This window comes from Ruegeria sp. G7 (assembly GCF_056535465.1).
Map to the genome: position 1 here is coordinate 1 of NZ_JBQFIL010000001.1, position 113,158 is coordinate 113,158.

At 59.0% G+C, this 113,158-nt stretch carries 105 protein-coding genes, 1 tRNA gene and 4 pseudogenes (1 of these 110 cut by a window edge); 37 read left to right on the forward strand and 73 right to left on the reverse strand.

Translation table 11 applies throughout. From position 1 onward, the window contains the following. The 3 genes from ACR3EN_RS00005 to ACR3EN_RS00015 all read right to left on the reverse strand — a co-directional run. The coding region (locus ACR3EN_RS00005; protein ID WP_480918374.1) for a YceI family protein at positions 1-443 on the reverse strand (443 nt) is incomplete at its 3' end. 125 nt (positions 444-568) lie between these two features. Beyond that, positions 569-922 (reverse strand): hypothetical protein, encoded by a 354-nt coding sequence (locus ACR3EN_RS00010; protein ID WP_480918375.1) that lies wholly within the window; start codon positions 920-922, stop codon positions 569-571. Next, a complete protein-coding gene (locus tag ACR3EN_RS00015; RefSeq protein ID WP_480918376.1) occupies positions 904-1,077 on the reverse strand; it encodes a hypothetical protein in 174 nt (57 codons plus the stop codon). Before ACR3EN_RS00015 ends, ACR3EN_RS00010 begins: the two co-directional genes overlap by 19 nt. 277 nt (positions 1,078-1,354) lie before the next feature. Between ACR3EN_RS00015 and rpsF the strand changes: the two genes are divergently transcribed. The 6 genes from rpsF (at position 1,355) to ACR3EN_RS00045 (ending at position 5,185) form a co-directional block, all read left to right on the forward strand. Continuing rightward, positions 1,355-1,708, forward strand: coding sequence for a 30S ribosomal protein S6 (gene rpsF / locus ACR3EN_RS00020; protein WP_480819655.1), 354 nt, complete (start codon positions 1,355-1,357; stop codon positions 1,706-1,708). A gap of 27 nt (positions 1,709-1,735) precedes the next feature. Further along, entirely contained in the window at positions 1,736-1,963 is a 228-nt protein-coding gene (gene rpsR / locus ACR3EN_RS00025) for a 30S ribosomal protein S18 (protein WP_005982441.1), read from the forward strand. A 12-nt stretch (positions 1,964-1,975) separates the two neighbouring features. After that, entirely contained in the window at positions 1,976-2,596 is a 621-nt protein-coding gene (gene rplI / locus ACR3EN_RS00030; protein ID WP_480819654.1) for a 50S ribosomal protein L9, read from the forward strand. A 194-nt stretch (positions 2,597-2,790) separates the two neighbouring features. Beyond that, positions 2,791-3,240, forward strand: coding sequence for a transglycosylase SLT domain-containing protein (locus tag ACR3EN_RS00035; RefSeq protein ID WP_480857631.1), 450 nt, complete (start codon positions 2,791-2,793; stop codon positions 3,238-3,240). 280 nt (positions 3,241-3,520) lie between these two features. Continuing rightward, positions 3,521-4,222, forward strand: a complete 702-nt coding sequence (locus tag ACR3EN_RS00040) for an autoinducer binding domain-containing protein (protein ID WP_480819653.1) — start codon at positions 3,521-3,523, stop codon at positions 4,220-4,222. A gap of 117 nt (positions 4,223-4,339) precedes the next feature. Next, complete coding sequence (locus ACR3EN_RS00045; RefSeq protein ID WP_480918377.1) at positions 4,340-5,185, forward strand: acyl-homoserine-lactone synthase; 846 nt, start codon at positions 4,340-4,342, stop codon at positions 5,183-5,185. Positions 5,186-5,288: 103 nt separating this feature from the next. On the opposite strand, the gene tig is transcribed toward ACR3EN_RS00045, so the two are convergent. From tig to ACR3EN_RS00060, 3 genes are all read right to left on the reverse strand, one after another. Next, positions 5,289-6,620 carry a trigger factor gene (tig, locus tag ACR3EN_RS00050; RefSeq protein ID WP_480819651.1) on the reverse strand — a complete coding sequence of 444 codons (1,332 nt, stop codon included), beginning with the start codon at positions 6,618-6,620 and terminating at the stop codon, positions 5,289-5,291. A 182-nt stretch (positions 6,621-6,802) separates the two neighbouring features. Further along, positions 6,803-7,927: a porin gene (locus ACR3EN_RS00055; protein WP_480819650.1), complete on the reverse strand. Its 1,125-nt coding sequence runs from the start codon at positions 7,925-7,927 to the stop codon at positions 6,803-6,805. A 232-nt stretch (positions 7,928-8,159) separates the two neighbouring features. Then, positions 8,160-9,752, reverse strand: coding sequence for an NAD(P)H-hydrate dehydratase (locus ACR3EN_RS00060; protein ID WP_480819649.1), 1,593 nt, complete (start codon positions 9,750-9,752; stop codon positions 8,160-8,162). 169 nt (positions 9,753-9,921) lie between these two features. Here ACR3EN_RS00060 and ACR3EN_RS00065 point away from each other — a divergent pair, with 169 nt between their 5' ends. The 5 genes and pseudogenes from ACR3EN_RS00065 to ACR3EN_RS00085 all read left to right on the forward strand — a co-directional run bounded on the left by ACR3EN_RS00065 (position 9,922) and on the right by ACR3EN_RS00085 (position 14,351). Beyond that, the gene (locus ACR3EN_RS00065; RefSeq protein ID WP_480819648.1) at positions 9,922-10,260 is read left to right on the forward strand and encodes a P-II family nitrogen regulator; all 339 of its coding nucleotides are present in this window, start codon (positions 9,922-9,924) and stop codon (positions 10,258-10,260) included. Positions 10,261-10,292: 32 nt separating this feature from the next. After that, complete coding sequence (glnA, locus tag ACR3EN_RS00070) at positions 10,293-11,699, forward strand: type I glutamate--ammonia ligase (RefSeq protein ID WP_480819647.1); 1,407 nt, start codon at positions 10,293-10,295, stop codon at positions 11,697-11,699. Positions 11,700-11,795: 96 nt separating this feature from the next. After that, positions 11,796-12,425, forward strand: coding sequence for an MSMEG_1061 family FMN-dependent PPOX-type flavoprotein (locus tag ACR3EN_RS00075; RefSeq protein ID WP_480819646.1), 630 nt, complete (start codon positions 11,796-11,798; stop codon positions 12,423-12,425). 29 nt (positions 12,426-12,454) lie between these two features. After that, positions 12,455-13,245: pseudogene (locus ACR3EN_RS00080) on the forward strand (lytic murein transglycosylase). Between the two features lie 173 nt (positions 13,246-13,418). Further along, a complete protein-coding gene (locus tag ACR3EN_RS00085) occupies positions 13,419-14,351 on the forward strand; it encodes a hypothetical protein (protein WP_480819644.1) in 933 nt (310 codons plus the stop codon). A 36-nt stretch (positions 14,352-14,387) separates the two neighbouring features. Here the strand turns inward: ACR3EN_RS00085 and ACR3EN_RS00090 are convergent, their stop codons facing one another. Continuing rightward, entirely contained in the window at positions 14,388-15,131 is a 744-nt protein-coding gene (locus ACR3EN_RS00090) for a heme-dependent oxidative N-demethylase family protein (protein WP_480819643.1), read from the reverse strand. Between the two features lie 124 nt (positions 15,132-15,255). On the opposite strand from ACR3EN_RS00090, the pseudogene dddP reads away from it, so the two are divergent. Further along, positions 15,256-16,598 (forward strand): annotated as a pseudogene (dddP, locus tag ACR3EN_RS00095) (dimethylsulfonioproprionate lyase DddP). Between the two features lie 433 nt (positions 16,599-17,031). After that, positions 17,032-18,246, forward strand: a complete 1,215-nt coding sequence (locus ACR3EN_RS00100; RefSeq protein WP_480819641.1) for a bifunctional alpha/beta hydrolase/OsmC family protein — start codon at positions 17,032-17,034, stop codon at positions 18,244-18,246. Between the two features lie 17 nt (positions 18,247-18,263). On the opposite strand, the gene ACR3EN_RS00105 is transcribed toward ACR3EN_RS00100, so the two are convergent. The 5 genes from ACR3EN_RS00105 to ACR3EN_RS00125 form a co-directional block, all read right to left on the reverse strand. Then, positions 18,264-18,599, reverse strand: coding sequence for a hypothetical protein (locus ACR3EN_RS00105; protein WP_480819640.1), 336 nt, complete (start codon positions 18,597-18,599; stop codon positions 18,264-18,266). Between the two features lie 168 nt (positions 18,600-18,767). After that, positions 18,768-19,109 carry a hypothetical protein gene (locus ACR3EN_RS00110; RefSeq protein ID WP_480819639.1) on the reverse strand — a complete coding sequence of 114 codons (342 nt, stop codon included), beginning with the start codon at positions 19,107-19,109 and terminating at the stop codon, positions 18,768-18,770. An 11-nt stretch (positions 19,110-19,120) separates the two neighbouring features. Next, positions 19,121-19,597, reverse strand: a complete 477-nt coding sequence (locus ACR3EN_RS00115) for a hypothetical protein (RefSeq protein WP_480819638.1) — start codon at positions 19,595-19,597, stop codon at positions 19,121-19,123. A 218-nt stretch (positions 19,598-19,815) separates the two neighbouring features. Further along, a complete protein-coding gene (locus ACR3EN_RS00120; protein ID WP_480857254.1) occupies positions 19,816-20,403 on the reverse strand; it encodes a biotin transporter BioY in 588 nt (195 codons plus the stop codon). A 75-nt stretch (positions 20,404-20,478) separates the two neighbouring features. Next, on the reverse strand, positions 20,479-20,901 hold the full coding sequence (locus ACR3EN_RS00125) for a DUF6314 family protein (RefSeq protein WP_480819636.1): 423 nt from the start codon (positions 20,899-20,901) through the stop codon (positions 20,479-20,481). A gap of 144 nt (positions 20,902-21,045) precedes the next feature. Between ACR3EN_RS00125 and purB the strand changes: the two genes are divergently transcribed. From purB to ACR3EN_RS00145, 4 genes are all read left to right on the forward strand, one after another. After that, positions 21,046-22,350: an adenylosuccinate lyase gene (purB, locus tag ACR3EN_RS00130; protein ID WP_480819635.1), complete on the forward strand. Its 1,305-nt coding sequence runs from the start codon at positions 21,046-21,048 to the stop codon at positions 22,348-22,350. Positions 22,351-22,535: 185 nt separating this feature from the next. Then, the gene (locus ACR3EN_RS00135; RefSeq protein WP_480819634.1) at positions 22,536-23,078 is read left to right on the forward strand and encodes a tetratricopeptide repeat protein; all 543 of its coding nucleotides are present in this window, start codon (positions 22,536-22,538) and stop codon (positions 23,076-23,078) included. Positions 23,079-23,144: 66 nt separating this feature from the next. Further along, entirely contained in the window at positions 23,145-24,239 is a 1,095-nt protein-coding gene (locus ACR3EN_RS00140) for a flagellar motor switch protein FliG (RefSeq protein WP_480819633.1), read from the forward strand. A gap of 72 nt (positions 24,240-24,311) precedes the next feature. Beyond that, positions 24,312-25,235, forward strand: a complete 924-nt coding sequence (locus ACR3EN_RS00145; protein ID WP_480819632.1) for a lysophospholipid acyltransferase family protein — start codon at positions 24,312-24,314, stop codon at positions 25,233-25,235. Here ACR3EN_RS00145 and ACR3EN_RS00150 read toward each other — a convergent pair whose 3' ends face one another. Further along, on the reverse strand, positions 25,236-25,934 hold the full coding sequence (locus tag ACR3EN_RS00150) for a DUF1223 domain-containing protein (protein WP_480819631.1): 699 nt from the start codon (positions 25,932-25,934) through the stop codon (positions 25,236-25,238). A 226-nt stretch (positions 25,935-26,160) separates the two neighbouring features. On the opposite strand from ACR3EN_RS00150, the gene acnA reads away from it, so the two are divergent. Continuing rightward, positions 26,161-28,851: an aconitate hydratase AcnA gene (acnA, locus tag ACR3EN_RS00155; RefSeq protein ID WP_480819630.1), complete on the forward strand. Its 2,691-nt coding sequence runs from the start codon at positions 26,161-26,163 to the stop codon at positions 28,849-28,851. Between the two features lie 134 nt (positions 28,852-28,985). Further along, entirely contained in the window at positions 28,986-29,687 is a 702-nt protein-coding gene (locus tag ACR3EN_RS00160) for an SDR family NAD(P)-dependent oxidoreductase (protein WP_480819629.1), read from the forward strand. On the opposite strand, the gene ACR3EN_RS00165 is transcribed toward ACR3EN_RS00160, so the two are convergent. The 10 genes from ACR3EN_RS00165 to yajC form a co-directional block, all read right to left on the reverse strand. Then, positions 29,682-30,224, reverse strand: coding sequence for a DsbE family thiol:disulfide interchange protein (locus ACR3EN_RS00165; protein WP_480819628.1), 543 nt, complete (start codon positions 30,222-30,224; stop codon positions 29,682-29,684). The two genes, ACR3EN_RS00160 and ACR3EN_RS00165, sit on opposite strands and share 6 nt — an antisense overlap. Then, positions 30,217-30,375 (reverse strand): heme exporter protein CcmD, encoded by a 159-nt coding sequence (gene ccmD / locus ACR3EN_RS00170; protein WP_480819627.1) that lies wholly within the window; start codon positions 30,373-30,375, stop codon positions 30,217-30,219. Before ccmD ends, ACR3EN_RS00165 begins: the two co-directional genes overlap by 8 nt. Beyond that, complete coding sequence (locus ACR3EN_RS00175) at positions 30,372-31,145, reverse strand: heme ABC transporter permease (protein WP_480819626.1); 774 nt, start codon at positions 31,143-31,145, stop codon at positions 30,372-30,374. The genes ccmD and ACR3EN_RS00175 overlap by 4 nt, the downstream gene beginning before the upstream one ends. 62 nt (positions 31,146-31,207) lie before the next feature. Then, positions 31,208-31,864, reverse strand: a complete 657-nt coding sequence (gene ccmB, locus ACR3EN_RS00180) for a heme exporter protein CcmB (RefSeq protein WP_480819625.1) — start codon at positions 31,862-31,864, stop codon at positions 31,208-31,210. Beyond that, complete coding sequence (gene ccmA / locus ACR3EN_RS00185; protein ID WP_480819624.1) at positions 31,861-32,475, reverse strand: heme ABC exporter ATP-binding protein CcmA; 615 nt, start codon at positions 32,473-32,475, stop codon at positions 31,861-31,863. The genes ccmB and ccmA overlap by 4 nt, the downstream gene beginning before the upstream one ends. Before the next feature lie 177 nt (positions 32,476-32,652). Beyond that, the gene (locus ACR3EN_RS00190) at positions 32,653-33,006 is read right to left on the reverse strand and encodes an Mth938-like domain-containing protein (RefSeq protein ID WP_480819623.1); all 354 of its coding nucleotides are present in this window, start codon (positions 33,004-33,006) and stop codon (positions 32,653-32,655) included. 10 nt (positions 33,007-33,016) lie between these two features. After that, positions 33,017-33,763, reverse strand: coding sequence for a TSUP family transporter (locus tag ACR3EN_RS00195; RefSeq protein ID WP_480819622.1), 747 nt, complete (start codon positions 33,761-33,763; stop codon positions 33,017-33,019). Beyond that, positions 33,756-34,724, reverse strand: coding sequence for a protein translocase subunit SecF (secF, locus tag ACR3EN_RS00200; RefSeq protein ID WP_480819621.1), 969 nt, complete (start codon positions 34,722-34,724; stop codon positions 33,756-33,758). The genes ACR3EN_RS00195 and secF overlap by 8 nt, the downstream gene beginning before the upstream one ends. Position 34,725: 1 nt before the next feature. After that, positions 34,726-36,387, reverse strand: a complete 1,662-nt coding sequence (secD, locus tag ACR3EN_RS00205) for a protein translocase subunit SecD (protein ID WP_480870177.1) — start codon at positions 36,385-36,387, stop codon at positions 34,726-34,728. Between the two features lie 33 nt (positions 36,388-36,420). Beyond that, positions 36,421-36,708 carry a preprotein translocase subunit YajC gene (gene yajC / locus ACR3EN_RS00210; protein ID WP_480819619.1) on the reverse strand — a complete coding sequence of 96 codons (288 nt, stop codon included), beginning with the start codon at positions 36,706-36,708 and terminating at the stop codon, positions 36,421-36,423. Positions 36,709-36,909: 201 nt separating this feature from the next. Between yajC and ACR3EN_RS00215 the strand changes: the two genes are divergently transcribed. Together ACR3EN_RS00215 and serS are read left to right on the forward strand one after the other, a co-directional pair. After that, a complete protein-coding gene (locus ACR3EN_RS00215; protein ID WP_480819618.1) occupies positions 36,910-38,574 on the forward strand; it encodes a mechanosensitive ion channel family protein in 1,665 nt (554 codons plus the stop codon). 72 nt (positions 38,575-38,646) lie between these two features. Further along, a complete protein-coding gene (serS, locus tag ACR3EN_RS00220) occupies positions 38,647-39,939 on the forward strand; it encodes a serine--tRNA ligase (RefSeq protein WP_480819617.1) in 1,293 nt (430 codons plus the stop codon). A 51-nt stretch (positions 39,940-39,990) separates the two neighbouring features. Here serS and ACR3EN_RS00225 read toward each other — a convergent pair whose 3' ends face one another. From ACR3EN_RS00225 to ACR3EN_RS00245, 5 genes are all read right to left on the reverse strand, one after another. After that, positions 39,991-40,539, reverse strand: a complete 549-nt coding sequence (locus ACR3EN_RS00225) for a helix-hairpin-helix domain-containing protein (RefSeq protein WP_480819616.1) — start codon at positions 40,537-40,539, stop codon at positions 39,991-39,993. An 80-nt stretch (positions 40,540-40,619) separates the two neighbouring features. Further along, positions 40,620-41,606, reverse strand: coding sequence for a fatty acid desaturase (locus ACR3EN_RS00230; RefSeq protein WP_480819615.1), 987 nt, complete (start codon positions 41,604-41,606; stop codon positions 40,620-40,622). 163 nt (positions 41,607-41,769) lie between these two features. Continuing rightward, positions 41,770-43,233 carry a ribosome biogenesis GTPase Der gene (der, locus tag ACR3EN_RS00235; RefSeq protein WP_480819614.1) on the reverse strand — a complete coding sequence of 488 codons (1,464 nt, stop codon included), beginning with the start codon at positions 43,231-43,233 and terminating at the stop codon, positions 41,770-41,772. 49 nt (positions 43,234-43,282) lie between these two features. Beyond that, entirely contained in the window at positions 43,283-44,605 is a 1,323-nt protein-coding gene (locus ACR3EN_RS00240) for a PQQ-like beta-propeller repeat protein (RefSeq protein ID WP_480819613.1), read from the reverse strand. A 42-nt stretch (positions 44,606-44,647) separates the two neighbouring features. Continuing rightward, positions 44,648-45,319 (reverse strand): hypothetical protein, encoded by a 672-nt coding sequence (locus ACR3EN_RS00245; RefSeq protein WP_480819612.1) that lies wholly within the window; start codon positions 45,317-45,319, stop codon positions 44,648-44,650. 225 nt (positions 45,320-45,544) lie between these two features. Here ACR3EN_RS00245 and ACR3EN_RS00250 point away from each other — a divergent pair, with 225 nt between their 5' ends. Then, complete coding sequence (locus tag ACR3EN_RS00250) at positions 45,545-46,774, forward strand: efflux RND transporter periplasmic adaptor subunit (protein ID WP_480819611.1); 1,230 nt, start codon at positions 45,545-45,547, stop codon at positions 46,772-46,774. Continuing rightward, on the forward strand, positions 46,771-50,535 hold the full coding sequence (locus ACR3EN_RS00255; protein ID WP_480819610.1) for an efflux RND transporter permease subunit: 3,765 nt from the start codon (positions 46,771-46,773) through the stop codon (positions 50,533-50,535). The genes ACR3EN_RS00250 and ACR3EN_RS00255 overlap by 4 nt, the downstream gene beginning before the upstream one ends. Positions 50,536-50,568: 33 nt before the next feature. Here the strand turns inward: ACR3EN_RS00255 and ACR3EN_RS00260 are convergent, their stop codons facing one another. Genes ACR3EN_RS00260 through ACR3EN_RS00270 form a run of 3 tightly spaced genes read right to left on the reverse strand, consistent with a single transcriptional unit; the run spans position 50,569 to position 54,224 of the window. Then, a complete protein-coding gene (locus ACR3EN_RS00260; RefSeq protein WP_480819609.1) occupies positions 50,569-50,961 on the reverse strand; it encodes a DUF2147 domain-containing protein in 393 nt (130 codons plus the stop codon). A 52-nt stretch (positions 50,962-51,013) separates the two neighbouring features. Continuing rightward, positions 51,014-52,825 (reverse strand): ABCB family ABC transporter ATP-binding protein/permease, encoded by a 1,812-nt coding sequence (locus ACR3EN_RS00265; RefSeq protein ID WP_480870180.1) that lies wholly within the window; start codon positions 52,823-52,825, stop codon positions 51,014-51,016. Between the two features lie 58 nt (positions 52,826-52,883). Next, positions 52,884-54,224 (reverse strand): LysM peptidoglycan-binding domain-containing protein, encoded by a 1,341-nt coding sequence (locus ACR3EN_RS00270; RefSeq protein ID WP_480819607.1) that lies wholly within the window; start codon positions 54,222-54,224, stop codon positions 52,884-52,886. Between the two features lie 126 nt (positions 54,225-54,350). Between ACR3EN_RS00270 and ACR3EN_RS00275 the strand changes: the two genes are divergently transcribed. Continuing rightward, positions 54,351-54,902: an LOG family protein gene (locus ACR3EN_RS00275; RefSeq protein ID WP_480819606.1), complete on the forward strand. Its 552-nt coding sequence runs from the start codon at positions 54,351-54,353 to the stop codon at positions 54,900-54,902. 43 nt (positions 54,903-54,945) lie between these two features. On the opposite strand, the gene ACR3EN_RS00280 is transcribed toward ACR3EN_RS00275, so the two are convergent. From ACR3EN_RS00280 to ACR3EN_RS00310, 7 genes are all read right to left on the reverse strand, one after another. Continuing rightward, a complete protein-coding gene (locus tag ACR3EN_RS00280; protein WP_480819605.1) occupies positions 54,946-55,398 on the reverse strand; it encodes a host attachment family protein in 453 nt (150 codons plus the stop codon). 401 nt (positions 55,399-55,799) lie between these two features. Next, on the reverse strand, positions 55,800-56,696 hold the full coding sequence (locus ACR3EN_RS00285; protein ID WP_480843474.1) for a glycosyltransferase family 2 protein: 897 nt from the start codon (positions 56,694-56,696) through the stop codon (positions 55,800-55,802). A 361-nt stretch (positions 56,697-57,057) separates the two neighbouring features. After that, on the reverse strand, positions 57,058-57,657 hold the full coding sequence (locus tag ACR3EN_RS00290) for a superoxide dismutase (protein WP_480819603.1): 600 nt from the start codon (positions 57,655-57,657) through the stop codon (positions 57,058-57,060). A 391-nt stretch (positions 57,658-58,048) separates the two neighbouring features. Further along, a complete protein-coding gene (locus ACR3EN_RS00295; protein WP_480819602.1) occupies positions 58,049-58,615 on the reverse strand; it encodes a sarcosine oxidase subunit gamma in 567 nt (188 codons plus the stop codon). Beyond that, positions 58,608-61,637: a sarcosine oxidase subunit alpha family protein gene (locus ACR3EN_RS00300; protein ID WP_480819601.1), complete on the reverse strand. Its 3,030-nt coding sequence runs from the start codon at positions 61,635-61,637 to the stop codon at positions 58,608-58,610. Before ACR3EN_RS00300 ends, ACR3EN_RS00295 begins: the two co-directional genes overlap by 8 nt. A 67-nt stretch (positions 61,638-61,704) precedes the next feature. Further along, positions 61,705-62,034, reverse strand: a complete 330-nt coding sequence (locus ACR3EN_RS00305) for a sarcosine oxidase subunit delta (RefSeq protein WP_480819600.1) — start codon at positions 62,032-62,034, stop codon at positions 61,705-61,707. Between the two features lie 88 nt (positions 62,035-62,122). Then, positions 62,123-63,367, reverse strand: coding sequence for a sarcosine oxidase subunit beta family protein (locus ACR3EN_RS00310; protein ID WP_480819599.1), 1,245 nt, complete (start codon positions 63,365-63,367; stop codon positions 62,123-62,125). 176 nt (positions 63,368-63,543) lie between these two features. On the opposite strand from ACR3EN_RS00310, the gene ccmI reads away from it, so the two are divergent. From ccmI to ACR3EN_RS00325, 3 genes are read left to right on the forward strand one after another with little or no spacing between them, the layout of a single operon-like run. Next, positions 63,544-64,764, forward strand: coding sequence for a c-type cytochrome biogenesis protein CcmI (gene ccmI / locus ACR3EN_RS00315; protein ID WP_480819598.1), 1,221 nt, complete (start codon positions 63,544-63,546; stop codon positions 64,762-64,764). Further along, entirely contained in the window at positions 64,761-65,225 is a 465-nt protein-coding gene (ruvX, locus tag ACR3EN_RS00320; RefSeq protein WP_480819597.1) for a Holliday junction resolvase RuvX, read from the forward strand. The genes ccmI and ruvX overlap by 4 nt, the downstream gene beginning before the upstream one ends. Before the next feature lie 17 nt (positions 65,226-65,242). Then, complete coding sequence (locus ACR3EN_RS00325; RefSeq protein ID WP_480819596.1) at positions 65,243-65,476, forward strand: DUF1289 domain-containing protein; 234 nt, start codon at positions 65,243-65,245, stop codon at positions 65,474-65,476. A gap of 495 nt (positions 65,477-65,971) precedes the next feature. Here ACR3EN_RS00325 and ACR3EN_RS00330 read toward each other — a convergent pair whose 3' ends face one another. From ACR3EN_RS00330 to ACR3EN_RS00370, 9 genes are all read right to left on the reverse strand, one after another. Then, complete coding sequence (locus tag ACR3EN_RS00330) at positions 65,972-66,700, reverse strand: SpoIIAA family protein (protein WP_480819595.1); 729 nt, start codon at positions 66,698-66,700, stop codon at positions 65,972-65,974. A 36-nt stretch (positions 66,701-66,736) separates the two neighbouring features. Then, a complete protein-coding gene (locus ACR3EN_RS00335) occupies positions 66,737-67,522 on the reverse strand; it encodes a hypothetical protein (protein ID WP_480819594.1) in 786 nt (261 codons plus the stop codon). Then, a complete protein-coding gene (locus ACR3EN_RS00340; RefSeq protein ID WP_480819593.1) occupies positions 67,516-68,340 on the reverse strand; it encodes a sulfite exporter TauE/SafE family protein in 825 nt (274 codons plus the stop codon). The genes ACR3EN_RS00335 and ACR3EN_RS00340 overlap by 7 nt, the downstream gene beginning before the upstream one ends. 28 nt (positions 68,341-68,368) lie before the next feature. Continuing rightward, positions 68,369-69,376 (reverse strand): tRNA dihydrouridine(20/20a) synthase DusA, encoded by a 1,008-nt coding sequence (gene dusA, locus ACR3EN_RS00345; protein ID WP_480819592.1) that lies wholly within the window; start codon positions 69,374-69,376, stop codon positions 68,369-68,371. A 488-nt stretch (positions 69,377-69,864) separates the two neighbouring features. After that, a complete protein-coding gene (locus tag ACR3EN_RS00350) occupies positions 69,865-70,614 on the reverse strand; it encodes a proteasome-type protease (protein ID WP_480819591.1) in 750 nt (249 codons plus the stop codon). 11 nt (positions 70,615-70,625) lie between these two features. Further along, positions 70,626-71,423 (reverse strand): transglutaminase family protein, encoded by a 798-nt coding sequence (locus ACR3EN_RS00355; protein WP_480819590.1) that lies wholly within the window; start codon positions 71,421-71,423, stop codon positions 70,626-70,628. Positions 71,424-71,426: 3 nt separating this feature from the next. Then, positions 71,427-72,368 carry an alpha-E domain-containing protein gene (locus tag ACR3EN_RS00360; protein WP_480819589.1) on the reverse strand — a complete coding sequence of 314 codons (942 nt, stop codon included), beginning with the start codon at positions 72,366-72,368 and terminating at the stop codon, positions 71,427-71,429. Position 72,369: 1 nt separating this feature from the next. Continuing rightward, positions 72,370-73,788 carry a circularly permuted type 2 ATP-grasp protein gene (locus tag ACR3EN_RS00365; RefSeq protein ID WP_480819588.1) on the reverse strand — a complete coding sequence of 473 codons (1,419 nt, stop codon included), beginning with the start codon at positions 73,786-73,788 and terminating at the stop codon, positions 72,370-72,372. 482 nt (positions 73,789-74,270) lie between these two features. Beyond that, positions 74,271-74,489, reverse strand: coding sequence for a hypothetical protein (locus tag ACR3EN_RS00370; RefSeq protein WP_480819587.1), 219 nt, complete (start codon positions 74,487-74,489; stop codon positions 74,271-74,273). Positions 74,490-74,613: 124 nt separating this feature from the next. Between ACR3EN_RS00370 and ACR3EN_RS00375 the strand changes: the two genes are divergently transcribed. From ACR3EN_RS00375 to ACR3EN_RS00385, 3 genes are all read left to right on the forward strand, one after another. After that, positions 74,614-76,002 carry a tetratricopeptide repeat protein gene (locus ACR3EN_RS00375; protein WP_480870183.1) on the forward strand — a complete coding sequence of 463 codons (1,389 nt, stop codon included), beginning with the start codon at positions 74,614-74,616 and terminating at the stop codon, positions 76,000-76,002. 140 nt (positions 76,003-76,142) lie between these two features. Continuing rightward, positions 76,143-77,249: an efflux RND transporter periplasmic adaptor subunit gene (locus ACR3EN_RS00380; protein ID WP_480819585.1), complete on the forward strand. Its 1,107-nt coding sequence runs from the start codon at positions 76,143-76,145 to the stop codon at positions 77,247-77,249. Beyond that, positions 77,249-80,365 (forward strand): efflux RND transporter permease subunit, encoded by a 3,117-nt coding sequence (locus ACR3EN_RS00385; RefSeq protein ID WP_480870186.1) that lies wholly within the window; start codon positions 77,249-77,251, stop codon positions 80,363-80,365. The genes ACR3EN_RS00380 and ACR3EN_RS00385 overlap by 1 nt, the downstream gene beginning before the upstream one ends. Before the next feature lie 464 nt (positions 80,366-80,829). Here the strand turns inward: ACR3EN_RS00385 and cynS are convergent, their stop codons facing one another. The 4 genes from cynS to ACR3EN_RS00405 are packed head-to-tail and all read right to left on the reverse strand — an operon-like array spanning position 80,830 to position 84,486. Next, positions 80,830-81,300: a cyanase gene (cynS, locus tag ACR3EN_RS00390; RefSeq protein ID WP_480798096.1), complete on the reverse strand. Its 471-nt coding sequence runs from the start codon at positions 81,298-81,300 to the stop codon at positions 80,830-80,832. Between the two features lie 39 nt (positions 81,301-81,339). Further along, on the reverse strand, positions 81,340-82,245 hold the full coding sequence (locus tag ACR3EN_RS00395; RefSeq protein ID WP_480819583.1) for an ABC transporter ATP-binding protein: 906 nt from the start codon (positions 82,243-82,245) through the stop codon (positions 81,340-81,342). A 12-nt stretch (positions 82,246-82,257) separates the two neighbouring features. Then, the gene (gene ntrB, locus ACR3EN_RS00400; RefSeq protein ID WP_480819582.1) at positions 82,258-83,094 is read right to left on the reverse strand and encodes a nitrate ABC transporter permease; all 837 of its coding nucleotides are present in this window, start codon (positions 83,092-83,094) and stop codon (positions 82,258-82,260) included. Next, on the reverse strand, positions 83,095-84,486 hold the full coding sequence (locus ACR3EN_RS00405; protein WP_480819581.1) for a CmpA/NrtA family ABC transporter substrate-binding protein: 1,392 nt from the start codon (positions 84,484-84,486) through the stop codon (positions 83,095-83,097). 203 nt (positions 84,487-84,689) lie between these two features. On the opposite strand from ACR3EN_RS00405, the gene ACR3EN_RS00410 reads away from it, so the two are divergent. Further along, on the forward strand, positions 84,690-86,546 hold the full coding sequence (locus ACR3EN_RS00410; protein ID WP_480819580.1) for a sigma 54-interacting transcriptional regulator: 1,857 nt from the start codon (positions 84,690-84,692) through the stop codon (positions 86,544-86,546). A 571-nt stretch (positions 86,547-87,117) separates the two neighbouring features. Here the strand turns inward: ACR3EN_RS00410 and ACR3EN_RS00415 are convergent. Further along, on the reverse strand, positions 87,118-89,031 hold the full coding sequence (locus tag ACR3EN_RS00415; protein WP_480870191.1) for an adenylate/guanylate cyclase domain-containing protein: 1,914 nt from the start codon (positions 89,029-89,031) through the stop codon (positions 87,118-87,120). 290 nt (positions 89,032-89,321) lie between these two features. Beyond that, positions 89,322-90,306 (reverse strand): annotated as a pseudogene (locus tag ACR3EN_RS00420) (transposase); the annotation flags it as partial. Positions 90,307-90,455: 149 nt separating this feature from the next. On the opposite strand from ACR3EN_RS00420, the gene ACR3EN_RS00425 reads away from it, so the two are divergent. Then, entirely contained in the window at positions 90,456-90,719 is a 264-nt protein-coding gene (locus ACR3EN_RS00425; protein ID WP_480843366.1) for a hypothetical protein, read from the forward strand. Positions 90,720-90,960: 241 nt separating this feature from the next. On the opposite strand, the gene ACR3EN_RS00430 is transcribed toward ACR3EN_RS00425, so the two are convergent. Together ACR3EN_RS00430 and ACR3EN_RS00435 are read right to left on the reverse strand one after the other, a co-directional pair. Then, a tRNA-His gene (locus ACR3EN_RS00430) sits at positions 90,961-91,037 on the reverse strand. A gap of 47 nt (positions 91,038-91,084) precedes the next feature. Next, complete coding sequence (locus ACR3EN_RS00435) at positions 91,085-91,567, reverse strand: N-acetyltransferase family protein (RefSeq protein ID WP_480819578.1); 483 nt, start codon at positions 91,565-91,567, stop codon at positions 91,085-91,087. A gap of 78 nt (positions 91,568-91,645) precedes the next feature. On the opposite strand from ACR3EN_RS00435, the gene ACR3EN_RS00440 reads away from it, so the two are divergent. Then, positions 91,646-91,834 carry a DUF6324 family protein gene (locus ACR3EN_RS00440; RefSeq protein WP_480515802.1) on the forward strand — a complete coding sequence of 63 codons (189 nt, stop codon included), beginning with the start codon at positions 91,646-91,648 and terminating at the stop codon, positions 91,832-91,834. Here the strand turns inward: ACR3EN_RS00440 and ACR3EN_RS00445 are convergent. From ACR3EN_RS00445 to ACR3EN_RS00470, 6 genes are all read right to left on the reverse strand, one after another. After that, positions 91,831-92,262 (reverse strand): MmcB family DNA repair protein, encoded by a 432-nt coding sequence (locus tag ACR3EN_RS00445; RefSeq protein WP_480819577.1) that lies wholly within the window; start codon positions 92,260-92,262, stop codon positions 91,831-91,833. The genes ACR3EN_RS00440 and ACR3EN_RS00445 overlap by 4 nt on opposite strands. Before the next feature lie 256 nt (positions 92,263-92,518). After that, entirely contained in the window at positions 92,519-92,824 is a 306-nt protein-coding gene (locus tag ACR3EN_RS00450) for a hypothetical protein (RefSeq protein ID WP_480819576.1), read from the reverse strand. A 59-nt stretch (positions 92,825-92,883) separates the two neighbouring features. After that, positions 92,884-93,366: a transcription antitermination factor NusB gene (gene nusB / locus ACR3EN_RS00455; protein ID WP_480819575.1), complete on the reverse strand. Its 483-nt coding sequence runs from the start codon at positions 93,364-93,366 to the stop codon at positions 92,884-92,886. Next, positions 93,363-93,914, reverse strand: coding sequence for a 6,7-dimethyl-8-ribityllumazine synthase (locus tag ACR3EN_RS00460; protein WP_480857182.1), 552 nt, complete (start codon positions 93,912-93,914; stop codon positions 93,363-93,365). Before ACR3EN_RS00460 ends, nusB begins: the two co-directional genes overlap by 4 nt. A 2-nt stretch (positions 93,915-93,916) precedes the next feature. Further along, positions 93,917-95,038, reverse strand: coding sequence for a 3,4-dihydroxy-2-butanone-4-phosphate synthase (gene ribB, locus ACR3EN_RS00465; RefSeq protein WP_480870194.1), 1,122 nt, complete (start codon positions 95,036-95,038; stop codon positions 93,917-93,919). A 72-nt stretch (positions 95,039-95,110) separates the two neighbouring features. Then, a complete protein-coding gene (locus tag ACR3EN_RS00470) occupies positions 95,111-95,698 on the reverse strand; it encodes a riboflavin synthase (protein WP_480819572.1) in 588 nt (195 codons plus the stop codon). A 141-nt stretch (positions 95,699-95,839) separates the two neighbouring features. Between ACR3EN_RS00470 and ACR3EN_RS00475 the strand changes: the two are divergent. The 3 genes and pseudogenes from ACR3EN_RS00475 (at position 95,840) to ACR3EN_RS00485 (ending at position 100,354) form a co-directional block, all read left to right on the forward strand. After that, positions 95,840-97,137, forward strand: a pseudogene (locus ACR3EN_RS00475) (capsule biosynthesis protein). Between the two features lie 79 nt (positions 97,138-97,216). Beyond that, on the forward strand, positions 97,217-98,350 hold the full coding sequence (locus ACR3EN_RS00480) for a polysaccharide biosynthesis/export family protein (protein WP_480819570.1): 1,134 nt from the start codon (positions 97,217-97,219) through the stop codon (positions 98,348-98,350). A 3-nt stretch (positions 98,351-98,353) separates the two neighbouring features. Next, a complete protein-coding gene (locus ACR3EN_RS00485; protein WP_480819569.1) occupies positions 98,354-100,354 on the forward strand; it encodes a capsular polysaccharide biosynthesis protein in 2,001 nt (666 codons plus the stop codon). Positions 100,355-100,357: 3 nt separating this feature from the next. Here the strand turns inward: ACR3EN_RS00485 and ribD are convergent, their stop codons facing one another. From ribD to ACR3EN_RS00515, 6 genes are all read right to left on the reverse strand, one after another. Beyond that, on the reverse strand, positions 100,358-101,458 hold the full coding sequence (ribD, locus tag ACR3EN_RS00490; RefSeq protein ID WP_480819568.1) for a bifunctional diaminohydroxyphosphoribosylaminopyrimidine deaminase/5-amino-6-(5-phosphoribosylamino)uracil reductase RibD: 1,101 nt from the start codon (positions 101,456-101,458) through the stop codon (positions 100,358-100,360). Then, positions 101,455-101,925, reverse strand: a complete 471-nt coding sequence (nrdR, locus tag ACR3EN_RS00495) for a transcriptional regulator NrdR (protein WP_480469369.1) — start codon at positions 101,923-101,925, stop codon at positions 101,455-101,457. Before nrdR ends, ribD begins: the two co-directional genes overlap by 4 nt. A gap of 119 nt (positions 101,926-102,044) precedes the next feature. After that, positions 102,045-102,458 carry a secondary thiamine-phosphate synthase enzyme YjbQ gene (locus ACR3EN_RS00500; RefSeq protein WP_480819567.1) on the reverse strand — a complete coding sequence of 138 codons (414 nt, stop codon included), beginning with the start codon at positions 102,456-102,458 and terminating at the stop codon, positions 102,045-102,047. A 3-nt stretch (positions 102,459-102,461) separates the two neighbouring features. Continuing rightward, a complete protein-coding gene (locus ACR3EN_RS00505; RefSeq protein ID WP_480819566.1) occupies positions 102,462-102,866 on the reverse strand; it encodes a hypothetical protein in 405 nt (134 codons plus the stop codon). Between the two features lie 68 nt (positions 102,867-102,934). Further along, positions 102,935-103,489: a DUF4166 domain-containing protein gene (locus tag ACR3EN_RS00510; RefSeq protein WP_480819565.1), complete on the reverse strand. Its 555-nt coding sequence runs from the start codon at positions 103,487-103,489 to the stop codon at positions 102,935-102,937. Further along, positions 103,479-103,904, reverse strand: a complete 426-nt coding sequence (locus tag ACR3EN_RS00515) for a thiol-disulfide oxidoreductase DCC family protein (RefSeq protein WP_480819564.1) — start codon at positions 103,902-103,904, stop codon at positions 103,479-103,481. Before ACR3EN_RS00515 ends, ACR3EN_RS00510 begins: the two co-directional genes overlap by 11 nt. A 309-nt stretch (positions 103,905-104,213) precedes the next feature. On the opposite strand from ACR3EN_RS00515, the gene ACR3EN_RS00520 reads away from it, so the two are divergent. Beyond that, positions 104,214-105,227, forward strand: coding sequence for a helix-turn-helix domain-containing protein (locus ACR3EN_RS00520; RefSeq protein ID WP_480819563.1), 1,014 nt, complete (start codon positions 104,214-104,216; stop codon positions 105,225-105,227). A gap of 203 nt (positions 105,228-105,430) precedes the next feature. Here the strand turns inward: ACR3EN_RS00520 and ACR3EN_RS00525 are convergent, their stop codons facing one another. From ACR3EN_RS00525 to ACR3EN_RS00550, 6 genes are all read right to left on the reverse strand, one after another. Next, positions 105,431-105,772, reverse strand: coding sequence for a hypothetical protein (locus ACR3EN_RS00525; RefSeq protein ID WP_480843364.1), 342 nt, complete (start codon positions 105,770-105,772; stop codon positions 105,431-105,433). A gap of 57 nt (positions 105,773-105,829) precedes the next feature. Then, the gene (gene rpoD, locus ACR3EN_RS00530; RefSeq protein ID WP_480528654.1) at positions 105,830-107,818 is read right to left on the reverse strand and encodes an RNA polymerase sigma factor RpoD; all 1,989 of its coding nucleotides are present in this window, start codon (positions 107,816-107,818) and stop codon (positions 105,830-105,832) included. A 114-nt stretch (positions 107,819-107,932) separates the two neighbouring features. Next, on the reverse strand, positions 107,933-109,882 hold the full coding sequence (gene dnaG, locus ACR3EN_RS00535) for a DNA primase (protein ID WP_480870197.1): 1,950 nt from the start codon (positions 109,880-109,882) through the stop codon (positions 107,933-107,935). An 80-nt stretch (positions 109,883-109,962) separates the two neighbouring features. Then, complete coding sequence (locus ACR3EN_RS00540; protein WP_480528652.1) at positions 109,963-110,259, reverse strand: hypothetical protein; 297 nt, start codon at positions 110,257-110,259, stop codon at positions 109,963-109,965. A 35-nt stretch (positions 110,260-110,294) separates the two neighbouring features. After that, a complete protein-coding gene (locus tag ACR3EN_RS00545; protein ID WP_480819560.1) occupies positions 110,295-110,840 on the reverse strand; it encodes a sarcosine oxidase subunit gamma in 546 nt (181 codons plus the stop codon). Then, positions 110,833-113,158, reverse strand: partial view of a sarcosine oxidase subunit alpha family protein gene (locus tag ACR3EN_RS00550; protein ID WP_480819559.1) — the 3' portion only. Its footprint extends 608 nt past the window's final position; the window shows 2,326 of its 2,934 coding nt (coding positions 609-2,934); its start codon lies beyond the right edge, outside the window — the gene reads right to left on this strand; the stop codon is at positions 110,833-110,835. The genes ACR3EN_RS00545 and ACR3EN_RS00550 overlap by 8 nt, the downstream gene beginning before the upstream one ends.

The window sequence follows — 113,158 nt, forward strand, 5'->3', positions numbered from 1 at the left end:
CCTGCCATCGGATGCTCACCCACCTGGTTCAGCTTGGCGTCCAGAACCACCGACTTGGTCACGCCGTTCATCGTCAGATCACCAGTGATGTTGGCGGTGTCCTCGCCAGTCACTTCAATGCTGGTCGAGGTAAAGCTGATCAGATCGCCTTCGGTCACGCCAAAGAAATCCTCGGTCATAAAGTGATCTTCGCGCGGTTTCCAGCCGGTGAACATCTCGACCACCGGCATTGATACGGTCACGCTGGAAGCGGCTGGGTTTTCCTGATCGAACATGATCTCGCCTTCAAAGCCCGAAAACATGCCATAGGTGGTCGAAAAACCAAGGTGATTGTAGTTGAAGATCACCTGGCTGTGGCTTGGGTCCAATACGTATTTTTCAGCGCTGGCGAAGGCGGTCGTGGCAGATACAGCCAGAGCGGCGGCGAGAAGGGTGGATTTCATAACAATCTCCGCAAAGTTGGTTTTGCAAACCGGGTGGGTTGCTCATGAAATAAAATGTGCCGCCCAAGGGCGGCAGACAAGTTTTTTGATTCACAAACTCTGTTCCTATTTGAACAGAATAGAATTCAGGCGAAAATTGTTACGTTTTGGCTCAGTTGCCCTTTCAGCGCTGCGCCGACATCCGCCGATTCCAAAGGCAGCTTCATCAGCAGGCTGCCATCCACGTCGAACAATTCGACCTGATCATCGGCAAAACGTGCACCGCCCAGCGAGTCGTAGCTGCGGCGCAGGACCGTCTGCGGGCGGCCATTTTCGTTCTTTTGCAGGATACGCACTTCGCGGCGGATCGGGTCAAAATAAGCGTCGGGGCGCGCGTCCATCACCTGAATGGTCAGCAGGCTGACACCCACGATCAGCATCATCAGCGACGCCACCAGTTTCAGCGGCCAGACCTCGGCGCTCATGACTGAGCCGGGCATGAGCCACATCGAAAAGCCGAGAGGATCAGAAACGCGCCAGCGACACGCAGCAGTACCATCCGGGCACGCCAGTTCGGAGCAAACGTAATCAGAACGGGAACGGATTTATCGAACACTGCGCCGGGCGCTGTCTTTTCAAAAGTATTTGTTTGCATGACGGCCATTGTCTTGCCCTGTCTATGGTTTCTCAATCATCCGGGTGTTCCCGACTTGTGGAACAACCTCGCCGCGAAAAAAGTCAGGAATTGGGCGCGTCAGAGGAAATTGGGCGACTTCACAAAGGCATCTGTGGCGGGCTTGCCCGTCCGCTCAAACGTGTATACGGGGCCATCCTTCGCAGGAGTTATGAATCGCGCAGCCTCTCGTGGCAGGGTCGCGAAGGACCATATGGCCCCGCCTTTGAAATGCGCCTTGATATAAACAGGAGTGCACATGCCACTGTATGAGCATGTAATGATCGCGCGTCAGGATCTGTCCAACGCGCAGGCAGAAAGCCTTGTCGAACATTTCGGCACCGTTCTGGCTGACAACGGCGGCAACGTCGTCGACAGCGAGTACTGGGGCGTCAAGACAATGGCTTACAAGATCAACAAGAACCGCAAAGGCCACTATGCCTTCCTGAAAACCGATGCCCCCTCGGGTGCGGTTCAGGAAATGGAGCGCCTGATGCGCCTGCATGAAGACGTCATGCGCGTTCTGACCATCAAGGTCGACGAGCATGCCGAGGGCCCCTCGGTCCAGATGCAGAAGCGCGATGAGCGCGAAGGCCGCCGCGAGCGCCGCTGATCAACGCCTGACGAAAGGACTTAAACCATGGCCGCAAAACCATTTTTCCGCCGCCGCAAGGTCTGCCCGTTCTCGGGCGACAACGCGCCGAAGATCGACTACAAAGACACCCGTCTGCTGCAGCGCTACATCTCTGAGCGTGGCAAGATCGTACCTTCGCGCATCACCGCCGTTTCGGCGAAAAAGCAGCGTGAACTGGCCCGTGCTATCAAGCGCGCCCGCTTCCTCGCCCTGCTGCCCTACGCCGTGAAGTAAGGAGAGACTGACATGCAAGTTATCCTGCTGGAACGCGTTGCGAAACTGGGTCAGATGGGCGACGTCGTTGACGTCAAGCCCGGCTACGCCCGCAACTTCCTGCTGCCCCAGGGCAAAGCGCTGAGCGCGTCCGAGTCGAACATCGCCTCGTTCGAAGCCCAGAAAGCACAGCTTGAGGCCCGCAACCTGGAAACCAAGAAAGAAGCTGAAGCACTGGCTGAAAAGCTGGACGGCCAGCAGTTCATCGTGATTCGCTCGGCATCGGATGCCGGCGCTCTGTACGGCTCGGTCACCCCGCGTGACGCGGCAGATGCTGCAACCGAAGCTGGTTTCACCGTCGACAAGAAACAGATCGCCCTGATCGCTCCGATCAAGGAACTGGGTCTGCACTCGCTGGCAGTCAAACTGCACCCCGAGGTCGAGGTCGAGATCCAGATGAACGTTGCCCGTTCGGAAGAAGAAGCCGAACTGCAGGCATCGGGTAAATCGATTCAGGAACTGGCTGCTGAAGAAGAAGCCGCTGCTGAATTCGAGATCGCCGAACTGTTCGACGATATCGGCTCGGCCGCTTCGGACGACGAAGAGCTGGTTGCAGAAGAAGCACCGGCTGAGGAAGACGAAGCTAAAGCCTGATCTGACACAGCTTTGCACTTTGCAAGAGCCACGCGTTTGCGTGGCTCTTTTCTTTCATAGCTACCGGCACGGCAGAAATCGGCCCCGAACGTCAGCACGACCTTGCGATCGGTCGCATGATCCATATCATCGGCCCTTGCAAAACCGGAGTTTCCCCTATGCCCCCTCTTCTTCGTCGTAAAGTGCTGGCCCTTATGATTGCAGCCCCCCTCGTTGCCTGCGGCGGTCCTGACACACCGACGCGTCAGGATACCTTCGATCCACCGCTCTATCCCAACGAAACGCCTGAGCTGCGTGCCTCGATCAACAAATGGGCAGATCATTACGAACTGCCGCGCGAATTGGTGCACAAACTGGCTATCCGCGAAAGCACACACCGCCCATGGGCCGTGAACCGCCCCTATTACGGGCTGCTGCAGATTCTACCCGCCACCGCCCGGTCGATGGGCTACACCGGCAATGCGCAAGGCCTGCTGGACGCGGATACCAATCTAGAGTTTGCGGGAAAATACCTGCGCGGGGCCTGGCTATTGTCGGACGGAGATCAGAAACGCGCGATCTTTCTTTACGCCAAAGGATACTACCCTGAGGCGAAAGCACGCGGCATGTTGGTCGAAACAGGTCTGGTTTCCGCCACAAAATAGGCATCATTTTCGCGAATTTAATGATTAAAGCTCGTACATAACCACTCAAATACAGCAGCGGACACCATGGCTGACACAGACGAACCCCAACAAATCCCCTATGTGGGGGAAAAATAGATGTGCATGAATGGCACATTTTCCCCTAAAAGGCAGACATTTCCACATCTTCTTGTCATAATTTGGGAAATGTGATGTGCTATGTGACGTCAGGGAAAGCACTATCCTTTTTCCTGGCCAAAGGGATCCGCCCGCTCACTCGGGTCTAGCTGGTCGTTACCGTATGGATATTGTTGATCTCAGCACCCTTCCCGAACAGGACTCTCGCTATGATGAGTTCCTGCGCCAGGTCTGTGACAAATACGAGATGGACCACGCAGCCTATGCTGGCATGAACCCTGCAGCGGGTACGATCCATGGCCATGTGACCTATGGCGATGACTGGAAAAACCACTATCAGGAGCAAGGCCTGCACCTGATCGACCCGACCCTGCACATGAGCCAACGCAGCATCGCGCCCGTCGACTGGAGCCGCCTTGAACGCGGCAAGGATTTCCAGCGCGTGTTTCGTGACGCGCATGATTTCGGCATCCCGGATCAGGGCGTTACCATTCCTGTACGCGGCCCATATGGTGACATCGGCTTGCTCAGTGCGACCCGCGATTGCAGCCGCGAGGAATGGAAAAAGCTTGTGCCAAATGTGATCAGCGATCTGCAGTCTCTGGCTGTCCACATTCATGACAACGTGATGACATCGGACACCATCAGTCGGATGTTGTACCACCCGACGCTCTCAAGTCGCGAACTTGAGATTTTGCAATGGGCCGCTGCAGGCAAATCGCAACAGGATATTGGTGACATTCTGTCGATTTCACACCGAACGGTTGAGGTCCACTTGCGCTCTTCGCGCGAAAAGCTTAATGCACTCACAACGCCGCAGGCCGTGGGCCGCGCGATTGGAATCGGGCTAATCTACCCGGGCTAAAGCAAAATTCTGCCAAAATCTGACCCAAAAAGCCCAGATTACGGAAACCCCCAATAGATTCGCCCTGAAATCCGAGTAACGTCTTATCCACAGACAGATCACTCGAAGGGGGTTACAATGATTTTGGTAGTTGATGGGCTGAACAGACATCTGTTCACCGAAGTTCTTGACGATATGTTCGAACTGCGCGCCCGTGTTTTTGGCGGACGTCTTGGATGGGACGTTCACATTGAAGACGGCAAAGAAATCGACCAGTTCGACCATCTGGATCCTGCATACGTAATCGGTCTCGACGATGAGGGGAACGTCGTGGCCGCAGTACGTGCATTGCAGACCACCGGGCCGCACATGCTATCGGATGTGTTCTCGGATATTCTTTGCGGCGAGGCGCCGATGCGCAGTGCGACCATGTGGGAATCCACGCGCTTCTGCGTCGACACGCAGCGCTTGACACGCGGGAAAGAGAAAAACTCGGTCTCTTATGCGACCTGTGAGTTGATGATCGGATCACTGGAATATTGCCGCAACGCAGGTATCCAGGACATCATCACCGTCATCGACCCGGTCATGAACCGTGTTCTGAAACGGTCGAACTGTGCGCCGTACGACTATGTCGGCGAGACCGTTCCGATGGGCAAAGTTCCGGCCATGGCAGCCCTGCTTGATTGCAGCGAGGAACGGATTTCCGGATTGCGTGATTTTGCAGACATCCACCACGATGTCTTTATCGACGAAGATGCTGCGCTGGAAATGTTCGAAGCCAAGAAGGCCGAAAAGCTCAGCCCGGCGAACCGAGACCACAAGCCGCTCACAGATCTCGAGAAGTACTTTGTCGAGCAGATGAGTGCGGCAAAAACGGAAGAAGAACGGCAGGCAGTGCTGAAACTGATCGAGGCCCTGTCAGATACGTTCACCACAGAGCAAAGACCGCTCTGTTACAGACCCCCGTGCTTTTGCTCATGAGGCCTGACCCCCTCACCTCATAGTACAAAGCCACCCATGCGGAGCCGTCCTATTTCCAGACGGCTCCGCTTTTTTGTGGCCCCCTTGCGGGGAAGGAAGAGGATTATTCCTCTTCCAGCGCTTCCACGGCTTTTTGCAGGTCGTCTTTGCTGACCTCTTTGTCGGTGACCTGCGCCAGTTCGAACACGTAATCGACGACCTTGTCTTCGAAGATCGGTGCGCGCAGTTGCTGCTGCATCTGGGCATTCTGCTGCACGAACTCAAAGAACTGGCGTTCCTGGCCCGGGTACTGGCGTGCCTGGTTCATGATCGCCTGCGTCATCTCTGCATCCGACACTTCAACTTCTGCCTTCTGACCAAGTTCGGCCAGAAGCAGGCCCAGACGCACGCGGCGTTCGGCCAGTTTGTTGTGCTCGTCGGTGGGCTCGATCGGATCGTGGTCGTGGCCTTCCACATCCGGGTTTTCCTCGTGCCACAGCTGGTGTGCAATCTGTTTGGCTTCTGCTTCCACCAGCGACGGCGGCAGGTCAAAGGTTACTTTCACATCCAGTGCATCCAGCAGGCCGCGCTTCATCACCGCGCGCGACGCGCCAGCGTACTCGGCTTCCAGACGTTCAGCAATTTGCGCCTTCAACCCGTCCAGATCCTCGGCGCCAAATTTCTTGGCCAGCTCGTCGTCGATCTCGGCTGCAACGGGTTCCTTCACCTCTTTGATGGTGCAGGTGAATACGGCGTCTTTGCCGGCCAGGTGCTCGGCCCCGTATTCTTCGGGGAAGGTGACGTTGACGTCTTTTTCTTCCTCAGCTTTCACACCAACCAGCTGCTCTTCAAAGCCTGGGATGAAGCTGTTCGAGCCCAGAACCAGCGGATAGTCTTCCGCAGAACCGCCTTCGAACTCTTCGCCGTCAACCTTGCCCACAAAGTCGAATACGATCTGGTCGCCGTCTTTCGCCTTGGACCCTTTGCGACGCGATTTGAAGTTCTGAGCGGTCTCGGCCAGATTGCCCAGCGCTTCTTCGACGGCTGCATCGTCGGCTTTGACGACCAGCTTTTCCAGCTCGACCGATTTCAGGTCAACTTCCGGGATTTCAGGCAGCGCCTCGTAGGACATTGCGACCTCAACGTCGTCGCCTTCTTTCCAGTCCTCGTTGGTCATCTTGACCTCAGGCTGCAGCGCAGGGCGGTCACCGCTGTCTTCAAAGTGCTTGTTCATCGCACCGTCGATGGTTTCCTGCATGGCTTCGCCCAACAGACGCTGGCCGAACTGCTTTTTCAGCAGCGCCATCGGCACCTTGCCTTTGCGGAAACCCTTCATTTCGATTTCCGGCTGCGCTTCGGTCAGTTTCTCGTTGACCTTGTCGTCCAGCTCGGCTGCGGTAACGACGATGTTGTAACCGCGTTTCAGACCTTCGTTCAGCGTCTCGGTAACCTGCATTATGGTAGTCCCCATAGGATTCGGGGCGCGCAAAACGGGCGCGCCGGGCAAATTTGACGCCTTCTATTTGCCCAGCCCCTACGTGCAAGGGGCAATGCCCTTATCGGTCTTGTTTTGCCGCCGATTTGAACAAAAAACGCCCCGGCTGCAGAGGATGCGCAAACTTCGCAGAGGACGCAGGCTCAGAACCTCCAGCGCGCGCCCAGAACCCACGCCTCGTTCTCGTCGAAGTCGATGGTGTCGTCAAAATCATGGTTGCGATATTTCAGATAGGCGTCTGTGTTGATGCTGTCGATCCGCTGCACAACGGCAATGCCCCATGACTTGGTGCTGGAGCCGGCGTTCTCAAAATCCGACCCATCGAAATAGTCGATACCAATGCCTGTCTTGCCCCAGGCCACCCAGTCGGCTTCGTAAGCCAGTTTCGCATACCAATAGTCCGGATCGCTTGCGCCAGCAGCCGTGTCATCACGCGATCCCAACGCAGCCGTGACGCTGAAACCGCTTGGCAAGAGGACCGAGGCCGACCCGATCGTATCCCTCCGCTCGCCCGATCCGTCGTCAAAGTCGCGCACTGCGTAGGCGAGGCTCGCGGCGAACTCGACTCCATTGGCGAAAGTGTTGCCGTACGACAAAGCGATGTCGTAGTAGTCATCGTCATCGCTGCTGGACAGGATGTTCTGACCATAGGCAATCGCTGCCGAGAACCCATTGAAATCCGGCGTATCGTAGCGGATGCGCCCGCGGCGCGCACCATCGAAGTTGCTTGCTGAATCGCCCACCGTGATATCGCTCAGCACACCATCCGAGCCACGATAGAAAAACGCGCCGTTTTCGTCGTTGGTGAAGGAATACAGGGCTGTTCCGACATAAGACAGATCCGTTTCAGCAGCACCATCCGAGGCCATACTGCCCTGCCCGGCTGAAAACCGGCCATATGCACCCGCCAAAGAGAAATCGACATGGCGGATGTCTTCCCGTGACCAACCATCCGCGTTGGTTCCGTCCTGATTGGCCGTTCCTGTGCTCGGCAAACCCAGGCCGGTTTCAAAGCGGAACATAAACTCATTGGCACCATAAGGCTGCATCAATCGAAGACCCACCCGACTGTTGGACAGGTCATTGTCCAGCAGCCGCGTCTCGGTCTCGGCTCCGTCATCTACCGACACGATCGCCGGGTGCAACTGTCCGTACAGCAGCACATAGCCGCCCGAGTTGTTTTCATATTTCAGTTCGGCCAAAGCCGGCATCGCGGTAGTCGCGACCAGAAATGTAGCCACCGTAGAACGTTGGAATATGTGCGCCATATCGATCACCATCAAAATTCCGCATTTCGCGCTCGGCCCGAAACGCGGCAGTTGAAATGCAGGCGGTCATATGTCGGTCAAGGGTCAGGCCTGCGCCGTGCGGTCGACTTACCTGTTACAGATTTCGCCACCGCGCCCTTGGTCCAGCAGATAGCCGCGAGACACCTTGGGCAAACCAGCCACACATGTGGTTTGGCACCCTACGTGCCAGAACATTCTTTTCACAAAATAATTAAATATCAAGTTGTTTGAATAATATGGGCATTTGCTCAGGCAGGTCTTCCGCGATCAGCCCAGATCCAAACAGCCGCGCGCACTCGACATGTAGCCACGCAGCTGCGGTGGCCGCATCGATCGGCGCTTGCCCGCGTGCAAGTAAACCCGTGACAAACCCGGCCAGCACATCGCCAGAGCCCGCAGTGGCAAGCCACGGTGCCGCCCGCTCGTACATGGCGGCATTCACAAAGACGCGCCCATCCGGCGCAGCGATGACCGTATCGGCCCCTTTGAAAAGCACGATGCACCCTGCGCGCCGCGCCGCGGCGCGGGTTGCATCGACTTTTGAATACCCCGGCCCGATATCCGCGACGGCCTTCATCTTTTCCGCAATATCAGGAAATAGGCGCGCGAATTCGCCCGCATGCGGGGTTAATACGCAAAGAGCGTGCAACCGCCCAAACAAGCTCTGCGGATCGTCGGCGAACGCGGTTAATGCATCTGCGTCCAGAACAGTGGGCCTCTGCGCGGCCAGGGCGACCGGAACCAGTGTTCGCGCACGCTCCAGCCCCAGACCGGGTCCCAGGCAAAGCGCATTCAAGCGAGCGTCCGCCAAGATCTCTGCAAGGCCGTCAGCATCCTCGACGCGCTGCATCATCAATGCCGTGATGTGGCTGGCAACCTCCATCTGCGCCGAAGGCAGCACGCCAAGCGACACCAAGCCCGCCCCGATCCGCAAAGCGCCCCGCGCAGCAAGGCGGGCAGCACCGGTCTTCCCCATACCCCCCGCAAGGAGGAACGCGTGGCCATGCGCATATTTATGATCGTGTTCGGTCTTGCCGAGGATCGAACCGGTCGGGCGTTTGGCAGAGCGCGCAATTTCTGCATCGTCCGAGCCATGGTTTAGCCCAATGTCTTTGACGACCAACCGGCCACACATCGCTGGCCCGTCCGCCAAGACATGCCCAAGCTTACGTGCATGAAATGAAACCGTCAAAGCAGAGCGCGCACATCGGCGCCCGTGCTGAGGAAATGCACCACCCAGCACTTTCCCCGAATCCGAGCACAGCCCCGATGGCAGGTCAATGGCCACCGTTCGCGGAGCCGTGATCTGATTGCCTGCCCCATTCTCTCGCATGTCCCACGCATCGGCCGCATCATCGTGCAGCCAAAGATGCTCCCACAACACCGGGTCATCGATTGGCCGCGCCAAACCAGTGCCGAACAGTGCGTCGATCGAAAGGTCGGGGTGCTGCGCCTGCGGGCTAATCGGGTCCGTCGGGTTTAATGTGGGTCCGGCCCAACGTTCATAGTTGACCCTGGCATCCGGCGGCAGCTTGGCCGGATCACCGTAAAGAATGACCTCAACCGCCCAGCCCAGGTCTTTCAGCAAGCGCGCCACGACGAAACCGTCGCCACCATTGTTCCCCGGCCCGCACAACACCGTCGCGCGACCGTCGCTTTGCGCCAGCTCCGGCCATTCCTCGAAAATCGCATCCAAAACGCCCCGCCCGGCTCGTTCCATCAGTTCAAGCCCGGTCACCTCGCCCGCGTCAATCGCCGCACGCTCACAAGCGCGCATCTGTGCAGCGGTCAGCAATTCTGTCATCCCAAATCCTCACGCGATTCAGTTTTGATTACTATTTATGCAAAGAGTTCAAAAATTAATCTTTCGCACATATTCCGCGCACCTCTTTCCAAGCAATACAGTAATCGGATTGCTGCACAATCCCAGACGTGATCAGTGCGGTCCAGACAACCATGCAAGGTGACCCGGAATGAAAAAGATCGAAGCGATCATCAAACCGTTCAAACTGGACGAAGTGAAAGAGGCGCTGCAGGATGTGGGCATTCAGGGCCTCAGCGTGATCGAGGTGAAGGGTTTCGGTCGCCAGAAAGGTCACACCGAACTGTATCGTGGTGCAGAGTATGTTGTCGACTTCCTGCCCAAGGTGAAGGTCGAAGTCGTGCTGGATGACGACCAGGTCGACGCCGCGATCGAGGCCATCGTCGGTGCCGCAAAGACCGACAAGATCGGGGATGGCAAAATCTTTGTCTCGCCCGTCGAACAAGCCATTCGCATCCGTACCGGCGAGTCCGGTTCGGAAGCCCTGTAACGTATCATCTTCAAATCAGAGGAAACAAGAGAATGAGCAAGGACGCAGTTCTTCAGCTGATCCGGGACGAAGACGCAGATTACGTCGACATCCGCTTTACCGATCCGCGCGGCAAGCTTCAGCACGTGACGATCATGGCCGATCAGGTCGACGAAGACTTTCTGGAAGAGGGCTTTATGTTCGACGGCTCGTCCATCGCGGGCTGGAAGTCGATCGAAGCATCCGACATGAAGTTGATGCCCGACACCGACAGCGCCTATGTCGATCCGTTCTACGCAGAAAAAACCATCTGCCTGCACTGCTCGGTTGTTGAGCCCGACACCGGCGAGGCCTACGAGCGCGATCCCCGTGGTACAGCGCAGAAGGCCGAAGCCTACCTGAAAGCGTCCGGTATCGGCGACGTCGCCTATATGGGCCCCGAGGCCGAGTTCTTCCTGTTCGATGATGTCCGTTTCTCGAACAGTATCAACAAGGTATCTTACGAAGTTGATGCGACCGACGCGTCGTGGAACACCGACACCGAATACGAAATGGGCAACATGGGCCACCGCCCTGGCGTCAAGGGCGGCTACTTCCCGGTCAACCCGATTGACGAAAGCCAGGACCTGCGTTCGGAAATGCTGTCGACCATGAAGCGTCTGGGCATGAAAGTGGACAAACACCACCACGAGGTCGCGTCCTGTCAGCACGAACTGGGTCTGATCTTCGACAGCCTGACCAAGCAGGCCGACGAGTTGCAGAAGTACAAGTACGTCATCCACAACGTTGCACACGCCTACGGAAAATCGGCTACTTTCATGCCGAAGCCGATCGCAGGTGACAACGGCACCGGCATGCACGTGAACATGTCCATCTGGAAAGATGGCAAGCCTTTGTTCGCTGGCGACAAATACGCCGATCTGTCGGACGAAGCGCTGTACTTCATCGGTGGCATCCTGAAGCACGCCAAAACGCTGAACGCCTTCACCAACCCGGCGACCAACAGCTACAAGCGTCTGATCCCCGGTTTTGAGGCCCCCGTTCTGCGCGCCTACTCGGCCCGCAACCGTTCGGGTTGTGTCCGTATTCCGTGGACCGAAAGCCCGAAAGCCAAGCGCGTCGAGGCTCGCTTCCCCGATCCGGCAGCGAACCCCTATCTGGCGTTTGCCGCGCTGCTGATGGCAGGTCTGGACGGCATCAAGAACAAGATCGATCCGGGCGAAGCCATGGACAAGAACCTGTACGATCTGCCTGCCGAAGAACTGGCCGACATCCCGACCGTTTGCGGCAGCTTGCGTGAGGCTCTGGAAGCTCTGGCATCCGATCACGACTTCCTGCTGCAGGGCGACGTGTTCACCAAAGACCAGATCGACGGCTACATCGCACTGAAGATGGAAGAGGTCGAAACCTACGAGCACACTCCGCACCCTGTAGAATACGGTCTGTACTACAGCTGCTGATCCAGAATTTTCGACGAAAATTCTTGCAAGGCGTCAATCGGACGCCCTTGTTTCATTTGACACGATCTTCCACACTGCTCCGCAGGAGGAGATCGCATGGACGCTGAATTCTCGAACTTCGTGACCACCACAGAAGAGCTCGAGCGCATCACAGGCGCGCCCCTGCCGCAAATCATCGCCAAGGAAGTGCCCGCGCTGGATCAGATGTGTCGTGATTTCATCGCGACCTCGCCATTTTGTCTGATTGCATCGGCCAATCCGTCCGGACACCTTGATATTTCACCGCGCGGTGATCCCGCGGGTTTCGTTCGGGTGCTCTCTGACACCTTGATCGCGATCCCGGATCGCCCTGGCAACAAGCGCGTGGATACGTTTCACAATGTTCTGCAGGACCCGAGAGTCAGCGTGATTTTCTTTGTTCCCGGCAAGATGGAGACGCTGCGTCTGCGGGGCACCGCCCGGATATGCGCCGACCCTGACCTTCTAAAGTCGATGGCTGTCAACGCGCAGGCACCCAAGCTGGCACTGATGATCCGCGTCCAGACGGTCTTTGCGCACTGCCCCAAATGCGTCGTCCGCGCGAACCTGTGGCAGCCCGAGGCCTGGCCAGACTCCTCCGGCCTGCCCAATATGAATGCGATGATGGTCAAACACGCCAATATCGACAAAACCCCGGATGAATGGTTCGAAAGCCTGAAAGCCGCTGGGGAATTGGACCTTTATTAACCTTTCATTTTTGTATGTTGGACCTCATCATGCTTCGCCTTTTCCTTCTTACACTCGCACTGATCAGCCCGAACCTTGCGATCGCTGCCCCATGCGGCAATACCAGCGCCGGGTTCGATGCCTGGAAACAGGATTTTGCAAAACAGGCCAAACGCGCGGGTGTGAAAAAGAAAGGGCTGCAGGCGCTGGCTCAGACCAGATACGAAACGCGAACCATCGCGGCGGATCGCAATCAGAAAAGCTTCAGATACTCGCTCGACAAGTTCATGCAGGTAAGGGGCGCGAATACGATTGTCGCACAGGGGCGCAAGCGCAAAGCCCGCAACCCCCAATTCTACGCGGCGCTCGAACGCCAATATGGGGTGCCCGCCGGCGTTCTGATTGCCATCCATGGTATGGAAACCGGGTTCGGGAACTTCATGGGCGACAGCCCGGTTGTTTCAGCAATCACCACTTTGGCCTATGATTGTCGACGGTCCGACTTCTTTATCCCGCATGCCATCGGGGCGCTGAAACTGGTTGATCGGGGCAGCATCACAATGGCGACAAAGGGGCAAAACATGGCGAGCTGGGCCACACGCAGTTCCTGCCCGGCAATGCCCTGACTTATGGCGTTGACGCCACCGGGGACCGTCAGGTCGACTTTTACAACATGACCGATGCACTGGCATCGACCGCAAATTTTCTTCGCAAGAAAGGGTGGAAGCCAGGAAAAGGCTACCAGCCCGGAGAGCCGAATTTCGCGGTGATCCAACAGTGGAACGCCGCGTCAGTCTATCAGCAATCCATCGCAATCATGGCATGGCGAATCGACAACTGACCGCGCCCAAGCTCTGACATAGGCGAACCCGATTTCAGCCACATTCCTGCCACAGACATTAACCGGACCCTTTAGTTTCTTGGTTTCCAAAGCGTAATCAATGTCGGAAATTTCTGACTTTTCTCCCGCATTGCCAAAATTTGCCCCACATCGCCCGTTAATCTGGGCTGAGAATGACTACGGCAAAGGAACACGTTGTGACCGCAAAGCTGATGTATCATGGTGGCCTGCAGTTTGATGGCCCTGCAGACGGCGCGCTCGAACGGTTCTGCGAGGTCGTTACCACAACGCTTCAGGACTACGGCCACCTGATCGAACGCAAAACCGACCTCAGCGCCAACGAGACGAGCATTGTCACCAGCCAGTACCTAGTGCGTCTGACACTGGACGCGACCCAGGACGAAGCTGAAGGGTCCCATCACCAGCGGATGGACCGTGCGGCGGGATTGCAGACCATGGATCGCCCCGTTGTAACGCTGCCAGAAAACCGGTTGGCAATAACAATCTGCCCGGTCTCTTCCCTGCTGGATGACACTGAAATCTCTGAACTGATGCTTGTCGTCATTCTTTATCGGATGGTGGATATCTGTTCGACCCAACGCGTCGAATGGTTGTCGCCGAAAACGGTTCTGACAGTAGAGCAATTCATGAGTGCGTTCGATTCAATTGCTCCGCGTAAACCGCGAGATCGCAAGCAGATTTTCGAAGCCATCAGCGGTCCGTTTGCGGGGCTCAGCCTCTCGGATTTCGATGAACCCGCGCCCGCCCCCAAAGTGCAAGCCGCCCGCCCAATCCAGTTGAGCGATGAACAGCTGCTCAGCATCGCCTTTCGCACTGAAACAGAGGTGCCACCGCCCGCGAATGATCCGGACCAGATTGCCGAAACCAGCGAACGGCCCAGCGATATCCTCAGACTCACAAGCTGGGGGATGACAGGTGCTGTCGCCAGTGTCTCGGCACCCATCGCGATCTCTCTGGCGGCTGTCAATCTGATCCGCGGAGAGGACTTTCGCCTGAATACACAGGTGCTGGCGTTCACCATGGCCATCTTCGGATTGCATTCAACCAACGCCTTTGCCGAGGTGGCCAGCGTCTTTGGCATCTAAAGAAACGACCCAAGACCCTCCTAGGAGGCCCCGCCGTCAGGCGGGGTCTTCCGTTTCTCGGAAGCGGCTGGCCGGCAAAACATAAGTGTGGATTGCAAAGACGACGGCCCGCGTCTCGGGCAAGCGCAGAAGAGTCTGGCGCTCGCTGCGCAGATATTGGGCCGTGCCCCTGTCGCGCGGGTCGCGGCGCTGATGCATGCTGCGGGGCTGGAACAGTTCGGCATCGTGATACCACAACGCGTTGAACCGCCACAGCGGGCGACCGGGCTGGATGCCATCAAACAACCGTTGCACCCGCCGCGCGATATTGGCGTCGTAAGTGTCCACCGGCTGATGTATCGCAACCAGCGGGCGCATGAATTTCTCGGACAAGGACCAACTGGCCGGGAAGCACAGGATTGCACCCGTCAACATATGCTCGTCGTCTTGCTTCTGCAGAATACAGAAATCCTCCTGCACCAATTGGCACAGCGTTTCCAGCGGCCGCGACCTGTCCAGCGTGACCTGAACACCGTCGGGTCGGCGCACCAGATCAGAGCCGCCCGGATAGGTCTGTTTCAGAACCAGATCCAGCAGCTCTTGCGCCGGTTCCAAGGCCGCGGGGCTTTGCGCCAGAACCTCGGGCTTGCGGTTGGCCAGAAGCTCCGCCCGCTTTTGCATCTGTGCCGCAAAAGCGTCGTCCCGGTGCAGCCAAGTGTCAGGGTCGGCGGGTCGGATACCCGGCAAAGGGTTCGGGGCCAGCGGGTCGTAAGGGATATCTTGCTGTAAAATCACCGTCATGACCAAGCCATAGCAGCCCCTCCCTGCGCTGTCGGTCAAAAAGCGACCCGCTTGCGGTCGCAAATTTTCAAGACGCCGCGTTGCGCGCTTTGCAGGCTGGTCTGACATGCAGAAAGGCCCAGCCGTGAACAGCCCCTATCGCGATAGCCGCAAAATCGACCCGACCAAAGGCGCCACCCTTGGGGATGGCACCCCAACGACAATGACCGGATCGAGATCGGGCCGACTCAGCTGGCCTTCGGCGAATGGGCGGCCACCGGGCTGACGCTTCCGAACCTGGAGCAGATGCGCAGATTTCGATGGGAACGACTGACGCAGGGCATCGTCGATCGGAATTGGGGTGGAGTACTGCTTTTTGACCCGCTGAACATCCGCTATGCCACCGACAGCACCAATATGCAGCTGTGGAACACCCACAACCCGTTTCGGGCGGTACTGGTCTGTGCCGACGGATATATGGTGATCTGGGATTATAAGAACTCACCTTTCCTGACGACATTCAACCCGCTGGTACGTGAGCAACGCTCGGGTGCGGACCTGTTCTATTTCGACCGCGGCGACAAGATCGACATCGCCGCTGATGTGTTCTCGAACGAGGTGCGGGCGCTGATCAACGAACATGGCGGTGGCAATATGCGGCTGGGCGTGGACAAGATCATGCTGCACGGGCTGCGCGCGCTCGAGGCGCAGGGCTTCGACGTCATGGAAGGTGAAGAACTCACCGAAAAAACCCGCGCCATCAAAGGGCCAGACGAAATCCTTGCCATGCGCTGCGCCAGCCACGCTTGCGAAACGGCCGTGGCGGAAATGGAGCGCTTTGCCCGCGCCAATGTCGGCGACGGGAAAACATCCGAGGATGACATCTGGGCCGTTTTGCACGCCGAGAACATCCGGCGTGGCGGTGAATGGATCGAAACACGACTGCTGGCATCGGGGCCGAGGACCAACCCCTGGTTTCAGGAATGCGGCCCCCGGATCACGCGACAGAACGAGATTATTGCCTTTGATACCGATCTGATCGGCTCGTACGGCATTTGCGTCGATATCTCACGCACCTGGTGGATCGGCGATCAGAAGCCGCGCCCGGACATGATCTACGCGATGCAGCATGCGCATGAACACATCATGACGAACATGGAGATGTTGAAACCCGGTGTCATGATCCCGGAACTAACCGCGAATGCACATCGTCTGGACGAAAAGTTTCAGGCTCAGAAATATGGTTGCCTGATGCATGGGGTGGGCCTGTGTGATGAATGGCCGCTGGTCGCCTATCCCGACAAGGCCGTCGAGGGGGCGTATGATTATCCTCTCGAACCCGGCATGGTCCTGTGCGTCGAAGCCGCCGTGGGCGAAGTCGGTGGGGATTTCTCGATCAAGCTGGAAGATCAGGTTCTGATCACCGAGGACGGGTATGAGAACCTGACCAAGTACCCCTTTGACACACAACTGATGGGCTTGGGCTAAAACGAACCGTTCCGGCCCCAATCCGACCGTTTGACATTGCCGTGCCAGTCCTCTGGTGCGGTCACAGCGCCTTGAAAGCTCCATAACCGGCCAGCTCTGCCCAAGCGCAAAACCAACTGCACCCGCAAGCAAAAGCGCAGCAATGATCCCCGGATGCAGTGTTGATCTGGACGATATATTCGGTGCGTATGCCATGAAAACCTCCGTTTCACGTCTCTTGGCTGAATATAACTTGAGTTCTATCGATAGATTATTAAAATGAATGTTTTTTGAACTTAACATCACCAAACATGATACAAAAACTGCAATCTCTCGGTCAGCCACAAAGCTAAAATGTCAAATCCTCACCTTACCGTGACGCTTCTGACATAGGGGTTGAGAGAACCTGCGCTAGGACACAGTATTGGCCCGGTCCCAACACCAAGGAATACCCATGGCCACCGAACGCATTACCTTTGCCGGTCACGACGGCAGCCAATTGGCCGCGCGCCTTGACCTGCCGGACGGGCCCGTTCTGGCAACAGCCCTGTTTGCACATTGCTTTACCTGCTCCAAGGATATCCCGGCGGCACGGCGCATCTCGGCGCGCCTTGCGGCCATGGGCATCGCTGTGCTGCGCTTTGACTTTACCGGGCTGGGTCATTCTGGAGGGGAGTTCGCGAACACCACATTCACCTCGAATGTCGAAGATCTGATCGCGGCGGCGCAGTATCTGGCCGGGCGCGATATGGCCCCCGCTTTGTTGATCGGGCATTCGCTGGGTGGGGCTGCGGTGCTGCGTGCGCGCGCTGGCATTCCTTCGGTCAAGGCCGTGGTGACACTGGGTGCTCCTGCTGATCCCGGCCATGTATCCCATCACTTCGAAGCTGCCTTGCCCGAGATCGAGGCCGAAGGCAGCGCCGAGGTTTCGCTGGGCGGACGCCCGTTCCGCATCGGCAAAGCCTTTGTCGACGACATCTCGGAGGCGGCGCTGAACACCGCCATCGCCGAGTTGAAGGCCGCGCTGCTGATCCTGCACGCCCCGCGCGATGAGACCGTCAGTATCGACAATGCCAGCACCATCTTTCTGACCGCAAAACACCCCAAAAGCTTTGTTACACTTGATGACGCCGACCACCTGATCACACGCGCTGCGGACGCAGAATATGCCGCTGATGTCATTGCGGCATGGGTGTCGCGCTATGTCAAACTCAGTCCGCCTGCCCCGCCGCCGGGCGCACCCGAAGGCGTCGTCCGGGTGACCGAGGCTGATCCTGCGGGTTTTCTGCAGGACATCCAGTCCGGCCCACGTCATCACGCGGTGGCGGATGAACCTGCCTCTTATGGCGGGACCGATCGGGGCATGTCACCCTATGGCTTCGTGTCATCGGGCTTGGGGGCCTGCACCTCGATGACGATCCGTATGTATGCGCGTCGCAAACGCTGGCCCCTGACCGGGATCGCCGTGGATGTCTGCCACGATAAGGTACATGCACAGGACGCGGGCCTTGCAAATGCGGGCAAGGTTGATCTGTTCCGCCGGAAAATCCGGCTCGAAGGTCCCCTCGATTCAGAGCAAAAGGCGAAACTTCTGGAGATCGCCGACAGATGCCCGGTGCATCGCACTCTGGAAGGATCAGCGCAGATCACGACCGAATTGCTGTCGTAGCCCCTGCAACGCGCGACTCAGAGCGCCTTCCATTCGGTATGGTGGCGCTCTCTACGACTATTCGCACCAAGCCCGCGTTTCACGCGTCCCACGGCGGTGATCCTGTAATGGCAGCCGCGCTGATCGTAGGTGACCTCTATATACGCGCGTCGGATATCTTTACCGAAAGGTCCGCCGGGGCGACCGGCAAAGCCGAATTCGCCCATGCGTTCTTCGATTTCTTCAACGGTATCCTCGGGCAGAGCCTGCGGGGTCAGATTGATCCGATACGGGTTGGGAAACCCGATATTAGGCACAATAAGTATACCGCAGAACGCTGTGGCTATGGCTCTTAACTGTTCTTCAGTCAGCATCGTCGACTCCATCTTACTGGGATCGAGCGGGCCGCTGGTTCACGCGCTGATCTGAACCTGCAGGTCGTCAGCCGGACCCGCCCATAGGGAATAGTACCACAGATGGTAGTTTTCGCTCAAAACACGCGGGCGGGTCCGGGTCAGGGCCGCGTATGCAGCCCCTGTGGGTCAACGTCGCCGGGGTGTCGGACGATGGATCGGCGGGCGCGCTGCAGGGGGGCGCGCGACGGGCGGGCGCGGACGCGACGGGGGTTTCCCGATCGGCGGCTTTGGCCGCTGGGGCGGCTTCGAAACCGGCGGCTTTGGGCGGTCGGGCCGATCTGGACGGTTGATATCCACGTCAACGTTCACGTTGCGATCATGATAATAGTCGTTCCAAAGCATCGAGTCGTAGAACGGGTCATACCCATATCCGACCCCGACCGTAACACCGTCACACGCGCTCAGCGTAAGGGTTGCAACGCCAAGCCCGAGCGCAATGACCGAGCGTTTGAACAATTTGCGTGTCATCCGAACCTCCGTCACTGCACGGGTCGGAACGATGCAAAGACATCGTTCAGATCATCTACATATGCCGGATCAGCCCCGTCGCGCAGGATTGACACCGCTACGGCCACGCGGTCGCCTGGCAGATCAATGATAGCAGCGGTGAAATTGACCCCGCGCCCATCGCGCCTGCCAGTCCCCCGGATCACACGCGCCGGACGCCCACCTATACTGGTTTCGCTGGTGCTGGTGATGGCAGGAGCGTTGACCAGAAACTTGTCGATATCCTCGAGATACCGAATGCCGCCCTGAATATCGGCCACCCCGGCGGGTGAGACAAAACCCATCCAGACGCTGTCATCCGTTAACGGCCTGATCCCCATCACGCGCGTAACGGCGCGGGTATCGCCCAGTTCGGTATCTTCAATCTCGCGCGGACCACCCGTGCGGACGGCCCAGAAATCTGGCACTTCAAACCGAAACAGAGCGCGTCCATCGTCGGTGTAGGTCACCGGCGTGTCTGCTGCGGCGCCACCCGCAACCCAAAGCGCTGCGCAAAGAGCAGATGTTGAAAACAATCGAATATGCATATCTCAATAACCTGATGATGTCTCGGGGATCAGATTGAACCTTCATTGTTGCGGTTGTCCAGCATGACGTTGAACCGGCACGAAAAACCCGCACCCGAGGTATCTCGGATGCGGGTTTCGATGTCACGATCCGGTGTGGATCAGGCGCGGGCGTTGCCCACCAGCTTCCACACGGCGGGGATCAGCAGCGCGGCCAGCGCCAGCTTGATCGCATCACCCAGCAGGAACGGTGTCAGGCCCCATTCCAGGATCGGCTTGTCCCAGCCATACAGCTGACCCAGCCACAGCAGGCCGGGCACATAGATCAGTACGTTGGCCAGAACCAGCGCCAGCGCCAGTTTTCCAACCGAACGGTCCCAGCCGCGCGCAGCCAGAGTTCCCAGGGCCAAGGTGGCGAGGACATACCCGACCAGATAACCGCCAGTGCCGCCCATCATGTATGTCAGGCCGAATTTCTCAGCCGAAGAGCCTGCGAACACGTCAAAGCCCAGCGCGCCAACCAGCAGGTAACCCATCATGGTGACCAGACCCAGACGCGCGCCATAGGCGGTGCCAATGGTCAGCACTGCAAAGGTGCCCATGGTGATCGGAACCGGCCACATCGGAACTTTGATCTTGGCGGCAACGGCCAGGGCAACGATGCCCAGAACAACCAGTACAGCCTGTTTGACGCGCAGCGCCGTCCCCTCGCGCGGGCCAATCGCGTTGGCCAATACGTTCGCATTCATTTTGTTTTCTCCAGTTGCGGACCTATTTGCAGTGCAGCAATGCCCGTTCCGGGCCGATGCTGCAAGATGATTACGCTATCGCCGCGTATATTTGGTCTCCATTTCATAGGATTTTCGCGGTCCCGACACCGACCAGCGGACCGTCCAGCGCGGCCATCCCGAGAAGTCGTATAATGCATCATAGCTGTCGGGCGGGCAATCATGATGATCCTCGGCCCGGTCCTGTCCCAGTTGCAGCGCGTGAAAATACCGGTCGTCGTCGAAATGTATCGCGATCCGGCCCGCCGCCTGATGCCACAGGTATCGACGCGTTCCCGTCATCTCGGGCTGCCCAGGGATACGCAGCGTGACGGTCTCGTCATAGATCAAGCCGTCGCCCTCAGGTCGCAGAACCGCGCTGCCGTCGGCGTGAACCACCTGCCCCGCGCGTCTGTCGTTTATAACGCGCGTCAGCGCCCACTGCCCCTCGAATTCTGATAATCGGGCCGGGGCTGTCATGCCGAGCGCCCGTCTTGCCGGTCCGAGCGGGAAAAAATCAGGGCAAACCGTCTCATAACAGCACTCGCGCCTTGTTCCGATCTGAATGCGCGGCTAAACCCCGCGCCAACGCCTCATCCCAATCACAAAAAGGTGCTGCCGCCAATGATTCCCCGCTATTCCCGCCCTGACATGGTCGCCATCTGGTCGCCCGAGACCAAGTTCCGCATCTGGTACGAGATTGAGGCGCATGCCTGCGACGCCATGGCCGATCTGGGCGTGATCCCGCGCGAAAATGCCGAGGCCGTCTGGAAAGCCAAGGATGTTGAGTTCGACGTGGCCCGCATCGACGAGATCGAGGCCGTCACCAAACATGACGTCATCGCCTTCCTCACCCATCTGGCCGAGCATGTGGGCAGCGACGAGGCACGCTTTGTGCATCAGGGCATGACCAGCTCGGATGTGCTGGACACCTGTTTCAACGTGCAGCTGACCCGCGCCGCCGACATTCTGATCGCCGATCTCGAAGGTCTGCTGGCCGCCCTGAAACGCCGCGCTTACGAGCACAAGGAAACCGTCCGCATCGGCCGCAGCCACGGCATCCACGCCGAGCCGACCACGATGGGCCTGACCTTCGCCCGTTTCTACGCCGAGATGGACCGCAACCTGTCCCGCATGCGCGATGCCCGTGCGGAAATCGCCACCGGCGCGATCAGCGGCGCGGTTGGCACCTTCGCCAATATCGACCCTCAGGTCGAGGAACACGTCTGCGACAAGCTGGGGCTGGTGCCCGAGCCAATCAGCACGCAAGTCATCCCCCGCGACCGTCACGCGGCCTTCTTTGCCACGTTGGGCGTGATCGCCAGCAGCATCGAAAACATCGCCATCGAGGTGCGCCACATGCAGCGCACCGAGGTGCTGGAGGCCGAAGAGTTCTTCTCGAAAGGTCAAAAGGGCTCATCCGCGATGCCGCACAAGCGCAACCCGGTTCTGACCGAAAACCTGACCGGTCTGGCGCGTCTGGTCCGCATGGCCGTCGTGCCCGCGATGGAGAATGTGGCCCTGTGGCACGAGCGTGACATCTCGCACTCGTCGGTCGAACGCAACATCGGCCCCGACGCGACCATCACGCTGGACTTTGCGCTGGCCCGCCTGACCAGCGTGGTCGACAAGCTAGTGGTTTACCCTGAAAACATGCTGGCCAACATGAACAAGTTCCGCGGTCTGGTGATGAGCCAGCGCGTGCTGCTGGCCCTGACCCAGGCCGGTGTCAGCCGCGAAGACGCTTACCGTCTGGTCCAGCGCAACGCGATGAAGGTCTGGGAAGAAGGCAAAGATTTCAAAACCGAGCTTTTGGCTGACGCAGACGTGACCGCCGCGCTGAGCGCCGAAGAGATCGAGGAGAAGTTCGATCTGGGCTATCACACCAAACACGTCGACACCATTTTCTCTCGTGTTTTCGGTGACTAAGGGCTAATTTTTAAAGCAATGGCTCGCGTTGCATCGCGCTGCGCGGGCCTTTGTTTTTTCCGTAGAAAAGCACCCGTTTCCTTTGGGATTTGCCCGGTTGTGAATAAAAGCGATCAGCGAGTTGTTAGCTTTTGTACAGAACACACTATGCTTCACCTAAGCAGCTCAACGAACGGAGACCAACCATGCGCCTCGTACTCGCGTCCGCCATTGCCCTTCAGGCCTTTACTTTCGCCCCCATGGTTCATGCCGCAGGCGGCGGCGACAGCAGCCCGCCCAAGCCGACCAACACCACGAAGAAATGCCTGTTCGGCCGCGTCTACGACGAAGCTGCTGGCCGGTGTGTGAAGCCGAACCAATCCAATTTCACCCAAGATCAGCTGTACGAAGCCGTGCGCGAACTGGCCTATGACGGGCAGTTCGAGAATGCTCAGGGTATTCTACGCATCATGGATCAGGAAGACGACCGGGTTCAGACCTATTGGGGCTTCACCTATCGCAAGATGGGCGAGATTGAACTGGCCAATGCCTTCTATCAGAAAGCCATCGACAGCAACCCCGACAACATTCTGGCCCGCAGCTATATGGGTCAGGGCTTTGTCGCCGAGGGCAAGACCGAGCTGGCCATCGCCCAGTGGCGCGAAATCAAGGCCCGTGGCGGCGAAGGCACCTGGGCCGAGGCGTCCCTGCGCGAGGCGATCCGCACCGGGCTGACTTACAGCTACTGAGTTTCAGGGTTTCTTTACCCGACTCGCCCTATCCTGCCTGCAACGCGAATTAGGCATTGCAGGCAGATGCAGGATACACACGCATTGGTACAGATGGCACCGGGGGCTGCGGCCCCTGTTGCTGATCGGGACGACGGGCCACCGCGGGTCGTGCCCCGTACGCTGAGCAGCAGGGAAAAAGCGGCGGTCGTGGTGAGACTGCTGTTGAACGAAGGCGCGGATATCCCGCTTGAGGAACTGCCCGATGCCCTGCAAGAAAAGCTGACCCACCAACTGGGCCAGATGGGTCTTGTTGACCGGGTGACACTGGCCGCCGTCGCACAGGAATTCGCGGATGCACTTGACGGTGTGGGACTGTCTTTCCCGCATGGCTTGGCAGGGGCCTTGGATGCTGTAAATGGCAAAATTGCACCAGCCACCGCCGCTCGGCTGCGCAAGCTGGCTGGTGTGCGCCAAATCGGCGATCCGTGGCAACGCCTGCGCGAAGTTCCACCCGAAGAACTCGCTGAAATGGCCAAGGCCGAAAGCACCGAGGTGGCGGCGGTGATGCTCTCGAAGCTGGAAACAGCTTCGGCGGCGCAATTGCTGAGCCACCTGCCCGGGCCTACGGCGCGGCGTATCACCTATGCGGTCTCGAAAACCGCGAATGTCACACCGGAGGCAGTGGAACGCATCGGCTGGTCGCTGGCCGCGCAGCTGGACCAGCGCCCGACACCCGCGTTTCGCGATGGCCCGGGCGCGCGCGTCGGGGCGATTCTCAACCAATCCGCCGCCGCGACTCGCGATGGCCTGTTGACCGCGCTGGATGAAGAAGACGCCGATTTCGCAAGCAGCGTGCGGCAGTCGATATTTATCTTTGCGCATATCCCCAGCCGCATTCAGTCGCGCGACATTCCGGCGATCCTGCGCGGCGTGGACCAGCCGGCGTTGGTCACCGCCCTAGCGGGGGCAAGCACCGAAGACGATGCAGCTGCGGTCGAATTCATGCTGTCGAACATGTCGTCGCGCATGGCGGACAATCTGCGCGAAGAGATGGCGGATCGCGGCAAGGTCAAGCAATCCGAGGCAGAAGAGGCCATGGCACAGATCGTAGCGGCCATTCGCGCGTTGCTGGACGACGGGACCATTGCGCTTGTCGAGACTGCCGAGGACGACGCCTAGCCCCACTTGTGATCAAACAACGGGGCCTGTATGTCTGGTCGCGCAGTTCACAACACCCAGGTGTCCCTCCCCATGCCCGTCGAAAAGTCGGAACTGAGCCGGTTTGAGCTTGGAAAATACTACGTTGCCAACCTGTTTCTGAAAGCTGTGATCGGCGGAATGCGCCTGTTGCCCTATGAGCGGCGCATTGGTGCGATGGGGGCTTTGACCCGCTGGCTGGCTCCGGTCGTGGGGTTCAGCACACGGGTGCGGCGCAACCTGAAACTCACCTGCCCCGATCTGCCCGAGGATGAGGTCAAGCGTATCTGCCGCGCCGTACCCGACAACGCCGGGCGTGCCATCATGGAACATTTCTCGGCCGATGGGTTCATCGACCGGCAGAGCAAGGCCAAAGTGTCTGGCTCGGGGATTGAGGCGTTTGACAAGGCGGTGGCCGAGGGCAAGCCGGTGATGATGATCACCGCGCATTTCGGGCATTATCTGGCTGCACGCGTCGCGCTGCAGGCGCGCAGCGGTCAGCCGATCGGGTGTCTCTATCGGCGCATGGCCAATCCCTATTTCAACGAAATGTATGTCGACGCCTTCTATCAGACCGGCGCCCCGATGTTCGAACAGGGTCGCCGCGGCATGGTCGAGATGGTCCGGTCGCTGAAAAAGGGCGGCATCATTGCGATCGTGTCAGACCTGCACGCCCATGGCGGAGAAGAGCTGACATTCTTTGGCAAACCCGCCGTCACCTCGGTTCTGAATGCCGAACTGGCCATCAAGTACAACGCGGTGCTGATCCCGGTTTACGCCGTGCGTCAGCCCAACGGTATCGATTTCGAGATCGTGTTGCACGACCCCGTCCCCCACACCGATCCGAAGACCATGACCCAGTTCACCAATGACGACCTTGAGGCCATGGTGCGGCAGAATATGGGTCAGTGGTTCTGGATTCACCGCCGCTGGAAAGCGTGGAAAAAGCTGGGGGTTCAGCCTCAGGACATGCCCTGATCACTCGACCCGTGTCGCGGCCACGATTGGCCCGTGGCCGACCCGCTGGATCAACACGACAGCGGGAAGATCTCCGGTCAGGGAAGTCCGGAATTCCTGCGGTGCAACGCCGTCCCAGTGCCCGGCGATCTGCCAGCTTTCGACCACATTGGCATAATCCAGTTCGTGCCCTGCCAACTCTCCGCGCCGGATCGATGCGTGGCGCATGGGCGAGTATTGCACCACGCGCACCTCATAGGTCTGGCCCGCAGGCAGTTCGACCGGGGCAACATCCACAACCAGATCATCGCCGGTGCGTTTGGCACTGACCTCTGCCTCGGGTGCAGCGGTAAGATGGGCGGTGATCAAACGATCCAGTTCACCCGCTTTCGCCCCCACAACGTCCTGCTGGCCGTTCACCACCATTTGCGGCGTATAGATCATCGAGCGCCCGCCCTCGCGCGCATAGGCGCGCTGGCGCAAGGTGTGATCCGGTTTGGCGTATTCGTCTTTCCAGCCGATGTAGTCCCAATAATCCACATGCAACGCCAGACCGATGACGTCCTCGCGTTGTGCCAGCTGCTCCATGATTCGATCCGCAGGCGGGCAGGATGAACAGCCCTGCGAGGTGAACAGCTCGACGACCACGGGGTCGGTCTCGGCCGTGGCGGCGGTAACAAAGAGTGTGGCAATAGCGGTGAGTGCGGCGGATCTGAGCATGAAATCTCTCGGTCTGGTCGGCGTTGGGAAATGTCTAAACCGGTTTGCACTCAACCACCAATCAAGGTTTCTTGAGAGTTCTGCAGCAGAATTTCGCAAATATGTGTGCGATGGTATACAAAAATTGACGCAGATCGCCTCTTGGTCCTTGAACCGTCAACAATCGTGATACAGATAAGCGTTAGCGATTCCCCTATTCCAAGTCATTTGAGAGGGAGGCCATCAGATGCCCATCAAAGTCGGACAGGATACCGCCAAGACACGCCGCAGCCTGAGCGTGAATGGCAAGTCCATCTCCTATTATTCCATCCCAGCCGCGCAAGAGGCCGGTCTGGGTGATTTCTCGAACCTGCCCGCCGCGTTGAAAGTGGTGCTGGAGAACATGCTGCGGTTCGAGGATGACGGATTTTCCGTCTCGGTCGACGACATCAAGGCCTTTGCAGAATGGGGCGCGAATGGTGGTAAGAACCCGCGTGAGATCGCCTACCGCCCTGCCCGCGTTCTGATGCAGGATTTCACTGGTGTTCCCGCGGTTGTGGACCTTGCGGCGATGCGCGACGGCATCAAGGGTCTGGGCGGCGACGCGCAGAAGATCAATCCTCTGAACCCGGTTGATCTGGTTATCGACCACTCGGTCATGATTGACGAGTTCGGCAACCCGCGCGCGTTCCAGATGAACGTGGACCGCGAATACGAACGCAACATGGAGCGTTACCAGTTCCTGAAATGGGGCCAGAACGCGTTCAACAACTTCCGCGTCGTGCCGCCCGGCACCGGCATCTGTCATCAGGTGAACCTGGAATACCTGGCCCAGACCGTCTGGACCGATACCGATCAGAGCGGCGAAGAAGTCGCCTACCCCGACACGCTGGTTGGTACCGACAGCCACACCACCATGGTCAACGGCATGGCCGTTCTGGGCTGGGGCGTCGGCGGGATCGAGGCTGAGGCCGCGATGCTGGGGCAGCCGATCTCGATGCTGATCCCCGAGGTTGTGGGCTTTGAGCTGACTGGCTCGATGGTCGAAGGGACAACCGGTACTGACCTTGTTCTGAAGGTCGTTGAGATGCTGCGCGAAAAAGGTGTGGTCGGCAAATTCGTTGAGTTCTACGGCGAGGGTCTGGACCGTCTGCCATTGGCTGACCGTGCCACTATTGCCAACATGGCCCCCGAATACGGCGCGACCTGTGGTTTCTTCCCGATCGACGGTGAAACCTTGCGCTACATGCGCAACACCGGACGGGATGAAGACCGTATTGCACTGGTCGAAGCCTATGCCAAGGAAAACGGCTTCTGGCGTGGCGCGGATTATGCGCCGATCTACACGGACACGCTGACACTGGATATGGGCACCATCGTCCCCGCGATCTCGGGCCCGAAACGTCCGCAGGATTATGTCGCACTGACCAATGCCAAGGCCGCGTTCACCAAAGAAATGGCCGAGACGTTCAAACGCCCAATGGGCAAGGAAGTCGCGGTCAAGGGCGAGGACTACACGATGGAATCGGGCAAGGTCGTGATCGCGTCGATCACGTCCTGTACAAATACGTCGAACCCTTATGTGATGATCGGTGCTGGTCTGGTCGCACGCAAGGCCGCTGCTTTGGGACTGGATCGCAAGCCATGGGTCAAAACCTCGCTGGCTCCGGGGTCACAGGTCGTATCCGCCTATCTTGAGGCTGCGGGCCTGCAGGAAGACCTGGACAAGATCGGTTTCAACCTCGTGGGTTATGGCTGCACCACCTGTATCGGCAACTCGGGCCCGATTCAGGCCGAGATTTCCGATGCCATCGCCGAGGGCGATCTGGTTGCGACGTCAGTCCTGTCGGGCAACCGAAACTTCGAAGGTCGGATTTCTCCGGATGTGCGCGCCAATTATCTGGCCTCACCTCCGCTGGTGGTCGTCTATGCGCTCGCCGGGACCTTGGATATTGACCTGACCTCGGAACCGATCGGGCAGGACAAGGATGGCAATGATGTCTACATGAAAGACATCTGGCCTACCCAGAGCGAGATTGCTGAACTGGTTGAGGCGACAGTGACCCGTGAGGCATTCCAGTCGAAATATGCCGACGTCTTCAAAGGCGATGAGAAGTGGCAGGGCGTCGATGTTCCGCAGCAGGAGACCTATGACTGGCCTGCGACCTCGACCTATATCCAGAACCCGCCCTATTTCCAAGGTATGGGCGCTGAACCCGGCACGATCTCGAACATTGACGGGGCGAAGGTTCTGCTGATCCTGGGCGATATGATCACCACCGACCATATCTCGCCCGCTGGTTCGTTTGCGACCACCACACCCGCAGGCAAGTATCTGACCGACCGTCAGGTCCAACCGCGCGAGTTCAACTCGTATGGTTCGCGCCGGGGCAACCACGAGATCATGATGCGCGGCACCTTCGCCAACATCCGCGTCAAGAACGAGATGCTGGACGGTGTCGAGGGGGGCTATACGAAGGGTCCCGATGGCCAGCAGACCTCGGTCTATGAGGCGTCTATGGCCTATCAGGAACAGGGCACTCCGCTGGTGGTGTTTGGTGGCGAACAGTATGGTGCCGGCTCGTCGCGGGACTGGGCGGCCAAGGGGACCGCGCTGCTGGGCGTTAAGGCCGTCATCGCCGAGAGCTTTGAGCGTATTCACCGCTCGAACCTGGTCGGCATGGGCGTGATCCCGTTCGAATTCACCGGCGGCGACACCCGCAAGTCCTTGGGTCTGACGGGGGATGAGACGGTTTCGATCCATGGGCTGGATACGATTGAGCCGCTGCAGGAGGTTCCCTGCACAATTGTCTATGGTGACGGGACCGAGAAGACCATCACCCTGAAGTGCCGCATCGATACCGCACCCGAGATCGAGTACATCGAAAACGGAGGCGTATTGCATTACGTGCTGCGGAATTTGGCGAAAGCGAGCTAAGGTTTCGTCAAAGGGACAGTATTAAAGGACGCCTTCGGGCGTCCTTTTCTTTTGCGAGGCTCTGCCTCGCGCTCCGAAGTATTTTGGAAAAGATGAAGTTGAAGCGGTGCGGAATCCCCGTTGAGGAGGTTGGAATGGAAAAGGTGGTATTGGTGACAGGGGGTGCGCGCGGCATTGGACGCGCGATCGTCGAGGATTTGAGTATAGATCATAAGGTCGCGTTTACGTGGCTTTCCACGGAACCCGCGCCCGCATTACTGCACGAGAGGGCTTTGGCGATACGTTCGGATTTGACGGAAGCCGATCAGCCCGCTGCGGTGGTGGCGCAGGTGATGAAACGGTTTGGACGGATCGATGTGATCGTCAACAATGCCGGGCTGGTGCGATCAACGCCGAAAGAGGCGTTTCAGGTGGACGCGCATCGCGCCATTCTGGACCTGAACCTACTGGTGCCTGCCGCACTGCTGGCGGCGGCGTTGCCACATCTGAAGAGGGATGCTGCGATTGTCAGCATTTCATCGATGAACGCGGTGTTGCCACCGCGCGACGCGGTCACCTACGGGGCCAGCAAAGCCGCGCTGAACCTGTGGACGCGTGCCATGGCCAAGGAGTTGGGGCCGGACGGGATACGTGTCAATGCGGTGGCTCCGGGTGCGATCAACATTCCAGAAGCGCCGCGGTCGGACGAGTTGACAGAATTGTTCGTGAAGGACACAGCCCTCGCCCGGGCCGGGCGGCCCGAGGATATCGCCAAGGCGGTGCGGTTTTTGGCATCGGATGCCGCGTCGTTTATCACCGGAGAGGTACTGGCCGTCACTGGCGGCTATCGGTTATGAACCGCCAGCCGCTTTCTCGAGCGCGGGGCGGATCGTGCTTTCGATGACGCGCTGAGTGATCGGTCCGGCGAAGCGCAGGATGATTGTGCCCTCTCCGTCGATCACATAGGTTTCGGGAACACCGTAGACACCCCAGTCGAGCCCCATGCGGCCCTGTTCATCCCGCCCGATGCCGGTGTAGGGATCGCCAAGTTCGGTCAAGAAAGCCTCGGCGTTGTCTTGTTGGTCTTTGTAGTTGATGCCGTAGACCGCGATACCTTCGTCCGAAAGCGCCTGCAGATTGGGATGTTCCACACGGCAGGGCGCGCACCAGCTGGCCCAGTAGTTGACGAGCTTGACCTCGCCATCGCGCAGGGTGGCGTCGTCAAAGCCCGGTTTGCCCGCGAATTCGGTAAGTACGACCGGCGGCGCGGGTTGTCCTTCGCGCGCCGAGGGTAGCGCGTTGGGATCGTCGCGAAACATGCCAATGCCAGCCAGCACCGCGAAAGCACCGAAGATCAGAGGCGGCGCAATCATTAGAGGCGAGATTTTAGCCATGGCGCGACATCCTCTGTTCGACCTTTTCCATCTCGGCCCGCAGCTTGCGGCCCCGGATCACGCTGAAAACGACCAACGCGACCAGCAACACGATCGAAACCACATAGGACCACAGAACCGTATCGGCGTATTTACCAAGATCTGGGATCATCCTTTCGCCCTCTCCCGTGCCAGCAGCGCCTTGATCCGGCGCGCGCGAATTTCCGTGCCCGTGCGGTAGAAAACCAGCGCGATAAAAAGTAGAACGAAGCCAATAATGCACAACAGCAGCGGATAGAAATAGATGTTGCTGACCTTTTCTTCGGTATCGGTCCCGGTGATCGCTGCAGCGCGCATGACCGAAGCCCCCTGATGCAGCCCCTGATTCCAGAAATTCACCGCATAGCGGCTGAGGATAGCAAAGACCGATCCCACCAGACACAGGACCGAGGTCAAGTCAGCCGCCGTATCAGGATCTTCGATTGCTTCCCAGAGGGCGACATAACCCAGATAGAACAGGAATAGGATCAGGAACGAGGTCAGGCGCGGGTCCCAGGCCCACCAGGTGCCCCACATGGGCTGGCCCCAGATCGCGCCGGTGGCCAATGCGATCAGCGTCATGACAATGCCGATCGGAGCAGCGGCGCGGGCGGCCAAAGCGCTGACGTGGTGGCGGCGCACCAGCCAGACCAATGATGTCGCCAGCATCATCAGCCAGCAATTAATCGCCATCAGCGCGGCGGGAACGTGCAGGTATATGATCTTGACGGTCGAGCCCTGCTTGTAGTCATCCGGGGTGAAGAAAAAGCCCCAGATCAGCCCGACGACGATGCAAACCGTCGATGTGATCCAGAAAAACGGCAGGACACGCTCGCTGGTGGCAAGAAACTTGCGTGGGTTGGCGTATTCCCAGAGGGCATTGGCTTTGGCTGCGATTGTCATGGGCCTTATCTAGTCCGAGTCGGTGTGGTTCTCAATTGACCTTGGTCAATCTTCATTCCCCGTCACCGAAGATTGATACGCAGAACGGCGGCACTGGCGAAGGGCAGCAGCGCGACCGTGGCAGCGGTGATCCCGGCCAGCATCAGCAGCGGTGTTTGCGTCTCCATCCCCGTGGCGCCACGGCGGGCGACCTCGGCCCCGAAGATCAGGGTTGGCACGTAAAGCGGCAAGACCAGCAGCGACAGCAACAGGCCGCCGCGTTTCAGGCCAACAGTCAGCGCCGCGCCGAAGGTGCCGATGACGCTCATGGCCGGGGTGCCGATCAGCAATGAGACCACCAGCCATGAAAAGCCGGGAACGGGCAGGTTCAGCAGAACGCCCAGAAACGGGGCCGCCAGAACCAGCGGCAGGCCGGTGGTCAGCCAATGTGCCAGCGCCTTGATGGTCACCACGGCCTCGAGCGGCAGCGGCGCAGTGGCCAGCAGGTCGAGCGATCCGTCCTCCCAATCCAGCGCCAGCAGGCGGTCCAGCGACAGCAGGCAGGCCAGTAGCGCGCCCAGCCACAGCACTCCGGGGGCGATGGTCGAGAGCAGCGAGGATTGCGGGCCGACCGAGAAGGGCACCAGCACGGTGACGATCAGGAAGAACGCAAGACCGAGGCCGAACCCTCCGCCCGCGCGGAAGGCCAGTTTCAGGTCTCGCAGCAGAAGGGCGATCACAGGAAGCCTCCGTCGAAATCGTCGATGGGTTTGGGTTTGGCCTTGTTGGGGCCGACATCCAGAACCTCTCCGTCTAGGCCAAGGTCGATATGGGTCGCGATCAGGGCGGAACCGCCCTGCCCCAGATGCGCGCGGACAGCGTCCGCGAACATCTGCACTGCGGTTTTGTCCAGTGACACCGTGGGTTCGTCCAGCATCCAGATCGGGCGACCGGTGACCAGCATCCGCGCCAGCCCGAGGCGGCGTTTTTGTCCGGCGGACAGGTTTCCCGCGTGGCGATCCGCCAGTTCGTTCAGGGCGAACGCATCCAGGGCGGCCTGGATATCGTTGGTCCCGAAGACCGAAGCCCAGAAGTTGAGGTTCTCGACCACTGTGAGCGTTGGTTTCAGCCCGTCGGAATGCGAGGCATAGGCGATCTGGTCCTCTGCGCCTTCGATTTCCCCGGTCAGCGGCGGCTGCAGCCCGGCAAGCGTACGCAGCAGGGTTGTCTTGCCGATGCCGTTAGGGCCCCGCAGGATCAGCGCCCGCCCGGGTTCGAGCGAGAAGCTTAGCCCTTCGAGCACGGGAACGCCGCCGCGGGCGATGGCCAGATCGGTTACTTTCAGTGTCATGTTGCCCGCTTAGCGGATTGTGGGTGTCGGCAAAAGGTCGGAAATGCCGCAGAGTGCTGGCATCTTTTTTTGTGGTGAGGTTGGAGCGAGGGGCCAGCCCGCCGCCATTGGCGCTTGAACCAATGGCGCACCAATGGCGGCTCCCGGGATATTTTTAGCCAGATGAAGAATGGATCCTTAGGCGGGGATCAGGGCGAGCGCGACACGGCGGCCTTCGGAGAGGAGCACATTATAGGTGCGGCAGGCGGCGGGGGAGTTCATAATTTCAACGCCGATGCCCGCCTCTTCCAGCTTTGTGCGCAGGGTGGCCGGGATGTGGGAGAGGTCTTTGCCGGTGCCGATGAAGAGGACATCGATCTGGTCGGACAAAGCCAGCAGCGGACTTTCGTCGGTGTAGCCGCCCCAGGCTATGGTTCCCGTGGGGCCGGTCAGAACCGCGCCTTGGTGGACTTGGCCACCGATACGGAAAAATCCCGGGCCATAGCCGTCGATGGGCAGGGCGTTGGTGTAGGTAATCTCATTCAGGCGCATGGGTGCGGTTTTAACCCCAAACCGGCAGGCCGGACAAGGCTGCCGCCGCAATCACGATATAGGCGGTTATGCGGTAGAGCCTCTCGCGTTCGGGCCGGAACATCCAGCCTCCCAGCCAGTTGCCCGCCATGTTGGGAAGAGCCAGCAGCAGCCCCATTCCAACGGTCGAAAAAGTGACACGGCCCATACCGGTGAGGTAGCCGAGGATCAGGAAATCGAAGGCAAACAGGAACAGGAGAATCGTGGCCCGGATAGCGGCAACAGGCAGCGGGCGTGACATGTAAAACAGAATCACCGCCGGGCCGGGGATCCCCGCTATGCCCCCGAGAAAGCCTGCCGCGCCGCCAATTGCGGTGACCATACCGCGCCCAACCCGGCCACGGTACCGCAGGCCCAGGATCAGAGTCGCCAGCATGGACAGAGAGATCAGGCTGACCAGATAGCGGAACACTTCAGGGTCTGACCGCGTCAGCAGCCACAGGCCAACGGGTAGGATCAGGGCGCAGCCCAGCAACAGGCGTGTCAGATCAGCCTTGTCGACAGCAGCCCACGCCCGACGCAGGTTGGGCAGCGGGCCGAAGATGTCCATGATGGTCAGCGCGATGATCGCCCCGAAGGGGCCCAGATAAGGGCTGGCGATAGGCAGGAAGATCAGGGCTGTGCCAAAGCCCGAGAACCCGCGCACGATGCCGCCGATCAGGGCCGCGGAAATGAGAACGGCCAGACCGGTTGGGGTCTGGCCGAAATACTCAGGCATCGATATTGGCGAACTGATTGCCTGCCGTGTTGGATGGCTTGGACCAGTCGCGTTTCACCCCCAGCCACAGCAGGATGGTCGAGGCGACGAAGACCGACGAATAGGTCCCTACGATCACACCCCAGATCATCGCGAAGACGAAACCTCGGATGACGTCCCCGCCCAGCACATAGAGTGAGATCAGAGCCAGCAGTGTGGTGACCGAGGTCATGACCGTCCGGCTGAGCGTTTCGTTGATCGAGATGTTCAGAACCTCTTTCAGGTCTTTCTTCTTGTACTTCCTCAAGTTCTCGCGCACCCGGTCGAAGACGACCACGGTATCGTTCAGCGAATAGCCCACGATGGTCAAAAGCGCCGCGATGATGGCCAGATCGAAACGGATCTGCAGTTCCGAAAAAATACCGATCGTCAGGATCACGTCATGAACCAGGGCGGCCACGGCCCCGAGAGCAAACTGCCATTCGAACCGCAACCAGATATAGACGAGCACCGCGCCGATCGCCAAAGCGACGGCGATGACGGCCGTTTGGATCAGTTCGCCCGAGACTTTGGGTCCTACGGATTCGACAGAGACGAACTGAATGTCCGGCACGGCAACCTGCAACGCGCCTTCGACGGCAGTGATGGTGCTTGCAGCCACCGACTCGGCGTCGTCCTGCGCCTGAATGCGGATCATCGCGACATTCTGATCTTCGCCAAAGGTCGGATCGAAGATCTCGGTAATCGTGATATCACCCAGCTCCAGCGGCGCGATGGCGTCGCGATAGGTGCCGACATCGATCGGTTGCGTGCTTTCCGTTCGGATGGTGGTGCCACCCCGGAAGTCGATGCCAAAGTTCAGGCCCTGCAGCAAGAACGACACGAACGCAATAACCATCATCAGGCCGGAAATGCCTAACCAGACTTTCCAGCGGCTGAAGAAATCGAACGAGGTGCCTTGGGGTACGAGTTTCAGTCTCATGTCAAACCTCGATCGTTTTCGGGCGGCGGCGTTCGAACCACATGACGACCATCAGGCGCGTCACGAAGATCGCGGTGAAGACCGAGGTCAGAATCCCCAGCCCCAGTGTGATTGCAAAGCCGCGCACCGGGCCACTGCCCATGGCAAACAGGATGGTCGCCGTGATGAAGGTGGTCACGTTGGCGTCCAGGATGGCCGACAGTGCCTTTTCATAACCCAGTTCGATAGCACGCGCCGGGCCTTTGGCGGATTTGAGCTCTTCTCGGATACGTTCAAAGATCAGCACGTTGGCGTCCACCGCCATACCGACCGTCAGAACGATGCCTGCGATACCCGGCAGCGTCAGCGTTGCGCCGATCAGCGAGAGCAGGCCAAACAACAAGCCCACGTTCAGGATCAGCGCGACATTGGCGAAAAGACCAAACAAGCCGTAGCTGAGCGCCATGAAGACCAGCACAGCCGCGAACGCCACCATGGTCGCAACCTTGCCCGCATCAATACTGTCCTGCCCCAGTTCCGGACCGATGGTGCGTTCTTCGAGGAACTCCAGCCCCGCAGGCAGCGCGCCTGCACGCAGGAGAACGGCCAGATTGGTGCTTTCTTCAACCATAAAATTACCGGTGATGATACCGGACCCGCCCGGGATATGGCTTTGGATCACCGGGGCCGAGATGACCTCATCATCCAGTACGATCGCAAAAGGTGCGCCAATGTTGTCCAGCGTGTAGTCGCCGAACTTGCGCGCACCGGATGTGTTAAAGCGGAAGCTGACCGCAGGGCGACCGTTCTGATCGAATGACGGCTGCGCGTCAACGAGTTCCTCACCAGTCACAACGGGTGCGGATTCCAGTGTGTAATAGACACCCTCTTCGTCCAGCGAGGGCACGATTTCTTCGCCAACGCCGGGGGTCGCATCGGGGTCGGACCCGCGACCGACAACCGGGTTGAAGGTCAGCTGAGCTGTCGTTCCGATGATCTCTTTCAACTCGCCGGCGCTACCGATGCCGGGAACCTGAATCAGGATGCGGTCGGCGCCCTGACGCTGAATGGTGGGCTCACGGGTGCCGACCTCGTCAATTCGGCGGCGGATGATTTCCAGAGATTGCCGAACTGTGCGATCGTCCGAGGCGAGCTTTTCAGCTTCGGACAGTTGCACCACGATGGTGTCGCCATCTGCAAAGGCCTCGATATCGGTTGCGCCCACGCCGGTCAGTGTTTGCACCTGACGCGCAAGCCCGCGGACGACCTCAAGGGCGCGCGGCATGCCTTCGGACTGGCTGATGCGAACGCGAATCTCGTCGGGTTCTGAATCCTGGCGGCGGATGGTGCCAACTGTGGCACGCTCATCCCGCAGAGCGTCGCGGATTTCGGGCCACATCGCCTCCATCCGGGATTCGTAAACATCGCCGACTTTGACTTCGGCCAGCAGATGCGCACCACCGCGCAGATCAAGGCCGAGGTTGACCAAGGACGACGGCAACCAATCGGGCCACAGCTCGGCCTCGGCCTGCATCTCAGGGGTATCGAGGCCAAGTTCGATCGCGGCCCTGGCATCGTTGGACTGTTCTACGCGCGTGTAAAACGCATTCGGCAGGGCAAGGATCAGGCCGATCACGCAGACCGCCCAGATCAGAACCCGCTTCCAGGTATCAATTTGCAGCATTACCCTGCCTTTTCAAGGAATTGTCGCGCGAGGTTACTTCGCCGGTTCAGTCTTGTTCAGAACCTGTGCGATCGTCGATTTGACAACGCGAACCTTTACGTTCTCGGCCAGTTCGACCTCGATCTCGTTCTCGCCTTCCTTGACCTTGGACACTTTGCCGATCAATCCACCCTGGGTGACGATCTGATCGCCCCGACGCACGGCTTCGACCATGGCCTGATGTTGTTTCATCTTTTTCTGCTGCGGACGGATCAGCAGGAAATACATGATCGCGAAGATCAGGATCAGCGGGAGAAACTGGGCGATTGCGCCACCTTCCATGGGATATTCCTTTGTTCTGATGATGCAGAGGGCTCTCTGCAAAGTTGGCGGGAACCTATGCTCTGATCCGGGGTTTGCAAGCGAAGGCGGCGCTGTAACACACCTGAACCCGACCCCACCACCGCAAGAACAAGCCAAACGTTGCAGATATGTCCTAGGAACACAGGCAATACCGGGTATAGTCCGGGTCAAGGGGGACATATGGGACGGTATCTCAAGCCATTCCTTTTGCTGCTATATTTCCTGATCCCGATGGCCTTGGGCCTTTGGGTCGCCGAGCCGGTTCGGGCGCAGGAAACGCCTTCCGAAAACAGCGCGTCCGAGGTTGATGACTCCGAGACCTTCGTGGCCCCCGTCATCGTTGATGGGGATGTTTTGTTCCAGCTGCGGGGCTCCAGCGCCCTGCCCGCCCCTGAGCGTGCGGAAGGTGTGCAGAACAAGATCATAGAAATCGCCGAAGCGTCAGACGCGCTTTCGGTCGAGATCACCTATGAACGCACCGAATTTGGCACCTGGATCGTGGCGGATGGCGAAAGAGTGTCCATCGTCACCGATGCAGACGCGGAGTTGGAGCAGATGGAGCTGAGCGTTCTCAGCGTGCTGCATGGCAATGCGATCCGGCAATCCATCGAATCCTATCGCGCAAATCGCACCGAACAGGCGCGCGTCTCGGGCGCGATCGAGGCCGCCGCGTGGACAATCGGCTTTGTCGTCTTCGTCGTGCTGATCCTTTGGCTGCACCGACGGATTCGCAGACGTACACTGAGATTCGTCAAACGCCACCTACGAGAAGTAGAAACCGCCACGGCCAAAAGCGTTCAGGCCGAAGCGATTGCGGCCCTCGTGCGGTACGGTTTGAATTTCGTTCTGCTGGTCGTCTTTTTTCTGGGCTTCTATTACTATCTCTCCTTCGTGCTGCTGGCCTTCGCCGAGACGCGGTACTTTGCGCAACTTCTGCTGACATACCTGACCGAACCGGTTCTGCTGATCTTCAGGGGCATACTCAGCTACATCCCGAACATGATCATGCTGGGCCTGATTACATGGGTTGCGTTGTACGTCATCAAGGGCATGCGCGTGTTCTTCGACGCCGTCGAAGCCGGGTCCTTCGACTTGGGGGATTTTGAGAAACACTGGGTCAGCCCAACCTTCAACATCGCCCGTGTCGTCGTCATCCTGATCGCGCTGGTCTTTGCGGTGCCATATATACCGGGCTCGGACTCGGCGGCGTTTCAGGGGCTGACCATTCTGGTTGGTGCGATGCTGTCGCTGGGTGCGAACTCGGTCGTATCGAACATGCTGGCGGGGTTGTTTGTGATCTATCGCCGGTCAACTTCGATCGGGGACCGTATCCAGATCGGCGATCACATCGGCGATGTGGTGCAGATCAAACTGATGGAAACCCATCTGAAATCGATCAAGAACGAGCTGATCTCAATTCCCAACGCGCAGTTGATGAATTCGGATGTGGTCAATTTCTCGAAGAAAACCGATGGCAGCGGGCTTTTGCTGCACACCACTGTCGGTATCGGTTATGAAGAACCGCCCGAAAAGATCGAGGCGATGTTGATCGAGGCCGCCCAGCGTACAAAGGGCATCAAGACCAAGCCCGAACCCTTTGTTTTGTGGACCGCTTTGGCCGACTACGCCATCAACTATCAGATCAACGGCTATACGACGCGGGGCAGTATCATTCCAAAAATCCGCTCGGATTTGCATCGCAATATCGTCGCGGTGTTCAATGAGAACAATGTGCAGATCATGACGCCCTCGTATATCGCCGACCCGCCTGAACCGAAGATCCCGGCAGAGGGCTGGGACGGTCATCTGGCACATGAATCGCACGACGAATCCGATAAGTCGTAACCGGCGCTACACCCTGACATTCAGATGGTGCATAAGCGGTTTCAGTGATTCACGCATTCAAGGATCTGAGACATGCACGACATCCGCGCCATTCGCGAAAACCCTGCCGCCTTCGACGCCGCCCTCGCGCGCCGTGGGGACGCGCCGGTGTCGTCAGACCTGCTACGGCTGGACGAAAGCCGCCGCGCCAAGATTCTGGCCGCCGAAACCGCGCAGGCCGAACAGAACAAAGCCTCGAAAGAAGTAGGTGCTGCCAAGGGCCGCGGCGACGAGGCTGAGTTCGAGCGCCTGCGCGCTCTGGTCGCCGAGAAAAAGGCCGAGATCGCGCAGATGCAGAATGAGGCCAAGGATCTGGATGCACTGCTGACCGACCAGTTGATCCGCATCGCCAACCTGCCCGCCGAGGATGTGCCCGAAGGCGCGGATGAGGCCGACAATGTCGAGGTCAGCCGCTGGGGCACCCCGCGCGCACTGGACTTTGCGCCGAAAGAGCATTTCGAGATCGAAGCCGTTCAGCATGGCATGGATTTCGAGACCGCCGCGAAGCTCTCTGGCTCGCGCTTTGTGCTGCTGTCCGGCGGCGTCGCCCGCATCCACCGCGCGCTGGCGCAGTTCATGCTGGACACCCACATCAACGAGAACGAACTGACCGAGGTGAACGGCCCCGTTCTGGTTCTGTCGGAAATGATGCAGGGCACCGGCCAATTGCCGAAATTCGGCGAAGACAGCTATCAGACCCGCGAAGGCTGGTGGCTGATCCCGACCTCCGAGGTTTCGCTGACCAATATCGTCAACGACACCATGATCGAGGAAAGCTACCTACCCCGCCGCTATACCGCGCATTCGCTCTGCTTCCGGTCCGAGGCTGGATCGGCGGGTAAAGACACGCGCGGAATGCTGCGCCAGCACCAGTTTGAAAAGGTCGAGATGGTCTCGGTCACCCACCCGGACAAATCCGACAACGAACAGAAGCGTATGCTCCGCTGCGCCGAAGGTATTCTGGAAAAGCTGGGCATTCCCTATCGCACCGTGATCCTGTGCACCGGCGACATGGGTTTTGGCGCGCGTCGGACCTTTGACATCGAGGCATGGCTGCCGGGTCAGAATACGTACCGTGAGATCAGCTCGGTCTCGACCTGCGGAGACTTTCAGGCCCGCCGCATGAACGCCCGCTTCCGCCCCGAAGGTGGCGGCAAGCCGGAATATGTGCATACGCTGAACGGCTCGGGGCTTGCGGTCGGGCGCTGCCTGATTGCGGTGCTGGAAAACGGTCAGAATGCGGATGGCACAGTTACCCTGCCCGAGGTTCTGGCCCCCTATCTGGGTGGCAAGCTGACGCTGCAAACCGACGGCACCTTGGCATAAGAAAACCGGCACACATGGGTGCCGGTTGGATCGAACGAGGCGAAGAGGTGTCTACTTCTTCGCCTTTTTCTTATCCTTTTTCTTGCTGGATTTCTTGTCCGCTTTCTTCTTGTCGGCCTTTTTCTTGCCGCCGCCTTTGGACTTCTTGTCTTTCTTGGCCTTCTCTTTGACCTTTTCCTTGGCCTTCGAGAATACGGCCTCCATCTCGGATTTCTTCCGGGCTGCTTTCTCGGCCTTGGCCTTGGCTTTCGCCTTCTTTTTCGCCTTGGCTTCAGCCGCTGCTTTCTCAGCTGCTTCACGCGCCTCTGCGGCCTTGCGCTCGGCCTCGGCCTTCTTGGCAGCCGCTGTACTGCGCGCAGGTGCCCGACGCGCCGGAGGTTTCCGGTTCGGCGCCCGACGCGCCGGAGGTTTGACCGGAGCGGCGACCGCCTCTTTCGCAGCTGCGATCAGGCGCGTGGCCCGTGCGGCGCCGATGCGCGGCACTTTCATCAGATCCTCAGGGCTGGCTTTCGCCACGGCCTGGGCGGTCTTGAAACCACCCGCACTCAGCGCCTGTGCCAACGCTTCTCCAACGCCGCGCACATCGGTAACTGCGGTCATCACGGATCCTTTCCTGTCATCCCTTACTTGTGTATATGCACAGCCTATACACTCTGACAAGAGCGCCGACTGCCCCCCATTTAACCAGCCTGCGCCACCCGCTGACGATGTGGCCGCCGCGGGAACGGCACCAGACGCTTGGCCTCTTCATCCCAAAGCTTCAGGTTCAGCGCTGCCACCGCCTCGGGGAATTTGATCCGGCGCGGGGTGTATTCGGGCGGAAGGTTATAGTGGCACGCGCGTAGCCGGTAGGACGGTATCCGCGCGTTGAAATGGTGGATGTCGTGCAGGGTGATGCAGGCCACCGCATTGTCGAACCACCAGCCAAAATCCAGCGCCGATGATCCCTGCAGCGCCGCCAGTTGCGGATCGAGATCGGGGCGGCGATCCCAATAGGTATCCTCAAAATTATGCTGAAGGTAGACGAGGAACACACCAAGCATCCCGCCCAGCAACGAGAAGATCAGCCAGACCAGAATGCCGGTGCTGCCCGCGATCAGATAGAGCAGCCCCAGAAAGACAATGATCGACAGATTATGCAGCAACACGCCTCTTACGCCGAAGCGAACGGTGTTTTTTGGCCAGCGATAACGAATGAAGTAGGTGAACAGCGCACCCACCGGCACAAGGATAAACGGGTTCCGGTAAAGCCTGTAAAACAGACGCTTTTTCCAATCCGCCTCATTCCATTCGCGCAGCGTCATGGTGTGGATTTCGCCGGTTTCGCGATGTTCCAGATTGCCGATACCCGCGTGATGCAGATTGTGGTTCTGCTTCATCACCTCAAACGGTGCAAAGGTGAACGGCGACAGGCCGTGGCCCGCCCATTCATTCTGCGCCCGCGTCTCGAAAAGCGAGTGATGCCCGCAATCGTGCTGCAGCACATAAAGACGCACGGCAGAGAAGGCAAAAACGACCCCCGCCGGGATCATGATATACCAACGATCCACATAGGCGATCGCCAGCGTCAGCGATGCAAAATACACCGCAAACGTCCCGAAATAGCTGAGCGCGGCCAGCCGGTTGTCCTGTACCGCGTATTGTCTGGTGTATTCCCTCAGATCCATCTCGCCCGCTCCCCAGGGTGGTCCGGTTATGTCGTGTTTCAAAATGATGTGCGGGCAGCCCGCAAACAAGCCGCGTGCGAAAACAAATGCACGCAGTTGAATGCTAGCGCGGGGAACGGGGGCTGTCACGCCCCCTGTCTGAAAATGCTGAAAATTAGCGCGGTTACGCGCGTCCCTTGAGATGTTTGGCCAAGGCACCGGCATTTTTCTTGCGCCGCCCCTTGTAGGGGTTCTTGTCGCCCTGTCCGCGCAAAGTCAGCCGGATCGGGGTGCCCGGCATGTCAAAATCCTCACGCAGACCATTGACCAGATAGCGGTTATAGCTCTCGGGCATCTTGTCGGGATGCGAGCACATCACCACGAACCCCGGCGGGCGGGTCTTGGCTTGGGTCATATAACGCAGCTTGATCCGGCGGCCCTGTGGTGCTGGTGGCGGGTGCTGTTTCAGCATCGCTGTCAGCCAGCGGTTCAGCGCCGCCGTTGGCACACGGCGGTTCCAGACGTCATGGGCGCGCAGGATCGCGGCGCGCAGGCGTTCCAAACCCCTCCCCGTCTTCGCCGAAACGGTGATCAGCGGAGCGCCGCGTAATTGCGGCAGCAGCCGTTCAAAGGATTCTTTCAGATCGCGCAGCTTTTCCTGCTTGTTGTCCTCGACGTCCCATTTGTTGACGGCGACGACCACCGCACGGCCCTCACGCTCGGCCAGATCGGCGATGCGCAGGTCCTGTTGTTCAAACGGAATCGCGGCATCCAGAAGGACCACCACAACCTCGGCAAATTTCACCGCGCGCAGACCATCCGAGACCGAGAGCTTTTCCAGCTTTTCCTGCACCTTGGCTTTCTTACGCATCCCGGCGGTATCAAAGATCCGCATCGGAGTGCTGTCGCCCTCGGGGCTGGCCCAATCGATGCGCAGGCTGATCGCATCGCGGGTGATCCCGGCCTCAGGCCCGGTCAGCAGGCGATCTTCGCCCATGATCTTGTTGATCAGCGTGGATTTCCCTGCGTTCGGACGACCCACCACAGCGACCTGCAAGGGCTTGGCGGCGGTTATCAGAGGCGCTTCGCCCTCGCCATCCTCATCCAGTTCAATATCGGTTTGCGGGGTATCATCGACGGCCTGTTCCTCGGCCGCATCCGCCAACGGCATCAACTGCGCATAGAGGTCCGTCATCCCTTCGCCGTGTTCGCCCGACAGGCGCACGGGTTCGCCAAGGCCCAGATTATAGGCTTCAAGCACGCCTGCATCCGCTGCGTTGCCTTCGGCCTTATTGGCGGCCAAGATCACATGCTTGGAGCGTTTGCGCAGGATTTCGGCGAACATCTCATCGGTCGGCGTCAGGCCAACGCGCGCGTCGATCATGAACAGGCAGACATCGGCCATATCCACCGCACGCTCGGTCAGGCGGCGCATCCGGCCTTGCAGGCTGTCGTCGGTCGCGTCTTCAAGACCCGCCGTATCGATCACGGTAAAGCGCAGATCGCCCAGCCGCCCTTCGCCTTCGCGCAGGTCACGCGTCACGCCGGGCTGGTCGTCGACCAGGGCCAGGCGTTTGCCCACAAGGCGGTTGAACAGGGTGGATTTGCCCACATTCGGGCGCCCCACGATGGCGAGGGTCAGCGACATGATACCAATCTTTCAAGACTCAAGATGCGCCCTTTAACGCATCTTTTCGTCAACGGAAAGCGTGCAGTTCGCCCTTGGTCGACACGACATACAGCGTCTGCCCCGCCACGACCGGGGCCGTGGTCGCGCCACCGGGCACTTCGACCTGATGCACCAGCGCCCCGTCCACGGGGTTGAAGAACCGCAGGAAGCCGTCATTCGAGGCGACAATGACACGGCCACCCGCCATGATCGGGCCGTAATGGGCAAAAATCGGCCCGCGGCGGCCCGGTCGGTCTTTGACAAAGCTCGGAAGGTCGACAGCCCAAACAGTCGAACCGTCCGCTGCATCCAGCCGCACCAACTGGCTGCGGTCGCTGATCAAGAAAACGCTGTTTCCAACCGGCCATACGGTGTCGATTGCGCCTTCAAGGGCGGTCCAGTTGCGTTCACCCGTATCGACATCAAACGAAACGGTGCGACCGGAATGGTTGCCAATCACAATTGCATTGCCCGTCACCATTGGCCCCGCGGTCACGTCAACGATCTGCGCCGCAGCGCGGCCACGCCGACCACCCGCCACAGAGGCATTCCAACGCTGAATCCCGCCACGACGGAAAGCCGCGGCGATATCACCCGATCCAAATGCGAAAACGGAAAACTCGGACGCAATGACGGGCGCAGGTGCACCCAATACGTTGCCAACGCTTGGGGTGCCCTGAATTTGCCAGAGAACGCGCCCATCTTTCGTATCCACCGCCCAGCCTGTCTCATCGCCGGCGACGACATAGAGAATGCCCCCGCTCACCAACGGCGCACCACTGCCGGTGGCGTTCAGGCGATTTTGCCATTTCTGCGCGCCGGTCTTGGCGTCCAGCGCGGTCAGACGGCCAAAGCCGGACGACACATAAAGCACTCCGTCGGCATAGGCGAGACCACCCCCAGTGGCGTCCCCCTCTTTCTCGTTGGCGGGAATCAGGTTTGTGGTCCATGCCGCCTGACCCTGAGGCGTAACCGCCGTAACATTCGCGCCGGAATCAAGCGTATAGATCAAGCCACCCGCGACCACAGGATCGGCAGTGATCCGTTGCTTACGGCTGTCGCCCGCGCCGATATTGGCGGACCAGATCCGTTGCGGCGCCGCGCTGAGCGCCGCGTTTGTCGTACGAAACGCAGTCGTGCCGGGGCTTTGCGACCAGCTGGCATTTCGGCTTTGCGATGGAAGGCTGATCGGCTTGGCGCCGCGGGTCTCAACCGTTTCGTTGTCGACCGCCGGGCGGATATCCTCGCGCTCACCGGGCAGGATCGCCTCGGGCTGCTGACACGCGCTCAGGGCGATCAGAGCAAGCGCCGCAGCGGGCAATCCAAAGCGTGAGAAAGAACGTGATACCATGATCTGATGAACTCGTCTGTGAAATTCCGTTTCGCCGCCGGTTTAGCCCTGTTGCCCCAACACGGGTTCAGGTGCGCCACCCAGCGCGACAATCAGCTGCGCCGCGCGCTGTTGCAGATCAATACTCGCCTCCGCGTCCTGACGCAGCGCCTGCAAACGATCCAGCGCCGCCTGCGTCTCGCCCTCGGCGACATCAATCAAGGCCAGCTGCTCTTCGGCCAGCAGGCGCAAAGGAGCCCCCGGGGCCGCCAACGCTTCGAATTGTTGACGGCGATCCGCGGCGGGCATGGTGTCTGTCTGCAGCAACAGCGCCTTGAACCCCGCGATGGCGCGATAAATCTCGGGCAGATCACCCTGCGTGGCAATGGCGTTGAGACTGCTGACGGCCTCCTGCTCGGTCCCGGCCTCGACCTGGGCGGCCGAAAGCAGCATGTTCAGCACCGCATCTCCGCCAACGGATTGTGCGTCTACCGTTTGCAGGCGCGCGGCCCGCTCAGCCGAACCATTCTCGGCCAGCGCGGTCAGAATCGCGTCACCCAGCGCCTCGGCCTGACTTGCATCACGAGCCTTGCGAAACTCGTTGAAGGCAGCACCCCCTACAATCGCTACAACGGCAACCACGCCAACCCAGCCCCAGCGACGCAAAAGCAGGTACATACGATCCCGGCGCACCTCTTCGGTGACCTCATCGATAAAACTGTCGGTATCGCTCATCCTGCCCCCAGGCTTAGGTGTCCGGTTTTCTAGCGCTATGTCATACCCCGGCCTTCCGGCCAAGCCAAGTGCCCGAATTCATACATTTGCCCGGATGTCGCCGGGTCTTGCTTAAAAAAGTGAACCGAACTATTCAGTTTAGTATGGAAATGACCGGGCTCGACCCCATTTTGAAAACATAAGCACCGCTGCCGTGTAGGCGATCATATCTGGAGAAGACACCGCATGCGTTTGATTTCATTCATCAACGCCATATTGGTTGTAGTTGCATTGTATTTTCTCGTGTTCGAACGCGACGCGCTTTTTGCATTTGCGGGCCGCGGCGAGGCGCAGACCGAGGCAACCGTCGATGGTGCGGAAACTGAACCTGTGAAGGTCGCCGATGCCATCGGCGTCGTAGCCATCCGATCCACCGCGCGCGAGATTGGCAGCGCGGTGCAGCTGCGCGGGCAAACCAAAGCCAACCGGCAGGTCGAAGTGCTGGCCGAGACGACCTCGACCGTTTTGTCCGAGCCCAAGCGCAAAGGCACCTTCGTCGAGGCCGGAGATCTGCTGTGCGAATTGGATCCCGGTACGCGTCCGGCGAGTCTTGCCGAGGCCAAGGCCGCAAAGCTTGAGGCACAAAGCCGCGTGCCCGAAGCCGAGGCCCGCCTGCAGGAAGCCCATGCGCGCCTGGCCGAAGCCGAGATCAATCTGACCGCCGCGCGCAAGCTTTCGGAAACAGGCTTTGGCTCGGAAACGCGCCGTATATCGAGCGAAGCAGAGATGAGCTCCGCCAAAGCGGGAATCAAGTCTGCCGAAGCCGGACTGGAAGCCACTCAGGCCGGGATCGAGGCCGCGACCGCCGAAGTCGCCGCCGCCCAACGCGAGATGGACCGCCTGACAATCGAGGCCCCTTTCAAAGGCCTGCTTGAGAGCGATACAGCCGAGCTCGGAAGCTTGATGCAGCCGGGTGCGCTCTGCGCGACGGTCATCCAGCTGGACCCGATCAAGCTGGTGGGTTTCGTCCCCGAGACCGAGGTGAACCGGATCCTCGTCGGCTCGATGGCGTCGGCGCAGCTGGTCACCGGATTGCAGGTTGAAGGCCGGGTGACTTTTCTCAGCCGCTCTGCCGACGAAACCACACGGACGTTCGAAGTGGAAATCACGGTTCCCAACCCTGAACTTCTGATCCGGGACGGACAGACCGCCAATATCCAGATCGCAGCCGAGGGCGTCAAAGCGCACCTTCTGCCGCAATCGGCGCTGACCCTGAACAATGAAGGTCAGCTTGGCGTACGCACCGTGGTGTCAGACAATGTGGTGGATTTCGTGCCCATTCGCCTGCTGCGTGATACCGCCGACGGTGTTTGGGTGGGCGGTCTGCCGGAAACCGCCGACATCATCGTGGTCGGGCAGGAGTTCGTCACCCGCGGCGTCAGCGTCACGCCGACCTATAGGGAAGCCACACAATGACCGGGATCGTCAGTTGGGCCGCTGGCCGGGCCAGAATGGTTCTGGCCTTCATCGCCATTTCGCTGGTCATAGGCGGGTTCGCATATGTGGGCCTTCCGAAAGAGGGCGAACCGGATATCGAAATCCCTGCTCTGTTCGTGTCGGTCCAGTTTCCGGGCATCTCCGCCGAGGATTCCGAAAACCTGCTGATCAAGCCGATGGAAACCGAACTGGCGGATTTGGATGGTCTGAAAGAGATGACGGCGACTGCTGCCGAAGGTTATGCCGGTATCGCGCTTGAGTTTGATTTCGGCTGGGACAAAACCGCCATCACCGCGGATGTGCGCGATGCCATGAACAGCGCGCAGGCCGATTTCCCGGATGGGGCCGAGCAATACTCGCTGAACGAGATCAACTTCTCGGAATTCCCAATCGTCATTGTCAACCTGACCGGCCCTGTTCCCGAACGCACGATGGCCCGCGTCGCCAAAGACCTTCAGGACGAGCTTGAGTCGTTGGATGCGGTGCTTGAGGCCGGGATTGCCGGCAACCGTGACGAAATGCTTGAGGTGGTGATCGACCCCCTGCGGCTCGAGGCTTATAACGTCACCGCCGCCGAACTGATCAGTGTGGTGCAGAACAACAACCAGTTGATCGCCGCTGGCGAAGTCGAGACGGAACAAGGCACGTTCTCGGTCAAGATTCCCTCGTCCTTCAAAACCGCTCAGGATGTCTATGGTTTGCCCATCAAGGTTAACGGCGACCGCGTCGTGACCTTGGGCGAATTGGCCGAGATCAACTACACGTTCGAAGATCGCGAAGGCACCGCGCGCTTTAACGGAGAACCCACAGTCGCGCTGCAGGTGGTCAAACGCAAGGGTTTCAACCTGATCGATACCGTGGCGCTGGTCAAAACCACCATCGCCGAGGCGCAGACCAAATGGCCTGCCGAGCTGCAGGCCGCCGTGGACGTCGGCACCTCGAATGACCAAAGCCGCATCGTCGGTTCGATGGTCAGTCAGCTTGAAGGTTCGGTGCTGACAGCGATTGCACTTGTGATGATCGTGGTTCTGGCCTCGCTGGGCACGCGCGCGGCGCTGCTGGTCGGGTTTGCGATCCCGACCTCGTTCCTGCTGTGTTTTGCGTTCCTTGCGGTCATGGGCGTCAGCATCTCGAACATCGTGATGTTCGGCCTGATCCTGGCTGTGGGTATGTTGGTCGATGGTGCCATCGTGGTGGTCGAATATGCCGACAAGCGTATCAAGGATGGCGTCGGCCCCATGCATGCTTATGTCGAAGCGGCGCAGCGAATGTTCTGGCCCATCGTGTCGTCGACCGCGACCACGCTGTGCGCCTTCCTGCCCATGCTATTCTGGCCCGGCATTCCCGGAGAGTTCATGGGCATGCTGCCTGTTACGCTGATCTTCGTACTGTCTGCCTCGCTGATCGTGGCGTTGATCTATCTGCCTGTCATGGGCGGTGTCTCTGGCCGGATGAGCCGCAGTTTCGACCGCAGCTCGAACTGGCTCAGGGCACGGGCGCCCTGGTGGGTGCGCGCGCTGTTGGTGCCGCCTTCATTGTACATGATCTTCCTCGGCGCGATGCAGATGCTGAACCCGGGCTATCTGGTGCCGGGTGGCGCAGCGGCGGGAGCCTTGATGTTCCTGTTCGGGGCGTTTGCCGGTTCGGTCACTCTGAGTGCGGCCAAGATTCAGCGCGCTCCGGATGATCATGTGCACTCCGCCAACGAGCATACGCCGTTTGGCTATGTGGTGAAGTTCCTTGTCGGTAATCCGATCATGCCCGTCGTGTCGCTTGCCGTCGTTGGTTTCGCCGTCATCAGCGTCATGACCGCTTTTGGGGAAAACAACCGGGGCGTCGAGTTCTTTGTCGAAAGCGAACCCGAGCAAGCCACAGCCTATGTGCGAGCGCGCGGCAACCTGTCTCTGGCCGAAAAGGACGAGATGGTGCTGGAGGCCGAACGGATCATCAGCGCCCACCCGGCGGTGATCAATGTATTCTCATTCGCGGGTGACGGCGGGCTGAACCAGAACAATGGCGGCGCAAGCGAGCCGGCGGATACCGTTGGCCGCGTTCAGTTCGAGATCATTCCATGGGAAGACCGCCCCAACGTGTCCGAGCCGATATTGGGCGGTCTCTTTGACCGCCAGATCATCGCCCCCGATTATGACGGCGATTATGTTCTGGACGAGTTGAACGCCGAGCTGGCGCAAATCCCCGGCTTCGTCGTCGAAATTCTGCCTTTGGAACAGGGCCCGGCCTCGGCCAAGCCCGTCCATCTGCGTATCAAGGGTGACGGGTGGGAAGAACTGACCGCATCCACTCTGGCGGCGCGTGAGGTGTTCGAACAAACGCCTGGGCTGATCAAGATCGAAGACACGCTGCCCCTGCCCGGCATCGACTGGCAGATCGACGTTGACGTCGCCAAGGCGGGGCGCTTCGGGGCCGATGTCGCCACCGTCGGCGCGATGGTCCAGCTTGTCACCCGTGGCATCCTGCTGGGCGAAATGCGCCCGGACTCGACCGATGAAGAAATCGAAATCCGCGTCCGCCTGCCCGATCAGGACCGGGTGTTGTCAACGCTCGATACGCTCAAAGTCCGCACGCCAGACGGGCTGGTGCCGCTGTCGAACTTCGTGACCCGCCAGCCGGTGGCCAAACTGGCCGAGATCAATCGCGTCGATCAGCAGCGCTATTATGATGTCAAAGCAGATGTTGAGCCCGGCCTCAGCAAGATCGTCGTCGATGGTCCGGATGGTACGCCGCAACGGCTGGCCGTTGTACGTCCGCTGGCCGCAGGGGCAACCTCGGAAAGTGCGATCATCACGGGACCGAATGGCAGTGAATACGAGTTGGTACAACTGACCGGTGCCGAGAATATCGGCCAACTGCGAACAAGCATCGAGGATGGCAGTGCCAGCTTTGCGCTGATCAACCCGAACGAGCGGATTGCCGTGCTGACCGAATGGTTGCAGACCGATCCCTTCGACCGTGCCATCAGTTGGGAATGGACCGGCGATCAGGAAGATCAGGCCGAAAGCCAGGCTTTCCTGTCCAGCGCATTCCTCGCCGCCCTTGGGTTGATGTTTGTGATCCTGCTGGCGCAGTTCAACTCGTTCTACAACTCGGTGCTGGTGTTGTTGGCGGTGGTGCTGTCGACCACCGGGGTTCTGATCGGGATGATGGTGATGCAGCAGCCGTTTTCAATCATCATGACCGGAACGGGCATCGTGGCGCTGGCGGGGATCGTGGTGAACAACAACATCGTTCTGATCGACACCTATCAGGAATACAGCCGCTATATGCCCCGGATCGAAGCGATTGTCCGCACGGCCGAGGCGCGTATTCGGCCCGTTCTGCTGACCACGCTGACCACCATGGCAGGCCTGACGCCCATGATGTTCGGGCTGTCGCTGGACTTTATCAATGGCGGCTATTCGATCGACAGCCCTACCGCACTGTGGTGGAAGCAGCTGGCGACGGCGGTGGTGTTTGGTCTGGGCACCGCAACGGTGCTGACATTGATCGTGACGCCATCCCTGCTGGCGCTGCGCGTCTGGGTGATGACCTACGTGATCTGGGGAGGCAAGGCGATCGCACGGGCCACGCAGGGCCGCTCTAGCAAGATCGCGCAGGACATGGCGATTGACCAAAGCGCGCGCGACATGCAGTCCACCGAGATTGTCTGGAACGATGGCACCTCCGAGGCCAAGCAGGACCCGGATCACCCGCCGGGACCACCGCTGAAAGCGGCCGAATAGCAGGATCAGGGCCGGTCGTTCCGGCCCTTTTTCTTACCCCTTCAGCCGCGACCACGTCTGATGCGCGCAGACCAGATGCTCGCATCCTTTGACCTGAAGCGTGTCGCCCTGCAGCGTCATCTGCGGCACAGCGTCAACATTGATCAGAGGCACCCAGAACTCACCCCCGCCGTATTTGCCACCGCCTTCGCTGGCCACATCCCAAAAAAGCTTCTTGCCGATATTCGGCGTCTGCACCTCTTTGCCCGATGGATCATAGGCTGACATTATCTGGCCGCAGAACTTGTCTCCGCAGGCCGTGATCTTGATGTGAGAGGTCAGGTTCTTGCGATCCGGTTCGGTCTTCCAGACCCCTTCGATCGGGTCCGCCGCAGCCAAGGCGGGGGCCAAAAGCAAGGCTGCGATAAGGGGCAATCGTCTGCGCATCTGAAATCCTCCGACTATCAATGCCCTATCATAGCATATCAGGCGCGCAGGATCAGGCCGCCTGCGCATCCGATTGCTGGCGGCTCCACAGCTGAGCATAGCGCCCTTCGCGCGCCAGCAGCTCATCATGGGTGCCCTGCTCGATGATCTCACCGCTTTCCAGAACCACGATCCGGTCGGCCTCGGCAATGGTGCTGAGGCGGTGGGCGATGGTGATCACCGTACGCCCCTCACCGGCACGGGCCAAAGCATCCTTGATGTCCTGTTCGGTGTCGGTGTCCAGCGCCGAGGTCGCCTCATCCAACAGCAGGATCGGAGGGTTCGTGAGCAGCGTGCGCGCGATGCCCACCCGCTGCTTCTCACCGCCCGAGAGCTTCAGGCCGCGTTCACCGACCTTGGTGTCATATCCCTCGGGGAGGCTGGCGATGAAGTCATGGATCTGGGCCGCGCGCGCGGCGGCCTCGACATCCTGCTGAGTGGCCCCCTCGCGACCATAGGCGATGTTGTAGCGGATCGTGTCGTTGAACAGCACGGTATCCTGCGGCACGACACCAATGGCGGCGTGCAGGCTGGTCTGGCTGACATCGCGCACGTCCTGCCCATCGATTTTCAGGGCACCACCGGTGACGTCGTAGAACCGGAACAGCAGCCGCCCGATGGTGGACTTGCCCGATCCGGTCGCCCCAACGATGGCCACGGTCTGCCCCGCCGGAACGGTCAGCGACACGCCTTTCAGGATTTCGCGATCCGCGTCATAGCCAAAGCGCACATTGTCCAGCGTGACCTCGCCCCCGTTGACCTTCAAATTCGGCGCACAGGGCTTGTCGGTGACCTCGGCAGGTTGTTCCAGCAGGTCGAACATCTGCCCCATATCCACCAGCGACTGGCGGATTTCGCGATAGACCGTCCCCAGAAAATTCAGCGGCACGGTGATCTGGATCATGTAGGCGTTGACCATCACGAAATCGCCGACGGTCAACTGCCCCTTCTGCACCCCGATGGCGGCCAGAACCATCACGCCGATCAGGCCGCAGGTGATCAGGAAGGATTGACCAAAATTCAGGAAAGCCAGCGAGTACGCCGTCTTCAAGGCAGCCTTGGCATAGGCTTTCATCGACACGTCATAGCGTTCAGCTTCGCGCGTTTCGGCATTGAAATACTTGACGGTTTCGAAGTTCAACAGGCTGTCGATAGCACGCTGGTTGGCCTCAGTATCCTGATCGTTCATCTCGCGCCGCAGCTTCACGCGCCACTCGGTCACGGCGAAGGTGAACCAGATATAGAGCGCGATGGTCGCGGCCACGACAACCAGATACCAGACGTCGAACAGCCACATCAGGATGATCGCGACCAGCAGCAGTTCCAATATCAGCGGCCCGATGGAAAAAAGCAGGAAGCGCAGCAGAAACTCGACGCCCTTGACGCCGCGCTCGATGATCCGGCTCAGCCCACCGGTGCGCCGGGTGACGTGGTAGCGCATCGAAAGCTGGTGGATATGCTGAAACGTCTCAAGCGCCAGTGCCCGCAGCGCCCGCTGCCCCACCGGCGCGAACAAGGCATCGCGCAATTGCTGAAAGCCCACCGTCATCATCCGGGCCACGCCATAGGCCACGGTCAACCCGATTGCGCCCAGCGCCAGCGGCGGCACGCCTTCACCAGCCAGACCATCGACCGCCCCTTTATAAAGGATCGGCGTGTAGACAGCGATCAGCTTGGCCACCACCAGCATCACCAGCGCCATCACGACGCGGCGTTTCACCCACGGCTCATCATCGGGCCACAGGTAAGGCGCGACCTTGCGGATCGTGCGCCAGCCTGAGCGCTGTTCTTCTGCATCAACTTGCAGGGCTGAGGATCGTCTCATCACGTACCTTAACTGCGGTCAGAGAATACGCCCGGCCCGGACGGGCCAGAACTGGATGTTATTCAGGAATGGTGAAAATCTGCCCCGGGAAAATCAGGTCAGGATCACGAATAGAGTCCCGATTGGCCTCGAACAACCGAACGTAAAGGATGCCATCCCCAAACCGTTCGCGCGAGATGGCCCAGAGCGTGTCGCCCTGCTGAACGGTAACCGACCGGATCGGAGGTGTTTCGGTTGCGGTGTCGCCTTGTCCGGTCTCTTCGGCGGCGCGCAGAACCTCGACCGGTTCGCGCTTGAACGGTGTCTCAAGACGGCTGACGACAGTGCCATCGGGTGCGACCTCATCCACACGCAGGGTATAGACACCGGGATCGATGCCTTCGACCTCACCCCGCCACTGCCCGTCCGGCGCGGGCGGCAGATCAGCGACCAGGCGGTTGTTCAGATAGAGGCGTACCGCCGATCCATCCTGCGCCCGCCCGGTCAGCTGCACATCGCCAGTGTCCGAATACCCGATCGTATCCAGAGCGATCTGCTTGGGCGGCACATCCCGAACGGTCGGGGGCTGAACCAGCTCGACACCCTCTTCGCCCGAACGCAGGACAGCAATCTGCTGGTCCTGCGCTTCGACCGGCTCGGGCTCTGTGGCTTCAGGCTGCGGCTCGGGTGTTGCCTGAGCCTGTTCCGCCACTTGCGGTGCGCCGCTCGTTTCGTCAGACGGGTCGGCCTCAGCAGTGTTTTCGGCAGGAGCCTCTGGCTCGGGCGCTGTCTCGACCTCAGCAGTTTCCACCTGCGGTTCTTCGGGTTCCGGGGCTGTCTCAGCCGCCGCCACGTCCGGCGCATCAACCGGCGGAGGCGTTTCCTCGGGTGCCGGCAACGCTGCGATCAGGTAATCATCCGAACGCACAGGCTCTCCTTCGCCCAACACCTCCAGAGCCAGCCCTCGCGCAGCATCCGCAAATGGGATCGTGACGAACTCAGCGAATTGACCGCTGGGATCGACAGTAAAACTGTGGACAGTTTCCCCATCCAGCAGCACGTTGATCTCAGACCCGGGTTCGGCATTGCCCGACAGGACAGCATTGCCATCGGGCTCCACGAATATCTGATCCAGAACGGGCGCTTGAGTCGCCTCTGTCGGGGCTTCATCGCTTTCAGGTTCGGCCTCGGCGGTCTGGCTCTGTGCCTCGGCATCAGGTGCCGCCTCGGGCTGGGGCGCACCTTCGGCACTCGGCTCAGGCGTTTGTGCAACTTCCACCACTTCGGGTGCAGCTTGCTCTGGCGTATCACCAAAGCCGCCCAACAGGTACACCCCGCCCGCGCCCACAACTGCGACGATCCCGGCAACCAGCCCCCAGATGAAGGTGCCCGAGCTTCCGCTTCCCGAATTGGCGTCCATTCTTTTCCTTTCACTCCGCCCCGTAAGTACTTTGACAGCCAAGCCTTACATGGAGCGGTTGAGCCAACCTATCAATCCCGCTATCAGGGGTCAAAACCCCGAACACAAGAGCAGAGAGATCGACTTATGCCCCAGAAATCCGTCTGTGTGTATTGCGGGTCACGCAATGGTGCAACTCCGGCCTATGCTGAGGCAGCCCGATCGTTTGGCACCCTTCTCGCCCACGAAGGCTGGCGGCTGGTTTATGGCGCGGGGGATGTGGGCCTGATGGGCGAAGTCGCCCGTGCCGCGCAGGCTGCCGGAGGCGACACGTTCGGCGTTATCCCCGTGCACCTGCTGCAGCGCGAGGTGGGCAAGACCGATCTGACACGATTTGTGGTGACCGAGACGATGCACGAGCGCAAGAAAGTCATGATCATGAACGCCGACGCGGTGATCGTGCTGCCCGGCGGCCCCGGATCGCTGGATGAGCTGTTCGAGGCGCTCACCTGGCGGCAGCTGGGCCTGCATGACAAGCCCATTCTTGTGCTGAATGTGGATGGGTATTGGGACGCGCTGCACACGCTGCTGGATCAGGTGATCGATCAGGGTTTTGCCGATGGGTCGCTGGCCGATTTTGTTACCTGGGTCGGCACCCCCGAAGAGGCCATGACCCGTCTGCGCAGTTTCCTGAACTGACCGGGCGGGAACCTGGCGGTGTGCCGCCCGTGCCCTTGAGCGTTCAGGCCGGCGCGGCAAGCCGCGTCTTGAGGATACGCTCGACCTTGTGCAACGGATGGTTGGTCAGCGTCTTGTCGACCTCGGCCACCACCTTGGCCAGAACCTCACTGTGCAGACGACGGCGCAGCAAGCCCAGAACATGCGGGCTGGCGACCAGTACGAGTCTTTTGTACGCCCCTTTCAGCCCTTTCCGATTCAACAGGTTTGCCACATCCTGCACAAACAGAGATCGCGCATGGGCCTTCCAACTCTCTTCCTCGACCGCAGATTTCTGCTTGGGGCCTGTATCGGCCCGGCGACCAGCCCGGTCGGCTGGTCTGGTCGGGGCGGCGTCTTGTTCCTCGACGGATACGACGACCAGATTGGGGTCCTGCGCGTCGGTGATATTCTCCATCACCAGCGCTTTTTCCCCGTCGGCAATGATAACCCAAGTTCCCTGTTCAAGTGCGGCCATTATGGTCTCCTGCAAAGATTGACGTGGTCTACCCATCCCTCGGGCACAGATTATCGGTTGCGTGCCGGCAATGTCGCGGCGCGCTGAGCGGTCTGTTTTCAATCAGTTGGCGGCTCTCTCCCTCCGCATATTATAGCTAGGTATTGCGGGGCCGCGTACAATGCCGCGCGCGACGAAAGTTGACGCTTAGGCAGGTTTCTACCTGCGGCAGCGCGCTAGAATGCGCAGATTAGAAAACACTGCTTCTTGGACGCAATCTGGCATCGCCAGCACACCGGAAGGTGTCATACCGTTGCCGATGCAGGGTCGGTTCTGCTGACAACCCCCACATCGGGGCGACCACGCTGTCGGCCCCGTTTATTGTAAATGTCGTTCGCGAATATGGACATTGAGTTTAGAGATCAGAATAGCCCTACAAACCGGTCCGGCAATTCGAACGCGACCTTTCGCTTGAACTTGGGAACGCACCAAACGCCTGGTCGTTTTTTCCTATTGCGCTGGAATCCGGCCGCTAGTCTTTCATAACTATCTGAGAGCTCTTTTTCGGCCTCAACTACAACAAAATTTGACACTGTTTCCGTCGAGGTGTTTGAACGATCCTCAGTCTTTCGGCGACTGCGGCTCATTTCCGTGAAACTGTCCGCGTCACCGGGTTCGCCAATATCAGCATAACGCACATGGGCCAAATATAGTCCTCTAGGAAGAGCCATACGGCTCGCATCATGTGTTTTGGGATCCTTGGCACCATGAAAGCCAATCTGGATTCCATTCCGTCCTGCGATCGCCTTTGAGTACATTGAGTCTACGATGCCGAGCTGCCTTTGCGCCGAATAAAGCTGTTCATGATCAAGCGGCATATCATCATGCCGTGCAATGAGATTAAATCCGACGCAGAACCAGCCGTCGCTGCTACCCGATTGAAAACAGTCGGCCAGATTCTGATGCTCATTTGGGTCGACGAAAACGAACTCGTCCACGTCGACCTGCATCACCACGTCAACATAGGTTCTCAAAAACTGAGCTAATCCGTTGAGCGCATTGTGTCGATGGTAGTCAAAGCGATCGAGCCCAGTTCTGGGTATCCCTATGACGTTGCACCCAGCACCAATCTCTCGGTGTCTGGGGTCATCTCCGTGGGATACTATGTATAAATTTTCGTAACCAACAAGCTGCCCGTAGTGGGCGCACCATCTTCCGAGTGTTGCGTAGCCTTTGTACACCATAGTGACAGCAGCGATTCTCATGTTGCTCATACCTCGTCCAACTTCCAAGCAAACAATCTCTGGTAGTGTGCGCATATTCAAGTGGCAGCAATTCAAATGGATTGTGCAAAAAGGTTCTTGATGGCTATCGCGGCAAGGGGAAGTGAATTTGTCGGTCAAATTTCCATATATTGCGCGTACTTGTTTTTGATGCCGAAAACTCACTGCCTGAGCAAGTACTACAAACCCCAAGGAAAACTGGGCCTTACGTCTAATGAGAGAGGCTAGGTACCACGACCTAACGTGCCACTCTCGTTGTTCAACCATGTCCGCTGAGGGCTCCGATCAGACACTCAAACCAACCAAACAGCTTGAACCTTGAAATCAGTACCCCTCAACGAAAAAGGCCCGCCAGCGTCTCCGCCAGCGGACCCCTTTAAAACCTTCGCGGGTGCGATCACATCCGCGACGCGACGTTTTCCCAGTTCACCAGATTGTCGAGGAAGTTCGTCAGATAAGCCGGGCGCTTGTTGCGGAAGTCGATGTAGTAGGAATGCTCCCACACATCACAGCCCAGCAGCGCGGTCTGACCGAAGCACAGCGGGTTCACGCCGTTCTCGGTCTTGGTCACGGCCAGCGAGCCATCGGCATTCTTGACCAGCCACGCCCAGCCCGAACCGAACTGGCCGGCACCCGCCGCGCTGAACTGCGACTTGAATTCGTCAACCGAACCAAAGCTCTCGGTCAGGGCTTTTTCCAACTCACCGGGCATGGCGCTGTCGCCGGGGCCCATCATCTCCCAGAACTGGTTGTGGTTCCAAAGCTGGCTGATGTTGTTGAAGATGCCGTTCTGCGCGACGGCGTTGGCGTCATAGGTGCCGACGATGATCTCCTCCATCGACTTGCCATCCCACTCGGTCCCGGCGATCAGCTTGTTGCCGTTGTCGACATACGCTTTGTGGTGCAGGTCGTGGTGATATTCCAGCGTTTCGGCGGACATACCTTTGGCTGCCAGCGCGTCATGTGCATAAGGAAGATCAGGAAGTTCAAAAGCCATCTCGGCCCCCTGTTGAAAATGAGTGTTGCGGTTCCAAAGGTTAAATGCTGCGGCAAGGGCCGTAGGTCAAGGGCCGAGATCACAAAACCCTGAGCTCGACCGCACCCAACGAACATCCACCATCAGATCATGGCCTCCCAGTCTCGCCAGATAGCTCGCTTTTTTCGAATGCTGCGACCAGCAGCCTAAGGTACTCGGGCCACCCGTCGCGCCACACCAAGGGCACTTCCGATGTTGCGACATCAGAAGTGTTTCGCATCCACGCCCACCCGGTACATGCGTGGCAAACACGACCAATTGGGCTTCATCTGGCCAAAAATATCCTGGGGGTGAGGCCACAGGCCGAGGGGGCAAAGCCCCCTCACCTGCATCTCAAAAAGTGATCAGGGTTTTAGTAAACCCCAACCTCGCTCCCTGGCTGCGCCGCAACCTTGAGCAGCTTGAACACATAGTCCGCAGTCGAGCGGAAGCAGACGACGCGGAAGGTATCTGCATCGTCCATCCAGAAGGCCCCAGCCACCTGCGCCAGGCGCGAGCGGCGGATCTGACCGGGCTGGAAAGCCTCGGTCGAAAACTCGACCGGGGCAACTTTGCCCAGCACCTCGCGGGCGCTGCCACCCGAGACACGGAACACCGCGCGGGCGTCCGAGACATTTACGGCCAAGGCGTGGGTGCCGCTGAGCGCACCTGCCATATCGGCCAGCTTCGCCTCGACCTCGGCATAAGGCACCAGCACCAGCAATTCGTCCGAGGACATCCAGCATACGCCAGTGTCGCCCTTGACCAAAGCCTCACGCTGGCCGGGCACTTTTTGCCCGGTTGCGTCCTTGACGGCCTTGGCCAGCACCTTGTCCGACAGATCACCGCGCAGAGTGATCATGCCCTGCAGGCCGCATTCCTCGACCTTGGCGATGCCTTCATAGCTTGCGTGGTTCAGTGCGCTGATGGGTTCAGACATTCTGCTTCTCCCCGTCCTTGTCGTAGAAGATCGGGTCCACGATCTTGGCTTTGTAGGTTTTCCCGTCGGTTCCGGGGAACTCGACAATCTCACCCATCCGGTCGGGACCATGCTTGATCAGACCCATGGCGATGCCTTTGCCCAGATTGGCCGAGTAATAAGTCGAGGTCACACGCCCGATCATATTGCGCTGGCCGTTGGCATTGACGCCCTCGCCAACCGCATAGGCACCGTCCGGCAGAACCGAACCATCCACAGTCTCAAGACCGACCAGTTTCCAGCGTTCGGGATCGGCCATATGGCTGCGTGTATGGGCACGTTTGCCGAGGTAGTCCTCTTTCTTCTTGGACAGCGCCCAATGCAGCCCCAGATCCTGTGGGATCACGGTACCGTCGGTCTCGTCGCCGATCATGATAAAGCCCTTCTCGGCCCGCAGGATGTGCAGACATTCGGTGCCGTAAGGCATCACGCCGAACTCTTTGCCTGCGTCCATCAGAGCATCCCAGAACGCCTGACCCTGGCTTGCAGGAACCGCGATCTCATAAGACAGTTCGCCCGAGAACGAGATACGATAGGCCCGTGCATCGAACTCACCGATCTTGCCGTCGCGCCATTCCATGAAGGGCAACGCTTCTTTCGACAGGTCCATGCCACCACCCGCTTGCGCGTTCAGTTTCTCAAGCACCTTGCGCGCGTTGGGGCCTACCACGGCGACCTGAGCGTATTGCTCGGTCACATTGGCGACATAGACCTTCCAGTCCCACCATTCGGTCTGCAGCCATTCTTCCATGTGACCGTGGATACGCTCGGCCCCGCCTGTGGTAGTGTGGCACAGCCATGTGTCCTCATCGATACGGGCGACAACACCGTCGTCGATCAGGAAGCCGTTCTCCGAACACATCAGGCCATAGCGGCATTTGCCGACTTTCAGCGTGGACATCATGTTGGTGTACAGCATGTCCAGGAACTTGCCCGCATCCGGGCCCTTGACGATCAGCTTACCCAGCGTCGAGGCGTCCAGCAGGCCGAGGTTTTCGCGGGTGTTTTTCACCTCACGATTCACCGCGTCATGCACGGATTCACCGGGACGGACATAAGCATAGGTCCGGCGCCAATGGCCCACGGGCTCCCAGTCTGCGCCGTTCTTGTCATGCCAGTTGTGCATCGGAGTCTGCCGGATCGGCTGGAACACCTCACCACGCGCTTCACCGCCAATCGAGGCCATCGAGATGGGCGTGTAAGGTGGGCGGAATGTGGTGGTGCCGACCTTCGGAATTTCCGAATCCAGCGCATCAGCTAGAATCGCCAAGCCGTTGATGTTGCTCAACTTACCTTGATCGGTCGCCATACCCAGTGTGGTGTAACGCTTGGTGTGTTCGACGCTTTCATAGCCTTCGCGCGCCGCCAGCTGAACATCCGAGACCTTGACGTCGTTCTGGAAGTCCAACCACGATTTCATGCGCAGCTGAATGTCCGCATTCGCGGGCATCAGCCAGACGGCTGCCATCGGCGCCTCCTCGGTGGTTTCACCAGCCGGAGCCTTGGTGTTCTTCGGCTTGAAACCGGCAGCTTTCGCCGCCGCTTTGCCCGCCGCGTGTGCGTCGGTCAAAACTTCGCCCAGCGTCAGCGGACCGTTCGAGCTGCCAGCCGCAACAACAAAGCCTTCGCCATCTGCACCCAGCGGAGGACGCGACGGGTCGGGGCGGAAATGAGCGTTCGCCTCATCCCAGATCAGTTTGCCGCCGCAATGCGACCACATGTGAACGACCGGGGACCAGCCGCCTGACATGGCGACCGCATCGCATTCGACCTCTTCCCGCGCGCCACCGATGCCGTCCTGATTGCACAGCTCGACCTTCTTGACGCGTTTACCGCCTTTGACTTTGGCGATGGCCTTGCCGGGGTCGACGCGGATGCCCAGTTGCCGGGCCTCCTCGGCCAAAGGTCCGGCGCTGTCACGCGCGTCGATCACGCGCAGAACATCCACGCCAGCCTGTTTCAGGATGATCGCGGTGCGATAGCCGTCGTCATTGTTCGTGGCGACGATGACACGCTCGCCCGGTGTTACGCCCCAGTTGACAACATAGTCACGCATGGCCGAGGCCAGCATGACGCCCGGAACATCGTTGCCTGCGAAAGACAGCGGACGCTCGATCGCACCGGTGGCAGTGACGACCTGCTTGGCGCGGATGCGCCACAGGCGATGACGCGGGCCTTGGGTGCCGGGCTTGTGGTCGGTCAGACGCTCATATCCCAGCACATAACCGTGGTCATAGACCCCTGCCCCCATGCAACGATTGCGCATGGTGACGTTGTCCATTGTTTCGAGTTCGGAAACCAATTGCTCCACGAACTTATCCACAGGTTCACCGTCGACGGTTCCACCATCAACCGGAGCGCGCCCGCCCCAATGCGCCGTCTGCTCGATCAGCAGAACTTTCGCACCAGATTGCGCAGCCGCTTTTGCGGCTTGCAGACCCGCGACACCCCCGCCGATGACCAGAACATCGGTGAAGGCATAGAAATGTTCATAGGTATCAGCATCCCGGCTGTCCTTGTCGGGTGCTTTGCCCAGACCGGCGGACTGGCGGATGAACGGCTCGTAGACGTGTTTCCAGAACGGTTTCGGATGGATGAACATCTTGTAGTAGAAACCGGCCGGCAAGAAGCGCGACAGATGCGTGTTGATCGCGCCAATGTCGAACTCAAGGTTCGGCCAGTGGTTCTGCGACACCGAAGTCAAGCCGTTGAACAATTCGGTTGTGGTGGCGCGCTGATTCGGCTCGAACCGGTTACCTTCGCCCAGACCGACCAGAGCGTTCGGCTCTTCCGCGCCGCTGGCGACCATGCCGCGTGGACGGTGATACTTGAACGACCGGCCGACCATCATCTGGTCATTCGCCAGCAGGGCGGAGGCCAGCGTATCACCCTCGTAGCCCTGCATCGAGGTGCCGTTGAAGGTAAAGGTAACCTGTTTCGACCGGTCGATCAGCCGGCCTTGTTGTGCGAGACGGGTGCTCATTGTGCGGACCTTTCGCGTGTGGAGGCGTCGGAGCCTCCGGCGGGAGTATTTTGGAAAAGATGAAGCATCAGGAGAACTCTCTCCATTTCCATCCCGGGCGCTTGGCCGTGATGGCATCCTTGATCTCTTGCGGCGGCTCGGTGGTCTGGGCGGAATAGGTGCCAAAGACCTCGAGCGTGTGTGTACAGCGGGCGGCGTGGAACCACTTGCCGCAGCCATTGGCGTGGCGCCAGCGCTCGAAATGAACGCCTTTGGGGTTCTCGCGCATGAACAGGTAGTCGTGGAACTCATCATCCGAAGAGCCGGGACCAAACCGTTTCAGATGCGCTTCACCGCCAGCGGCCAGCTCAGTTTCTTCGGCATCCACGCCACAACAGGGGCAGTTCAGGATCAGCATGTGATCATCCTTTCGGCGGCAGGCGAGACAAAGCGTCCTGCAAAATCTACGTAGAAGGTGCGCGCGATTTTTCGACGAAAAATCTTCATCAGTGCGCCACCCCGGCGGCAACGCTTTCGTCGATGAAGCGGCCCTCTTTGAAGCGGTCCATCGTGTACGCCTCGGTCAGCGGGGAATGACCTGTGGCCATCAGCTGCGCCATACCCCAGCCCGAGCCCGGAATGGCCTTGAAGCCGCCCGTGCCCCAACCCGCGTTGATAAAGCAGCCTTGCAGCGGGGTTTTCGACATGATGGGCGAACGGTCGCCCGTCATGTCCACGATCCCCCCCCACTGACGCAGCATTTTCAGGCGCGAGATCATCGGGAAGGTCTCGACCAGTGCTCGCACGGTTTCCTCGATGTGATGGAAGCTGCCGCGCTGGGTAAAGTTGTTGAACCCGTCGGTGCCGCCGCCAATCACCATTTCGCCTTTGTCGGACTGGGACATGTATCCGTGCACGGTGTTGGCCATCACCACCACATCCATGCAGGGCTTGATCGGTTCAGAGACCAGCGCCTGCAGCGCCACGGCCTCAAGCGGCAGACGGAAACCTGCCATCTCGGCCAACTGACCGGAATGGCCTGCAACGACAATCCCCAGCTTGTCACAGTCGATCGCCCCTTTGGTGGTATCGACACCCACGACGCGGCCGTTTTCCTGACGTACACCGGTGACTTCGCATTGCTGGATGATGTCCATGCCCATTGCAGAACAGGCGCGGGCATACCCCCAGGCCACCGCATCGTGGCGTGCAGTGCCACCGCGTTCCTGCCACAGGCCACCCAGCACCGGATAGCGCGGGCCGTCCAGATTGATGATCGGCACCAGCTCTTTCACGCGCTCGGGCGTGATCCACTCGGTTTTGACGCCCTGCAGTGCATTCGCATGCGCGGTGCGTTGGTAACCCCGGATTTCATGTTGAGTCTGCGCCAGCATGATCACGCCGCGCGGGCTGAACATGATGTTGTAGTTCAGCTCCTGACTCAGATCCTCGTAGAGGCTGCGCGCCTTCTCATACAGGGCCGCCGAAGGGTCCTGCAAATAGTTCGATCGGATAATGGTGGTGTTCCGACCGGTGTTGCCACCGCCCAGCCAGCCTTTCTCGATCACGGCGACATTCTGAATGCCGTAGTTCTTGCCAAGGTAATAGGCCGTCGCAAGACCATGCCCGCCCGCGCCGACGATGATGACGTCGTAGCGCTTCTTGGGTTCGGGCGAACGCCAGGCGCGTTCCCATCCGGTGTGATAGCGCAGCGCTTCACGCGCCACAGCAAAGGCTGAATAGTGTTTCATAAGCGAATCCATCCGGTTCGGTGATTGGGCGCAGATATGCCGTGCCCTGACAGTTTACCCGCGCCGCGCAACGTCGCAATAATGCACTATTGCGACATGAGCGCCCCTCGCGGCCATTTGTCCCTTTTGTCTGCGGGCGCAGAGGTCTAAGTCAGGGCAACATCTTCGGAGACACCATGCCGTTCTGGGTTCTTATATTTCTCGTCGCCCTGCTGATTGCCGGATTTCTAGGTATGGCACTCTTGCGTAACCGTCGCAAAGAACAGCCGACCGCCGCCTATGACCTGAGGGTATATCGTGAGCAGCTGTCAGGGGTTGACCGGGACCTTGCGCGAGGCGTGATTGCCGAGGCTGATGCAGAACGCCTGCGAACCGAAATATCGCGGCGCATTCTTGCCGCAGATACGCATATGCGCGGCGAGGCAACCACCGCAGGGCCCTCGCGCACTGTGTCAGCTATTACCCTGATTTTACTGGCAGTCGTACTCGTTGGCGGTGCGCTTGCGATGTATCGTCAGATGGGGGCTGCGGGCTTCCCCGACATGCCGCTGTCGGCGCGTCTGGAACTGGCGGACGACCTGCGCACCAACCGCCCCTCTCAGCTTGAGGCTGAGGGCCTGGCGACGCCGGTACAGCCCCCGGCGCTGGAAGAAAGCTATGCCACTTTGCTCGGGCGCTTGCGTGAAACGGTGGCCGAGCGTCCTGATGATCTGCAGGGCCATATTCTGCTTGCACAGCACGAGACCAACGCCGGTAATTTCAAAGCGGGCTACGAAGCACAGTCGCGCGTCATCGAGCTATCGGGCGCCAACGCCCCGGCCGAGGCGTTTTCAGATCTGGCCGAGATGATGATTCTGGCCGCGGGCGGCTATGTCTCTCCCGAGGCCGAGGCCGCTTTGCGACAAGCGCTTGAACGTAATCCAAGGCTGGGACCCGCCCGGTATTACTGGGGTCAGATGCTGGCGCAGACGGGGCGTCCCGATATGGCCTATCGCGTCTGGGTCGAAACACTGAACGACGCTCCGCCGGGCGCGCCGTGGGCCGAGGCGATCCGCGCCCAGATCGATGATCTTGCCTTCCGAGCCGGGGTGTTCAATGCCCCCGACTTCTCAGCCGCACCCGGCCCCAGCGCGGATGATGTGGATGCTGCCGCCTCGATGACACCGGAAGAGCGGCAAGAGATGATCCGCGGCATGGTCGACGGCCTTTCGGACAGGTTGGCAACTGAAGGTGGCACCCCGGAAGAATGGGCACGGTTGATCGCCGCTCTGGGTGTGCTGGGCGAGGGTCAGCGCGCAATCGACATTCGCAACGAAGCGATGGAGGTGTTTGCAGGGGACCGTGAAGCGTTGCAGCTGATCGACGCCGCTGCGCTGCAGGCTGGCATCGCGCAATGATCCATGACGTCTTTGAAGAGTTCGCAGCGGCGCTGACCCCGATGTCCGCCCTGATGGGGCTGGATTTGGGTGAGAAGACCATCGGCGTCGCGGTCTCGGACCGGATGCGCGGTGTCGCCACCCCGCTTGAAACGGTGCGACGCAAGAAATTCACACTGGATTCCGCAAGGCTGATCGAGATCGTGACCGAGCGTGAGATCGGTGGCATCGTCCTAGGCCTGCCCCGCAACATGGATGGCAGCGAAGGCCCCCGCTGCCAGTCAACGCGCGCGTTTGCCCGCAATATGACTCGGCTCACAGATCTGCCCATCGGCTTCTGGGACGAACGCCTCAGCACCGTGGCCGCAGAAAAGGCGCTGCTTGAGGCGGATACGACACGAAAGCGTCGCGGACAGGTTATTGATCACGTCGCCGCCGGTTATATCTTGCAAGGAGCGCTGGATAGGTTGCGCTTTCTTTGACGGATCGGAAACCGCAGATGACAAACATGGTTTGGAAACGAAACGAGGTCGAAAGCCCTTGCGTCCAGATTTGCGTTGTCCACCCCACCGAGCGTATCTGCACCGGGTGCTATCGTACTATCGATGAAATCTCGCGCTGGTCCAAAATGGACAGCACTGAGCGCGCCGAGATCATGCAGGACCTGCCCGACCGAAAACCGCGCTTGGCCAAACGCCGCGGCGGACGCGCAACACGGATGGCGCGCGACTGATCATCGGCGCGCCTCGGGATCGTGCCGTTGACGAGCCTTCAGGACAATTGGGGTCGCTGACAAGTCACGCTGAAACAGGGCCCGAACTTCGGATTTCTGTATCTGCTTCGCGCCGTCGTTGGGGTGTGGATGATCCTGTGTCCGATCATGGCGCAACGGCGCAGGCCGAACAGGTCCATCGAACACCCGAGAGAATAACTTCTGAAAAATCATCCTTGTCCCCCACCGAGGCCAGAGCAAAACCAGCGTTTGCTTGCCTCGTAAGGCTAGCAGAAGGGTGCGCCGGCACGTCTGGGTTGTTAGCAGCAATGGGACGCATTTAGAGAAGCCCCTGGCCCGAATAAGGGGGAAAAACCTGCAAGACAGATCACAACCCAGACCGCGTTCGGGTTTCTGCGCGACAGTTCAATGATTTGCCGCTTTCACGCCACGAATCCGATGCGCATTCGTAACGCCGCGTCACGGGGCGCATGGGCTGTTTTGGGCTGGGCAGAGCTATCCGGCCGCAAGCCAGGATTTGGCCCTGTCGTAACTCTCGGCCGGGAAATACTCGGTTCGCGTACCCAGCACATGGCTCGCCATGCGTTGCGCCATCTTCTGCCAGTTTTTGTCCCCGACAATCGCCGCGCGGTCCAGCAGGCCGATATGCCCAGCCGCCAGACGGAAATGCGCACCCATCGCGGTCAGGCCCTGCCACCCGTCGAACTCGCGCAGATCGATGAGCAGCCGAAAACCCTCGCGATTTTGCAGCAGCGCATCCAGATCGGTCTGCGCCTGTTTATAATCCTCGGAATCGAGCTTGCCCATCAGGCTGATCTGGATGCACGGACCGCCCAGATCGGTGACATGGATTGCCCCCAAAGACTCGCGCATCCAGCGGCGGGCGGCCTCCAGTTCTTCCATCTCGAACACATGGACGGGACAAGGCAGGATCGGTGCCGCCAAACGCGCGCTTGTCTGAACCCACCCCTGATCCGCAACAACGCCGATCCGGTCGAAACCCCGCCAATGGCTGAGGCCCAGCTTTGTATCCGCCCACGCGGCCCCCAGATCATAGCCTTTGAACTCGGAACCCACGATGGCCAGAAGGCGCACCGCGTCATGTTCCTCCAACGCTGCCTCAATCGCAGGAACCAGCGTCGCCGCATAGTCGGCGCTGGTGACTTCACCCGACAGTTCTACTTCGATCAGCGCACCATCGGCATTTGTATGAACCGTAATCATCGAACCAATCCTCCGAAACCAAAGAATGGCAGGAGGTTACGGAGATTCGAGCCACTGCGCCACTCCGCCGGGCAATTCAGGGCGGAAATAGGCAATCATACGTCCATCCGGCCCCGCCTGCGCCTGTTCCGCGAAGGGTGCGACACCGTGCAGGCAATGGCGGTGCAAGAGGTAAGCCTCGCCCGGTCGTGCGGGCAGTTCGATGCGCGGGCATGTCTCGAACACCTCGCGGCGGGCCGCCTGATAGATATCGGTGATATCGGCGCTGGCCAGTTGGTCGGGCGGGACGTCGCGCAGTGCCGCGCGAAACGCATCGCCAAGGATTTTGTGACTGCCGTCCCACAGAACCATCGGGGCGGCATCAGCGCTTGCTTCGGTCAGCGGGATACCCAATATCCACGCATGCGGCTCATCGACCTGCCGTCGCCGGTCAGGTCCCATCGGTTTCAGCCCATCCACATGCGCCGCATCCCGGCGGGCACGATAGCGCGCCGCCGCCTCACTCTCGCCGCGCCGTGGCTGCGGGTAGCCCGGATAAATCACCGAGACCTGCCCCTTGTGCAGATCGATCGCACCGAATTGCCGATGCGCCAGCGTAACCGCAGCTCCGGCCAAGACGGGCGATCCGGCCACCCTGCCCTGAGCGTCATTATCCAGCGCATCAACCCCGATGAACCAGGTTCCATCGCAGTCCAGCCATTCGTCATGCGCAGGGTCATTCACCGATGCCTGCGCCGCCGGCAAGGCGTGCGCCACCCAATCCGCCAAAACCGGATCAAACGGAAATTTGACCCACCCGCGTTCGTGCAAAGCCTCTACCATCCCAGTGCCTTTCGCAGCATGTTCAACGCGACCAGAGTGAGAAAGACCGCGAATACCCGCTTTAGCGGTTTCGGGTCCATCGCATGGGCCAGCTTCACCCCCCAGGGCGCGGTGATCATGGTCATGGCCACCACAATGCCAAAGGCCACCAGATTGACCGCGCCGATCGTCAGCGGAGGACGATGCTCAGCCGCAATGTTCAGGAACAGAAAGCCAAATACAGAGGGCACCGCGATGATCACGCCAAACCCGGCCGCCGTGGCCACCGCGCGGTGAATGGGCGCGTTATAGAGGCTCATCAACGGCACCCCAAAGCTACCTCCGCCGATGCCCATCAGCACGGACAGGAATCCAACCGAGGGTGACAGAGCGGCACGGCGCAGCCCTTTGGGCATCGCATCCCCCAGCCGCCATTCGGATTTGCCGAGGCCAAGGTAAAGGCCGATCACTATCCCCAGCACACCAAACAACGCTTGCAGCAGTTCGGTGCGCAGTGCCGAGGCCACCAATACGCCGACCACGGCCCCTGCGGCTATACCCGGGCCCCAGCCGCGCAGGATATCCCAATCGACGGCGCCTTTCTTGTTATGGCTCAGAACCGAGCGGACAGACGTAACAATGATCGTCGCAAGTGATGTCGCCAGACACAGCTGCATCAATTGCGGCCCACCATATCCAAGTGTCTGAAATGCGTAGAAGAACGCGGGCACAAGAACAATTCCGCCGCCCACGCCCAACAAACCGGCCAGCACGCCGGCCAACGCGCCGATCACAAGCAAAAGGCCCAACATCTGGGCCAGCAACATCGTCTCGGGCATCATCCCCCCAAACCGGCCCGAGGCCGTATCAAACCACCTGTTCCACCTGCGCCAACGCGGTGACAGAGTCCAGCGCCTGCAGGATCACATCCGGGCCAGCATTGTCGCGCACCGCACCCTCAGACAGCATCCGCCGCCAGCCGCGCGCGCCGGGGCGCCCGGCAAACAGGCCCAGCATGTGTCGGGTGATCTGGTGCAAGCGCCCGCCTTGGGCAAGATGCGCCTCGACATAGGGTAGCATTTTGTGCACCACGTCTATCGGGTCGGCGACCTCTCCGGTTCCGAAAATCAGTGGATCCGCAGCGGCCAGAATATCAGTGGGCTGATGATACGCTGCGCGCCCGATCATGACACCGTCCAGCCCCGCCTGCAGATGCTCTTGCGCCTGCGCAAGCGAAGTGATGCCGCCATTGATCGAGACATGCATGTCTGGAAAACACGCCTTCATCTGATGCACCAGATCATAATCCAGAGGCGGAATATCCCTGTTTTCCTTGGGGCTTAATCCCTGCAACCACGCCTTGCGCGCATGGATCGTGACACGCGTGCACCCCGCCGCGTGAATCTGGTCAAGGAAGGCGGGCAGAACCTCGGCGGGCTCCTGTTCGTCCACCCCGATGCGGCATTTCACGGTGACCTCGACATCCACCGCCTCGCGCATCGCCGCGACACAATCAGCAACCTTCTCAGGCGATCGCATGAGCACCGCCCCAAAAGTCCCCGACTGCACCCGATCCGAGGGGCAGCCGCAGTTCAGATTGACCTCGTCATACCCTGCATCCGCCCCCAGTTTGGCCGCCTGTGCCAATTCCCGCGGGTCTGAGCCCCCCAACTGCAGCGCCACCGGATGTTCCTGTGGGCTAAAGTCCAACAGATGCAACGCCCCGCCACGCACCAGCGCCGGTGCAGTGACCATCTCGGTATACAGCAGGGTTTCCGAGCTAAGCAGACGGTGCAGATACCGGCAGTTCCTGTCGGTCCAGTCCATCATGGGCGCCACGCTTAAACGCGCCGATTTTTGTGCGTTTTTTTTCATGGTGTTAACTTCATTCGCATCTGAATACCGCATACCACGACTTCATCCGATTTCCGGGGATTTTCGATTCGAGCGTGCTACGGTGTAGCATATCCAGAGGACACAAACAGTGGCCCGAACACTGCTGGTTTCTGAGCTGGGCACACCCTGTCCCTTCTCTCCGTTGCTCCACCGGAAAGAGGCCATCATTCCCTGGATATGTTTGGGTAAGGCCAGTGGTCAAAGCGGTTCAAACAGGTCGGACACATGACTGTTTCTGAAGATTGGGCAAATCAAGTCAAAGATGTCTTGTTATGCGGGCCCAATGTTGGAGTTGGACAAACCTACCAATAGCAATTCGACCTTCGGTCATTCTTGTGTGGAAAGTCTGTCATACACGCGCCCTGATCACTTCGAACGGATGTTGATTGGCCCCCACCCCAATCCTGCCCATCGAAACTGCACAGCACTTGAGTCGCTTGCAAATCTCCGGCACACCTCGGCGGCAGTTAAAGGTCTTGTTCGCCTGCGCGGGAATACTCTGGAATTTTGGACAAAGCTGATTTTAGCGCATCGCCCCAACCTTCTGAAACGGTGCGGAAGTATTCGTCATCCGCTTCGAACCGCGAGCGTTTGCCGGCCTCGAGGCTGTCTTCGTTGTAAAGCAGCAGGTCCAGCGGCGCCCCGACGGACAAGTTGGCTTTGATCGTGGAATCGAAGCTAACGAGCAAGAGTTTAACGGCCTCAGGAAAGCTCATCTCGGGGTCATAAGCGCGGACCAGGATGGGACGACCGTATTTTGTTTCTCCGATCTGAAAGAACGGAGTATCATCTCCGGCTTCGATAAAGTTGCCTTCCGGATAGATCAGGAACAGGCGCGATGGTCCGCCTTTGATCTGTCCACCCAGCACCATTGTGGCGTGAAAGGCGCTGTCGGCTTGTTGGCCCGATTTCGCATGCTGTTCAATCACACTGTTCAGTGTTTCCGCCACCAATTGTGCAACCCGAAACATCGTAGGCGCTTCGAGGATCGATGGCGTGCGCTCTTCGGGCACCTCGGTACGTTCTTCAAGCAAGCTGATTGTCGCTTGGGTCGTCGCCAGGTTTCCGGCCGTCAGCAGAGTGATGGACCGCTCCCCCTCTACCGTCCAGTTGAACATCTTGTTGAAGGTCGAGACGTTATCGACGCCAGCGTTTGTGCGTGTGTCGGACATGAAAACAAGTCCGCGGCTTAGCCGCATGCCCACAGCATAGGTCATTGTCTTCTCCGTTATTGCTGTGCGATCTGCAACTGTACCGTCAATTGCTCATCCGCCGTTCCAAATCGGCTTCCTATTACCGGGGCAGCCTGTGTATAGTCCAGACCGGTTGCGACGCGAACGTAACGATCATCTGGGGAAATCCCGTTCGACACATCAAAACCGACCCAACCTAGCCCCTCCAGATGCACCTCGGCCCAGGCGTGGGTTGCATCCTGAAGTTCGGTTTCATTCATCATCAGATAGCCGGAGACATAGCGGGCGGGCAGTCCGATCTTGCGCGCACAGGTGATGAAGATATGGGTATGATCCTGACATACTCCGCTGCCTGCCTCGATCGCATCTTCCGCGCTCCAATCGGGGTGCGAGCTCCCGATCTCATAGTTAACGCAGCCTCGGATTGCTTCAGACAAAGCGTGCATTTGGGCCAGGGGTTCATCGTTCGGCAAGGACCGGACCAGTTCGTTGACACCCTTGCCCGGCTTTGTCTTTTCCGTGCTGCGTTTGAAAAGCCAAAGAGGAGTCGCGCCTTCATGGCGCCCCAATACACCATGCGTGTCTTCAACCTCGACCACGCCTTCCGAAATCAAGGAAACAGATTGGGTGTTCACATCAAAGCTGATCAGTTCCACCGTGTTGCGATGATAGTCCTCATAGCTCAGTTCCTTGCGACCACCATTAACCTTAGTCGTCCAGCTTTCGATGCGCTGGTTGCGAAAAGACTTGGGCGTTTTCCTCAACTGCTGAAGGCCAAAAGGAATTGGAGCATCGAAATCGTATCGGGTTTCATGTTTGATGCGCAGTTTCATGGGTTACTCATAGAACCGGTAGTCGATTTCGATCTGGTAGCTTAGCGCACTAAGATCGTTAAGAAAATCTTCGATATACTCGTGCAATCCATAGTCGAAAATATCTGATATCTGTCGGCCGAGATACTTGTCGGAAAGCTGATTGGATGCTTCGCATGAGGGGCCCGTGAATCCATAGTCTTTCTTGAGATAGGACAGGTTCTCCTGAATCTTCCTGCAACAGAAATGAAGGCTGCGGGGCATGCGCTGATCCAGGATCAGGAACTGAGCGATATCCGAAGGCGTGGTATTTTGCCCGTGGGTCATCAGGTATCCGCCACCGGCCCCCACCGAGCGCAGGATGCTCTCCCACTGGATATTGTCCAGCGACGACCCGACCGAAAACGCCGTGGGAAGCAAAACATAATACTTAACGTCCAGAATGCGCCCGGTATTGTCGGCACGTTCGATAAAATTCCCGATGCGCATGAAATCAAAGATGTCATTGCGCAGCATCGTGCCGAGGGTCGCGCCACGCACAAGGGCTGTCTGCTGACGGATCAGCTCAAGCGTACCCGGCAGGTCCCGCTCATTCACGCGACGTTTCATTGCCGCGTCCACTTTCATCCAGGTGCCATTTACCGCACTCCAGACATCGTGGGTCAACGCCGTTCGCACGAGGCGCGCGTTATCTCTGGCCTGTTTGATGACCGATTTTATGGATGAGGGGTTTTCACCATCCCTCAGCATCCAGTCCACGGCATTTTCTTTGGTTATCTCCTCATACTTGGCAAGAAACCCGTCCAGAACGCCCGCTGTTTTCAATACCGAAGCCCACTCCTCGACCGAGTTGTGGGTGCGCGTCAAAGCCATTCGTTGACCGGTTTCCAGCAGTCTTGCTGTGTTTTCCGCACGTTCCAGATACCGGGCCATCCAGAACAACCCGCCAGCCGTTTTTCCCAGCATGTCAGTCCTCCAGAACCCAGGTGTCTTTTGTCCCGCCGCCCTGGCTGGAATTCACAACCAGTGACCCTTTCTTGAGTGCTACGCGTGTTAACCCTCCCGGAGTGATTTTGATCCCTTCAGGCGAAACCAAAACAAACGGCCGCAGATCAACATGTCTTGGCGCCAGCCCGGATCTTGCGAAAATCGGCACCGTCGACAAAGAAAGCGTCGGTTGGGCAATGTAGTTCGAGGGCCGCGATTTAAGCTTGTCGCGGAACGCTGCGATTTCTTTCTTGCTGGCCGTGGGCCCGATCAGCATCCCATAGCCGCCAGAGCCGTGCACTTCTTTCACGACAAGCTCTGACAGGGTGTCAAGCACATAGGCCAGAGAGTCCGGATCGCTGCACCTCCATGTCGGTACGTTCTGCAAAAGCGGCTTCTCACCCGTGTAGAACTCAACGATTTCGGGCATGTAGGAATAAATCGCCTTGTCGTCAGCAATCCCAGTGCCCGGTGCATTGGCAATCGTGATTCCACCCGCGCGATACACGTCCATAATACCCGGCACACCCAAAGCACTCTCTGGGTTAAAGTTCAAAGGGTCCAGAAACTCGTCATCGACCCGCCGGTACAGAACATCGATCGGTTTGTAGCCTCGCGTTGTACGCATGCAGACGCGACCATCAACAACCCGCAGGTCATGCCCCTCGACCAATTCAACGGCCATCTGGTCTGCCAAAAAGGCATGCTCGTAATAGGCAGAGTTGTAGATGCCGGGTGTCAGCACGGCGACGGTTGGCTCTCCTTCAGCGCAGCTGGGCGCACAGGCGGCAAGCGATCGCCGCAAGTTTTTGGGGTAGTCCGATACATTCCGCACATTTGTCGCGCTGAACAACTCGGGGAACATCTTCAACATGGTTTCCCGGTTTTCAAGCATGTAACTGACGCCCGATGGCGTGCGCGCATTGTCCTCCAGAACATAGAATTCATCCGGCCCGGTCCGCACCAGATCGACGCCAACAATATGGGTGTAAACCTGACCGGGCGGCGCTACGCCGAGCATCTGTGGCAGGAACGCTTCGTTGCCAGCGATCATCTCGGCGGGAATCCGTCCTGCACGCACAATTTCCTGACGATGGTAAATGTCGTAGAGAAAGGCATTAATCGCCCTGACGCGCTGTTCGATACCGCGCTCCAGCCGCTGCCATTCCCGCCCGGAGATCACCCGTGGAACGATATCAAAGGGGATCAACCGTTCTTCCGCTTCTGCTTTGCCGTAAACGTTGAATGTGATCCCGGTCAGTCTGAAAACTTCTTCAGCTTCGCGCTGTTTGGCTCTCAGCCTTGAAGCGTCCTCTGCATTGAACCAGCGCCCGATTTCTTCGTAAGACCCTCGCAGAGATCCGTCAGCACTGAACATTTCGTCAAAATAGTCGCTCATGCGAGAAGTGTGACGGACATGCCTGCGGATTCAAGTGCTACGGGCAGGATCAGCCAACACCCCTCCGTAGAACGCCTATTTTTCAGGCGAAGTGATGTGCCGAATTTGAAAGGGCTATTGCAGTTGCGTTGGAAGCTCACTTGCGAGGGCTTCTTTGGCGTTCGATGCCGCAGGCAAGCGGTTCCAAGAAAGTCAGGAATTGGATGCAGACGCCCAAACCACGTTCCCGGACTAATCTTGCATCGCCAGGTCCTCACGCGGTGTTGGCACAGGTTGCTCCACTCTCTTATGAAACTTCAATGGCCGAGTCGGCTTCTTCGCAGACCTACGCGCATATCCAGCAACAGCTACCGGACGTATTTCACAACCTTTCCAAAAGCCCATAGCTTCCGTTCAAAAGGCCTAGGAACGCTGCGACGCACTTTGCCAAAACCGGACATTCATCTCCGCACTTGAAACGTACATCTCTCGCACATCACGGCTCACCGTATCTCGTTATGCAACCAATCGCGGATTTCGCGTTCCAATGCCTGCAGGCTCTCAATCGCAGGGGCGTGAATACGTGCGGTCGTCGGAATACGCGAACTTAGGTCTTCAAAGTCAGAGCAGAGTTCATCAAATGTCGGATTTTGCTGGCGCAACGCTGCGATTGCGTCGCGCTCATTCGGAAAACTGTCTTCGAACGGATCAGAGACTGGCATCTGGACTCACCGAGGTTTTGCCCGTGTGAATAACCGCATTTCTTCCATGTTTGTAAGGTAATTTACTGCGTGATACGGTGACACGATCCATGGGTTTGTTTGTTACAATGCGGGGCTTCGATCGTTGAAACACGACGCTGTTCAGAATAGCGACTCGAAGCTGGATAAAGACCAGATTGAGAATGCGCTCGACGCGGTCCTAAATAGCAAAGAGTTTTCCGGTGCCGATCGCCTGAAGGAATTTCTCCGGTACGTGGTGTCGGAAGATCTTGCTGGCCGGTCAAATCTGACACGCGCGAAAACCATCGCTATGGACATATACCACCGCGGTTCTGGCGAGACAGATGCAGAAAATCTGGTGCGCGTTGATGCCGGGCGATTGCGCCGGCGGTTGGACGTTTACTACGCGGGGAGCGGAGACCAGGTTCCCATTCGGATCCACATTGATCGCGGCGGCTATGTCCCACGCTATGAAACGCGTGTAGAAGTAAAAACCGAGCACCACTTGGAAGGACCCAAAGATGAATCTGAGCGGTCGACACAAGCACTGAATTGGCGCGATGCCCCGCTTTGGATGCAATTGGTCGTGGTCGTTTCCTTGATTTCTTTGTTGGTTTCAGGTGGGCTATTCTTGCGCGCTTACCAATTGCAACAGAACCAAGCGGCAGTTCCAGAGTTGGCTAGCCAAGCCGAAGAGGACCGCGCGGATATGCTTATTCGCCGGGAAATCCTTTTCAACGAAGCGCCTGAACGATTGCAGGCGTTGAACCTTGTGGAACAAGGTTTGAATATGCTTCTACCCGCGCCAGACCCTGTTCGAACTGAGGCGGGTATGATCCTGTTCCAACGTGCGGCAGCGCTTGACCCGTCTTACGCCGGCGCCCCCGCAGCGTCTGCTTTGGCATCTGGTATTAGGACCGCATTGACGCCAGCCGGTGAAAACCGGGATGCCTCGCTTGCGTTGACGAAGTCCCATGCTGACGCGGGACTGGAACTTGATGCCACAGATCCACTGAGCCTGACGGCGCGCGCGCTCTATGATTATTTGATGAATGACTATCCGTCCGCAAAAGCCCGTCTGGACCGTGCGCTGAAAGTCGATCCCGGCAACCCTCATGTCCGAGACTATTACACACTGATTGCACTTTTTGCCGGTGACTTCGATATGGTTTTTGCGGTGACCGGTTCGGCGGACGCACAAAGCGCTGAGCCTCATCGCCGGGGTGCGTCGCAAAACGCACTTGGTGTGGCCCTGTATCTAGGCGGCGATCCGGGCGCTGCAGTGAAAGTATTCGAAAGGGCCGCTGCGTTGGGTGACCCCATCAGCGTCATAAACCACGCAGTCCTGGCCGCTGCCTATCAGGCAGATGGGCAGTCGCAAAAAGCCAGGAATACGAAGGAACGTATGCAACGGGCTTGGCCAGATGCCAATCTCAGGCCGCTGCTCAATCAGCTTTTCTTTGACCCGGCTCATGTCGACGAGATATTTCGTAATTTCGATCAGATCAGCTAGGTCTGGCGCGGTTTTCAAGATGAGTTCACGGTAAAACGCCGTAAAATGCCTACTACGATCTCTCTGACAGCGATCTCCTAAAAAGAAAATTGCCGCGCGTATTCGCGCCGCGAACGTTTTCTTGGAAACAGGATAGCCAAATGAGACGATTGCTTCGAACCTTTGTTGCAGTACCATTTCTGGTCGCGACGGTTGCCGAAACCCAAGAACTGAGTGAGCAAACCGAAGAAGAGGTGGTGCGTCCGGTCAAGACACTGACCATCAGTGATCGAAGCGAAGAACATGACCGCTTTTTCGTAGGCATTGCTCAAGCCGCACGCCAGGCGACTTTGAGTTTCCGCGTCGGGGGCACGGTCGAGGCGCTTTTGGTGGCGGTTGGTGACGATGTAGGGGAAGGCGATCCAGTCGCGCGTCTGGACAGGGCGCAATTCCAGACAGAAGTCGATCGCCTGACCGCAGAACTCGCCAGCGCTGAGGCCACGTTTGAAAATGCAGAAACCCAGACCAATCGGCAGCGCCAGCTTGTCGAGCGCGATGTTGCGGCACAGGCGACCCTGGACCGCTTCATTGCGCAAGAAGCATCGACACGCGCGGCCGTCGAGTCCGTGACAGCGGCGCTTGAAAACGCCAAGCTTGACCTTTCATACACCGAAATCTCTGCGCCATTTTCCGGTATTGTGACTGCAGATTTCGTCGAGGTCTTTGAAGAGGTCCAAGCCAAGGAACAAATCCTCAGAATCCTGGATGATCAGCGGATTGAGATGGTGATCGACGTGCCGGAACGGTTTATTTCGGTCCTGCCAGAGATTGGCGATCTGGTGGTCAGCTTTCCCGCTGTCGGCGTAGTGGATTGGCCCGCCAGCATCAGTGAAATCGGCAAAGAAGCCTCGACCACCACTGGGACTTTTCCGGTCACCCTGGCCATGGACCAACCAGAAGGTGCTCGCATCCTTCCGGGCATGACCGGTCGTGTGCGCGGTCAACCAGAAGATGGCGATGTGGTGGAAGGCGCGATCTCGGTACCGATTGGCGCCGTTTTCACTCCGGAAGGGCAGACGCAAACGCAAGTCTGGGTCCTTGATGCAGACACAATGACCGTGTCCGCCCGGGACGTGGAGCTGGGATTTGCGGATTCCCGTGGTGTGGCTGTCAAAGATGGCCTCGTGCCGGGCGAGATCGTGGTCGCCGCCGGAGCCAACAGTCTGAGACCCGGCCAGAAAGTGCGCATGTTTGAGGAGGCGAAGTGATGAACCTTGCAGATTTCGCAATTCGCAACGCCAAATTTACCTGGTTCACGGTTGTGCTTCTCAGCTTTGGCGGGATCGTGTCCTTCTTTTCGCTGGGCCAGCTTGAGGACCCCGAGTTCACAATCAAAACAGCAGTGATCGCAACGCCATACCCCGGTGCAAGCCCCGAAGAGGTCGAGCAGGAAGTCACTGAGCGGATCGAAAGAAAACTGCAGGAAATCAAAGAGATTGACCAGATAACCAGCGAGAGCCGGGCCGGGATGTCGTCGATTGTTGTCGATATCAAAGCGCAGTACTGGTCAGATGAGCTGCAGCAGATTTGGGATACGCTGCGTCGCAAGGTTCGGGACATTGAAGGGCAGTTGCCACCTGGCGCCGGACGCCCGATCATCAATGACGATTTCGGGGACGTACTGGGCTTGGTGATCGCCCTGACATCGGACGGATTTTCCCAAACCGAATTGCGTGGGTATGCCGAGGATTTGGAGAGAGAACTGGCGCTTGTCGATGGCGTCGGACGCGTCGATCTTTGGGGGATTCAGGACCGCGCGATTTATGTAGATGCTACTGAAGAATCCCTAGCCGCTTTGGGCATTTCTGGCGCAACTCTGCTTTCGACGATTGATGCGCAAAACACGGTTGTAGATGCCGGGCGTCTCAACGTTGGCGATCACCGGATACGAATTGCGCCAACTGGCGCCTTCAAAAGCCCCGAGGACATCGCTGATCTTGCCATCCGGCCCAGCGCCCTGGACGCGCTGACAACAACTGGGGTCGTCACCGACGAAATCATACGCCTGGGTGATATTGGCGACGTGCGGGAAGGCTATGTCGATCCTCCAACGACCTTGATGCGTTTTGACGGGAAGCCTGCGATTGGAATCGCGTTGTCGTTCCAATCCGGCGCGAATGTTGTTGAGATTGGTCAGGCCGTCGATGCGCGGCTGGATGAGTTATTGCCTGCGCTGCCCATCGGGATCGAAATCGAGAAAGTTCACTGGCAATCAGATGACGTGGACACTGCTGTCAGTAGTTTTCTGATCAGTCTGGCTCAGGCCGTTGCCATTGTTCTAGCGGTGCTGACGCTGGCGATGGGGGTTCGCATGGGCCTGATCATCGGCAGTGGGTTGCTGCTGACCATCCTTGCCACGTTCATTCCACTGGCGATGTTTGGCATCGACCTTCAGCGGATGTCTCTTGGGGCTTTGATTATTGCTTTGGGCATGATGGTGGACAACTCCATCGTGGTTGCAGAAGGCGCAAGTGTGCGTATCCAAAAAGGCATGGATCGCGTCACGGCCGCGGTTGAGGCTGCTGCCCGTCCCTCTATCCCGCTGTTGGGGGCGACTATCGTGGCCATCATGGCGTTCTATCCAATCTTTGCATCGGTCGAAAGCGCAGGTGAATATTGTCGAACCCTGTTTTCAGTAGTTGCCATATCGCTGCTGATAAGCTGGCTTTTGTCCATGACGGTGACACCTGTGCAATGTGTCGCGATGCTGAAAGTCGCGGCACAAGGTGAGCAAACCGAGGGGGTGTTCCTTCGCGGATATCGTAGGCTGTTGGAAACCGCCGTTCGGCTGCGTTACCTGACGATCGGAATAGCAGTTGCCTTTCTGGTTGCATCCGTTGTGGCCTTTGGGTCGGTCACGCAGCTGTTCTTCCCCACATCTGCAATGAGCAAGTTCATGATCGATTTCTACGCACCGGAAGGTACGCGGATCGAAACCGTGGCTGCGGCAGCCGCAGAGATTGAGACGCGCGTGTCCGAAGAAGACGGCGTGACCGGCACTGCCGCCTTCATCGGCGCGGGCCCGCCCCGGTTTTATCTTCCGGTTGATCCTGAGCCGACCAACCCGGCTTATGCGCAAGTGATCGTCAATGTCGAAAGCCACAAGGACATCCCGCAAATCGCAGAAGCGATCACAGATTGGCTTGCTGAAGCTTACCCCGAAGCAACCGCATTCACGCGGCGGTTTGGCGTGGGTCCTGCAACAACCTGGGGCTTTGAGGCAAGGATCGTAGGTCCGGCAGATGCGGACCCGGAGGTCCTGCGCGAATATGGCGACCAGGCTCTGCAACTCTTGGAGGCACATCCCTGGACCAAGGTTTCGCGCACCAACTGGCACAACAAAGTCCTCACTCAGGTCCCAGAGTTCAATCAGGCAAGTGCTCGTTGGACCGGGACCACCTATGAAGATCTCGGCAATGCCACCAAGCGGGCATTTGACGGGCGGACGATTGGCATTTTCCGCGATGGAGATGAACTGCTTCCAATTGTTCTGCGCCCGCCAGAGGCTGATCTGACCGCGATAGACAATTTCCAGCTCTTGCAGGTGCAGAATCCGCAAGTCCCCGGAACAATCCCTCTTGCGCAAGTCATCAGTGATCTCAGAGCGGAAACAGAAGACCCGGTGATCCAGCGTCTCAATCGAGCGCGGACACTGACAGTGCAGGCAAACCCGATCGATGGCATCACACAACCAAGCTATCGCGATAGCCTGCTGACGGATTTTGAGGCTATCGCCGCTTCGTTGCCAGTCGGTTATCGCATGGAATGGGGAGGTGAATACGAAGACACAGTCGAAGCACAGGCATCTTTGATACCCGGTATCGCCCCCGCCGTGGCCCTGATCGCGTTGATCGTCGTTGGCCTATTCAACGCGTATCGCCCGCCGCTTGTGATTTTTTCAGTCATCCCCTTTGTTCTGATCGGCATCGCCCCGAGCCTGCTTTTGACAGGAACTCCATTTGGTTTCGTCGCGCTTTTGGGGGCGATGAGTCTGGCGGGAATGATGATAAAAAATTCAATCGTGCTGATCGATCAGATAAACGACAACCTCTCCGACGGGTTTGCACCATACGACGCGTTGATTGACGCCGGTGTATCGCGCCTGCGTCCCGTGACCCTGGCGGCTGCCACGACGGTTTTGGGGGTTATCCCGCTTCTGCCCGACGTCTTTTGGATCGGTCTTGCGGTTACGATCATGGGAGGGTTAACGGTCGGCACAATCCTGACGATGATCCTTGTTCCAGTCCTTTATGCGACCTTCCATGGAATTTGGGGTACCAAACCCGGAAGAACAGACTTTGATGAGATAAACGCTGTGACATAGGTTCGAGCCAAGAATTCTAGCCGAAATCACTGTTTTGGGAAGGAAATTGCAACTGCGATCAGCGACCGATCTGGCGGAACCAGACCTTGAAGTACTGACACCTGACGGGCGCCGGTTCAGTGAGCCGTCTTTTGCGCCAACATTCGATGCGCTCGCCCACACGGTAAATCCCCGCCGCTGACGCAAGCCTGAAGCATCGTGTATATTCGCCTTAACAGAGGAGCGGTCGCAGGCCATGATCCATCGTCTGCCGCGCTGAGATCATGAAGAAACCGCTGAGCCGTAGTTGAAGGGTTTTCGTATAGCCCAAAGCTGATCTTAAACAGTGAATTTCGATGATAGGTGCGGCCTACCCGAGGAGGCATTCGCTGGGAATCCAATGCCCCGCTGTTTCCGAACCCACCGTTTGCGGACAGCCTGAGCCCTGAGGCTGTCCGCAAAGGGCTCAATGTCCGGTGATCTACTTACCAGGAGTTGTAGGACAGGTATTTACCCGACATCTCGACTTTGACGCGGTCGCCTTTCTCGTGCGGAACGCGGGTGACCTGCATGTCGAAATCGATGGCAGACATGATGCCGGTTCCGAATTTCTCTTCGATCAGCGCCTTGAGGGTCGGACCATAGACACCGACGATTTCGTAGAAACGATAGATGCAGGGGTCGGTAGGGACGCTTTGTTCCCAGACCTTTGTGGGCGGTTCGGCCAGTACGCTTGCGGCCTCTTGTGGCAGGCCCATCAGGGTGACCATGGCGTCGGCCTTGTCGGCGGGGAAAGCGTTCATGCCCATGCAGGCCGAATGGGTCCATACCGGCGACATGTCGATTTTCTCGGCGATGCCCTCCCAGGTCAGGCCAGCCTGTTTCTTGGCTGACAGGATCATCATGGTGACATCTTCTTTGGTCATCATAGCGGGGATTTCGATTGTGTCTTTCATTTGGGTTACTCCTGATTTGAATGTCCGTGCGCGGGGCTTTCAGTCGTTGACGGCCCGCAGTTGAGGGTTGGTCTCAGGCACCTCGGGGGCCGAATCTGTCAGGTCGATCACAACCGACTCAGGCCGTTGCGCCGCACCATCGCTGGCCTGACCGGCGAGTTCCTTTGAGCGCTGGCCAAGGAACTGCACCAGATGGTTTCGGATCGCGTAGTAGTTGGGGTGATCAACGATCTCGGTGCGGGTACGGGGCCGGGGAATAGTGATCTCGACCGACTCGGCGACCCGTGCAAACGGGCCATTGGTCATCAGCAGGATGCGATCGGCCAGCAGGATCGCTTCGTCGATGTCATGGGTAATCATGAACACGGTCTGTTCGGTTTCACCCCAGACTTTCAGCAATTCGTCCTGAATCGTGCCTCGCGTTAGCGCATCCAGCGCGCCGAAGGGTTCATCCAGCAACAACAGCTTGGGTTGGTTGGCAAAAGCGCGGGCAATCGACACGCGCTGCCGCATACCGCCCGACAACTGGCTGGGCTTGCGGTGCACCACGTCGCCCTCAAGCCCCACCTTGGCTAGAAAAGCGCGCGCGTGTTCTTCGACCTTGGCGGCGGGCCAGTCGGGATAGCGGGCTTTGACACCGAAGGTTACGTTCTTGAGCGCCGACAGCCACGGCAGCAGCGAATAGTTCTGGAACACCACACCGCGATCCAGCGAGGGGCCGGATACTTCGAACCCGTCCATCTTGACCACGCCTGACGTGGGCTCTGCCAGACCGGCCAGAATGTTCATGATGGTCGACTTACCACAGCCGGAATGGCCCAGGATGCAGACGAATTCACCCTTTTCGATGCCAAAGCTGGCGTTTTCGAACACGGTCAGCGTACCGCCCTGCCCGTCCGGGAATTGCTGTGTCAACAATTCGATACTTAGAAACGGTTTGCCCATGAGTGTTGTTCCTTATTCGGCATAAGCGACGGCGCGCTGCAGGTAGGCAAAAGCCGAATCCAACAGCATGCCAACTACGCCGATCATGAGGATGGAGAAGATCACCGAAGTGAGGTCGAGGTTGTTCCACTCGTTCCACACGTAATAGCCAATGCCTGTGCCGCCCACGAGCATCTCGGCCGCTACGATGACCAGCCAAGCGATGCCGATGGAGATGCGCATGCCCGTGATGATGGTTGGGGCCGCGGCGGGCAGAATGACGGTAAAGGCGGTGCGAAACGGCCCCAGTTCATGCGTGCGCGCGACATTCACCCAGTCCTGCCGGACACCGGCGACGCCGAAGGCTGTGTTAATCAGCATCGGCCAGATCGAGCAGATGAAGATCACGAAAATCGCGCTCGCCTCGCTGTCCTGAATGATGAACAGGGCCAGCGGCATCCACGCCAGTGGTGAAATGGGCCGCAGCACCTGAATGAATGGATTGAACGCCTTGTAGGCGACCTGACTCATCCCGATCAGAAAACCCAGCGGGATCGCCACGAGGGCAGCCATGAAATACCCGGCCAGAACACGATAGATCGAATAGCCGATCTGAATGCCGATCCCCTTGTCGTTGGGGCCCGCGTCGTAGAACGGGTTCGACAGCTGCTCCCACGCCTTGGCGATGACCTGACTTGGGGGTGGCACACCGGCCTTCTGCGCGCCACCACCGGTCAGGCGTTCGTATTCGGTCAGCTCTTCGGCGGCTTTCTGGGCGGGAATGGCGGCCTCCCATATCAGAAGGCCGACCACCAGCATCACCACCGACAGCAGCGCCGCGCGCTGATTGATCGAGAGGTTGTCCAACATTTACGACGCTTTCCCGATTGCAAAGCTGGACACATACCCTTCGGGATCTTTCGGATCGAAGGTCTTGCCCATAATGGTGTGGGTTTTGTAAGTCACGTCCGGCGCGTCATAGCCCAGATCAGTCATGACCTTCTTGGCATCAGCAGCCAGATAGACCTGCTCAGCCACGCCTTTGTAATCCACATCGCCCTCGATATAGCCCCAGCGCTTCATCTGCGTCAGGATCCAGACGCCCATCGAATGCCAGGGGAACGGGTCGAAATCGATCCGGTCCGGCACTTGCTGCACCTCACCCAATCCATCGGCATAGGTACCGGTCAGAACCTGCTCAATCACCGGGACCGGCTGGTTCAGGTAGTTGGTTGGCGCAATCGCTTCCGAGATATCCTTGCGGTTATCGGGGTTCGACGCGAATTGCGTGGCGTCGATGATCGACTTGAGCAGCGCGCCATAGGTATTTGGCAGCTCGGTTGCAAAGCTCAGCGGCGCGGCAAAGGCACAGCAGGGATGGCCTTCCCAGATGTCCTTGGTCAGGGTGTGGATAAAGCCGATCCCCTCCCACACGGCGCGTTGGTTGAACGGGTCGGGCGAGAGATAGCCGTCGAGGTTTCCGGCGCGCAGGTTCGCAACCATTTCTGGCGGCGGCACAACGCGGATCTGGATGTCGACGTCCGGGTCCAGCCCGAATTCGGCCACGTAATAGCGCAGCAGGAAGTTGTGCATCGAGTATTCGAACGGCACGCCGAAGGTGAATCCTTTCCACTGCTTCGGGTCGCGCTTGTCCAGATGTTCGTTCGACAGAACGATGGCCTGCCCGTTGATGTTCTCGACGGCAGGCATGATGTAAGGCGTCGCAACCGATCCCGCGCCCATGGTCATTGCCAATGGCATGGGTGTCAGCATGTGGCTGGCGTCGTATTCGCCCGACAGCGATTTGTCGCGGGCCACGGCCCAGCCGGCTGTTTTGATGACCTGAGCATTCAGGCCGTAGCGTTCGTAGAACCCCATCGGTTGCGCCATGATGATCGGCGTGGCGCAGGTGATCGGAACAAAGCCGATATTCAGATCGGTTTTCTCGGGAGTGCCCAGATTGTCGAGGATGGCCGCCTTGGCCTGTTCAAGCGGAAAGACCGAGGCCAGCGCCGCCGCAGCGGTCCCGCCACCCAGCATCCCCATGAACGATCGACGGTTGATGTCGCTTTGCCCGAACACAGACCGCACGATCGCGCTTTCGACCACGCGTTCGGTCATCTGTTCCGAGGTCATGACCTCGGGCTCGGCATAGTCCTTGTCATGGCCGTGGCCCGACAGGCATCCCTCGCAACCGCAATCGGCCCCGTGGCGCAGGTCGGTCTTTGCGGAAAACGGATTTCCAAGGCTCTTGATCGTCATGGTTTTCCCCTTGTGTCAGTGAAGTTGACATAATCGTGCCAGCCGAGATGACGCTAAAACAGGGGGCGCACAAAATTTGTGCGTCGAATAAAATCAATTGAAAATAATAGTTTACTCAAAATGAGGCCTGACAGATTTTACGATAAATCGTAAATTACGAAATCTCGAATTCAGATGCCGCGCCGCAGCGCTAGACTGCGAATATGACGCTTGCCCTGCTGCCCCCCGATTCCCTTTTGCACGCGCTGCCCGAGGCGGCGCTGGTGCTGGACACCTCTGCCGACCGGATTGTCGAATGGAATAACCGTGCAAGTGATTTTCTGGGTGCAGGGCCTGATACCCGGCCTTTGCCCTTCTCGCGCTACCTGCGATCCGCACTGCCGCAATTCGTCGTGTTTATTGAAGAGGTCGACCACCGCAGCGAAAGCTGGACCCGTGATATTCCCCTGACCTCGGCCAATGGAAAGGTGACGCGCTGCGAACTGCGCGCGCGTCAGATGCCGGGCAAACCGGGCTGGCTGATGATGACGCTGACCGATCTGGACGCGCTGGACCACCGGGCCGAGTTGACCGCGATGGCCGAGACCTTTCGCGCCGGTATCCTGGAATGGAAGCGGACCGAAGGGTTCTTTGCCGAACTGGAACGTCAGAACCAGCTGATCCTGAACGCGGCGGGTGAAGGTATTTACGGCGTCAATGCCGAGGGAAAAACCACCTTCGTCAACCGAGCCGCACAAGAGATGCTGGGTTGGACAACCCGTGATCTGTTGGGCAAAGACATCCATTCAATGATCCACCACCATCATCTGAACGGCGAAGTCTACCCATCTCAGCAATGCCCGATCTACCGCTCATTCCGGTTCGAACAGGTCAACCGGATTGAGGATGAGGTGTTCTGGCGCAAGGATGGCAAGCCGATCCGCGTCGAATATGTCTCGACCCCAATTTACGACCAACAGGTTCTGGCCGGGGCCGTGGTGATCTTTCGCGACATCACTGAGCGCAAGGAAAACGAACGCAAGCTGCGCGACGCTCTGGATGAAGTCGCTGCCCTGCGCGACCGGCTGGAGCAGGAGAACGCCTATCTGCAAGAGGCGATCACCTCGGAACGGGCGCATCACGATATCATCGGCACCTCGCCTGCGATCCGGCAGATCGTGACGCGGATCGACCTCGTAGCCGGAACCGACGCGACCGTGCTGATCTCGGGTGAGACAGGCACCGGCAAATCTCTGGTAGCGACCGAAATTCACAAAGCCAGCCCACGTGCCCGGCGTCCGCTGATCCATTTCAAATGCAGTTCCGTGGCGCGCGAAGAAGTTGAGGCCGAGCTGTTCGGGCAGGTGCGCGGTGCCCATAACGGGGCCACGCGGGACAAACCTGGCAAGCTGGAACTGGCCCATGGTGGCACGCTGTTTCTGGACGATGTGGAAGATTTACCGCTGGAGATTCAGGGCAAGTTTTTGGCGGTCTTGCAGAACGGCGTAGTGACACGGTTGGGCGACACGCGGGAAAAACCGATCGACCTGCGCGTCATCGCCGCCACCTCTCTCACCGAGGCGCAAGCACGCAGGGCCGACCGCATTCGCGAGGACTTGTATCTGTTCCTCAACGTCTTTCCGATCACCTGTCCACCCCTTCGCGACCGGCCCGAGGATATCCCGCAACTGGCCACGCATTTGCTCAAGATCGCCTGCCGCAGGCTGAACCGGCCTGTGCCGGTTCTGACCGAGCATGGGGTAAAGCAATTACAGAGCTACGACTGGCCGGGAAACGTCCGCGAACTCCACAACGTGATCGAGCGTGCCGCAATTGTTTCTCATGATACAAAGCTTGTAGTCGAGCTTGAGGGCGCGTCACCAGGCGCACCCACAAACGCCTCTTTTAAAACAGAAGCTCAGATGCAGGACTTGGCGCGATTAAACATGATCGCAGCCCTGCGCGAAACACAAGGACTGGTTTCCGGCCCTTCCGGCGCCGCAGCGTTGCTGGGCGTCAGGCCAACGACTCTGTATTCGCGGATCAAGTCCATGAACATTGTCGATACCGAATGGCAATAGGTCAGGTTCGCATGAGGGTTTCACATAACGACCAGATCATCCCCAAAGCACCCGTCCGAGAGAAAGTCGAGCATGAAATCAATCGAAGCTTGGCATCTGAACCCAAAGGCAAACGCCTCCGAATAATAGATCATCACGCACGCAATGTCGGCCAGGAGTGCCCGAGATAGAGATTGCGATCCGGTTGAGCCCGCGCGATCCGATGTTGCAAAACATGTACTTTTAACGGGGTCACATCCTGTTTCACCTGGAACGCTACGAAGTAGCGCTGGACGCAGCCCGGCAGTTGGGCGCGGTGGCAACAAGCAATACTTGGCGGCTGTTTCATCACCTGTTGAGCGCGGCCACTCTTGCCGAGATGAGCAGGTAAGAGGATGCCCAAGAGGCCGTCAAAGATGCGCTTGAGACTGACCCGAAACTGTCAATTTCGGCGATGCGCAGGCAATTCGCAGGATCAAAAACCACCCCGAAAACCGACGGATCTGGTTGGCAAGTTTGCAAATCGCGGACGTGCCAAATGAGAATCGGTGCCAAACTTGGCACCACGCTATGGCCTGCCGCCCTCTGTCGGTCAGCCTGCACTATCCTGAAGCGGAGCAAACTGTCCCTCGGGCATGTCCACGGCTCTGTAGGCTTCGACAAAAGGCAAGATGTGTTCATCCGGGCGCGCAAAGCGCCGGTACATCCAGACAATGTCAGCAATTTTTATCCCCGGACGAATTTTGTTGAGCCTGTCCCGCGCGGAAATGGCGGCCTCGTGCGGACCCAGTTCAGCCAGAATTGCAACCTCGATGGACACCGACCACCAGATGTCCGGCTGTGCCCCCTTGCGATAGGTGCTAAGCGCTGTTTCATAATCTCCGTTCAGGAAATGATACTCGGCCAGCGCCTGATACCAGTTCGGGTCTGCCGCATTTGGGTCAAGCGCAGTTGCGTTTTCGACAAGAGCGGCGCCCAATTCCAGACGCCCGGACCAAATGAACTCATAGCCGATCTGACCTTGCAGATACCGATCTGCCCCCAACGCAAGCGCTGTTTCGGCGGACGAGAAGAACCCGTCAAGATCGCGCTGAATCTGCAGCACAAGCGCCAAAAGGAAGTGTGCGCGCTCAGAATACGGATTCAGAGACACCGCGTTCCGCGCGGCCTCTTCCGCGCGTTGGATTTTCTCGTCCTGTGTCCCTGGATACAGCCCGGTAAAAAGCTTCACATCGGTAAGCAGTGCCTCGGCCAATTGCGCCCACCCTCGCCAATACTCGGGTTCGTCCTCAACAACCCGCAGGATACAGCCGCGGACACGCTCTTGCATATCCCGTCGGTTTAGAAAACCAACGCGCAGCAGGGAACACTCATAAGACGAGAGATGTTGCGGAGGTTTCGCACGCGCATGACCTGCGTGAATGCGCTTGATCGCCCCGCCCGCGTCACCCACAGCCGAGGCTACTTTTTCAGTTATGTTCAGTTGAACGTCCAGAATACTTGAAGTCGTGAGGCTTTCGTCATACGCCTCCGACCAGACCTGAAGCTCCGAAGCTGTGTCTATCAGTCGTGCTGTCACACGCAGACGATCTGCAACCTGCCGGACTGAGCCCTCCAGCACATAGTCCGCGCCGAATTTCTGCCGGATACTGCGCGGGTCACTTTCGTCCGGTCCGACGGAATGGGTGGATTGGCGGGACAGTACGTTGAGGTCCTGGTAGCTCCCCAGCTCAACGATGATGTCTTCGCCAATGCCAACAGCCAATAAATCGCGGGCGTCCGTATTGCTAAGGTTTTGAAATGGCAGAACCGCAACGGTCGGGCCTGTTGGCTCTGACAACAGAGCAGCTTCATCAAAGGTCATGGCATCGGGCGGTTCGCGATCAAAGCCGATCCACCACGTTAATATGCTTACAGCCCCAAGACCTACCAGAACCAATGCACCGGCCGTCAATGGAAGCTTGTTTGATCGCCGTTTGAATGCGGGCGCTCTGTCGGGCATAACGAGGAAAACCCGAACCGGTTCGGCGATGTTCTTTAGGTTTTTCAGACCGAGATCCTCAAATCCGACATCCACCTTGCCCATAGCCTGATGCGCGACACTCTCGGAAACCGCGACGCCGCCTGGGTCCGCCAAACTTTCAATGCGGGAGGCAACATTCACCCCGTCACCATAGAGGTCCCCATCAGCGATCATGACATCACCGAGGTTTATCCCGATCCGAAGTTGCAACCGCGACCCGTTGTCGAGGGCCGGAGCAGCCTCAGACATTGCCTGCTGGATCTCGACGCCACAGTTTACGGCATCGACAACCGAAGCAAACTCGACAAGAGCACCATCCCCCATCACCTTGACGAGGCGCCCGTGATGACTTGCAATTGCGGGATCAAAAACCTCTGAACGCAGAGTTTTGAGAGCGGACAATACCCCTGCTTCGTCGCTGCCCATCAACGACGAATACCCAACGACATCGGCAGCCATGATCGCGGCGAGTCGGCGCTTCATAGGACCCTCCTGTTCACAGTCTAACTAAAGTCATGAAGTCTAGCCAATGCGTGCCTTTCTGGTAGCTCAAGCTTCTTTATGAGTTATGTCCCAGACCAAATGTCCGCTTCGCCTCGACGGCTCCTACTCTCCGCAGGTGCCAAGAAAGCCAGCTTTCCGCTAGTTCTTTTGAATAATGCTGCGTTGCGGGCGCAGAATGCGATGGTCGTAACACGGCGTAGACGCCTTTCTGATCAGGATCTGTATGTCTGCTGCAGTTCAATAAAAATCTTGGCCAGTTTACGGAGGTTCTAGGCGGTGGCGGCGAGGAGAATTTCGTCTTTCGCACCGCAGGTACTGCTCAATTAGAGCCGTCGCATCCCGAGGACGCGTGTGGGGTGGGCGACGAGTATTTCCACCTTCTTCCTGAGCTCCATTGCGATGCCTTGCCCGCGGGTCTTGTCGGGCATCATCGTGTCTTCGCGGCTGACCTTGCGGGCATCGGCGTTCAGGCAGCGCCTGGCTTTGGACGGGAAGACCTGGCAGATCTCTTTCAAAGCACCATAATGGGCGTTGCCCTTGCCGGTCGGACCCCGGTTCGGATCGGAGTAGTTGCGGCGGAATTGCTTGAGCGCGTGGACCTCCTGGCAGATGTATTGATCGTTCTCGGCAGCCCATTCGAAGTGGGTAAAGCTCCAGGTTCCGTCGTTGCGCTCTAATCAAGCGAACACTGGAATATGCGGCGCAATCTTGCGATCGACCAGCCACACCAGAAGCGGACCGGTGCCTTAGGCTGTATCGGCAATCAGCCGTTCTGGACGCAGATCGAACTTTAACGTCGCGCGGTCTAACATCGTCTGTATTAACCCAACTTGGGCTTACAAGGTCGAGCGGTCCGCCTCGAAATCGACAATGACCCCGTGATCGGTGTCGATCAACCAGTTGCCGGAATAGCCAAAGAACGCTGCCCCCCACCAAACGCCGCCTTATCCAGTGTGTCGAGATACCCCCGGAGCGCTCGGGTTGCGTCTGCTGGATCGATGCTCTCCGCTTTCAATTCTTCCTTCGGTGTGCAGTTCTGCTGGTCGGCATATGTTTTGATCTGACTGTCATCAATCGGCACGCGCTGCGCGCTGACCAGACCTTCTTGGATGCACCGCGGAACCGACCGTGCCGGTTCTTGGAGAACGTCCAATGATCCCGCACTCGGTCGTTCAGATGTACCTCTTCGCACGACCGTCACTCGGATCAGATACCGAAGCAATGGCCCACCAGCAACATCCGGATCGGCAGTTCATGCCTCGATCAAGGAAGAGTTTTTCAATAGACTTTCGCCTTTTCCGATGGTGCCCGTTACCTTCGCAAGAACCAGGATGATGCTGATCGATTGTCTGAAACTATGGCGCGACAACTGACTGATCTGAAGCGGATTGCCATTCAAAAAAATGAATGAAGTCGGCGATGTTTTGCTGTACAGTTGCTTTTTCGGGATTTCGGTATGGGCCCGGCAGAAACAGCCTGCGCCGGAAAGAATGGCGAATGAGCGTCCACCGCAAAATCAGGTTTGGCCTCGTCTAATTAGACCTCATCTTCAAACTTCACTGCGATCCGGCGACACAGCGCTTATTGCGTTGAAGCAGTCGTTTGCCCAGCACGCTTATACCTTGTTAGAGAAACTGATTGAAGCGCAGCTTCATGATCAAGTCTGACCAGTTTCTAAGTATGTGCTAGACGGTGAGGCCAATTCCCCAAAAAATCTTTTAAATACAGATACCTAAAACCTGATTCAAAAATTCATCATAGGTGCCACCCTCAGGCGGGCGCTTCTGTGGATATCTTTGGGCTTCTCGTCCGGCATATCTTGGTCACGTCATCAGGATGCAATTTTCAGCAAATACCGGATGTATCGAAAGGGGTTCATTCGGCAAACCGTTCTCAATCTTGGGGAAATGGTACCGCCTCCCTGGCTTGAACAGGGGACCTCTGGATCCACAATCCAGCGCTCTAACCAACTGAGCTAAGGCGGCACTCGTGAGGGGCGATTTAGCGAAGGCGTGCGGGGATTGCAAGGGGATTAAAGTTGAATTCGCCAGCTTTGTTCCACCAGATCGACGCCGAATGAGTGCACCGGCTTGCTGTCGATCAGGTGCCACCCTGAGGCGCGATAGAGCGCGCAGGCGGCGGCGTGACTTTCATGGGTCCACAGCACCATTTCCTGATACCCGGTATCGCGGGCAAAGCCCATACAGGTAGACAGCAGGCGCTTGCCCAGCCCCTGCCCGCGCGCTTCAGGCACCAGCAAAAACAGGCGCAGTTTGGCGGTTTTGTCATCCGCCCTGACACAGAAGATACTGCCCAAGCGTTCGCCTGCGTGCTCGGCGATCCAACCTTGTTCGCAGCTGGGATCGTGATCGGCTATGAATTCATCCAGGATGCGCGCGACCAGCTTGCCGAAACTGTGGTCGAACCCTTCGTCACGGGTATAGAGAACGTCGTGCTGTTCGACCAACCAAGGCGCATCCGCGGCGGTAAACGGTCTAAGGGTAATGTCATCCATGTCGCACCTAAACGCATAGCCTGCTTGATTCTCGCCCCATCGCACGTTAGCACCAAATCGCATTTCCCGGAGGCGCAAATGGGCATCAACACCGAACGCGATATCGAAGCGAATCTACAGATCGGGCCGACCGATCAGGGCATGGTGCGCCTGTTCATCGAAGGTGCAGGGATCGAGATCCCAATGGATTTCGACCCCGAAGAGGCGGAAGAAATCGCCGAGGAAATCCGCGCCGCCGCTGAAGCCGCACGCGCCGTCAAAGGCTAAATCCGCGGATCGCGCAGGGCCTGCAATCTGCGGGCCGCGTCGACCGCGAATTTCTGCACCATCTTCTTGCGCCGCGCCGGGGCCAGTTTGCTCTCCGGCCCCATTCGGATGATCTCGGCGTCATAGGCATCAGCGATGATCAGCCCTGTTTCTGCAGGCAACAGTTCGGTCGGGAACGCGATATCGACGGCCCAGAAGAATCGGTCGCACCAATCCAGATAGCCCTGCCATTTGGAATCCGACTGATAGTCGGCCCGGCTGGATTTACACTCGACCACCCATAATTCACCCTTCGGGCCAAGCCCCATCACATCGACCCGCAGCCCACGCGTGGGGACGAATTCTTCAATTGAAACATAACCATGGGTCAACAGGTGGCGCGAAACGCCCCGCGCGAGCCTCTGTCCGGGTTGCAGGTCCAGTGTCATATGAGAAATGTGAACAATTAGTGAACAAAAATCAAGAAGCTTGCTCTTGCGCTGCGGGCATCCAAACCCTAGTTAAACCCGTGGCGGGTTCTGCCCTTCTTGTGACAGGTAGCATTCTGGTGGCCTTAAGCAATTCCGAGGGGGCTGGCTCTGTTCAGGTCCTGGCCTGATTACCTGGCGCCCACCTGTACATACAGGTCCTCGGGAATCAAACCGCACGGTTGACTGGTGGTCCCGCCACATTTTCCAAGATATTTCAGCGCCTTGCGCGGGCTTCCTGTTTCACGGACGCGGGTTTCAGCCCATGCGCAACCGGTGTGCCCCCGCGCGGTTTGTTGGGCTTTTCGGCCATGCTCATGATTGCATAAGCGAATTGCACGCCAGCAAAGACGATGCCGTTCATAAACCAGATCATCAGAAGTGCGATCAGGCCGATCTCGGAGCCGGAGATCAGGTGGCGCAGGTTAGCCACGTTAAGGGCCAGAAGAACCCCGACAAACACCGCCGAGATGACGAACCCCCACGCGACCTGTGTGATGTAAAGGCGGATCAGTTTGGGCATGGCGAACCTCGTTGCTCTGATGCCCTGAGTCTAGTGCATGTCCGCGCCGCGTAAAGGCGTCAGAACGCCTCGGGTTGGGCCTCGCGCGCCATGTGGTCCAGAACTGCGTTCACGAATTTGGGTTCTTTGCCTTCGGGGAAGAAGGCGCGGGCCACGTCGACGAATTCGGTGATCACGACCTTGGGCGGCGTGTCGCTTTGGGTCAGTTCTGCGCCTGCAGCGCGGAACAGGGCGCGCAGGGTCGGGTCGATGCGCGCGATGGGCCACTTGGCGACCAGCGCCCGGTCGGTCATCTGGTCGATGGGGGCCTGATAGTTCACGGCATCATCAACCAGCTTGCGGAAAACGCTGATATCACCGTCCAGCATCTCTTCGCCCTCATAGACCGCACCAAACCGATGATCCAGAAACTCGGTCACGACCGCCTCGGTCGTCTGGCCGGATTGCTCCATCTGGAACAGCGCCTGCACGGCGTAAAGCCGGGCGGCGGATTTCATCAGGCGTTTCTGGTTGGCCGGTTTCGGCGCGTCGGTCTTTGTCATGCTGTCGAGGGTCCGTTGCTGTCGCCCGCCACAAGGATGGACTCGGACGGCGGCTTGAAACCGACGCCCTTTTTGGAAGAGCCCCACTTACGGCTGAGTGCGATCAGATGCAAGGCCGCAGCGGCCGCGCCGCCGCCTTTATTCATCTTTTCGGGATTGGCACGCACCTCGGCCTGCTCGTCATTCTCTACAGTCAGGATGCCGTTGCCGATCAGCAGGCCCTGTAGGCCCATCAACTGGATGGCACGGCTCGAGTCATTGCAGACGGTCTCATAATGTGTGGTCTCGCCCCGGATCACACAGCCCAGCGCAACATAGCCGTCATAGTTGCACTGACGGTCGGCCATCGCAATAGCGGTCGGGATTTCCAGCGCGCCGGGCACTTCGACGACGTCACACGTGCCGCCTGCAGCCTCGATCTCGGCCTTGGCACCGGCGACCATGTTATCGGCGATGGCACGATAGAACGGGGCCACCACCAGCAGCAGTTTCACCGGTTTATCGAATGTCGGGGTCGGCAGGACGCCGTGTTTGTCTTGTTCAGCCACGATCAGCCCTCCTTGAGAATGGAACGGGTGCCGACGATGGACAGGCCAAATGCGTCGAGCCCCAGATATACGGTTTCGGGCGAGTCGGTCAGCAGCACCAGTTCCTGAATACCCATCTTGGACAGCATCTGCGCGCCCAGACCGGTTTGCTTGATCGTGCGTGGGCCATCGTCATCCACCGCATAAAGCGAGTTGCGCGGCTGCCGGAACAGGCACACCACGCCGCGGCCTTCCTCGGCGATGATCTGCATCGCGCGGGGCAGTTCTTGCGGCGATTTCGGGCCGAGGCCCAGAATGTCGGGCGCTTCGTGCAGGGCGTGGGTCCGGGTCAGAACCGGCTCGGGCGTGGTGATGTCGCCCTTGATCATGACCACGTGTTCGATGCCATGGGTCTGATCGGTGAAAATCCGCATCTCCCATTCGCCACCATATTCCGAAGTCACGGTATCGCGCGAGGTTTCGACAACCAGATTGTCATTGCGCGAGCGGTAGGTGATCAGGTCGCTGATGGTGCCGATCTTCATGCCATGCTCTTTGGCAAAGGCCACCAGATCGGGCAGCCGCGCCATGGTGCCGTCGGGTTTCATGATCTCGCAGATAACACCCGCCGGGTTCAGCCCCGCAAGGCGCGAGATATCCACGGCAGCCTCGGTATGACCCGCGCGCACCAGCACCCCGCCCCGCTTGGCGCGCAGCGGAAAGACATGCCCCGGTGTCGCAATATCTGCCATCGTGTTCTGTTCATTGATCGCCGTCGCCACGGTCAACGCCCGGTCAGCGGCGGAAATGCCGGTCGAGACCCCCTCGCGCGCTTCGATCGATACGGTGAACGCCGTCTCGTGCCGCGATGAGTTGTTCACCGCCATCATCGGCAGACCCAGCGCCTCGATCCGTTCCGCCGTCATCGGCAGACAGATCAGGCCGCGCCCGTGAGTGGCCATGAAGTTGATCGCCTCGGCATCGGCGAATTCGGCGGGAATGACCAGATCGCCTTCATTCTCGCGATCTTCATGGTCGACCAGGATGTACATCCGACCCTTGCGGGCGTCTTCAATGATGTCTTCGATCGGGCTGATCGCCTGGCGCAGTTGCGCCTCGACCGGGCCGGGGGTTTCAAAGCTCATGGGGCAGCCTTTCAGATGGCGGGTTTGCTGCGCGGAATAGACCAGAGCGGGCGCAAAGGCCAGAGCGCAAAGTCAGGACATCTCGGCCAGGCGCGCCACATACCGCGCCAGCGTATCGATTTCGAGGTTCACGCGGTCCCCCACCGTCACATCGCCCCACGTCGTAACCTCTTTGGTGTGCGGGATGAAGTTGATGCCAAAATCGCACCCGTCGACGTCGTTCACCGTTAGCGAGGTGCCGTTCAGCGCAACCGAGCCTTTGGGCGCGATGAACCGGGCAAGATCAGCGGGCGCACGCAGGGTGACGCGAGTGCTGTCGCCCTCGTCCTCGACGGCTACGACCTCGGCTACGCCATCGACATGACCCGAGACGATATGGCCGCCCAGTTCATCACCCACTTTCAGCGCACGTTCCAGGTTGACCCGTTTGCCCAGACGCCAGCTGTCCAGATTTGTTTTCGACACCGTCTCGGCACTGATCTGCACGTCGTACCAGTCATCCCCCAGCGCGATCACCGTCAGGCAAACGCCGTCGCTGGCGATTGATGCACCGATATCGATACCCGCCGTGTCATAGGCGGTCTTGATCCGGGCGCGCAGGTCGCCCTGTTGATCCAGTTCGGAGACAGTACCGATGTCGGTAACGATCCCTGTAAACATATTCGTAACCCTCAGAGCCTAGCGTTGAGCCTGCAGGTAAAGCCCGATAACCCAACCGGCAAGCCCCGCCTTGCCGTCAAAGTGACAAAGAGGCATATTTTTAGCAAGACGCACCACTCCACCACGGCACGAGCACACCGCATGAGCCCATCCAACCTTCGCCCGAACCGGCGTGTGTTTCTGTTTTTGCAGGGGCCCCATGGCCCGTTCTTCAACGCGCTTGGCCGGATGCTGCGCGCGACGGGTGCGCGCACGCTGCGCGTCGGCTTCAACGCGGGCGATCAGGCCTTCTGGCGTGATGGAGCCACCTATATCCCCTATCTGGGCAAGCCCGAACACTGGCCGCAGGCGTTCTGTGATCTGATTGACGAACATGATGTGACTGACATTGTGCTGTATGGCGACACCCGTCCGATACATGCGCAGGCCGTGCGCATTGCGAAACAGCGCCATCTGACAGTTCACGTTTTTGAAGAAGGCTATCTGCGTCCATGGTGGGTCACCTACGAGCGCGACGGATCAAACGGGAACTCTCGGTTGATGCACCTGGATGTGGCCGACATGCAGAGAGCGCTGGCGCAATCTGACGGCCCAACTCCGCCGCCCCCCTCCCATTGGGGCGATATGCGCCAGCACATCTTTTATGGCGCACTCTACCATTGGTTCGTTTTGTTCCTGAACCGCCGCTACCGCAACTTCCGATCTCACCGAGAGCTTCCGGTCGCAAGAGAATTTCGCCTGTATTTCAAACGCCTGGCACTGATGCCATTTCACCGTATGCAACGCGGTCTGGCGACGGCGCGCGTCAAATGGGGCGGGTTTCCCTATCATCTGGTGCTGCTGCAGCTTGGCCATGACAGTTCGGTCCAGTCGCATTCCGATTTCACCTGCATGAGCGCGTTTCTGGAACAAGTCATTGCCGGATTCGCCAAGGGGGCACCCGCCCACCATCACCTTGTTATCAAGGAACACCCACTGGAAAACCATCGGGAGCCTTTGCGCCAGCTTGCCCGCAAGTTTGCCCGTCTCCACGGACTTGCTGACCGGGTGCACTATGTGCCGGGGGCAAGCTGGCCAAACTGCTGACCGAATCCGTATCGGCGATCACCGTCAACTCGACTGCAGGGCAGCAAGCCTTGTGGCGCGGCATCCCGCTCAAGGCGTTCGGAAGGTCCGTCTACGATAAGCCCGAGTTCGTATCCGGCCAGGGTATCGAAGCCTTTTTTTCAGCCCCGCAGGCCCCGGATGCCGCCGCATATCGCACCTATCGCCAGTTTCTGCTTGAAACCAGTCAGGTGGCCGGAGGGTTTTATTCGCATCGCGGGCGGCGACAGCTGCTGCGCCGTGCAGTCGACCTGATGCTGCAGCCGCACGATCCCTATCAGGCCGTTCTGGACCGCGACGCGACCGCCGCGCCACAGTTGCGCCTCGTTCGCTAAACCCGCTCAAGTCGCGCTGGAAGTTTCGCGATCAACCGGATAATCTACGCAAAACAAAGACGACTGAGGGACACCGGCAGTGCAGCGCTTTTCTACCCGATGGATGCGGGCAGCTTCTTTTGTGGCAGCCCTTGGATTGCTGGCGGCATGCCAGCTTCCGAAAGCTGGTCCAAGCAAGTCTGAAATTCTGGCCGGGTCTACTGTAAACGGCGGCGATGCGTTTGTTGTCGAGGTGGATGATCGCGTCGCGCGTGCCACAGCCGCCGTACCGCAATTCGGTTTCTCGCAATCCTTCCGAGGCGCGGAAAGCATAGCTTCGGATACTGTTCGCCCCGGCGACACGCTGAATCTGACGGTCTGGGAAAATGTCGAAGATGGCTTGCTGACCACGGCCGCGGGCGGCGCCGCCAATCTCAGCGAACTGCAGGTCGACAGCGACGGCTTTATATTCGTGCCCTATGCCGGACGCGTGCGCGCGGCGGGAAATACGCCCGAACAGTTGCGTACGCTGATCGCCTCTAAACTGGAAGAACAGACGCCGGATCCTCAGGTCCAGGTAAGCCGCACCCCCGGCGATGGCTCCACCGTGTCGCTGACAGGCACGATTGGCGCGCCGGGCATCTACCCGATCGAGCGGCCCACCGGCACATTGTCGACCATGCTGGCCAGCGCTGGTGGTGTGGCTGTCGCGCCCGACATCGCATTGGTGACCGTCATACGCGGCAAACAGCGCGGAACGATCTGGTACAATGATCTGTTCCGCAACCCAGAAACCGATATTGCGCTGCGCGGCGGTGATCGCATTCTGGTCGAACAGGACAGCCGATCATTTGTAGCGCTGGGTTCGACCGGCGGGCAATCGCGTGTGCCATTCGAAAGCCAGGATCTTTCTGCGCTCGAGGCTTTGGCCCAGGTCGGCGGATTGCAATCATTGTCCTCGGATCCGACCGGCATTTTTGTGCTGCGCAAAGAACGACAAGACATCGCGCGCAACGTGATGGGCCGGGCAGACCTGCAGGGTGATCAGCGCATGATCTATCTGCTGAACCTGACTGCGCCGAACGGCCTGTTCGTAGCCCGTGACTTTGTCATCCGCGACGATGACACAATCTATGTAACCGAAGCGCCGTATGCACAATGGACCAAGTCGATCTCGCTGATCGCGGGAGGGCTGACGCCAATCGCGAACGTGGCGACCCTGACGGGTGGCTGATACATGCTGCCCGAACAGGAACAATCGGCCGGGGGCGCACGCTCTCGGCTTTTTGTTTACAACGGCGGGTTTCTGACACAGCGCAGAGTCCGACGCATTCTGTCTTTGGCGGGCTACGACCTGAAACTCGGTCGACCTGAAACAGGCGACCTAATCGGCGTCTGGGGCAACAGCCCGACGGCTCATCGCGGCCTGCAAGTTGCCAACAAGAGTGGCGCGCCCGTCTTGCGGGTCGAGGATGCATTTTTGCGCTCGGTTCGACCCGGGCGCGCAGGCGAACCGCCGCTGGGACTGCTGCTGGATCGGTCCGGCCTGCATTTCGACCCCAGCGCCCCGTCCGACCTCGAGGTTTTGCTGGCCACCCACCCGCTGGACGACACCGCGCTGCTGAACCGCGCGCGCGACGGCATGGCCCGGATGCGCGAAGGGCATCTGAGCAAGTACACGGGCTTTGATCCCAACCAACCACCCCCCGACCCCGGGTATGTCCTTGTCATCGACCAGACGCAGGGCGATGCCTCGGTCACCGCGAGCCGGGCCGACCGCGCGCGCTTTCTTGAAATGCTGTTCGTCGCGCAAGAGGAAAACCCCAGTGCGCCCATTCTGATCAAGACCCACCCGGAAACTGCCGCGGGCCACCGAAATGGCTACTTCGAGGATGTGGACCAGAACGACCGCGTAGCCTTTCTGACCGATCCGATCAACCCGTGGTCGCTGCTGGACGGCGCGATTGGCGTTTACACTGTGTCCTCGCAGATGGGGTTCGAGGCGATTCTGGCCGGACACAAACCGCGCGTCTTTGGCCAGCCCTTCTATGCGGGCTGGGGTCTGACGCAGGATGAGTTTCCCGTGCAGCGCCGTCAGCGCAACCTCACGCGGGCTCAGATGTTTGCTGCAGCCATGATCCTGTATCCCCGCTGGTATGATCCGTTTCATGACTGTCTTTGCGATTTTGAGACTGCGTTGAACGCGTTCGAGGCCACAACCCGTGCGTGGCGTGAGGATCACAATGGCTGGACCGCGTCCGGCATGCGGGTCTGGAAACGCCGTCACCTACAGCAAATGTTCGGGCAACACGGCAAACTGCGCTTTGTCGCCCAGCCCCCGAAACCGCAAACACAGCCGCATATGAGTTGGGCCAGCCGCGCCGGTGACGCGCCGGATGTGGTCCGGATCGAGGATGGGTTCCTGCGCTCACGCGGGTTGGGGGCTGAACTGGTGCCTCCTCTGTCGCTGGTCACCGATGATCTGGGTATCTATTACGACCCCACCCGCCCCAGCCGTCTTGAGGAATGGATCGCCGCGCGCGAAACCCTGCGCCCGGATCAGAACCAGCGGGCCGAACGGCTGGTGGCCCTGCTGCTGGCCGAGGGTCTGAGCAAATACAACACCGGAAATCCCGCCGTCCCCCTGCCCCAGGGGCGTCGCATTCTGGTGCCCGGACAGGTCGAGGATGACGCCTCTATCCGCCTGGGCACCGGTGCTGTCCGCACCAATCTGGACCTGCTGCGTGCCACACGCGCGGCCAACCCGGATGCGGTTCTGATCTACAAGCCCCACCCGGATGTCGAGGCCGGGCTGCGCGAGGGGCAGATCGACGCCGAGGGTCTGGCCGACGTGGTTGCCGCTGACACCCATCCGGCCGCTTTACTGACGCAAGTCGATGTGGTTTGGACCATGACCTCGTTGATAGGGTTCGAGGCACTGTTGCGCGGCGTTCAGGTCACCACGCTCGGCGCGCCGTTCTATGCCGGCTGGGGGCTGACGACTGATCTTGGCGCGGTTCCGGCGCGGCGTGGCGCGCGGCCTTCGCTGTCGGGTTTGGTGCATGCAGCGCTGATCGACTACCCGCGCTATTTCGATCCTGTCACCAAGCAGCCCTGCCCGGTCGAAATCGCGGTCGAGCGGCTGGCGCATGGCGCCCCGGCATTTACCGGGCCGATCAATCGGATTCTGTCAAAACTGCAAGGCGCGTTTGCAACCTACGCCCATCTGTGGCGCTGACCTTCAGCGCGTTGTGCGGACCCAGCGGTGCAAAACGTCTGGGCCCAGAAGCTGCGTTTCGACCAGATCAAACCGGGGCGCATTGTCCAGCGTATTCAGGCCCAAGGCTCCGATCGCGGGCAGACCTTCTGCACCGATGGTCAGACCGGCGGTAAAGCCTGCAAGCTCATCCACCAGATCACCTCGCAGCAGCGAGGCGGCCAGCGCCGATCCACCTTCGCAGAACACGCGCGTCAATCCTGCCTGACCCAGTTGTTGCAACAGGTCAGCGGCATCAACATGATGCCCCTGCAATGCGCAGGGGATCAGTTTGGCGCCCAACCCCTCCCACGCGCGGGCGCGTTCGGGGTCGGGGTGCGGACCATGGCACAACCAGACTGGAACCTCGGTCGCGGTGCGGGCCAGATGCCCCATCAGCGGCAAATCCAGATGGCGAGAGACAACCACACGCACCGGCTGTTGCGTGATGCCCAGATCGCGCACGGTCAGCGACGGATCATCCGCCCGCGCCGTCCCGGCACCAACCATCACCGCATCGTGACGGGCGCGCATGGCATGCACCGCGCGCCGTGCCTCTGGTCCGGTGATCCATTGGCTGTGGCCGGTCTCGGTCGCGATCCGGCCATCAAAGCTGCTGGCCAGCTTAAGCGTCACGAACGGGCGGCCCTGCTCGGTTTTCAGAAAGAACCCGGCGTGGTCTTGCTCGGCCTCATACGTCAAGACACCGGTCTGCACTTCAATCCCCGCGGCGCGCAACATGGCAAAGCCCTGCCCGGCCACGCGCGGGTCGCTGTCTTCGACAGCGCAGACAACACGCGCGACACCCGCGTCGATCAGGGCCTGCGCACAGGGCGGGGTTTTGCCGTGATGCGCGCAGGGTTCCAGCGAAACATACGCGGTCGCACCCTGCGCCGCCGATCCGGCCCGCGCCAGAGCCTCGGTCTCGGCGTGGGGGCGTCCGCCGGGCTGGGTCCAGCCCCGACCGACAATCCGGTCATCGCGCACAATCACACACCCGACGGACGGGTTGGGCCAGCATTGCCCCTGACCGCGCCGCCCCAGAGACAGGGCCAGCGCCATAAATCGCTTATCTGTTTCGCTCACTCATCCGTCGTGGGCTGCGGCGGGCGCAACTCGTGGACGAACTCCTCGAAATCATCGGCCGCCTGGAAATTCTTGTAGACACTTGCAAAGCGAACATACGCAACCGTGTCGATCCGGGCCAGCGCCTCCATGACGATTTCACCGATTTTGTTGGACGGTATATCCGTCTCACCCATGCTTTCCAAACGGCGTACGATGCCCGAGATCATCTGGTCGATCCGATCCGGTTCGATGGGTCGTTTCTGCATCGAGATGCGGATCGAACGCTCCAGCTTGTCGCGGTCGAAATCCTCGCGCTTTCCGTTGGTTTTGATGACCACCAGATCGCGCAGTTGTACCCGTTCATAGGTGGTGAACCGACCACCACATGCGGGGCAGAACCGACGCCTGCGGATCGCGACGTGATCCTCTGCAGGGCGTGAATCCTTGACCTGAGTGTCGATATTTCCGCAAAACGGGCAGCGCATCCGCCGTCTCCTCGTCCCTAGTTCCGCCTCTTTTGTAAGCACTACGGCTTACTTATCCACAACTATAGGGCAGCCGCTAGGATTTGGGTAGTCGGAAATTTTCACCGCAATATAAAGCGTCACGCAAAATGCGCGGCAACCTTGCGCTGATGGGGTGCGCTGCGGTGTTCAAACAGGTAGATGCCCTGCCATGTGCCCAAAACAGGCCGCCCGCCCGAGACCGGGACCGACAGCGACACCGGAATCATGGCCGCCTTGATATGGGCAGGCATGTCATCCGGCCCCTCATAGGTGTGGCGCAGATAGGCCATGGATGGATGGTCAGACGACGGTACCAGCCTGTCAAAAAACGCGTGCAGATCGGTCTGAACCTCGGGATCGGCGTTTTCCTGGATGAGAAGCGAGCACGAGGTGTGCCGCACGAACAGAGTCAGCAGCCCGTCTGATGTAGAGGGCAGCCAAGCGCGCACTTGGCCGGTGAACTCATAAAGGCCGGCCCCGTTCGTCTGGATTGTGAATTCGGTTTGGCGCACGGGTCAACGCGTGTTTGCGCGACCGTTGCATCGACCATTGGCGCGTTGCACAGACATGCTGTATCCCGGTTTGAACCCGGCTGAAACAAATCCCTGCTGCGATCCGTTTGCTGGCATCTGCATTGAAAATTGCACGGCGGTCTTGCGTCCTGTCGTCACGCTCGGTCCGTAACCGCGCAGCACATAGATTCTGTCTTGCCAGCCTGCGCCCAGGTTTCGACGCGCATAATCAGCTGCGGTACACCAATAACCACCCGAGTCCATGCGCGGCCCCGGAGTAACTTCGAAATCGGTGCCATTGAGCGCGTGCGCCTGATAGCCGTTGCGCGCTGCACTTGGGTTGGCAGACACGCCCAGCATCACCAGGATCATAAGCATCAGCGAGCTAAACTGTTTCATCATCACCATCTTCCAGTTTCAACTTGATAGCTAGAATAGTAAATTGCACTTTCAAATCACTGTGCCCCACAATCATGTCAGGCAACACCCTGTTTTTCCCCATCCGGCACCAGCCACCCCGTATAGCGGATCAGCACCCCAAGACCCGGCGCATGAGCGCCGATATCGAAGTAGAAGCGCGACTGATCATCCTGACCTTCGGAAGAGGTCGATCTGGGCCGCAGCATCCTTGGGCATGGGATGCCAAGCACACTGACGCGATGGATGTCGATCGCAATGCCGGATTGAGTCAGCACCGGGCGCAGCCAGAGGGTCAGGGCGCCCATACGCTCTCGAACGCAGCCGCGGCGCTCATCAAAACGCAGGTGTGATCGTGTGCGGTGACCGGCAAACTCGCGCACCCACAGCCAATCCTTATCATTGCGGCGAATGGTAATCGCCACTGGAACATCGTCGCCCGCAGGCGGAAACCCTCCGGCCCACAGCGCCAATGCGATCAGCCGCCCCCGCCCGCGTGTGATACTGCAGCGCCCGTGGTACCGACCCCCGCCTTGATGGAAAGCCCGGATCGCTGCAGGCAGATTGGGTGACTTGCCCAGCGCCTGCAGGAAGGGATCGGGCTCAGTATCCATCGCTGGCAAACCGCGCCCTTACCTCGAAATTCGGGACGAGGCAGCTGTCGCGACGTCCAAAAAGCGTATATCGATTTCTGGCAATCGCATGATACAGCGGGTCTTTCATCCAGCGTGGCAGGTACCTGCACAGACCCAACACCCACCATGCCCCCGGCAAGACACGCATAGCGGCGGCAAAGGCATCCAACCTCTGATGGACCCGCCCGTCGACGATCACAAGGTTGGTCTCGAAATCGGCAACTGGCAGGCCAAGCTGCGCATACAGGCGCTGCCCCAGAGCGGACTGCGCAGTGGCAAATCTAAAGCGATGCTCAGTATCGCGGTGCAGCATGAATCGAAAGAACCCCGAACAGAGCACGCATTCGCCGTCAAAGACGATCAGATCCGGTTCAGAAATCGTCAGGTCCCGCATCTTTTTTCAAAGGATTGCCAGCATGTTTGTCGAATTTGGCACGCCTGTCTGTCGGTGGCAATGCGACACGCAGGGCGCAAGGTTTGAAGTGTCGGGGAACCCGTTGAAACGGTTTGGTGGACCATTCGCCCAGGCTCTGACCTCTTCCCCGTGAGGCGCTGACCCGACAACATCTAGAGATTAGGCCGGGATCCACCGGCATGTCTTGGCAATTTCGGTCAACTCCTTGTGCGGATTGGACATCTGAAAGACTCGCACTGAGCGCAGATTTGGCGTTAGGCTGTGTGGGTTAACAGTGTTTGGTTTCAGATGGACGTCGACATTTCGAGAATTCAGTTGCTGTCACGCACGCTTGAGGAACAGGTGGGCACCTCAGTCGTTGATCGCGTGCTAAGTCGCTGCGATCTGGACCGCTCTCAGATTGCACCGCCCGCCACGCTATACAGTGCGCATAAAGAGGCGCAGTTTGTTCGCCATGCCTGCGACGCGGTGGCCGATATTACTTTTGGCGCGCGCGCCGGGCTGGGATTCAACGCCTCGTCAAGCATCACGGCCTATATCAGTAAATACTCGCGTGATCTGAAACAGGTCATGGAAAACACCGCGCGGTTTCATGGCATCATCGATCCAGCTCTGGCCTTCCGCCTGCGCGTCTCGGGCAATTCCGCCTCGCTTGAGGCTGATTGGAAGGACCCCGGCTTTTCCCGCTATCACCGCCGTACCGAATTCTTGCTGTTTGCCGCCATCGCGCGGATGCGAGCGTTGACACAGACCCAGCTGCATCCGATTGAAATACGGTTTCAGCACGAGGTCGGGCAACACGCTGGCAGGTTTGAGAAAATCGGCGGTTTCCCCGTTACATTCGGGGCCGAGCGGTTGGAGATCATCCTGTCCCTACCCTCGCTGGAGATCCCGATCCCGACTTACGATCCCAGCCTGCGCACCCATCTTCTGGAATATGGCGAACGCCTGCTGGCCGAGCGGCAATCCCCGCGCCAGAAAACACGAGCCAGGGTCGAGGGGCTGATCACCGGGTCGATGCCCGGCGGTCTCATTCAGGCCGAGGACGCCGCCGCGCAACTGGGCCTCAGCCCGCGCACCTTGGCCCGTCGGCTGGCAGATGAGGGCACCAGCTATCGCGAGATTGTCGAGGATTTGCGCTGCGATCTTGCACAGACCTTCATCAAGAACGGCATGTCCCTGTCCGAAATCTCCTATGCGCTGGGCTATTCCGATCAGGCTGCTTTTTCCACCGCGTTCAAACGCTGGACCGGGCAAGCCCCCAGTGCATTTCGCAATCGCGTCGACCATCCCCTGAGGTGAGGGTGGCCGAGGGTCATCAGCGTTGCCACCTCGCCCCGGCCTGTCCCATGAGTGGACACCGGTGATATAGAGAGGGCCCCGCAGCGATCCTTGCGCGTTCTCGCCAAATTGATTTGAAGTTTGGACAGCGTGAGCGAGGCAAAGAAAAAGGCGCCCCGGGCGCCTTTGACTTACTGATCCAGGAACGATCCCAGTAGCAGTGCTTACTTGGGCATTATATTCGATCCGAACCCAAAACTAAGAAACGCATATCCAGCTAAGCACACACCCGCCAAAAAAGCTAACATCGAGAAGAAAACCATAAGGTAAGTGCAATTGTGCCATTTACCGGCAAAGGCCTGGTTGTCGTTTCCATATCCAAGCTGGGCCATGTACGCGCTAAAGAACGACATGATGCTAAACAGCGCCCCGAGTGCAAAGCATGCCATTGAAAACACCAACCGACTATCGCTGGTGTTCTCATTGCCAATAAATGTCAATACTGAGACAGTGGCCACACCATTTAACAAAAACAGCGCCTTAAGCCCCTCAGTGACATATTTCATGCCTTCGGCCCAATGAAAATGGGCGTCCTCTTCAGGCACTAGACTTCTGCTCCCTGACTACTGATCCAGGAAAGATCGCAGTTTTCGCGACCGGCTGGGATGCTTGAGCTTGCGCAGCGCCTTCGCCTCGATCTGGCGGATACGTTCGCGGGTCACGCTGAACTGCTGACCAACCTCTTCCAGAGTGTGGTCGGTGTTCATGCCGATGCCAAAGCGCATCCTCAGAACCCGTTCCTCACGCGGGGTGAGCGAAGCCAGAACGCGGGTCGTGGTTTCCTTGAGGTTTTCCTGAATGGCGCTGTCCAGAGGCAGCACGGCATTCTTGTCCTCGATGAAATCCCCCAGTTGGCTGTCTTCTTCGTCGCCGATGGGCGTTTCCAGTGAGATCGGCTCTTTGGCGATTTTCATCACCTTGCGCACTTTCTCAAGCGGCATCTGCAGCTTTTCGGCCAGTTCTTCCGGCGTCGGCTCTCGGCCGATTTCGTGCAGCATCTGACGACCGGTCCGAACCAGCTTGTTGATCGTTTCGATCATGTGCACCGGAATACGGATGGTCCGCGCCTGATCCGCGATAGACCGCGTGATCGCCTGACGAATCCACCAGGTCGCATAGGTCGAGAACTTGTAACCGCGGCGGTATTCGAACTTGTCAACCGCCTTCATCAGGCCAATGTTGCCTTCCTGAATAAGATCAAGGAATTGCAGGCCGCGGTTCGTGTACTTCTTGGCAATCGAGATCACCAGACGCAGGTTGGCTTCGACCATTTCCTTCTTGGCCTGCCGCGCCTCTTTCTCACCTTTTTGAACCTGCTGCACGATGCGGCGGAATTCAGGGATATCGAGACCAACATATTGCCCGACCTGAGCCATATCGTTGCGCAGTTCCTCAACCTTCTCGGTCGAGCGTTCGATGAACATCTGCCAACCCCGGCCCGGCTTTTCGGCCATCTCGGACAGCCAGTTCGGGTCAAGCTCACGGCCACGATAGGCATCGATGAACTCACGCCGGTTGATGCGGGCTTGGTCGGCCAATTTCACCATCGAACTGTCCAGCGACATCACGCGGCGGTTGATGCCATACAGCTGGTCGATCAGCGCCTCGATCCGGTTGTTGTGCAGGTGAAGGCCGTTCACCAACTCGACAATCTCGGCGCGCAGCTTCTGATAGGTGTCCTCGTCCTTTTCGCTGAACGAACCGTCTTCGTTCAGCGTCGCCGAAATCCGGCTGTCCTGCATCTCGGACAACATGGCAAAATCGGTCGAGATTCGCTCAAGCGTGGTCAGAACCTGATCCTTCAGCGCCGCTTCCATTGCGGCGAGGGACATATTGGCCTGATCGTCGTCATCATCGTCGTCATCGTTGGCAATCGGATTGCCATCGGCATCCAGCTCGGGGCCCTCATCCTTGGCAGGCTTCGCCGCCTGCACCGCCGAGGTATCGACGACCGGCTCGGACACATCGCCGTCTTCGTCCATCTGGTTGCCAAAGGTGGTTTCCAGATCGATGACGTCGCGCAGCAGAATGTCTTCGGACAGAAGTTCGTCATGCCAGATGGTGATCGCCTGGAAGGTCAGCGGGCTTTCGCACAGCCCGGCGATCATGGTGTTCCGCCCCGCCTCAATCCGTTTGGCGATGGCAATCTCGCCCTCGCGGCTCAGCAGTTCGACCGATCCCATCTCGCGCAGATACATGCGCACGGGGTCGTCGGTACGGTCCAGTTTCTCGGTCGCGGCACCGGCCAGCGCAACCTCGCGCGGGCCTTCCGTGGTGACCAGTTCCGTTGAACCCTTGTTTTCTTCTTCCTCGGCCTCTTCATCTTCGATGATGTTGATGCCCATCTCGGACAGCATCGACATCACGTCTTCGATCTGTTCCGAGCTGACCTGATCAGGCGGCAGCACCTGATTGAGCTGGTCGTATGTGATGTAGCCTTTCTCGCGGGCCTCGGCGATCATCTTCTTGACCTGGGCCTGGCTCATGTCCAGCGAGATTTCCTGTTCCTGCTCGTCGGATTTGCGGTCTTCGTTCGTATCCTTGGCGGCCATTCAATGCTCCTGCAGGGATGGGTGATTCGTTAAAGCCGAATCATTAGCGCGTAGAAGTGATTCGGCCACCCGTTTACCTGTTTTTCTTTTCCAGTGCCTTACGAAAACACCAGTTTACCGGCGTTTCCGCTCGAAATTGATACCAGACATGATGGCCTCAAACGCGTCTTTCTCGTCGCGGTTGATTCGCGCACCATTGTCGGCGATGTCGAAAACGGCCCTGTCCTCATTCTGGCTGCGGCTTGTGCGGTTACGCTCTTCGGCGGCTTGCGCCAGCCGATATGTCAGCGCCTCATCGGCCAGATCAGACAGTTCCTCCGCCGCTTCGGCAATCTCAGCATCCAACCCCCGGAGCGCTTTGATCTTTGCGAGTTCCTCGGCCAGCGTCATTTCGGCCTTTTCAACGTCGCCCGGTTTATACACACAGGGGATCACTGCCACATGGCGAAGGGTCAGCAGGTTTTCAAGGGGTTCAGGCCCCAAAGTTTGCATGATGTGGTCCTGCAGGTTTTCGGGGTCGTCAATCGCATGGCGCAGGATCGCCCCACGCAGCGCCGCGTGGTCGGGATCGTGGCACTCCATTTCTTCAAGCTGGGTTTCGAATTGCACGACAACCTGCGGATTTAGAATGGCAATTGCCAGAATGGCCGCTTCACGCAGTTGAATATCTGCGTTCTCGGATGAGGCCAGAAACGACGCCCGCGCGCCCGGTGTCGCGGGCTGCGCCTGCGGTTGCCACTTGCCACGCGGTTGCCATTGACGATTTGGCGATTGTCGCTGTGGGCGAAACAATTGCCAGCGCAGGTCCTTAATTTCCTGTCCGTAATGCGAGCGGATTGAGGGATCGCGGATCAGCTTGATCTTCTCACGCAGCGACTTGTCCAACGCCGCCTTACGCTCGGGACTGTCGAAGACCTTGCCGTCCGTCTCGCGCTGCCACAGCAGTTTGACCATCGGAATTGCGCCTTCCAGAACGGCCTGTACCGCCCCCGGCCCTTCGGCGCGCAGCAGGTCGTCAGGGTCCTTACCTTCGGGCATCAGGGCAAAGCGCAGGGACTTGCCCGCTTCCAACAACGGCAAAGCTAGATCGACCGCCCGCATCGCAGCGCGCAGGCCCGCCGTGTCGCCGTCCAGCGCGATGATCGGCTCATCGGAAATCCGCCAGAGCAGTTGCAACTGATGCTCGGTGATCGCCGTTCCCAAAGGCGCGACCGACGCGCCGAACCCGGCCTCCGCCAGCGCGATCACATCCATATACCCCTCGGCCACGATCAACGGTTGCCCCTTCCCCGCCGCCTGCCGCGCGGGGCCGTGGTTATAGAGGCTGCCGCCTTTGTCGAACAGCTCGGTCTCGGGCGAGTTCAGGTATTTGGCGTTGTCATTGGGGTCCATCGCCCGACCGCCAAACGCGATGCACCGCCCGCGCGGATCGCGGATTGGGTACATGATCCGGTTGCGGAAGGTGTCATAGGGCTTCTTACGCTTGTTCGACGGCTTCGCCAGCCCGGCCCCCAGGATCAGATCCTCGGCCACGTTCTTGCCGGTCAGATGATCCCACAGCGCCTGCCAGCCATCGGGGGCAAAGCCGATCTCCCACCGGTCCAGCCCCTGCGCATTCAAGCCCCGGCGGGTCAGATAATCGCGTGCCGCCGCCCCTGCCCCGGTCTTTAGCTGCAGGCGGAAAAACTGCACCGCCTGCTCCATCACCTCGGCCAGTTGCGCGCGGCGGTCCTGTTTCTGCTGCGCCTTGGGATCACGCGCGGGTATCGGCATCCCGGCCTCACGCGCCAGAATCTCGACCGCTTCGATGAACGAGACATTCTCGGTCTCTTTCACAAAACTGATCGCGTCGCCTTTGGCATGGCAGCCGAAACAGTAATAGAACCCCTTTTGGTCATCGACGTGGAACGAGGCTGTCTTTTCGTGGTGAAACGGGCACGGCGCCCACATATCCCCCTTGCCCTGATTGGACTTGCGCTGGTCCCACATGACCTTGCGCCCGACAACCTGAGACAGGCTGAGGCGCGTGCGCAGTTCATCCAGAAATCCGGGGGGCAAAGACATGGGTCAAACCTGCCAGAAATGAAAACGCCCGCCAAGGGGAAGGCGCGCGGTTGTCCACAAGGAAATGCGCGCCTTGTGGATTACTGCTGTAGGCACAGCTCCAGCCACGCTGCACCAAGGTCCTTGTTTCGCACGTCGCGCATCTTTTGTTCATAAACCCACGGCGTGATCAGCGGGACCGCCGCGTTATAATTCTCGGGCCATGTCGGGCCACTGTCAGCGACGGCCTGCGCCACGTCCCGTTCCTTGACCCGATCAAGGCGCGCCTTCTGGATCGCGGCCACAACCTCTGCCTGATACTTGCAGCTTTGCTCCTTGGTTTCCTGAGCAACTACCGGGGTGGCAAGCAGGGCCGCGACAATGGCGATACGCAACATAAAGTTCTCCGAGGATTCGTTTCGTTCCGGGCAGTTTACCGGCGTGTGGCGACGCCTTCCATCGCCCTTTTCAAATCGTGAACCAATGTCTCAGCCATGGACCGGAAGACCATGATCTGAAATGCGTTTCCTCCGACACGGGTGATCGAAGCTGTCATGTGAAACAGCAAAGTCCGGGCGGTGTGTCCCCGCTTGAACTGTGCGCTGCGCAGATCAACAGGTACCACGCGGGCCAGCACGTCCTCGACGCCGGCGCCCTCTAACCGGACAACTGTCCACGCATCCGATTGAGCCACGACGGCCGCGTGTTCACCTAGCACCGCATCGGGCACAGGCCCCATTAGCATTGCATGGGACGGGCCGAACCAGATCGCCCGCGCACCAGCCTTTCCCGTCGCCCGATTGGCTGACGGATAAGTCATTCCATGCGCAGCTTTCAACGCTTCCGACACCGCCTTTTGCTTGCCTTTGTAGGGTGAGATCGAGTGGATCGCGCCCGCATCCTCTTCGCTGAGTGTCACAGAGCCAACGGTCAACGGCAGCAGCCCGTCGCAGGGGGTTTTGGCGATCAGTCTATCCACGAACGCGCCCTCCTTCGGGGTCAAAGAAGACCGGGTTCACCACTTCACACAGGGTTGTCACGCCGCGCAGGTGATCGACCATCTTCACGATTTCCCCGTACCTGTCCGGCCCGTCCGCAAGGAAACCAAGCCCCAACATGGTCCCGAGCGTGGGCGAATAGCAGACCGAGGTCAGATAGCCCTGATCATTGGTGCGCACCGGCTCGGCCTCTTCGTTGTACAGATGCGCTCCGGCCAGCAATTCCTTGCTTTCCCCGATGGGTTTCAGCCCAACCAACCGTTCGCGCCCTGCCTCTTCCAGACCGGGACGTTCGGACATGGTCTTGCCGATACAGTCTTTCTTCTGCGACACCATCCGCCCCATGCCGATATCATATGCGGTTGTCCGACCATGGATTTCGGAATGCGTGATAAAGCCCTTCTCGATGCGCAGAACGTTCAGTGCCTCCATCCCGTAAAGGCCTCCGCCCAGCGCCTCGGCCCGTTCGGTCAGAATGTCGAACAGGCTTGCGCCATAGCGCGCGGGCACGGCGATTTCATAGGCATGCTCGCCCGAGAATGAGATCCGGAACAGACGTCCCTGAACGCCCAGGACCGAGGCCGCCCCGCAGGCCATGAACGGCCAGTTTTCATCATCCAGCGGAGTATCCAGCAGGTCGTTCAGCAATTCGCGCGATTTCGGCCCGGCCACAGCGAATTGCGCCCATTGCTCGGTCACCGAGGTGAACGAGACATCCAGATCGGGACGCAGGCCCTGATGCACGAACTCCAGATGTTTCATCACCTCACCCGCTGCAGCGGTGGTCGTAGTCATCAGGTAGTGCGTCTCGCCCAGTCGTGCAGTGGTGCCGTCATCCATGACGAACCCATCCTCACGCAGCATCAGGCCATACCGCGCACGACCGACCTTGAGGGTCGAGAACATGTTCGTATAGACTAAATCCAGAAATGCCCCCGCATCGACCCCCTGAATGTCGATCTTGCCAAGCGTCGAGACATCGCACACCCCAACCGCCTGACGCACCATATTGACCTCACGGTCGCAGGATTGCCGCCAGTTGGTCTCTCCGTCCTGCGGGAAATAGCTGGGCCGGTACCACAGACCTGCCTCGATCAAAGGCGCCTTCCGCGCCACGGTCGCCTTATGCGATGTGGTAAAGCGCTGAGGTTTGAACCCCTTTCCTTCCGCACCAGCGCCCAGCGCCGCAATGGCAATCGGGGAATATGGCGGGCGGAACGTGGTGGTCCCGGTCTCGGGTATCCCTCGCCCGGTGGCATCGGCCAAAATGGCCAGCGCCGCCACGTTCGAGTTCTTGCCCTGATCAGTCGCCATACCTTGCGTGGTGTAACGCTTCATATGCTCGACGGACCGGAAGTTCTCGGTCGCGGCCTGTTTGACGTCTTTCACCGTCACATCATTCTGAAAATCCAGCCACGCGCGCCCCTTGCCGGGAACGGCCCAAAGCTGAGTAATCTCATAAGGCGTATCCTCGGCCTGCGGAAGAAGGGTCTTAGGCGCTTTCAAACCCAGATCAGCCAGTACGCTTTCAGCCGCCTCACCCCCTTCCCGCAGGCAGGACGCGGTCGAGAACGCGCCGTTGCAAGCCCCTGCCGTCACCATGCCCGGAACAGCGCCGGGTGTGGGCACAAACCCTTCGATCTCACGCTTCCAGGTCGGACGGCCATTCATATGGCAGGTCAGGTGGACCGAGGGATTCCATCCGCCGGTCATCGCCAGACAGTCGGTATGAATACGCTCCTCACCGCTGGCACGCCGCACCGTGATCGATTCCAGCCCCTTGCGACCGGAACTGCCACAGACCTGAGCACCGCGCAGCACTTCGTACTCATCAGACAAAAGCGCATCATGGCGGCTGTCGATCACTGCGGCGACATGTACACCGGCGTTCAACAAATCCCGCGCGGTCCGGTGAATGTCATTGGTGTTGCCAAAGATCGTCACATTTCGCCCCGGGCTGACGCCCCAACGGTTCAGATAGGCCCGCACGGCCCCGGCGGCCATGATCCCCGGACGGTCATTGTCGCGGAAGGCGACCGGGCGCTCCAACGCGCCTGCGGCCAGAACAGATCGCTTCGCCACGATCCGCCAATACGTTTCCAGCGGCGCCCCGTTCGGGCGGCGATCCGAATGATGCAACACCCGCTCCAGCGCCGCATAGGTGCCCTGATCATAGACACCCGCGACCGTGGTGCGGGTCATCAGACGCACATTGTCCATGCCGCTGAGTTCCGCCAGAACCTCATCCGCCCAGACAGGGCCCGGCTTGCCATCCACCTCATAGGTTTCGGCCAACAAC

What these genes read in the sequence shown, in the direction of transcription:
- ruvX (WP_480819597.1), top strand. Translation starts at nt 64,761, where the DNA reads ATGATCCATGACGTCTTTGAAGAGTTCGCAGCGGCGCTGACCCCGATG.
- nusB (WP_480819575.1), bottom strand. Translation starts at nt 93,366, where the DNA reads ATGACAAAGACCGACGCGCCGAAACCGGCCAACCAGAAACGCCTGATG.
- ACR3EN_RS00075 (WP_480819646.1), top strand. Translation starts at nt 11,796, where the DNA reads ATGGACGCTGAATTCTCGAACTTCGTGACCACCACAGAAGAGCTCGAG.
- ACR3EN_RS00225 (WP_480819616.1), bottom strand. Translation starts at nt 40,539, where the DNA reads ATGACCGCAGTTACCGATGTGCGCGGCGTTGGAGAAGCGTTGGCACAG.
- ACR3EN_RS00165 (WP_480819628.1), bottom strand. Translation starts at nt 30,224, where the DNA reads ATGGCTAAAATCTCGCCTCTAATGATTGCGCCGCCTCTGATCTTCGGT.
- ACR3EN_RS00355 (WP_480819590.1), bottom strand. Translation starts at nt 71,423, where the DNA reads ATGAAACTGCGCATCAAACATGAAACCCGATACGATTTCGATGCTCCA.
- ACR3EN_RS00440 (WP_480515802.1), top strand. Translation starts at nt 91,646, where the DNA reads ATGGGCATCAACACCGAACGCGATATCGAAGCGAATCTACAGATCGGG.
- ccmI (WP_480819598.1), top strand. Translation starts at nt 63,544, where the DNA reads ATGCCGTTCTGGGTTCTTATATTTCTCGTCGCCCTGCTGATTGCCGGA.
- ACR3EN_RS00415 (WP_480870191.1), bottom strand. Translation starts at nt 89,031, where the DNA reads ATGAAGCGCCGACTCGCCGCGATCATGGCTGCCGATGTCGTTGGGTAT.
- der (WP_480819614.1), bottom strand. Translation starts at nt 43,233, where the DNA reads ATGTCGCTGACCCTCGCCATCGTGGGGCGCCCGAATGTGGGCAAATCC.
- ACR3EN_RS00505 (WP_480819566.1), bottom strand. Translation starts at nt 102,866, where the DNA reads ATGGTGATGATGAAACAGTTTAGCTCGCTGATGCTTATGATCCTGGTG.
- acnA (WP_480819630.1), top strand. Translation starts at nt 26,161, where the DNA reads ATGCCCATCAAAGTCGGACAGGATACCGCCAAGACACGCCGCAGCCTG.
- ACR3EN_RS00360 (WP_480819589.1), bottom strand. Translation starts at nt 72,368, where the DNA reads ATGCTGGGAAAAACGGCTGGCGGGTTGTTCTGGATGGCCCGGTATCTG.
- ACR3EN_RS00340 (WP_480819593.1), bottom strand. Translation starts at nt 68,340, where the DNA reads ATGCCCGAGACGATGTTGCTGGCCCAGATGTTGGGCCTTTTGCTTGTG.
- ACR3EN_RS00120 (WP_480857254.1), bottom strand. Translation starts at nt 20,403, where the DNA reads ATGAATGCGAACGTATTGGCCAACGCGATTGGCCCGCGCGAGGGGACG.
- ccmA (WP_480819624.1), bottom strand. Translation starts at nt 32,475, where the DNA reads ATGACACTGAAAGTAACCGATCTGGCCATCGCCCGCGGCGGCGTTCCC.
- ACR3EN_RS00445 (WP_480819577.1), bottom strand. Translation starts at nt 92,262, where the DNA reads ATGACACTGGACCTGCAACCCGGACAGAGGCTCGCGCGGGGCGTTTCG.
- ccmD (WP_480819627.1), bottom strand. Translation starts at nt 30,375, where the DNA reads ATGATCCCAGATCTTGGTAAATACGCCGATACGGTTCTGTGGTCCTAT.
- ACR3EN_RS00245 (WP_480819612.1), bottom strand. Translation starts at nt 45,319, where the DNA reads ATGAGCGATACCGACAGTTTTATCGATGAGGTCACCGAAGAGGTGCGC.
- ACR3EN_RS00330 (WP_480819595.1), bottom strand. Translation starts at nt 66,700, where the DNA reads ATGATTACGGTTCATACAAATGCCGATGGTGCGCTGATCGAAGTAGAA.
- ACR3EN_RS00175 (WP_480819626.1), bottom strand. Translation starts at nt 31,145, where the DNA reads ATGACAATCGCAGCCAAAGCCAATGCCCTCTGGGAATACGCCAACCCA.
- dusA (WP_480819592.1), bottom strand. Translation starts at nt 69,376, where the DNA reads ATGAAAAAAAACGCACAAAAATCGGCGCGTTTAAGCGTGGCGCCCATG.
- ACR3EN_RS00055 (WP_480819650.1), bottom strand. Translation starts at nt 7,927, where the DNA reads ATGGCGCACATATTCCAACGTTCTACGGTGGCTACATTTCTGGTCGCG.
- ribB (WP_480870194.1), bottom strand. Translation starts at nt 95,038, where the DNA reads ATGAGCTTTGAAACCCCCGGCCCGGTCGAGGCGCAACTGCGCCAGGCG.
- ACR3EN_RS00485 (WP_480819569.1), top strand. Translation starts at nt 98,354, where the DNA reads ATGCTGCCCGAACAGGAACAATCGGCCGGGGGCGCACGCTCTCGGCTT.
- ACR3EN_RS00040 (WP_480819653.1), top strand. Translation starts at nt 3,521, where the DNA reads ATGGATATTGTTGATCTCAGCACCCTTCCCGAACAGGACTCTCGCTAT.
- ACR3EN_RS00470 (WP_480819572.1), bottom strand. Translation starts at nt 95,698, where the DNA reads ATGTTTACAGGGATCGTTACCGACATCGGTACTGTCTCCGAACTGGAT.
- ntrB (WP_480819582.1), bottom strand. Translation starts at nt 83,094, where the DNA reads ATGTTGGACAACCTCTCGATCAATCAGCGCGCGGCGCTGCTGTCGGTG.
- ACR3EN_RS00540 (WP_480528652.1), bottom strand. Translation starts at nt 110,259, where the DNA reads ATGTTGCGTATCGCCATTGTCGCGGCCCTGCTTGCCACCCCGGTAGTT.
- ACR3EN_RS00285 (WP_480843474.1), bottom strand. Translation starts at nt 56,696, where the DNA reads ATGCGCACACTACCAGAGATTGTTTGCTTGGAAGTTGGACGAGGTATG.
- ACR3EN_RS00270 (WP_480819607.1), bottom strand. Translation starts at nt 54,224, where the DNA reads ATGGACGCCAATTCGGGAAGCGGAAGCTCGGGCACCTTCATCTGGGGG.
- ACR3EN_RS00350 (WP_480819591.1), bottom strand. Translation starts at nt 70,614, where the DNA reads ATGACCTATGCTGTGGGCATGCGGCTAAGCCGCGGACTTGTTTTCATG.
- ACR3EN_RS00450 (WP_480819576.1), bottom strand. Translation starts at nt 92,824, where the DNA reads ATGCCCAAACTGATCCGCCTTTACATCACACAGGTCGCGTGGGGGTTC.
- ACR3EN_RS00125 (WP_480819636.1), bottom strand. Translation starts at nt 20,901, where the DNA reads ATGACAGCCCCGGCCCGATTATCAGAATTCGAGGGGCAGTGGGCGCTG.
- ACR3EN_RS00325 (WP_480819596.1), top strand. Translation starts at nt 65,243, where the DNA reads ATGACAAACATGGTTTGGAAACGAAACGAGGTCGAAAGCCCTTGCGTC.
- ACR3EN_RS00310 (WP_480819599.1), bottom strand. Translation starts at nt 63,367, where the DNA reads ATGAAACACTATTCAGCCTTTGCTGTGGCGCGTGAAGCGCTGCGCTAT.
- ACR3EN_RS00305 (WP_480819600.1), bottom strand. Translation starts at nt 62,034, where the DNA reads ATGCTGATCCTGAACTGCCCCTGTTGTGGCGTGGATGCCGAAGAAACT.
- ACR3EN_RS00190 (WP_480819623.1), bottom strand. Translation starts at nt 33,006, where the DNA reads ATGCGCCTGAATGAGATTACCTACACCAACGCCCTGCCCATCGACGGC.
- ACR3EN_RS00425 (WP_480843366.1), top strand. Translation starts at nt 90,456, where the DNA reads ATGAATGAAGTCGGCGATGTTTTGCTGTACAGTTGCTTTTTCGGGATT.
- ACR3EN_RS00045 (WP_480918377.1), top strand. Translation starts at nt 4,340, where the DNA reads ATGATTTTGGTAGTTGATGGGCTGAACAGACATCTGTTCACCGAAGTT.
- ACR3EN_RS00520 (WP_480819563.1), top strand. Translation starts at nt 104,214, where the DNA reads ATGGACGTCGACATTTCGAGAATTCAGTTGCTGTCACGCACGCTTGAG.
- secF (WP_480819621.1), bottom strand. Translation starts at nt 34,724, where the DNA reads ATGAGACTGAAACTCGTACCCCAAGGCACCTCGTTCGATTTCTTCAGC.
- ACR3EN_RS00405 (WP_480819581.1), bottom strand. Translation starts at nt 84,486, where the DNA reads ATGACGATCAAGAGCCTTGGAAATCCGTTTTCCGCAAAGACCGACCTG.
- cynS (WP_480798096.1), bottom strand. Translation starts at nt 81,300, where the DNA reads ATGAAAGACACAATCGAAATCCCCGCTATGATGACCAAAGAAGATGTC.
- ACR3EN_RS00195 (WP_480819622.1), bottom strand. Translation starts at nt 33,763, where the DNA reads ATGCCTGAGTATTTCGGCCAGACCCCAACCGGTCTGGCCGTTCTCATT.
- ACR3EN_RS00515 (WP_480819564.1), bottom strand. Translation starts at nt 103,904, where the DNA reads ATGCGGGACCTGACGATTTCTGAACCGGATCTGATCGTCTTTGACGGC.
- ACR3EN_RS00105 (WP_480819640.1), bottom strand. Translation starts at nt 18,599, where the DNA reads ATGCTGACTGAAGAACAGTTAAGAGCCATAGCCACAGCGTTCTGCGGT.
- rplI (WP_480819654.1), top strand. Translation starts at nt 1,976, where the DNA reads ATGCAAGTTATCCTGCTGGAACGCGTTGCGAAACTGGGTCAGATGGGC.
- rpoD (WP_480528654.1), bottom strand. Translation starts at nt 107,818, where the DNA reads ATGGCCGCCAAGGATACGAACGAAGACCGCAAATCCGACGAGCAGGAA.
- ACR3EN_RS00090 (WP_480819643.1), bottom strand. Translation starts at nt 15,131, where the DNA reads ATGACGGTGATTTTACAGCAAGATATCCCTTACGACCCGCTGGCCCCG.
- ACR3EN_RS00010 (WP_480918375.1), bottom strand. Translation starts at nt 922, where the DNA reads ATGCCCGGCTCAGTCATGAGCGCCGAGGTCTGGCCGCTGAAACTGGTG.
- ACR3EN_RS00395 (WP_480819583.1), bottom strand. Translation starts at nt 82,245, where the DNA reads ATGGGCAAACCGTTTCTAAGTATCGAATTGTTGACACAGCAATTCCCG.
- rpsR (WP_005982441.1), top strand. Translation starts at nt 1,736, where the DNA reads ATGGCCGCAAAACCATTTTTCCGCCGCCGCAAGGTCTGCCCGTTCTCG.
- ACR3EN_RS00380 (WP_480819585.1), top strand. Translation starts at nt 76,143, where the DNA reads ATGAGACGATTGCTTCGAACCTTTGTTGCAGTACCATTTCTGGTCGCG.
- nrdR (WP_480469369.1), bottom strand. Translation starts at nt 101,925, where the DNA reads ATGCGCTGCCCGTTTTGCGGAAATATCGACACTCAGGTCAAGGATTCA.
- secD (WP_480870177.1), bottom strand. Translation starts at nt 36,387, where the DNA reads ATGCTGCAAATTGATACCTGGAAGCGGGTTCTGATCTGGGCGGTCTGC.
- ACR3EN_RS00145 (WP_480819632.1), top strand. Translation starts at nt 24,312, where the DNA reads ATGCCCGTCGAAAAGTCGGAACTGAGCCGGTTTGAGCTTGGAAAATAC.
- ACR3EN_RS00215 (WP_480819618.1), top strand. Translation starts at nt 36,910, where the DNA reads ATGGGACGGTATCTCAAGCCATTCCTTTTGCTGCTATATTTCCTGATC.
- ACR3EN_RS00410 (WP_480819580.1), top strand. Translation starts at nt 84,690, where the DNA reads ATGACGCTTGCCCTGCTGCCCCCCGATTCCCTTTTGCACGCGCTGCCC.
- ACR3EN_RS00060 (WP_480819649.1), bottom strand. Translation starts at nt 9,752, where the DNA reads ATGACAGAATTGCTGACCGCTGCACAGATGCGCGCTTGTGAGCGTGCG.
- ACR3EN_RS00280 (WP_480819605.1), bottom strand. Translation starts at nt 55,398, where the DNA reads ATGGCCGCACTTGAACAGGGAACTTGGGTTATCATTGCCGACGGGGAA.
- rpsF (WP_480819655.1), top strand. Translation starts at nt 1,355, where the DNA reads ATGCCACTGTATGAGCATGTAATGATCGCGCGTCAGGATCTGTCCAAC.
- ACR3EN_RS00290 (WP_480819603.1), bottom strand. Translation starts at nt 57,657, where the DNA reads ATGGCTTTTGAACTTCCTGATCTTCCTTATGCACATGACGCGCTGGCA.
- ACR3EN_RS00370 (WP_480819587.1), bottom strand. Translation starts at nt 74,489, where the DNA reads ATGCCAGTCTCTGATCCGTTCGAAGACAGTTTTCCGAATGAGCGCGAC.
- ACR3EN_RS00265 (WP_480870180.1), bottom strand. Translation starts at nt 52,825, where the DNA reads ATGAGACGATCCTCAGCCCTGCAAGTTGATGCAGAAGAACAGCGCTCA.
- ACR3EN_RS00110 (WP_480819639.1), bottom strand. Translation starts at nt 19,109, where the DNA reads ATGACACGCAAATTGTTCAAACGCTCGGTCATTGCGCTCGGGCTTGGC.
- ACR3EN_RS00085 (WP_480819644.1), top strand. Translation starts at nt 13,419, where the DNA reads ATGACTACGGCAAAGGAACACGTTGTGACCGCAAAGCTGATGTATCAT.
- purB (WP_480819635.1), top strand. Translation starts at nt 21,046, where the DNA reads ATGATTCCCCGCTATTCCCGCCCTGACATGGTCGCCATCTGGTCGCCC.
- ACR3EN_RS00240 (WP_480819613.1), bottom strand. Translation starts at nt 44,605, where the DNA reads ATGGTATCACGTTCTTTCTCACGCTTTGGATTGCCCGCTGCGGCGCTT.
- ACR3EN_RS00435 (WP_480819578.1), bottom strand. Translation starts at nt 91,567, where the DNA reads ATGGATGACATTACCCTTAGACCGTTTACCGCCGCGGATGCGCCTTGG.
- ACR3EN_RS00385 (WP_480870186.1), top strand. Translation starts at nt 77,249, where the DNA reads ATGAACCTTGCAGATTTCGCAATTCGCAACGCCAAATTTACCTGGTTC.
- yajC (WP_480819619.1), bottom strand. Translation starts at nt 36,708, where the DNA reads ATGGAAGGTGGCGCAATCGCCCAGTTTCTCCCGCTGATCCTGATCTTC.
- ACR3EN_RS00275 (WP_480819606.1), top strand. Translation starts at nt 54,351, where the DNA reads ATGCCCCAGAAATCCGTCTGTGTGTATTGCGGGTCACGCAATGGTGCA.
- ACR3EN_RS00295 (WP_480819602.1), bottom strand. Translation starts at nt 58,615, where the DNA reads ATGTCTGAACCCATCAGCGCACTGAACCACGCAAGCTATGAAGGCATC.
- ACR3EN_RS00140 (WP_480819633.1), top strand. Translation starts at nt 23,145, where the DNA reads ATGCAGGATACACACGCATTGGTACAGATGGCACCGGGGGCTGCGGCC.
- ACR3EN_RS00150 (WP_480819631.1), bottom strand. Translation starts at nt 25,934, where the DNA reads ATGCTCAGATCCGCCGCACTCACCGCTATTGCCACACTCTTTGTTACC.
- ACR3EN_RS00260 (WP_480819609.1), bottom strand. Translation starts at nt 50,961, where the DNA reads ATGCGCAGACGATTGCCCCTTATCGCAGCCTTGCTTTTGGCCCCCGCC.
- ACR3EN_RS00525 (WP_480843364.1), bottom strand. Translation starts at nt 105,772, where the DNA reads ATGAAATATGTCACTGAGGGGCTTAAGGCGCTGTTTTTGTTAAATGGT.
- ACR3EN_RS00250 (WP_480819611.1), top strand. Translation starts at nt 45,545, where the DNA reads ATGCGTTTGATTTCATTCATCAACGCCATATTGGTTGTAGTTGCATTG.
- ACR3EN_RS00135 (WP_480819634.1), top strand. Translation starts at nt 22,536, where the DNA reads ATGCGCCTCGTACTCGCGTCCGCCATTGCCCTTCAGGCCTTTACTTTC.
- ACR3EN_RS00230 (WP_480819615.1), bottom strand. Translation starts at nt 41,606, where the DNA reads ATGGATCTGAGGGAATACACCAGACAATACGCGGTACAGGACAACCGG.
- ACR3EN_RS00335 (WP_480819594.1), bottom strand. Translation starts at nt 67,522, where the DNA reads ATGGTAGAGGCTTTGCACGAACGCGGGTGGGTCAAATTTCCGTTTGAT.
- ACR3EN_RS00035 (WP_480857631.1), top strand. Translation starts at nt 2,791, where the DNA reads ATGATTGCAGCCCCCCTCGTTGCCTGCGGCGGTCCTGACACACCGACG.
- dnaG (WP_480870197.1), bottom strand. Translation starts at nt 109,882, where the DNA reads ATGTCTTTGCCCCCCGGATTTCTGGATGAACTGCGCACGCGCCTCAGC.
- ACR3EN_RS00300 (WP_480819601.1), bottom strand. Translation starts at nt 61,637, where the DNA reads ATGAGCACCCGTCTCGCACAACAAGGCCGGCTGATCGACCGGTCGAAA.
- ACR3EN_RS00365 (WP_480819588.1), bottom strand. Translation starts at nt 73,788, where the DNA reads ATGAGCGACTATTTTGACGAAATGTTCAGTGCTGACGGATCTCTGCGA.
- ACR3EN_RS00510 (WP_480819565.1), bottom strand. Translation starts at nt 103,489, where the DNA reads ATGGATACTGAGCCCGATCCCTTCCTGCAGGCGCTGGGCAAGTCACCC.
- ACR3EN_RS00015 (WP_480918376.1), bottom strand. Translation starts at nt 1,077, where the DNA reads ATGCAAACAAATACTTTTGAAAAGACAGCGCCCGGCGCAGTGTTCGAT.
- glnA (WP_480819647.1), top strand. Translation starts at nt 10,293, where the DNA reads ATGAGCAAGGACGCAGTTCTTCAGCTGATCCGGGACGAAGACGCAGAT.
- tig (WP_480819651.1), bottom strand. Translation starts at nt 6,620, where the DNA reads ATGCAGGTTACCGAGACGCTGAACGAAGGTCTGAAACGCGGTTACAAC.
- ACR3EN_RS00065 (WP_480819648.1), top strand. Translation starts at nt 9,922, where the DNA reads ATGAAAAAGATCGAAGCGATCATCAAACCGTTCAAACTGGACGAAGTG.
- serS (WP_480819617.1), top strand. Translation starts at nt 38,647, where the DNA reads ATGCACGACATCCGCGCCATTCGCGAAAACCCTGCCGCCTTCGACGCC.
- ACR3EN_RS00100 (WP_480819641.1), top strand. Translation starts at nt 17,032, where the DNA reads ATGGCCACCGAACGCATTACCTTTGCCGGTCACGACGGCAGCCAATTG.
- ACR3EN_RS00255 (WP_480819610.1), top strand. Translation starts at nt 46,771, where the DNA reads ATGACCGGGATCGTCAGTTGGGCCGCTGGCCGGGCCAGAATGGTTCTG.
- ACR3EN_RS00160 (WP_480819629.1), top strand. Translation starts at nt 28,986, where the DNA reads ATGGAAAAGGTGGTATTGGTGACAGGGGGTGCGCGCGGCATTGGACGC.